At 65.6% G+C, this 115,343-nt stretch carries 103 protein-coding genes, 1 pseudogene and 2 CRISPR repeat arrays (1 of these 106 cut by a window edge); of the genes and pseudogenes, 41 read left to right on the top strand and 63 right to left on the bottom strand.

The genetic code is table 11. The features are described from left to right. Positions 1-23 precede the first annotated feature (23 nt). The 12 genes from G7Y29_RS09190 to dacB are packed head-to-tail and all read right to left on the bottom strand — an operon-like array spanning position 24 to position 10,527. A complete protein-coding gene (locus tag G7Y29_RS09190) occupies positions 24-815 on the bottom strand; it encodes a pantoate--beta-alanine ligase (protein ID WP_165002284.1) in 792 nt (263 codons plus the stop codon). After that, positions 816-1,517: a 6PGD fold domain-containing protein gene (locus G7Y29_RS09195; protein ID WP_165002285.1), complete on the bottom strand. Its 702-nt coding sequence runs from the start codon at positions 1,515-1,517 to the stop codon at positions 816-818. It lies immediately after the preceding gene. Beyond that, positions 1,518-2,492, bottom strand: a complete 975-nt coding sequence (locus tag G7Y29_RS09200; protein ID WP_249399744.1) for a DUF6779 domain-containing protein — start codon at positions 2,490-2,492, stop codon at positions 1,518-1,520. Positions 2,493-2,502: 10 nt separating this feature from the next. Then, positions 2,503-2,970, bottom strand: coding sequence for a DUF3180 domain-containing protein (locus G7Y29_RS09205; protein ID WP_165002286.1), 468 nt, complete (start codon positions 2,968-2,970; stop codon positions 2,503-2,505). Continuing rightward, entirely contained in the window at positions 2,967-3,425 is a 459-nt protein-coding gene (gene folK / locus G7Y29_RS09210; RefSeq protein ID WP_165002287.1) for a 2-amino-4-hydroxy-6-hydroxymethyldihydropteridine diphosphokinase, read from the bottom strand. Before folK ends, G7Y29_RS09205 begins: the two co-directional genes overlap by 4 nt. Before the next feature lie 3 nt (positions 3,426-3,428). Further along, on the bottom strand, positions 3,429-3,806 hold the full coding sequence (folB, locus tag G7Y29_RS09215; protein ID WP_165002288.1) for a dihydroneopterin aldolase: 378 nt from the start codon (positions 3,804-3,806) through the stop codon (positions 3,429-3,431). Then, on the bottom strand, positions 3,799-4,650 hold the full coding sequence (folP, locus tag G7Y29_RS09220) for a dihydropteroate synthase (protein WP_165002289.1): 852 nt from the start codon (positions 4,648-4,650) through the stop codon (positions 3,799-3,801). The genes folB and folP overlap by 8 nt, the downstream gene beginning before the upstream one ends. Positions 4,651-4,655: 5 nt before the next feature. After that, complete coding sequence (folE, locus tag G7Y29_RS09225; RefSeq protein WP_165002290.1) at positions 4,656-5,231, bottom strand: GTP cyclohydrolase I FolE; 576 nt, start codon at positions 5,229-5,231, stop codon at positions 4,656-4,658. Then, positions 5,221-7,668: an ATP-dependent zinc metalloprotease FtsH gene (ftsH, locus tag G7Y29_RS09230; RefSeq protein ID WP_165002291.1), complete on the bottom strand. Its 2,448-nt coding sequence runs from the start codon at positions 7,666-7,668 to the stop codon at positions 5,221-5,223. The genes folE and ftsH overlap by 11 nt, the downstream gene beginning before the upstream one ends. A gap of 28 nt (positions 7,669-7,696) precedes the next feature. Then, positions 7,697-8,350: a hypoxanthine phosphoribosyltransferase gene (gene hpt, locus G7Y29_RS09235; RefSeq protein WP_165002292.1), complete on the bottom strand. Its 654-nt coding sequence runs from the start codon at positions 8,348-8,350 to the stop codon at positions 7,697-7,699. 18 nt (positions 8,351-8,368) lie between these two features. Continuing rightward, positions 8,369-9,274 carry a tRNA lysidine(34) synthetase TilS gene (tilS, locus tag G7Y29_RS09240; protein ID WP_165002293.1) on the bottom strand — a complete coding sequence of 302 codons (906 nt, stop codon included), beginning with the start codon at positions 9,272-9,274 and terminating at the stop codon, positions 8,369-8,371. Beyond that, positions 9,274-10,527 (bottom strand): D-alanyl-D-alanine carboxypeptidase/D-alanyl-D-alanine endopeptidase, encoded by a 1,254-nt coding sequence (gene dacB, locus G7Y29_RS09245; protein ID WP_165002294.1) that lies wholly within the window; start codon positions 10,525-10,527, stop codon positions 9,274-9,276. Before dacB ends, tilS begins: the two co-directional genes overlap by 1 nt. 67 nt (positions 10,528-10,594) lie before the next feature. Between dacB and G7Y29_RS09250 the strand changes: the two genes are divergently transcribed. Continuing rightward, positions 10,595-11,128 carry an inorganic diphosphatase gene (locus G7Y29_RS09250; RefSeq protein ID WP_165002295.1) on the top strand — a complete coding sequence of 178 codons (534 nt, stop codon included), beginning with the start codon at positions 10,595-10,597 and terminating at the stop codon, positions 11,126-11,128. Positions 11,129-11,348: 220 nt separating this feature from the next. Here the strand turns inward: G7Y29_RS09250 and G7Y29_RS09255 are convergent, their stop codons facing one another. Then, positions 11,349-12,188, bottom strand: a complete 840-nt coding sequence (locus G7Y29_RS09255; protein WP_165002296.1) for a hypothetical protein — start codon at positions 12,186-12,188, stop codon at positions 11,349-11,351. 91 nt (positions 12,189-12,279) lie between these two features. Continuing rightward, positions 12,280-12,915 carry a sortase family protein gene (locus G7Y29_RS09260; protein ID WP_165002297.1) on the bottom strand — a complete coding sequence of 212 codons (636 nt, stop codon included), beginning with the start codon at positions 12,913-12,915 and terminating at the stop codon, positions 12,280-12,282. Positions 12,916-12,986: 71 nt separating this feature from the next. Here G7Y29_RS09260 and G7Y29_RS09265 point away from each other — a divergent pair, with 71 nt between their 5' ends. The 3 genes from G7Y29_RS09265 to G7Y29_RS09275 all read left to right on the top strand — a co-directional run bounded on the left by G7Y29_RS09265 (position 12,987) and on the right by G7Y29_RS09275 (position 17,682). Continuing rightward, entirely contained in the window at positions 12,987-13,286 is a 300-nt protein-coding gene (locus G7Y29_RS09265) for a rhodanese-like domain-containing protein (RefSeq protein ID WP_165002298.1), read from the top strand. 56 nt (positions 13,287-13,342) lie between these two features. Then, a complete protein-coding gene (locus G7Y29_RS09270) occupies positions 13,343-13,795 on the top strand; it encodes a MarR family winged helix-turn-helix transcriptional regulator (RefSeq protein WP_165002299.1) in 453 nt (150 codons plus the stop codon). 80 nt (positions 13,796-13,875) lie between these two features. Continuing rightward, positions 13,876-17,682, top strand: a complete 3,807-nt coding sequence (locus G7Y29_RS09275; RefSeq protein ID WP_165002300.1) for a Pls/PosA family non-ribosomal peptide synthetase — start codon at positions 13,876-13,878, stop codon at positions 17,680-17,682. 317 nt (positions 17,683-17,999) lie between these two features. Here G7Y29_RS09275 and G7Y29_RS09280 read toward each other — a convergent pair whose 3' ends face one another. From G7Y29_RS09280 to G7Y29_RS09320, 10 genes are all read right to left on the bottom strand, one after another. Next, the gene (locus tag G7Y29_RS09280) at positions 18,000-19,184 is read right to left on the bottom strand and encodes a trypsin-like peptidase domain-containing protein (protein WP_165002301.1); all 1,185 of its coding nucleotides are present in this window, start codon (positions 19,182-19,184) and stop codon (positions 18,000-18,002) included. Positions 19,185-19,302: 118 nt separating this feature from the next. Continuing rightward, complete coding sequence (locus G7Y29_RS10885; protein ID WP_249399745.1) at positions 19,303-19,545, bottom strand: DUF4381 domain-containing protein; 243 nt, start codon at positions 19,543-19,545, stop codon at positions 19,303-19,305. Between the two features lie 6 nt (positions 19,546-19,551). Then, positions 19,552-20,178 (bottom strand): class C sortase, encoded by a 627-nt coding sequence (locus tag G7Y29_RS09285; protein WP_249399746.1) that lies wholly within the window; start codon positions 20,176-20,178, stop codon positions 19,552-19,554. Further along, complete coding sequence (locus G7Y29_RS09290; RefSeq protein WP_165002302.1) at positions 20,175-21,419, bottom strand: hypothetical protein; 1,245 nt, start codon at positions 21,417-21,419, stop codon at positions 20,175-20,177. The genes G7Y29_RS09285 and G7Y29_RS09290 overlap by 4 nt, the downstream gene beginning before the upstream one ends. A gap of 30 nt (positions 21,420-21,449) precedes the next feature. Beyond that, positions 21,450-21,980, bottom strand: coding sequence for an LPXTG cell wall anchor domain-containing protein (locus G7Y29_RS09295; RefSeq protein ID WP_165002303.1), 531 nt, complete (start codon positions 21,978-21,980; stop codon positions 21,450-21,452). A 275-nt stretch (positions 21,981-22,255) separates the two neighbouring features. Then, positions 22,256-22,972, bottom strand: a complete 717-nt coding sequence (locus G7Y29_RS09300) for an enoyl-CoA hydratase-related protein (protein ID WP_235933540.1) — start codon at positions 22,970-22,972, stop codon at positions 22,256-22,258. A 1-nt stretch (position 22,973) separates the two neighbouring features. Further along, a complete protein-coding gene (gene ppk2 / locus G7Y29_RS09305) occupies positions 22,974-23,873 on the bottom strand; it encodes a polyphosphate kinase 2 (protein WP_165002304.1) in 900 nt (299 codons plus the stop codon). 49 nt (positions 23,874-23,922) lie between these two features. Beyond that, the gene (locus G7Y29_RS09310; RefSeq protein ID WP_165002305.1) at positions 23,923-24,684 is read right to left on the bottom strand and encodes a GDSL-type esterase/lipase family protein; all 762 of its coding nucleotides are present in this window, start codon (positions 24,682-24,684) and stop codon (positions 23,923-23,925) included. Between the two features lie 171 nt (positions 24,685-24,855). After that, positions 24,856-25,023, bottom strand: coding sequence for a hypothetical protein (locus G7Y29_RS09315; RefSeq protein WP_165002306.1), 168 nt, complete (start codon positions 25,021-25,023; stop codon positions 24,856-24,858). 23 nt (positions 25,024-25,046) lie between these two features. Continuing rightward, on the bottom strand, positions 25,047-25,253 hold the full coding sequence (locus G7Y29_RS09320; protein WP_165002307.1) for a hypothetical protein: 207 nt from the start codon (positions 25,251-25,253) through the stop codon (positions 25,047-25,049). Between the two features lie 419 nt (positions 25,254-25,672). Between G7Y29_RS09320 and G7Y29_RS09325 the strand changes: the two genes are divergently transcribed. Then, positions 25,673-26,719, top strand: a complete 1,047-nt coding sequence (locus G7Y29_RS09325; protein ID WP_165002308.1) for a lipase family protein — start codon at positions 25,673-25,675, stop codon at positions 26,717-26,719. Between the two features lie 229 nt (positions 26,720-26,948). Here G7Y29_RS09325 and groL read toward each other — a convergent pair whose 3' ends face one another. Together groL and G7Y29_RS09335 are read right to left on the bottom strand one after the other, a co-directional pair. Continuing rightward, complete coding sequence (gene groL, locus G7Y29_RS09330) at positions 26,949-28,589, bottom strand: chaperonin GroEL (RefSeq protein WP_165002309.1); 1,641 nt, start codon at positions 28,587-28,589, stop codon at positions 26,949-26,951. Between the two features lie 193 nt (positions 28,590-28,782). Further along, positions 28,783-30,753 (bottom strand): OPT family oligopeptide transporter, encoded by a 1,971-nt coding sequence (locus G7Y29_RS09335; protein WP_165002310.1) that lies wholly within the window; start codon positions 30,751-30,753, stop codon positions 28,783-28,785. Between the two features lie 182 nt (positions 30,754-30,935). Between G7Y29_RS09335 and G7Y29_RS09340 the strand changes: the two genes are divergently transcribed. The 8 genes from G7Y29_RS09340 (at position 30,936) to G7Y29_RS09375 (ending at position 39,669) form a co-directional block, all read left to right on the top strand. Continuing rightward, complete coding sequence (locus tag G7Y29_RS09340) at positions 30,936-32,273, top strand: M20/M25/M40 family metallo-hydrolase (protein ID WP_165002311.1); 1,338 nt, start codon at positions 30,936-30,938, stop codon at positions 32,271-32,273. A 269-nt stretch (positions 32,274-32,542) separates the two neighbouring features. After that, a complete protein-coding gene (locus tag G7Y29_RS09345) occupies positions 32,543-33,124 on the top strand; it encodes an acetyl-CoA acetyltransferase (protein WP_165002312.1) in 582 nt (193 codons plus the stop codon). A 169-nt stretch (positions 33,125-33,293) separates the two neighbouring features. After that, positions 33,294-36,257, top strand: coding sequence for a Na+/H+ antiporter subunit A (locus G7Y29_RS09350; RefSeq protein ID WP_165002313.1), 2,964 nt, complete (start codon positions 33,294-33,296; stop codon positions 36,255-36,257). After that, on the top strand, positions 36,258-36,752 hold the full coding sequence (locus tag G7Y29_RS09355; protein ID WP_165002314.1) for a Na(+)/H(+) antiporter subunit C: 495 nt from the start codon (positions 36,258-36,260) through the stop codon (positions 36,750-36,752). Continuing rightward, positions 36,742-38,523 carry a Na+/H+ antiporter subunit D gene (locus tag G7Y29_RS09360; RefSeq protein WP_165002315.1) on the top strand — a complete coding sequence of 594 codons (1,782 nt, stop codon included), beginning with the start codon at positions 36,742-36,744 and terminating at the stop codon, positions 38,521-38,523. The genes G7Y29_RS09355 and G7Y29_RS09360 overlap by 11 nt, the downstream gene beginning before the upstream one ends. Before the next feature lies 1 nt (position 38,524). After that, entirely contained in the window at positions 38,525-39,034 is a 510-nt protein-coding gene (locus tag G7Y29_RS09365) for a Na+/H+ antiporter subunit E (protein ID WP_165002316.1), read from the top strand. A 3-nt stretch (positions 39,035-39,037) separates the two neighbouring features. After that, the gene (locus G7Y29_RS09370; RefSeq protein WP_165002317.1) at positions 39,038-39,316 is read left to right on the top strand and encodes a monovalent cation/H+ antiporter complex subunit F; all 279 of its coding nucleotides are present in this window, start codon (positions 39,038-39,040) and stop codon (positions 39,314-39,316) included. Further along, positions 39,313-39,669, top strand: a complete 357-nt coding sequence (locus G7Y29_RS09375) for a monovalent cation/H(+) antiporter subunit G (protein ID WP_165002318.1) — start codon at positions 39,313-39,315, stop codon at positions 39,667-39,669. The genes G7Y29_RS09370 and G7Y29_RS09375 overlap by 4 nt, the downstream gene beginning before the upstream one ends. Here G7Y29_RS09375 and G7Y29_RS09380 read toward each other — a convergent pair. The 4 genes from G7Y29_RS09380 to G7Y29_RS09395 form a co-directional block, all read right to left on the bottom strand. Continuing rightward, on the bottom strand, positions 39,666-40,799 hold the full coding sequence (locus tag G7Y29_RS09380; RefSeq protein WP_165002319.1) for a glutamate--cysteine ligase: 1,134 nt from the start codon (positions 40,797-40,799) through the stop codon (positions 39,666-39,668). The two genes, G7Y29_RS09375 and G7Y29_RS09380, sit on opposite strands and share 4 nt — an antisense overlap. A gap of 9 nt (positions 40,800-40,808) precedes the next feature. Beyond that, entirely contained in the window at positions 40,809-41,627 is an 819-nt protein-coding gene (locus G7Y29_RS09385; protein ID WP_165002320.1) for a LytR C-terminal domain-containing protein, read from the bottom strand. Between the two features lie 36 nt (positions 41,628-41,663). Then, entirely contained in the window at positions 41,664-42,578 is a 915-nt protein-coding gene (locus G7Y29_RS09390; RefSeq protein ID WP_165002321.1) for an endonuclease domain-containing protein, read from the bottom strand. A 134-nt stretch (positions 42,579-42,712) separates the two neighbouring features. Further along, positions 42,713-42,928 carry a DUF3263 domain-containing protein gene (locus G7Y29_RS09395; protein ID WP_196820216.1) on the bottom strand — a complete coding sequence of 72 codons (216 nt, stop codon included), beginning with the start codon at positions 42,926-42,928 and terminating at the stop codon, positions 42,713-42,715. 16 nt (positions 42,929-42,944) lie between these two features. Between G7Y29_RS09395 and G7Y29_RS09400 the strand changes: the two genes are divergently transcribed. The 4 genes from G7Y29_RS09400 to cls are packed head-to-tail and all read left to right on the top strand — an operon-like array spanning position 42,945 to position 46,735. Continuing rightward, on the top strand, positions 42,945-43,517 hold the full coding sequence (locus G7Y29_RS09400) for a peptide deformylase (RefSeq protein WP_213014501.1): 573 nt from the start codon (positions 42,945-42,947) through the stop codon (positions 43,515-43,517). Then, positions 43,517-44,452: an N-acetylglutamate synthase, CG3035 family gene (locus G7Y29_RS09405; protein WP_165002324.1), complete on the top strand. Its 936-nt coding sequence runs from the start codon at positions 43,517-43,519 to the stop codon at positions 44,450-44,452. Before G7Y29_RS09400 ends, G7Y29_RS09405 begins: the two co-directional genes overlap by 1 nt. A 21-nt stretch (positions 44,453-44,473) precedes the next feature. Continuing rightward, positions 44,474-45,253, top strand: coding sequence for an exodeoxyribonuclease III (locus G7Y29_RS09410; protein ID WP_165002325.1), 780 nt, complete (start codon positions 44,474-44,476; stop codon positions 45,251-45,253). 6 nt (positions 45,254-45,259) lie between these two features. Beyond that, the gene (gene cls, locus G7Y29_RS09415; protein WP_165002326.1) at positions 45,260-46,735 is read left to right on the top strand and encodes a cardiolipin synthase; all 1,476 of its coding nucleotides are present in this window, start codon (positions 45,260-45,262) and stop codon (positions 46,733-46,735) included. Positions 46,736-46,862: 127 nt separating this feature from the next. On the opposite strand, the gene G7Y29_RS09420 is transcribed toward cls, so the two are convergent. From G7Y29_RS09420 to G7Y29_RS09430, 3 genes are read right to left on the bottom strand one after another with little or no spacing between them, the layout of a single operon-like run. Next, a complete protein-coding gene (locus tag G7Y29_RS09420; protein ID WP_165002327.1) occupies positions 46,863-47,588 on the bottom strand; it encodes an ABC transporter permease in 726 nt (241 codons plus the stop codon). Continuing rightward, on the bottom strand, positions 47,581-48,561 hold the full coding sequence (locus tag G7Y29_RS09425) for an ABC transporter ATP-binding protein (protein ID WP_165002328.1): 981 nt from the start codon (positions 48,559-48,561) through the stop codon (positions 47,581-47,583). The genes G7Y29_RS09420 and G7Y29_RS09425 overlap by 8 nt, the downstream gene beginning before the upstream one ends. Then, positions 48,554-49,021 carry an NUDIX domain-containing protein gene (locus G7Y29_RS09430; RefSeq protein WP_165002329.1) on the bottom strand — a complete coding sequence of 156 codons (468 nt, stop codon included), beginning with the start codon at positions 49,019-49,021 and terminating at the stop codon, positions 48,554-48,556. The genes G7Y29_RS09425 and G7Y29_RS09430 overlap by 8 nt, the downstream gene beginning before the upstream one ends. 79 nt (positions 49,022-49,100) lie before the next feature. On the opposite strand from G7Y29_RS09430, the gene G7Y29_RS09435 reads away from it, so the two are divergent. From G7Y29_RS09435 to G7Y29_RS09445, 3 genes are read left to right on the top strand one after another with little or no spacing between them, the layout of a single operon-like run. Beyond that, positions 49,101-50,522, top strand: coding sequence for a hypothetical protein (locus G7Y29_RS09435; protein WP_165002330.1), 1,422 nt, complete (start codon positions 49,101-49,103; stop codon positions 50,520-50,522). Beyond that, positions 50,519-51,511: a glutamate ABC transporter substrate-binding protein gene (locus G7Y29_RS09440; RefSeq protein ID WP_249399747.1), complete on the top strand. Its 993-nt coding sequence runs from the start codon at positions 50,519-50,521 to the stop codon at positions 51,509-51,511. The genes G7Y29_RS09435 and G7Y29_RS09440 overlap by 4 nt, the downstream gene beginning before the upstream one ends. Continuing rightward, on the top strand, positions 51,436-53,925 hold the full coding sequence (locus G7Y29_RS09445; RefSeq protein WP_165002331.1) for a serine/threonine protein kinase: 2,490 nt from the start codon (positions 51,436-51,438) through the stop codon (positions 53,923-53,925). The genes G7Y29_RS09440 and G7Y29_RS09445 overlap by 76 nt, the downstream gene beginning before the upstream one ends. Before the next feature lie 15 nt (positions 53,926-53,940). Here G7Y29_RS09445 and G7Y29_RS09450 read toward each other — a convergent pair whose 3' ends face one another. The 4 genes from G7Y29_RS09450 to G7Y29_RS09465 all read right to left on the bottom strand — a co-directional run bounded on the left by G7Y29_RS09450 (position 53,941) and on the right by G7Y29_RS09465 (position 58,960). Next, positions 53,941-55,140: an acetate kinase gene (locus tag G7Y29_RS09450; RefSeq protein ID WP_165002332.1), complete on the bottom strand. Its 1,200-nt coding sequence runs from the start codon at positions 55,138-55,140 to the stop codon at positions 53,941-53,943. After that, positions 55,140-56,498 (bottom strand): phosphate acetyltransferase, encoded by a 1,359-nt coding sequence (pta, locus tag G7Y29_RS09455; protein WP_165002333.1) that lies wholly within the window; start codon positions 56,496-56,498, stop codon positions 55,140-55,142. Before pta ends, G7Y29_RS09450 begins: the two co-directional genes overlap by 1 nt. A gap of 95 nt (positions 56,499-56,593) precedes the next feature. Further along, positions 56,594-57,658, bottom strand: coding sequence for an ATP-grasp domain-containing protein (locus G7Y29_RS09460; RefSeq protein WP_165002334.1), 1,065 nt, complete (start codon positions 57,656-57,658; stop codon positions 56,594-56,596). Between the two features lie 12 nt (positions 57,659-57,670). Continuing rightward, on the bottom strand, positions 57,671-58,960 hold the full coding sequence (locus tag G7Y29_RS09465; RefSeq protein ID WP_165002335.1) for an adenylosuccinate synthase: 1,290 nt from the start codon (positions 58,958-58,960) through the stop codon (positions 57,671-57,673). 49 nt (positions 58,961-59,009) lie between these two features. On the opposite strand from G7Y29_RS09465, the gene G7Y29_RS09470 reads away from it, so the two are divergent. The 4 genes and pseudogenes from G7Y29_RS09470 to nadC all read left to right on the top strand — a co-directional run bounded on the left by G7Y29_RS09470 (position 59,010) and on the right by nadC (position 63,133). Beyond that, positions 59,010-59,906 carry a hypothetical protein gene (locus G7Y29_RS09470; protein ID WP_165002336.1) on the top strand — a complete coding sequence of 299 codons (897 nt, stop codon included), beginning with the start codon at positions 59,010-59,012 and terminating at the stop codon, positions 59,904-59,906. 335 nt (positions 59,907-60,241) lie between these two features. Then, a complete protein-coding gene (locus G7Y29_RS09475; protein ID WP_165002337.1) occupies positions 60,242-61,084 on the top strand; it encodes a PRC and DUF2382 domain-containing protein in 843 nt (280 codons plus the stop codon). A gap of 162 nt (positions 61,085-61,246) precedes the next feature. Next, positions 61,247-62,268: pseudogene (gene nadA, locus G7Y29_RS09480) on the top strand (quinolinate synthase NadA). A gap of 4 nt (positions 62,269-62,272) precedes the next feature. Beyond that, positions 62,273-63,133, top strand: coding sequence for a carboxylating nicotinate-nucleotide diphosphorylase (gene nadC / locus G7Y29_RS09485; RefSeq protein WP_165002338.1), 861 nt, complete (start codon positions 62,273-62,275; stop codon positions 63,131-63,133). Here nadC and G7Y29_RS09490 read toward each other — a convergent pair. The 10 genes from G7Y29_RS09490 to G7Y29_RS09535 form a co-directional block, all read right to left on the bottom strand. Then, positions 63,130-64,296 carry an FUSC family protein gene (locus G7Y29_RS09490; protein WP_165002339.1) on the bottom strand — a complete coding sequence of 389 codons (1,167 nt, stop codon included), beginning with the start codon at positions 64,294-64,296 and terminating at the stop codon, positions 63,130-63,132. The genes nadC and G7Y29_RS09490 overlap by 4 nt on opposite strands. Positions 64,297-64,351: 55 nt before the next feature. Further along, entirely contained in the window at positions 64,352-65,386 is a 1,035-nt protein-coding gene (fbaA, locus tag G7Y29_RS09495) for a class II fructose-bisphosphate aldolase (protein ID WP_165002340.1), read from the bottom strand. 52 nt (positions 65,387-65,438) lie between these two features. Beyond that, positions 65,439-66,638, bottom strand: a complete 1,200-nt coding sequence (locus G7Y29_RS09500) for a glycoside hydrolase family 76 protein (RefSeq protein WP_165002475.1) — start codon at positions 66,636-66,638, stop codon at positions 65,439-65,441. A gap of 47 nt (positions 66,639-66,685) precedes the next feature. Continuing rightward, on the bottom strand, positions 66,686-67,333 hold the full coding sequence (locus G7Y29_RS09505; protein WP_165002341.1) for a TrmH family RNA methyltransferase: 648 nt from the start codon (positions 67,331-67,333) through the stop codon (positions 66,686-66,688). Further along, positions 67,320-67,856 carry an orotate phosphoribosyltransferase gene (pyrE, locus tag G7Y29_RS09510; RefSeq protein WP_196820144.1) on the bottom strand — a complete coding sequence of 179 codons (537 nt, stop codon included), beginning with the start codon at positions 67,854-67,856 and terminating at the stop codon, positions 67,320-67,322. Before pyrE ends, G7Y29_RS09505 begins: the two co-directional genes overlap by 14 nt. Positions 67,857-67,870: 14 nt before the next feature. Continuing rightward, positions 67,871-68,974, bottom strand: a complete 1,104-nt coding sequence (locus G7Y29_RS09515) for a type III secretion system chaperone family protein (RefSeq protein WP_165002342.1) — start codon at positions 68,972-68,974, stop codon at positions 67,871-67,873. Positions 68,975-69,011: 37 nt separating this feature from the next. Next, a complete protein-coding gene (locus G7Y29_RS09520; protein ID WP_165002343.1) occupies positions 69,012-69,854 on the bottom strand; it encodes a sulfurtransferase in 843 nt (280 codons plus the stop codon). Between the two features lie 38 nt (positions 69,855-69,892). Further along, positions 69,893-70,351 carry a DUF4265 domain-containing protein gene (locus G7Y29_RS09525; RefSeq protein WP_249399749.1) on the bottom strand — a complete coding sequence of 153 codons (459 nt, stop codon included), beginning with the start codon at positions 70,349-70,351 and terminating at the stop codon, positions 69,893-69,895. 20 nt (positions 70,352-70,371) lie between these two features. Continuing rightward, positions 70,372-72,930: an ATP-dependent chaperone ClpB gene (gene clpB, locus G7Y29_RS09530; protein ID WP_165002344.1), complete on the bottom strand. Its 2,559-nt coding sequence runs from the start codon at positions 72,928-72,930 to the stop codon at positions 70,372-70,374. 223 nt (positions 72,931-73,153) lie between these two features. After that, positions 73,154-74,542: a sodium/glutamate symporter gene (locus G7Y29_RS09535; protein ID WP_165002345.1), complete on the bottom strand. Its 1,389-nt coding sequence runs from the start codon at positions 74,540-74,542 to the stop codon at positions 73,154-73,156. 103 nt (positions 74,543-74,645) lie between these two features. On the opposite strand from G7Y29_RS09535, the gene G7Y29_RS09540 reads away from it, so the two are divergent. Continuing rightward, entirely contained in the window at positions 74,646-75,614 is a 969-nt protein-coding gene (locus tag G7Y29_RS09540) for a hypothetical protein (RefSeq protein WP_165002346.1), read from the top strand. Here the strand turns inward: G7Y29_RS09540 and G7Y29_RS09545 are convergent. After that, positions 75,602-76,405: a carbon-nitrogen hydrolase family protein gene (locus tag G7Y29_RS09545; RefSeq protein ID WP_165002347.1), complete on the bottom strand. Its 804-nt coding sequence runs from the start codon at positions 76,403-76,405 to the stop codon at positions 75,602-75,604. The genes G7Y29_RS09540 and G7Y29_RS09545 overlap by 13 nt on opposite strands. Before the next feature lie 89 nt (positions 76,406-76,494). Between G7Y29_RS09545 and G7Y29_RS09550 the strand changes: the two genes are divergently transcribed. From G7Y29_RS09550 to G7Y29_RS09565, 4 genes are all read left to right on the top strand, one after another. Then, positions 76,495-76,758 (top strand): hypothetical protein, encoded by a 264-nt coding sequence (locus tag G7Y29_RS09550; protein ID WP_165002348.1) that lies wholly within the window; start codon positions 76,495-76,497, stop codon positions 76,756-76,758. Beyond that, a complete protein-coding gene (locus tag G7Y29_RS09555; protein ID WP_165002349.1) occupies positions 76,751-77,914 on the top strand; it encodes an alpha/beta hydrolase in 1,164 nt (387 codons plus the stop codon). Before G7Y29_RS09550 ends, G7Y29_RS09555 begins: the two co-directional genes overlap by 8 nt. 23 nt (positions 77,915-77,937) lie before the next feature. After that, a complete protein-coding gene (locus tag G7Y29_RS09560) occupies positions 77,938-79,701 on the top strand; it encodes a pyruvate dehydrogenase (RefSeq protein ID WP_165002350.1) in 1,764 nt (587 codons plus the stop codon). 109 nt (positions 79,702-79,810) lie between these two features. After that, positions 79,811-80,611: a hypothetical protein gene (locus G7Y29_RS09565; RefSeq protein ID WP_165002351.1), complete on the top strand. Its 801-nt coding sequence runs from the start codon at positions 79,811-79,813 to the stop codon at positions 80,609-80,611. Between the two features lie 65 nt (positions 80,612-80,676). On the opposite strand, the gene G7Y29_RS09570 is transcribed toward G7Y29_RS09565, so the two are convergent. The 6 genes from G7Y29_RS09570 to G7Y29_RS09595 form a co-directional block, all read right to left on the bottom strand. Further along, on the bottom strand, positions 80,677-81,063 hold the full coding sequence (locus G7Y29_RS09570) for a heat shock protein transcriptional repressor HspR (protein ID WP_165002352.1): 387 nt from the start codon (positions 81,061-81,063) through the stop codon (positions 80,677-80,679). A 14-nt stretch (positions 81,064-81,077) separates the two neighbouring features. Then, positions 81,078-82,271, bottom strand: a complete 1,194-nt coding sequence (dnaJ, locus tag G7Y29_RS09575; RefSeq protein ID WP_165002353.1) for a molecular chaperone DnaJ — start codon at positions 82,269-82,271, stop codon at positions 81,078-81,080. 136 nt (positions 82,272-82,407) lie between these two features. Next, positions 82,408-83,100: a nucleotide exchange factor GrpE gene (gene grpE / locus G7Y29_RS09580; RefSeq protein WP_165002354.1), complete on the bottom strand. Its 693-nt coding sequence runs from the start codon at positions 83,098-83,100 to the stop codon at positions 82,408-82,410. 12 nt (positions 83,101-83,112) lie between these two features. Further along, complete coding sequence (gene dnaK, locus G7Y29_RS09585) at positions 83,113-84,987, bottom strand: molecular chaperone DnaK (protein ID WP_165002355.1); 1,875 nt, start codon at positions 84,985-84,987, stop codon at positions 83,113-83,115. Positions 84,988-85,215: 228 nt separating this feature from the next. Beyond that, positions 85,216-86,736 (bottom strand): acetaldehyde dehydrogenase ExaC, encoded by a 1,521-nt coding sequence (gene exaC / locus G7Y29_RS09590; protein ID WP_165002356.1) that lies wholly within the window; start codon positions 86,734-86,736, stop codon positions 85,216-85,218. 146 nt (positions 86,737-86,882) lie between these two features. Continuing rightward, complete coding sequence (locus G7Y29_RS09595) at positions 86,883-87,683, bottom strand: hypothetical protein (RefSeq protein WP_165002357.1); 801 nt, start codon at positions 87,681-87,683, stop codon at positions 86,883-86,885. Between the two features lie 235 nt (positions 87,684-87,918). On the opposite strand from G7Y29_RS09595, the gene G7Y29_RS09600 reads away from it, so the two are divergent. Then, entirely contained in the window at positions 87,919-89,283 is a 1,365-nt protein-coding gene (locus tag G7Y29_RS09600) for an AI-2E family transporter (protein ID WP_165002478.1), read from the top strand. A 159-nt stretch (positions 89,284-89,442) separates the two neighbouring features. Beyond that, positions 89,443-89,967 carry a type 1 glutamine amidotransferase domain-containing protein gene (locus G7Y29_RS09605; protein WP_165002358.1) on the top strand — a complete coding sequence of 175 codons (525 nt, stop codon included), beginning with the start codon at positions 89,443-89,445 and terminating at the stop codon, positions 89,965-89,967. A gap of 5 nt (positions 89,968-89,972) precedes the next feature. Here the strand turns inward: G7Y29_RS09605 and G7Y29_RS09610 are convergent, their stop codons facing one another. Together G7Y29_RS09610 and G7Y29_RS09615 are read right to left on the bottom strand one after the other, a co-directional pair. After that, positions 89,973-91,127 carry an esterase/lipase family protein gene (locus G7Y29_RS09610; protein ID WP_249399750.1) on the bottom strand — a complete coding sequence of 385 codons (1,155 nt, stop codon included), beginning with the start codon at positions 91,125-91,127 and terminating at the stop codon, positions 89,973-89,975. 108 nt (positions 91,128-91,235) lie between these two features. After that, positions 91,236-91,781, bottom strand: coding sequence for an HhH-GDP family DNA glycosylase (locus tag G7Y29_RS09615; RefSeq protein ID WP_165002359.1), 546 nt, complete (start codon positions 91,779-91,781; stop codon positions 91,236-91,238). Positions 91,782-91,804: 23 nt separating this feature from the next. Between G7Y29_RS09615 and G7Y29_RS09620 the strand changes: the two genes are divergently transcribed. Then, positions 91,805-92,866 (top strand): lipoate--protein ligase family protein, encoded by a 1,062-nt coding sequence (locus G7Y29_RS09620; protein WP_165002360.1) that lies wholly within the window; start codon positions 91,805-91,807, stop codon positions 92,864-92,866. Between the two features lie 9 nt (positions 92,867-92,875). Here the strand turns inward: G7Y29_RS09620 and G7Y29_RS09625 are convergent, their stop codons facing one another. The 7 genes from G7Y29_RS09625 to G7Y29_RS09655 are packed head-to-tail and all read right to left on the bottom strand — an operon-like array spanning position 92,876 to position 99,513. After that, positions 92,876-93,826, bottom strand: coding sequence for a sulfite exporter TauE/SafE family protein (locus tag G7Y29_RS09625; RefSeq protein ID WP_165002361.1), 951 nt, complete (start codon positions 93,824-93,826; stop codon positions 92,876-92,878). Continuing rightward, on the bottom strand, positions 93,823-94,548 hold the full coding sequence (locus tag G7Y29_RS09630) for a sirohydrochlorin chelatase (RefSeq protein ID WP_165002362.1): 726 nt from the start codon (positions 94,546-94,548) through the stop codon (positions 93,823-93,825). The genes G7Y29_RS09625 and G7Y29_RS09630 overlap by 4 nt, the downstream gene beginning before the upstream one ends. Before the next feature lie 4 nt (positions 94,549-94,552). Then, positions 94,553-95,827 carry a sulfate adenylyltransferase subunit 1 gene (locus G7Y29_RS09635; RefSeq protein ID WP_165002363.1) on the bottom strand — a complete coding sequence of 425 codons (1,275 nt, stop codon included), beginning with the start codon at positions 95,825-95,827 and terminating at the stop codon, positions 94,553-94,555. Beyond that, positions 95,827-96,750: a sulfate adenylyltransferase subunit CysD gene (cysD, locus tag G7Y29_RS09640; protein WP_165002364.1), complete on the bottom strand. Its 924-nt coding sequence runs from the start codon at positions 96,748-96,750 to the stop codon at positions 95,827-95,829. Before cysD ends, G7Y29_RS09635 begins: the two co-directional genes overlap by 1 nt. A 21-nt stretch (positions 96,751-96,771) precedes the next feature. Further along, positions 96,772-97,551, bottom strand: a complete 780-nt coding sequence (locus G7Y29_RS09645) for a phosphoadenylyl-sulfate reductase (protein WP_165002365.1) — start codon at positions 97,549-97,551, stop codon at positions 96,772-96,774. 13 nt (positions 97,552-97,564) lie between these two features. Continuing rightward, positions 97,565-97,840 carry a hypothetical protein gene (locus G7Y29_RS09650; protein WP_165002366.1) on the bottom strand — a complete coding sequence of 92 codons (276 nt, stop codon included), beginning with the start codon at positions 97,838-97,840 and terminating at the stop codon, positions 97,565-97,567. Continuing rightward, a complete protein-coding gene (locus tag G7Y29_RS09655) occupies positions 97,837-99,513 on the bottom strand; it encodes a nitrite/sulfite reductase (protein ID WP_165002367.1) in 1,677 nt (558 codons plus the stop codon). Before G7Y29_RS09655 ends, G7Y29_RS09650 begins: the two co-directional genes overlap by 4 nt. Before the next feature lie 283 nt (positions 99,514-99,796). On the opposite strand from G7Y29_RS09655, the gene G7Y29_RS09660 reads away from it, so the two are divergent. The 9 genes from G7Y29_RS09660 (at position 99,797) to G7Y29_RS09700 (ending at position 111,987) form a co-directional block, all read left to right on the top strand. Further along, positions 99,797-101,161: an FAD-dependent oxidoreductase gene (locus tag G7Y29_RS09660; protein ID WP_165002368.1), complete on the top strand. Its 1,365-nt coding sequence runs from the start codon at positions 99,797-99,799 to the stop codon at positions 101,159-101,161. A 55-nt stretch (positions 101,162-101,216) separates the two neighbouring features. Continuing rightward, entirely contained in the window at positions 101,217-102,932 is a 1,716-nt protein-coding gene (locus G7Y29_RS09665) for an ABC transporter ATP-binding protein (RefSeq protein ID WP_165002369.1), read from the top strand. Then, entirely contained in the window at positions 102,932-104,896 is a 1,965-nt protein-coding gene (locus G7Y29_RS09670; protein ID WP_165002370.1) for an ABC transporter ATP-binding protein, read from the top strand. The genes G7Y29_RS09665 and G7Y29_RS09670 overlap by 1 nt, the downstream gene beginning before the upstream one ends. 8 nt (positions 104,897-104,904) lie before the next feature. Then, positions 104,905-105,537 carry a DUF1707 SHOCT-like domain-containing protein gene (locus G7Y29_RS09675; protein ID WP_235933545.1) on the top strand — a complete coding sequence of 211 codons (633 nt, stop codon included), beginning with the start codon at positions 104,905-104,907 and terminating at the stop codon, positions 105,535-105,537. A 25-nt stretch (positions 105,538-105,562) separates the two neighbouring features. Next, positions 105,563-106,885, top strand: a complete 1,323-nt coding sequence (locus G7Y29_RS09680; RefSeq protein WP_165002372.1) for a pyridoxal phosphate-dependent aminotransferase — start codon at positions 105,563-105,565, stop codon at positions 106,883-106,885. A 317-nt stretch (positions 106,886-107,202) separates the two neighbouring features. Next, the gene (locus G7Y29_RS09685; RefSeq protein WP_165002373.1) at positions 107,203-108,141 is read left to right on the top strand and encodes a 3-hydroxyacyl-CoA dehydrogenase; all 939 of its coding nucleotides are present in this window, start codon (positions 107,203-107,205) and stop codon (positions 108,139-108,141) included. Positions 108,142-108,311: 170 nt separating this feature from the next. Further along, a CRISPR array of direct repeats spans positions 108,312-109,131; the repeat unit is 28 nt; unit sequence GGCTCATCCCCGCTAGCGCGGGGAGCAC. A gap of 121 nt (positions 109,132-109,252) precedes the next feature. Further along, a complete protein-coding gene (locus G7Y29_RS09690; protein ID WP_165002374.1) occupies positions 109,253-110,161 on the top strand; it encodes a DUF2268 domain-containing putative Zn-dependent protease in 909 nt (302 codons plus the stop codon). Positions 110,162-110,190: 29 nt separating this feature from the next. Continuing rightward, positions 110,191-110,958 (top strand): MerR family transcriptional regulator, encoded by a 768-nt coding sequence (locus G7Y29_RS09695; RefSeq protein WP_165002375.1) that lies wholly within the window; start codon positions 110,191-110,193, stop codon positions 110,956-110,958. Positions 110,959-111,000: 42 nt separating this feature from the next. Next, positions 111,001-111,987, top strand: a complete 987-nt coding sequence (locus G7Y29_RS09700) for an IS481 family transposase (protein WP_430393277.1) — start codon at positions 111,001-111,003, stop codon at positions 111,985-111,987. A gap of 45 nt (positions 111,988-112,032) precedes the next feature. Beyond that, positions 112,033-115,343: a CRISPR direct-repeat array (repeat unit 28 nt; unit sequence GGCTCATCCCCGCTAGCGCGGGGAGCAC); it runs 76 nt beyond the window's last position.

Raw genomic sequence — 115,343 nt, forward strand, 5'->3', positions numbered from 1 at the left:
AGCCACGATCAATATACCGCCACCTAGCCCTCTTTGTTCTTGAATCCCACCCCGAGGGGAACCCCGACGTTATCGCTCAGGCGCACGCCGCCGAGGGTGACGGCGGCGAGCAGGCGGGCGTCGCCGCGCTCAGGCGCGGGGCCGAAGTTGAGGCCGCGGATCTCGAGGTAGTCGGGGGTGAGCCCCGCGGCCTCGAGAACGCCTCGCGCGGTGGCGAGGACGGCGTCCGCCCCGCGCTCGGCGACGTGCGCCCCGGCAGTCAGTGCGGCGGACAAGGCGAGCGCGGCGTCGCGGTCGGTTTCGGCAATCGAGGTATTGCGTAGCGACATCGCCACACCTGTCGACGTCCGCACCGTCGGCACGCTGTGCAGCTTGACCTCCACGCGCAGAGCGCTGACGGCTTGCTGCACGGCCGCGAGCAGTTCGAAGTCCTTCTCCCCCAGCACCACATCGGTGGCGTGGGTGGCGTTGACGGCGGCGAGCACGCCGGCGACGGATTCGGCGATCTCGGCGGCATCCTCGAGGTGGTCGAGGCCCGTGCTTATCCGCGCGCCCTCTCCCAGCGCGCCATGGAAGACCACGTCCACCTTTTCCTCGGCGAAGACGTCGGGAACCTCGTCACCGGCGTAGGTGACCATGACGACCGCGCCAAGCAACGAGCGCGCCGCGCGGATCAGCTGCACATGGCCGGCGTGGACGCCAGTACCCAGCGGCACCACCACCACGGACTTGCCCACCTTGCGAAACGCCCGGCCGTACACCGCGAGCTGCGCGGGGTCGGTGACAACAACGGCGGTACCTGGTTCAAAGGCCATCTACGTACAATCCTTGTCCGCTGTGGAAATCGCCCACAGCTCGATTTCTGCGTCGCCGGTGCGTTCGGCATGGCGGCGCTCCAGGTCCGCGAAAAGGCGGGCAACTCCCGGTTCCTCAATCACCCGGTGCATCTGTTCCAGGACAGCCGGGTCGGCCGAACCGAGTGCGACGGGTTCACCGTGGACGAAGTCGTCCTCGAACGCGTCCGCCGATTCCACGGCGGAGCGCAGAAGCTGGAAGGCATCCCGCCGCACGACGCGCTCCAGCGCCATGAGCCGCAGCGCCGCAGCGACCCCGAGGCGCTGGCTGTCCGAGATCGGGTGGCTGACCCCGCCAAGCTCCGCGACGAGCAACCCGATGACGGTCTCACCGAGTTCGTCGGCCGCCGATGTCACCCAGTGGTTGGCCCACATGTTATGGGCGGCCATGACGACGGCGCCGCGCGTCTCCACAGCGTCGAGAAGCTGTGTGCCCTCGCTCAGCGCGGTGTGGATGAACATCTGCCGCGGACGCACGAAAGGTTCAAGCGCGTCCACGCTGCGCGCGATCCACCCCGTGTCTGACGTGTCCAGCAGAACCAGGTCGACATGTTTGACGTCCTCTGGCGTATCGACGGCCCGCAGAACGTGGCCCGCCTGAGCAAACGCCCTGGCCAGTTCTGTCTCACCCGTCACCGCACCGATGGTGAGGCGTGGCGTCATCTACTCCGCGTCCTTGTTGTCGTTGTCCCTCTTCGACCGTGCGAGCAGCTCGGCCACGGTCAGTGAACCGCGGCCATGCTCGTCACGGCGGCGGCGCCCGCCACGCACATCTTCATCCTGCTTCGGCGCGGGCGCCGGCTTCGGCTCCGGCTTTGGCTCCGGCTCCGGCGTGACCGGCTCGACATGTTCCGCCTGGCGCTCACTGATCAGCTGCGACAGCGGGTTCTGCGCGTTGGTGAGCGTGTCGCGCTGCGTTCCGAACCGGCCGGCGATGGCGTCGAAGGACGGCGCGCCGACCGGGCGGGAGAGACCCGGTTCTGGCTTCACCACCGGCTCGGCCTTCTTAACCGGTGCCTCGTCGGTCACCCGCTTGATCTTCGCGGTCTCGTCGGTGGAGGGACCTGAGGTGGGCTTCTCTGCCGGGGCAGCTGCCGCGGCTTGCGCAGCTTCTACAGGTTCCGCAGCGGGCACGGCCGGTTCTGCGGGCTCCTCCCGCTTGGTGGAGCCCCCCGCCCGCTCGAGTTCGGCAATCCGGCGCGCCTCGGCCCGCAAGGCTGCGGGCTCGTACTCGAACTGCCGGCCCGAGAGCTCCTCCAGCTGCGCGCGCAGCCGGGCGAGCTCAGCTTGGATCTCACGCAGGACTTCGACGTCAACCCCGGTCGGGGCACCACCCGCATTGCGCTCGAGCGCCCGCGCGGCCCGGTCGGCCTCGCCCCGGGCGTGCACGGCATCGAGCTGCGCCTCGTAGCGCTCCTCGCGGGCGACGAGCTCGCGCTCGGCCGTGTCTCGGTCGCGGCGCAGGCGGGCCGCCAGCAGGATTCCCGCCGCGGCGGCCCAGAGCGCGAGCACGAGCGAGACTTTGAGAACGTTGGCCGAGTTCGTGAACAGCATGACCACGGTGCCCACGACCGCGAGGGCGAAGGGCACGACGATCCACAGAGTTCCGCTGTCGCGGGACGGTTTCTCGGCATTCATGCCCATCACCTTAGCCAACCGGCTCACCCTCAGTCGGCGGCGACACCTCGCAGGAGCGCTCGAGAACCACCCCGGCAATTGCCAGAGCGAGCCCGCCGAGGGCGCCCGACACCGTGCCCGGCAGATCGTCCTGCGCGGCCGCGAGCACGTCCAGACGCGGCACGATGTAGACGAGCAGCCCGGTGAACAACCCGCCGCAGACCGCGCCCGCCCACGCGCTGGCCTTGCCCAGCAGCATGAAGTTGGCCGCCATCATGGGGTTGAGCTGCGAGCGGTCGAGGCCCACCTTGCCCTCCTCGCGTCGCTTCCTCACCATGTACGCGGTGAACAGGCAGGCGGCGGCGACGATCCACAGCGGCAGGGACGCGGTTGCCCCGACGGTGGTCAGCGCGCCATAGAACCGGCGCACGAGGATGAAGGCGGCGGCAGCCATGAATCCGGCCAGAGCGACCAATGCCGGTACCTGGGTCCTGCTCACAGTCTCCTCACCCCCTCCGAACCAAGCTTATCGACGATCCCCGCAACGCTTTCCCCCTCCAACTCCGCACCCGGGTCGATCTCGAGCCACGGCACGAGCACGAACGCCCGCTGGCTCGCGCGCGGGTGGGGCAAAGTGAGGCCCGGGTCGTCGGACGCGTGGCCGTCGATACGCACGATGTCCACGTCGAGGGTGCGCGGGCCCCACCGGGTCTCACGCACGCGCCGCGCGCGCGACTCGAGGTTCTGGCAGCGACGCAGCAGCTCCAGCGGTGTCTGGTCGACCTCGACGATGAGAACCTGGTTGAGAAAGTCGTTCTGCGCCACCCCGCCCCACGGCGCGGTGGCGTAGAGGGAGGACGCCGCGACGAGCTCGCCCGCGAACTCGTCGACGACGCTCGCGAGGTGCGCGCGGGAGTCCTCCATGTTGGAGCCCGTGGAGAGAACGGCGCGCACGACCTACCCCTTCAAGTTCTTGCGGGAGCGCCGCGCCACGACGGCGACGTCGTCGAAGATCAGCGGGATCGGCGCGTGCGGCTTATGCACGGTGACCTCGACCGCGTGGAGGATCGCGTACTTGTGCAGCGCCGCGTCGGCGATCTCGGTTGCGACCGTTTCCACGAGCTGGCGCGGGGTGCCGCACGCGATGTCATGGGCGAGCTGCGCCAGCTCCGCGTAGTTGACGGTCTTGGTCAGGTCGTCTGCCGCCGCGGCCCCTGCGAAGTCGAGCCAGCACACAATATCTAGCGTGAAGACCTGGCCGAACTCCGTCTCGTGCGGCAGCACACCGTGGTTGGCGTGGACCTTCAGACCCGTGAGCTCGATGCGGTCAGCCACGGCCGGCCCTTCTCATCGCGGCGGCGACGTCCACGGCGTCGCGCGAAGCCGCGACCTCGTGGACCCGCACGCACCACGCACCCATCTGCGCCGAGATGGCGCTCACGGCGGCGGTGGCCGGGTCGGCGTCGACAGGTGCGTGCTCGAGGCCGCGGTCGGCGCGGATGGAGGCGAGGAAGCGCTTGCGCGACGCCCCCACCAGCACGGGGAACTCGCCTGCAATGAACTCCGGCAGCGCCGCAAGCAACTGCCAGTTTTCCTCGCCCGTCTTGGCGAAGCCGAGGCCCGGGTCCACCACGATCTGGCTGCGGCGCACCCCCGCGGCGAGGGCGTCGTCGATGCACTGCCCCAATAGCGCGTGCACGTCTCCGGTGACGTCGCCACCGTGGTCGGAGGCACCGGACGCGCTGCCGAAGACGTCCGTGCGCCAGTGCATGAGACACACCGGCAGGCCGGTGTCCGCCATGACGCGGTACATGTCCATGTCGGCGAGTCCGGCGGAGACGTCGTTGATCAGGTCTACCCCGGCCTCAGCTGCCGCGGCGGCGGTGGAGGCGCGCATCGTGTCCACCGAGGTGCGGATGCCCTCCGCGCTCAGTGCCTGGATGACGGGGCGGATGCGCTGCGCCTCCACGTCAGCCGGCACGCGAGTCGCACCCGGGCGCGTCGACTCCGCGCCGACGTCGATGATGTCTGCACCCTGCGCGACCAGCTCGCGGGCGTGCTCCAGAGCGCTATCAAGCTCGAGCCAGCGCCCACCGTCGGAGAACGAGTCCGCGGTGATGTTGAGGATGCCCATCACCAGCGTGCGCCCGGGCACCGTTAGGTCCTGCACCGTCGTCATGTCTCTTACCTCCTGATCAAACTGAGCACCTCGGCGCGCGAGGCGGCATTGTGCTGGAACCCGCCGCGCACCGCCGACGTCGTGGTCACGGCACCCGGCTTGCGGATGCCGCGCATGGCCATGCACAGGTGCTCGCACTCAATGACGACAATGACGGCCTGGGCGTCGAGTTTGTCCACCAGCGCGTCGGCGATCTGCGCGGTGAGGCGCTCCTGCACCTGCGGGCGCTTGGCGTACAGGTCCGCCAGCCGGGCCAGCTTGGACAGGCCGGTCACCTTGCCGTCCGCACCCGGGATGTAACCGATGTGCGCGGTGCCGAAGAACGGCACGAGGTGGTGCTCGCACGTCGAGTAGATCGGGATGTCGCGCACCAGCACGAGCTCCTGGTGGTTCTCGGCGAAGGTCTTCTCCAGCACGTCGGTCGGCTCCGCGTGCAGGCCGGCGAAAACTTCCTCGTAGGCGCGTGCGACGCGGGCCGGGGTCTCGGCTAGGCCCTCGCGGTCAGGGTCCTCGCCGACCGCGATGAGCAGCTCGCGCACCGCGGCTTCCGCGCGCCCGCGGTCGAAAGCCTTAGCTCTCATCTTCGCTCCTCACCCGCGGAATCTCGGTGGTCTCCGCTGTTGCGGGGGTGTCAGGCTTAGCGACGTCCACCGCGTCACGCTTCGGAGACTCCTCACCCTCCGGCTTGGCGCGGCGCCCCGTTGGGAGCGTCTCGGTGTCGTTCCATTCGTGGTCCGGGCGCTCGTTCGCCGGCAGCTGGAAACCGACCGGTTGCTCCGGCTGCTCCGGCTGCTCCGGCTGCTCCGGCTGCTCCGGCTGCTCCGGCTGAGCGTAGTTCCGCATGCCTGGGTGCACACCGGCGCCCGGGTAGGTCCAGCCTGCCGGCGGCTTCGGGCCGCCGTACTGCGGCTGGTCGGAGGCATGCTGGGCAGGTTGTTCCCCGGCCGCCTTCTGGCCCGGACGCCAGCGCGTCGAACCGGTTTTTTCCTCGCTCTTCTTCGCACCGGCGTTGGCTGCCTCGCGTTGCGCCATGCGGCGCTCGCGCGCGGTGCGGGACATCTCCAGCAGCGAAACCTTTTTCGGCGGCTCCTCGCCGCGCTCCTCCGCCAACTCCACCGGGGTTTTGACCGGCGCGCGGCCCTCCTGCGCGGTGAAGCGCTCATCCACGACCGGCAGGCCCGATTCGCGCGGCTCAATGCCGTCGAAGATGGCCTCCAGATCGGGACGGCGCAGCGTCTCTTTCTCCAACAGCTTGGCGGCGAGCTGGTCCAGGTAGTCCCGGTGCTCGGCGAGGATGGAGTAGGCGCGGGCGTGGGCGACGTCGATAAGCTCGTGCACTTCGCGGTCGATGGTTTCCGCTACCGCGGGCGAGTAGTCGTACTGGTTACCCGCCCCCATGTGTGAGAAGGGGTCGCCCTGCTCGGTGCCGTACTTCACGGCGCCGAGAGTGCTCGACATGCCGTACTCGGTGACCATCGCGCGGGCGATCCTTGTGGCCTGCTCGATGTCCGAGCTCGCGCCCGTGGTCGGCTCGCCGAAGACGAGCTCCTCCGCGGCGCGCCCGCCCATGGCGAAGACGAGTCGGGCGAAGAGTTCGTCACGGTTGTACATGCCCTTGTCGTCCTCCTGCGCCGTCATGGCGTGGCCGCCGGTGCGGCCGCGGGCGAGAATGGTGACCTTATACACGCGCTCGATGTCCTTGAGCGCCCAGGCGCTGAGCGTGTGGCCACCCTCGTGGTAGGCCGTGACTTTCTTTTCCTTCTCGGAGATGATCTTGGAGCTGCGGCGCGGCCCGCCGATGACGCGGTCGGTAGCTTCCTCCAGCGCGTCGGCGGTGATCACGTTGCCGCCGATGCGGGCGGTCAGCAGCGCGGCCTCGTTGAGCACGTTGGCCAGGTCCGCGCCGGACATGCCGGCGGTGCGCTTGGCCAGGGCGTCCAGGTTCGCGTCGGGGCCGAGCGGCTTGTCTTTGGCGTGGACCTTGAGAATCTGCTGCCGGCCGGCCAGGTCGGGGTTGGTCACCGGGATCTGGCGGTCGAAGCGGCCCGGGCGCAACAATGCCGGGTCGAGGATGTCGGGGCGGTTCGTCGCGGCGATGAGGATGACACCCTCGCGGTCGCCGAATCCGTCCATCTCCACGAGCAGCTGGTTGAGCGTCTGCTCGCGCTCGTCGTGGCCGCCGCCGGTACCGGAGCCGCGCTGTCGGCCCACTGCGTCGATCTCGTCGACGAAGATGATGCACGGCGAGTTCTCGCGGGCCTGCTTGAACAGGTCGCGCACGCGCGAGGCGCCGACACCGACGAACATCTCCACGAAGTCGGAACCCGAGATGGAGTAGAACGGCACGCCCGCCTCACCCGCGACGGCGCGGGCCAACAGGGTTTTGCCGGTGCCGGGCGGGCCATAGAGCAGCACGCCGCGGGGGATTTTCGCACCGAGCTTCTCGTAGATGCCCGGGTCCTGCAGGAAGTCCACAACCTCCTGCAGCTCGTCAACAGCCTCGTCCGCGCCGGCGACATCGGCGAAGGTGTTTGTCGGGTTGTCCTTGGTCAGCTGCTTCGCCTTCGACCCGCCAATGCCGAACATGCCGCCGCCAGCCTGCATGCGGTACATGAAGTAGGACAGCAGGCCGAAGATCAGGATCATCGGCAGCATGAAGCCGAGCATGGACATCAGGAAGGAATCCTGCGTCACGTTGGTCTCGTAACTGTCGGCGCCGGAGCCGCGCACGGCGTCGAAAATTTCCGGCGTGGTGCGCGCCGGGTACTGCGCCATGACGGATTCGACGCCCTCGCGCTCGTCCACGGTGATCGGCTCACGAAGGTCGATGCGGACGCGCTGCTCGCGGTCGTCGATCTGCACCTCGCGGGCATTGTCGTTCTGCAGCTGTTCCAGGGCGACGGAGGTGTCCACCGTCTGGTAGCTGCGGGTATCGTCCCCGAGGAGCGTGAACAGGTAAAGGACGATCAGAGCGGCGGCGCCGAAAATGCCCCACCGCAGAACTTTTTTGTTTTCCATGTATTCCTGTGTTGTGTAAAGGGGGGACTTAGATTTCGACGGACTCGGGTCCCTCGGCGCGGCCCGGGGTGGGCTGCTCGCCGTCGTGCCCGTCAGAGTAGACCCGCGGGTGGAGGGTGCCCACGTACGGCAGGTCGCGGTAGCGCTCGGAGTAGTCCAACCCGTAGCCGATGACGAACTCGTTCGGGATGTCGAAGCCGATGTCGAGCAGGTTGATCTTGGCGGTCTGGACCTCGGGCTTGCGCAGCAGGGTGATCACGTTCAGCGATGCCGGCCCGCGCCCGGCCAGGTTCTTTATTAGCCAGGACAGCGTGAGACCGGAATCGATGATGTCCTCGACGATGAGGACGTCGCGGCCGGCGATGTCCTTGTCCAGGTCCTTGAGAATGCGCACCACGCCCGAGCTGGTTGTTGACGACCCGTAGGACGACACCGCCATGAACTCAAGCTGACACGGAATGTCGAGGCGGCGGGCGAAATCCGTGAGGAAGAACACCGCCCCCTTGAGCACGCACACCAGGATGAGCTCCTGGTCCGCGCCGCGGTATTTTTCCGACACCATGTCCGCGAGTTCCTGCACGCGTGCGGCCAGCTCCTCCTCTGAGATGAGGATCGCCTCGACGTCGTCGCCGTAGGCGTTGGCGGGCACATCGAAGTTCTTTGTGTCATGCAGCGCGGTCATGGTGACTCATTGTGCCACCTAACTGGATGTTTGGACAACCACGAGGCGCCCGTCGACCCGTCGCACCGCGCGGCCGGCACCGAGGTTGACGGCCCCTTGGCCCCGCCAATGCGTGATGAGACGCTCGATGGACGCGAGCTGCGCGCCGTCGATACGCGCTCCGTGGCCGTGGAGCCACGCGACAAGCCTGCGGCGTCGCACCGGCTCGGGAGAGGCGGCAAGCTCGGTGCAGTCGGAACTCGGCGAGACGTCGATCAGCATTTCCAGCAAGGAGCGCTCGGCGGCGATGCGGTTCGCGGCAGCGCTTAGCGACGGCACCGCGTCCCCGCCGATGAGCTCAGAGAGCTTCGGGATGACGGAATGCCGGATGGCGACCCGACGGAATGACGCATCCGCGTTCATCGGGTCGTTCCAGGGCACAATACCCAACTCTTCACAGGCACCGGTCGTGTCCGCGCGGCGGATTCCCAAAAACGGGCGCACCACCCTGCCGTCGAGCCCGCCGCGCGGCGCCATCCCCGCGGGGTTGCCGCGCAGCGCCCCCAGCAAGAGCGTTTCGGCCTGGTCGTCCGCAGTATGGGCGACCCATGCGTCGAGGCCGTACGACAGCAAAGCGGCGTAGCGGGCGTCACGTGCGGCGGCCTCCAGATTCGGCCCGGAGACCGAGACGGGGACGACGGAGGCGTCCACGCCCCACCCGCGCGCCTGTTCAGCGGCCCGCTCGGCCACCTCCGCGGACCCCTCCTGCAGCCCGTGGTCCACCACCACGGCTGTGACATCCTTCCCTTCCGCGGCGGCCGCCGCCACGAGGGCGAGGGAGTCGGCCCCGCCTGACAATCCGATGATGGCGGGGCCGTGGAATGCGCGGACGGAGCGTCGGCAAGCGAGAAAGTGCGGGCTGTGGCGGGGCCAGAAAGGCTCCACTAGAAATCCCTCAAAGCGGATGCGAGCGTGTCCAGGGCGCGGCGGGCGGGCAGGATCTCCGAGTCGTTGGAGAGCAGCGCGAACGTGTAGACGTTTCCCCTGGTACTGGTCACGGTACCGGCGAGAGCAGAGGTGTTGTCGAGGGTGCCGGTTTTGGCGCGGACCCAGCCGCGCCCGGGTAGCTCGACGTAGCGGTCCTGGAGAGTGCCCTCGCCGTGCGCGACCGGCAGCGCGTCGAGCAGCGGCGCGATATCCCCGCCTTGAGCCGCGCTCAACAGGACGTCGTTGAGCAGGCTGGGGGTGATCAGGTTGAGCGTGGACAGGCCGGAGGAGTCGGTGAGAGAGGTGCCCGCGGTGTTGAAGCCGCGCTCGGACAGCGCGTCGAGCGTCGCCTGCGGCGAGGTGGACCCGCGGTGCAGCGCAACCTCGCGGCCGATGGCCTCGGCCATGACGTTGTCGGAGTCCTTCATCGTCGCGCGCAGCCGCGTGACCAGATCCGGCGACTCCACTGTCGCCACGACCTCGGCATCAGGGCCCGCGGTGGTGAAACCGGTGGTGGCCGCACCGACGCGGTCGGCCACCGCTTGAGCCACGTCGAGCGCCGGGGTGTGCGAGCGCGGCACGTCGCCCGACTCGGCCTCGAGGCCCCGGCCGCCGTTGAGCATGGCCGGCTCGAGGGGGGCGATGAAACCGGCGTCGATGTCCACCGGGTTCCACCCGGGCAACATGGTCTCCCCCGGCCACGCCGAGGTGTCGATGTAGACGGCGTCGGCATGGCCGATCTGCCGGGCCAGATCATCAATGGCGTCGGCGTTCATCCAGACGTCGCCCGCGGCCTTGATCACCACCTCGCCCTCGTTGGCGCCGCGGACTACCTCTGTAGTGATGGTGTCGGTCGCGCCAAGCTCCACGATCGCGGCGGCGCCCGTGAGCAGCTTCGTGCTCGATGCCGGGCGCAGCGGCTGGTCGGGCTGGGTTTCAAAGACGGTTTCGCCGGTGACGGCGTCGCTAATGCGGGCGTGGAACGTGCCCAACGCGGGGTCGGCAGCGAGCGCCGCCACGGTGTCGTAGCGCGCGCCCGCATCCACGGCCTCGGGCGTGGCCGGCTCCAGCACGGGCGCCGCAGCTGGCAGGGAATACGCGGGGGCCACGGTGAGCTCGGCCAACTCGCGCTGCGCCACCACCCCGAACCCGGCGACACCCCCGACGGCGACGAGCGCCACCGCACCTGTTACCCACGTCCACACTTTCATCGGCGACAACCTTAGTCCACGTATGATGGGCGACGTCTAATTCACGCACCGCATGTAAGGAGCATCCATGGCTATTGAGGTCATCATCGAGATCCCGAAGGGTTCCCGCAACAAGTACGAGGTCGACCACGAGTCCGGCAAGATCTTCCTCGACCGCTACCTGTTCACCCCGATGGCCTACCCGGCGGACTACGGCTTCATCGACAACACACTGGCTGACGACGGCGACCCGCTCGACGCCCTCGTGATCACCCCTGAACCCGTGTTCCCCGGCGTGACCGTCATCGCCCGCCCGATCGGCGTGTTCAAGATGACCGATGAGGCCGGCGGCGACGACAAGCTGCTCTGCGTGCTCGATGACGTGCGCTACGAGTCCTTCCAGGACATCGACGACATCGACGACTTCACCAAGGACGAGATCGAGCACTTCTTCGTGCACTACAAGGACCTCGAACCGAACAAGGAGGTCACCGGCTCCGGCTGGGGAAACCGCGAGGAGGCTGAGAAGATCCTGCAGGATTCGCTGGACAACTTCGCCAGGGTCGGCGACAACTCCCGCGAGGGCCTCCAGGAGGAGAAGGAAGCGAAGACGGCGAACTAGCCTTTCGCTTATCGACGCCCGGTTGCCCCCGCAGCCGGGCGTTTCCGCGTCATCGGTTTGCTGTGCTCGGTTTGCCGTGCTCGGTTTGCTGTGCTCGGTTTGCGCACCCCACGCGATAACCACCTGGGCTTTTACCGCTCGTTTACGCCAAACTGAGCACTCGAAAGTGAGCACGGCGTGTGGCGGTGCTGGCGACCTCGGCGGGCCCCGGCGAGTGCAGTTACACCAGGAAGCGGCGGCCGTACGCGAAGGCGGCCGCGCCGATCACCGAGGCGATAACCAGGGCGAACAAGGTTTTGGAAACGGTGTTGTTGCCGGTCTCGGCGGCGATGCCGCGCTGGCTGGGCGCGGCGGCCGGCTCAGCGGTTGCCTCCGCTGCACCTGCCGCGCGCGCTGCATTTGCCCCGGCCGGGGTGGCCGCGTATTCCACGTTCTGGCCGGCTGCGCGGGCGGCCTCCAGGGCCTGGCGCGCAACCTCGGCGCCGTTGCTGGCCAGCAGAGCCTGGGAGGCGTCGGTCTCGTCGGCGGTGGGCTCGGCGTCGACGCGGGCGAGGTCGCTGACGTAGGTCTTGCCGTCGGCGTTGAGGTAGTAGCTGGTCTGGTTGACCGTCAGCACGGGCGGCAGCGCCAGCAGGCCGGCGGCGACGGGGTCTTCGGAGTCGGTGTCGACGTGCTCGGGACCGAACACGTCCTCGTGCTGGACCTCCGGCTTGACCTCGGTAGCGGGGGCGTCCGCGATCGCAGTGGCACGGGCGTCGGCGGCCTCCGCGTTGGACGGCGCGACCGCCTCCCCGGAGTCGACGAGCCCGGCGACCGCGGCACGAGAGACCTCGACAGCCTTCTCGCGGTCCTCCGAGGTAAGGGAGTTGAACGCGACCTCGGCCAGCTCGCGATCCGGAAGGTAGTGGGTGCCTTCCTGGTTGAGGAAGTACTCGTGGCCGCGGGCGTCGGCGGTCACGGCCGGGTAGTCCTCGGCCAGAGCTGCGGGAGCCGTGCCCGGGATAACGGCGAATGCGAGGGCACCGGTGAGAGCGGCGCCGATGAGGGAGGTGCGCTTCATGTTGGTCTCTCCAAGTCTCAAGTTTAACTTTAAGGTTCAGCCTCAACCCTATCAGCTTTCACAGCCGTCACAACACTTTGACGCGCAATTGTTACCGGATGTCGTCCACCACACCCTCGAACTGCCACCCCACCACCGCGTTGCGCACCGAGTCCGACAACAGCGGCTGAATACAACTGATCGTCAGCAGCCTGCCCGGGGTGGCACCGGTCCCCCACACCGCGGGGTCCTCGGCCAGCGCATCCTTCGTGGGGTCATGCAGGTCCGTGGCCACGTACTTCAGCCAGCGCTCGCCGGACGCTTCCGTGCGCATATACAGCGCGTCGCCGAGGGTGACGGTGTGGGCGTTCGAGCGGGCGTCGTAAAGCGAATCGAACACTCCCGGCACCCCCGCGCCTGTGTGCCCGGCGGTGACCACCACGTCTGAAGCATGGGTGCCAGGCAGCTCGTACGGCCGGTCGGGCGCGGTGAACGCGCAGGCCAGGCGCATGGTCGCGGGGTTGATGGCGCCATCCTTGACTCGGCAGTCGCCCGGTTCGAACTCCGCACGCAGGCCAATACGCGGCACCTCCAGCACCACCGGCCGCGACTGCGGAATCGTCTCGGGCACCTCGCTGGGCGCGGGCGCCGGGGCCGGTTCGGGCGCCGGTTCCGGGCGTGAGCACAACCCCGCGGCCGCGAGGACGACCACTGCGAGAAGGATCAGCGCCGCTGCGCGCCTGCGCATGTAGATCTTCCTCGGATGCACGTATCGCTGTGGCACAAGGAACAACGTATCGGATACGTACACTGGCGGGCATGAAGACAGTCACTGTTACTGAAGTTCCCCAAGGCGCGCAGCTTATCGACGTCCGCGAGCCCGACGAGTACACCGAAGTCCGCGCCGCCGGTGCGGTCAACCTGCCGCTGAGCGATTTCGCCGCGCAGGCCGGCACGATCAACCCCGACGAGGACATCTACGTGATCTGCCGCTCCGGCGGCCGCTCTGCCCAGGCCGCCGAGTACTTGGAGCAGGCCCGCGGCTGGGACAACGTGATCAACGTCGAGGGCGGCACCATCGCGTGGGTCGAGTCTGACCTGCCCCACGAACGCGGCTAAGTGGTTGGTCGGGCCTACTGTTTTGTTCGTCCAGTGATTGCCTTTATGCTGGGCGCATGGCTTCGATTGATCTCCCCAGCGCCTTAATTAAGTCCCCCTCGTTCCAAATCGAGCGGGTGCGCCGACACACGAAGGACGAGGTCGAGCGCGCTTTGAGCGCCCAGGGCACCACGATGCGGGAGTTCTGGATCCTCACGTGCGTCGTCGGCCAGGCGTATTCGCAGACGCAGCTCGCGGAGCTACTCGCGATCGACGCCTCCGACATGGTGCGCCTGATCGATTCGCTGGAAAAGCACGGTTGGGTCACGCGCGACAGGGACCCCAAGGACCGCCGCCGGCAGATTGTCACCCCGACCAAGAAGGGCACGAAGTCGCAGGCGCAGCTCGCGGCGGAGGTCGCCGCGGCCGAGGACCGCGCCCTCGACGTGTCCACCACCAAGCAGCTCAAGAGCCTAAAGAAGCTCTCGAAGGCGATCCTGCAGGACGGCGAGCCGGACAAGGCCAGTTAAGCCCCCGCCGCCCATGCCCGAAGATCATGGGTAAACACCCACAATTTTGACTGTGGGGATATCCCACTATCCTGTAAGCCATGAACGACAAGCTCCTGCGCTCCCATCTCGCCCCCGAACCGCGCACGCTTATCGACGTCCTCACCACCACCGCCGAAACATACCCCGACGCCGCCGCCATCGACGACGGGGTCGGCGATGTTCTGACCTACGCCGAGCTGACCGAGCAGGTCGCCGCCTACGCCGCCGAGCTGCACCGCAACGGAATCCGCCGGGGGGACAGGATCGGCGTGCGAATGACGTCGGGAAACCGCGATCTCTACGTCGCCATCCTGGCCACCATGTGGGCGGGATGCGCGTACGTACCCGTCGACGCGGACGACCCCGACGAGCGCGCCGAGCTGGTTTTCGACGAGGCCCGCATCAACGGTCTGTTCTCCGACGACGGCTTCCGCGCGCTCACGCCCGCACGCCCCGGGGACACCGAGCTGCCGCATCTCGACGACGACTGCTGGATCATCTTCACCTCCGGCTCCACCGGCACCCCCAAGGGCGTGGCGGTAACGCACCGCTCGGCCGCCGCGTTCGTGGACGCCGAGGCGCGCCTGTTCTGCCAGGACCAGCCGCTGGGTCCCGACGACCGGGTGCTGGCCGGTTTGTCGGTCGCCTTCGACGCCTCCTGCGAGGAGATGTGGCTGGCGTGGGGCCACGGCGCCTGCCTGGTGCCCGCGCCGCGCTCGCTGGTGCGCTCCGGCCAGGACCTGGGGCCGTGGCTGATCCGCCGCGACATTACCGTGGTCTCCACCGTGCCCACCCTCGCAGGGCTCTGGCCCGCGGAGGCGCTGGACAACGTGCGCCTGCTCATCGTCGGCGGCGAGGCCTGCTCGCAGGAACTCGTGGAGCGCCTCGCCACCCCGGACCGCGAGATGTGGAACACCTACGGCCCGACCGAGGCGACCGTCGTGGCCTCGGCCGCGCGCCTGGAGCCGGGCAAGCCGGTCACCATCGGCTGGGCGCTCGACGGCTGGGACCTGCACGTGGCGGAGACCGAGCCCGGCGCGGGCGGTGAGCTCGTCATCGGCGGCGTGGGCCTAGCCCGCTACCTCGACTCGGCGAAGGACGCGGAGAAGTACGCGCCCCTGAACCAACCCGGCGGGCCCGCGTGGGAGCGCGCCTACCGCACCGGTGACAACGTGCGCCCCACCGCAGACGGCCTGGCGTTCATCGGGCGCGCCGACGACCAGGTCAAGATCGGCGGCCGGCGCATCGAGCTCGGTGAGGTCGAGGCGAACGTGGCGGCCCTGCCCGGCGTCTACAACTCCGCCGTCGCCGTCCAGACCACCGGCGCGGGCGACAAGGTGCTCGTCGGTTACGTCTCGCCTGACGAAGGCGCGACGCTGAACGTGCCGGAGTTGCGCGAGCGCCTCGCCGAGCTGATGCCCGCCGCGCTCGTACCGCGCCTGCACGTCATGGACGAGCTGCCGATCCGCACCTCCGGCAAGGTGGACAAGAAGGCACTGCCGTGGCCGCTGCCCGCGTCTGTCGACGTCGACGGTATGACGCCGACCGAAACGTGGCTGGCCGCGGTGTGGCTCGACGTTCTCGGCTTGCCCGCGCAATCGCGCGACGCGGACTTCTTCGAGCTCGGCGGCTCCTCGCTCGCCGCCGCGTCGCTGGTGGCGCGCTTGCGCGAGCGCGTGCCCACGATCGCGGTGCGCGACCTCTACGACCACCCGCGCCTCGAGGCGCTGGCGAACTACGTCGACTCCCTCGGGGCCGCCGCCGCAGTGGAGACGCGCCACGTCAAGCCTGTCTCGGCGGGTACGCGGGTTGCGCAGTTACTCATCCAGATCCCCGCGATGACGCTGCACGCGGCGACGTTTGTCACGTGGTGGGCGATTATCGCCAACGCGCTCGGCTGGGTGTCGCTGAGCTGGACCGCGCTCGCGGTGCTGTTCGTCGTATTGTGCACCCCGGTCGGCCGCCTGCCCCTCGGTGCCCTGGGCGCGCGCCTCATCCGCGGGCGCATCCGGCCCGGTGAGTACCCGCGCGGCGGCCGCGTCCACCTGCGCCTGTGGGCGGCGGAACGCTGGGTCGCGGCCTCCGGTGCGCTGAACGTCTCCGGTTCGACGTGGGTGGCGTACTTCGCCCGGCTGCTGGGGGCGAGCGTTGGGCGGGGCGTCGATATGCACACCGTGCCCCCGACGACGGGCCTGCTTACGCTCGGCGACAACGCCGCCATCGAGCCCGAGGTCGACCTGTCCGGTTACTGGCTCGACGGTGATGTCCTGCGCGTGGGCGCCGTCACAATCGGTGACGACGCCCGCGTCGGCGCGCGCTCGACCCTGCTGCCCGGCGCCGACATTCACGCCGGCGCTCACATTGAGCCCGGGTCCACAGTGACCGGCGACAAGCCCGTGAAGAAGGGCGCGCGCTGGGCGGGCTCGCCCGCGCGCAAGGTGGGCCGCTCGAAGCAGCGCTTCCCCGATTACCACCCGCCGCGCCGCCGCTACTGGGCGTGGCTCTACGGCGCCACCGCGCTGCTGCTCGCGGCCGTGCCGGTTGTTTCCGCGCTGGCTGGCGTGGCCGCCGTGCTTGGGTTGATTGCGCTCACCGGTGGCAGCCCGTACATCGGTGCGCTGCTGTTCGCCCCCGTCGGCGCCCTGGTCTACCTGGGCCTCTACTCCGCGCTGACCTGGGTCGGCGTGCGTCTGAGCTCGCTGGGCCTGCGCCCCGGTGTCAGCCCCGTGCGATCCGCGCAGGGCTGGCGCCTGTGGACCATCACGCGCCTGCTTGACGACGCCCGCACGCGTTTCTTCCCCGTCTACGCCGGCGGCCTGACCCCGCGCTGGCTGCGCTCGCTGGGTGCGACCGTGGGCCAGGACGTGGAAATTTCCACGGCGCTGATGATCCCGAAGCTGACCACCGTCAAGGACGGCGCGTTCCTCGCCGACGACACGCTCGTGGGCACCTACGAGCTCGGCCACGGGTGGATGCGCACGGGTGAAACCACAATCGGCAAACGGTCCTTCGTGGGCAACTCCGGCATCACCGAGCCCGGCCGCAAGCTGGCCAAGAACTCCCTGGTGGCCGTGCTGTCCTCCACGCCGAAGAAGTCCAAGTCGGGCTCCAATTGGTGGGGCTCGCCCCCGGAGCGGATGCGCCGCGTGGAGGTCACGGCGCTGGGTGGTGAGGCGTTGACGTACAGGCCGTCCGCGAGCGTGAAGCGCAAGCGCGGATTCGTGGAGACGCTGCGCCTGCTCGCCCCCATGGGCCACGGTGTGCTCGCCGCCGCGTTCATCGCGCTGGTGCACTTCGCGCTGGTGCAGCTCGGGTGGTGGGCCTACGCGCTGGGCGGGCTGGCGTTCATGGCCGTCGGTATTGCTGCGGTGTTGATGACCGCGTTGGTCAAGTGGGTCTGCGTCGGCCGCCACGTCCCCGGTGAGCACCCGTTGTACAGCTGGTTCGTGTGGTTCAACGAGCTGCAGGACCAGTTCGTGGAGATGGTCGCCGCGCCGTGGTTCTTCACCCACGCCTACGGCACCGCCGAGATGAACCTGGCGCTGCGTTTGCTGGGGGTTCGGGTCGGCCGCGGCGCGTGGATCGACTCCTACTGGTTCCCGGAGACCGACCTGTGCGTGGTCGGCGCGGGCGCGACGGTGGGGCCAGGCACCGTGGTGCAAACGCACCTGTTCCAGGACCGCGTGATGTCGCTGGATGAGGTGACGCTCGGCGACGGTGCCACGCTCGCGGCCCACTCCGTCGCCCTGCCCGCTTCTGTGATCGGCGACGGCGCGACGGTGTGGCCGGGCTCGCTGATGATGCGCGGCGACCAGGTACCGGGGTCGACCGTGTGGCAGGGCAACCCGATCGAACCGCGGGGGTAGGTCGCGTCGCGGTTGGGTGTGACATCGCGGGGGTGGAATGTCACAGTCAACGGTTTCAGACAGGTGCTCACCTGGGGTTTTACCCCGCGGCGGGGCTTCACCGTGACATCTGACCGGGCGAAATAACACTGGAAACAATAAAACGCACCTGTGGACGATTTCTCCACCGCCGACGCTGCACGCGTTATTCACGTAGCGCAACGGGATCATGGTGAAGCACCGCTCAAAGAATACGTGCACCGGGGTTGCCAAAGCAGCAACCCGCCGCCGCACCAAACTGTGGGGAGATTGACGGCTCAGGTCCCCACAAGCAGCACCTACGTTGAGAGAACTCTCTCAATCCACTCCGACATAGCACCGCCATTGAGAAGCATTGCCCATGTGGCTAGATGGTCGTAGGCCTTACCTTCGTAGATCAGCGGGTCTTTGCTCTCTCGCAGATCCTTGCTGCGGAGCGAATGAACTGCGAGCACTTCTTCGGAATCCCCCCGGAAAATGGGCCCGCCCGAATCACCATACTGCGCTGTCTGTTGCCCTTCCCCAAGAATAAGGTTGACAACCGGATACGGCTTTTCTAAAACTCGGGCTGGATTCTTGGTTCCGACAACGTACTGCAAAGACGTCTCTCGCGCGATAACTCCGTTGGCCATTCGCGTCACCCGATCCATTGCTTGACCGTACTGAGTTACGGCACCACCAACCTCAACCGGGCTACGGGAAACAGTCATGGGACGAATTCCTACGAGCGGTGACTTCAACTGAATAAACGCGATATCTGATCCGTCAGCAGGGTAGGCGATGTCGACTGCCTCGTAGCGATTCCCGTCGAAAGTTGTTATCGAGAGATTCGTTATCACCGGCTTGTCCGCGCTTGGCGGAACAAGCTCTTTGAGCTGCGGCTTAGGAGACTCAGTGGGGCTAGGCGTCTCTTCCGGCGTTGGTTCTTCAGTCGAATCTGTGGCCGCGGAGCTTGAACCACTTCCACCGCCGGCGAGGGCGATAATAATCGCAATGAGCGATCCAATCGCGCCTAGACCAGCAAGTATGCCGATGATGGGGCCGGGGTCGATCTGGCTCCACTGAGGTTGCAGGCTTTCAACCTGATCTCTGACCTCGGCGGCGAGTTCACGGTCTTCCCGTTCTACAACCGCCAAAGGCTTCTGGGTAGTGGAAACGCCGCCGTCAAAATCGGCTTCGTATATCGCCGTGAAGTCCGACTTCTGTTCGACTTCTGCTCGCATGAGACAATGGCGAGCCGTTAACACCCACTGACTTGTCGGCTCACCTGGGTTGGCAACGGCGGTTCCCGTGCACAAAGTTCCCGCACCAGCGCCCGGCGCTGTATTGAAAATGCTCACCACCGCCCTGCTTCTCACGTCTTGATCTGCCGGGGTTTCACCGTTTTCAATCGAGTGCGCCGTCGGCGCAGAGACCACCCCTAACGCGAGCGACACCGAGGTGGAAATGGCCAATAGGCGAGCTAGCGTCTGGATTCTGATCATTTAGAAACCTCCAGTGTGAGTAGGGATGCGGCTGAAGCAGGTCCAGATACGTGGGCCAATCGCTGCAGCAAATTGATTAAAGATACCTGCGAAAGTACCGTACAAGGTTTCGGTGCCCTCACACCCCACCAGCAGCCCGCCGCTGCGCCAACGCCCGCCACAGGATGAGCAGTAACACGAAGGACACCAACGCGACCACGGCGATCATCCACCACGACCACGCCCAACCGCTTACTTCCGGCTCGGGCGCATTCGCATCCAACGGCACACGCTCGGCGTGGACCAACAGCCTGTCGGTATTCAGCCCGTAGGGGGTGCAGGTGATCAGCGTGACTTTGTCCTTGCCGGGCTCGTAGGTCACTCGGTCCTAGGCCTCGGGCTTGACCACCTCGCGCCCCGTCATCTGGTAGCGCAGGCGCTGCCCCATGACGTCGATGTAGATGTCGTCGCCTTCTTTGAGCATGGGAAGCTGGTCGAACATGGCGGCGTTGACCATGCCGGTATGCGCGGAGATCACGGCGTTGGTCCCCTCGCCACCGACGGGCAGGGTCGAGCCGTACATGTGGCCGGCACCGTCGTAGAGCACCTTCGGCGCGGTGGTGTGGAAGACGGGGAGGCCGACGTTGATGGCGGGGATGCGGATGCGCGCGATGGTGGAGTAGTTCTCGGGCAGGTTGAGCTGCGACATGTAGTAGTCGAACCCGTCGTCGCCCTGAACCGGCGGGCGGGCGTGGGTGCCGGAGGCGAGCAGCCAGTCGTTGTATTCGTGCGCGAGGCGCAGCTGCTCGGCTTTCGCTTCATCGTTTAACGACGCCAACGCTCCCGAATACACCTCGTTCTGGCGAATCGTGGTGTAGTGGTTGGCCAGGGTCGACACAACCGGGTAAAGCAGGAGGGCCGCGCCGAGCAACAGGATGATCAGCGAGAACACGTTGCCCCGCCGCGCCGGTTTCGCGGCCCGGGGCGTGCCCGGCTTCGTGAGTTTGGCTGTCACAGCGTGTGTTGCTCTTCCTTGCGGTCGCGTCGACGTATCAACAGTCCCAACACAACAAGCAGCAGCGCTATTCCGGTGATTCCGAGCACACCGGCGCCGGTAGATGCGAGGCCTGTGCGCTGGCCGCTGCCACGCTGGCCGTCGGAGCCCGCCCCGTCTCCACCGCGGGTCTCCCCCGGCTGGCCGGGCTGTCCCTGGCCACCCGTCGAATCAGTGCCCGGGGATCCCGGGAACCCGACCGTGCCGGTGGATCCGGGGGATCCGCCCGGGCCACCGGGCCCGTCGCCACCACCGCCGTCACCGCCGCCGTCGGCCGTGACGACACAAGCCTGGCGCGAAATCACGTTGACGTGGCTCGTGTTAAACACCTCGACGGGCGTGCGCAACGCATCCATCCCATCGGTGCGCAGCGTCGCGGTGGTCTCGAGGGTGCCCAGGACCTGTCCCCTGCTCACGGTACCCCACGGGCCAATCATGTTGGTCAGGGCGGGCACGCGCACCTCAACGCGCGCATTGGGGTCGCCGGCCCGAGCCGCTGCAAGGGCATTCCGGCCGGCCGCCGCCGCTTGCACGACAACGGGCCGGCTCTCCCACTGCACGGTGTGCCCGAGAGAGAACTCGAAGGACACCTCGTATGCGGAGATGGTCCCATCAGTGCTCGGGTTGGGCAGGTTGAAGGCGTAGTCGTACTCGACGTACTTGCCAGGCGCGGAGGCGTCCAGCCAGCCCGGCGTGGTGCACGCGGTCAGCGGGTTGGAGGCCGCGCCGAGCACCTGCGCCTTCGGGGCGACGGTGCGTGCGAGCGACCCGTCGACCACGACAACGACTACCGGCGAGTAGGAGACTCTGGCATCGCGGGTTTCGGCACTGTCGAGCACCTCGACAAGGTAGACACCCTGCTCGACGCTGGTGAACCGGGCGAGTCCGCCAGACGTGGTGGCGCGGTCCACCTCCGGGAAGGTAGTGCCGGAGCGCACAAGTGCCGGGATATCCAGCTCGCCGAGCTGCGCTTGCCCCGCCGCCGTGGTCGGGTCGATGCCCTCGACGCGGCGCAGCACCACCTCGCGGTCGCCGATCTCGGCGAACCAGTCCGCCCCCACCGACTCCACAAGGTCGACCGTGATCGTGCCGGTCGCCTGCGCGTACGCGGCAGGCGTGACAGCGCGCAGCGTCGCCGGCACGGCGAACGCGAGTACCGCAGCCGCCGCGGCGCTACCGCGCAGTCTTCCACGTGGTGTCATCGGGGTGTCCTTTCCGCGAGCTGGAATGCCTTAGGCGTTCTTACGGCGCAGCTGGTAGGCGGCACCGCCAGCGAAGAGCACCAAGCCGATAGCGAGCAGGGCGATCATGGTGCGCTCACCAGTGGCGGGCAGGCGATCGAAGATGTTGTCGCGCACGTTGTTGACTTTGGCCGTGTAGATCGGGCGGGTAGTCTCGGTGCCCTCGGTGGTCAGGTCCAGCGGAGTCGGGATCGGGTTGCGCATGTAGCCGGCCGGAGCCTTGGTCTCCACGGCGCAGTACTGCTTCTCCGGGTCGAACTGGAGGGCGTAACCGTTGGCGGCGGCTGCAGCGTTCGCGTCACCACCGGCGGTGGTGATTGCGGGAGTTTCTGCCGCGGCATTGCCTAGAGCATTGGTGCCTGTCAGCGGGGTTGCCCCGTCCGCCACGGTGTAACCGGTACCGGAGTCCTGTGCGGTGCATTCGTAAATCTCAAAGACGGCACCGGCACCAGTGTTCTCTCCATCGACGTTGACGCCGTTGACGGTCTTGTTCACTGTGACATCGACATATTGCGTGGTCACGGCGCCATCGGTGCCGTCGTTCGGGGTGGCCGGGGCGGTGTTCAGCGGTTCAGTCCTGCATAGCAGGAAGAGACATGGAGTTGTTCGGCCCTTTCACTTCACTAGCTCCGCACGGAAAACACGAAATCCTCCACTATTTTCTAATACTTCGCCAGAGGATACCCGTACGTTACTTACAAAATTCTCAGGGAAAAATTACTACTGTGAACTTATCGCCGGAACGGGTTTGTAGAAGGCGAAATGTAGCCCGGGCAACGGCTTCGACCTGTGCCCACCTACTCCCCCGTAAACCGCGGCGCGCGCCTTTCCCGGCGCGCACGCAACGCCTCTGCACTATCGCTGGAAGCGAACGGCGCCCGCCGCGCCGCCTCGCGCTGCCGCTCCGATACCAGGTCCGGGGCGAACTCGGCCTTGATGTTGCGCACAGTCAGCGGCGCCTTCGCCGCTGCCGTTTGAGCCAGGTGCAGGGCCGCCTCGCGGTCACCGGGCAAACAGTACCCGCACGACGCAGCTTCGGATGCGTCCAGCGCCGTGCCCGCGATGAGCATGACCCGGGCGCGCGACCCTCCCACAAGGGAGGACAGCGTGCCCACCACCCACTCGTCGACGCCGATGGCCATGTCCCCGACCGGTACCGAGAAGTAGGACTCAGGCGTCGCGACGCGGATATCGCACGCCATGGTCAGCATCATCCCCGCGCCGATGGCTGGGCCGTTGACGTACGCGATCACGGGTAGGGGGCTGGTGCGAAGCGCGCGCACAAGGGAGAAAAATGCCCCGAAAAAGTCCCCGCCCACCTTGTCCTCGGCGAGGTCGGCGCCGGCGCTGAAGGCGCTGCCGGCACCGGTGATCATGAGTGCCCGGGCGTCGCCGGGTTCCTCAACGGCGTTGCGGAGGGCGTCGATAAGCGCGAGCGAGAGTGCGTTGCGCTTCTCGTCACGGTTTAGGGTAAGGACTGCGACCTCGCCGACCATCTCGCGCGTAACCAGCACGCTAGTCACCGATTTGGTCGCGGCCGCGCTTGACAATTTGCGGGTCCGGCTCGCCGACGACCTCGTGATCCTTGTTCGTGTACTCGAACTTGCTCAAGATGTAGCGCATGGCGTTGATGCGGGCGCGCTTCTTGTCGTTGGATTTGATGGTGATCCAGGGCGATTCATCGGTGTCCGTGTAGCGGAACTGCTCCTCCTTCGCGCGGGTGTAGTCGTCCCACTTGTCCAGGGAGGCGAGGTCCATCGGCGAGAGCTTCCACTGGCGCACTGGGTCGACCTGGCGGATGGCGAATCGCGTGCGCTGCTCTTTCTGCGTGACGGAGAACCAAAACTTGGTCAGCGAAATGCCGGAGCCGAGGATCATGTTCTCGAGCATGGGGACCTCACGAAGAAACTCCGCGTGCTGCGATTCGGTGCAAAAACCCATGACGCGCTCCACGCCGGAGCGGTTGTACCAGGACCGGTCGAAGAAGACGATCTCACCGGCGGCCGGGAAGTGCTGGATGTAGCGCTGGAAGTACCAGGAGGTGCTTTCGCGTGGCGACGGCTTCTCCAACGCCACCGTCCGAGCACCACGCGGATTGAGGTGCTCATTGAACCGCTTGATCGTGCCGCCCTTGCCGGCCGCGTCGCGCCCCTCAAAGAGGATGATATGGCGCTGACCGGTATCCTTGGTCCAGTTCTGCCACTTCAGCAGCTCGATCTGCAGCGCGCGCTTCGTCTTTTCGTACTCGTCGCGCGTCACCCGCTCGTCGTAGGGATAGTTCTCGCGCCACGTCTCAATAGGTGTGCCGTCGGCCTGCAGCAGAACCGGATCGTCCTCGTCGGAGTCATCGACGACGTAACCCTCGGTTTCGGCGAGGTCGAGCATCGGCAAGTCATCAGCGTTCTGGTCAGCCATACACGCAACTCTACCGCCCACCTACCCTGTGCGCTTGGCTGGCGCTAACTCAGCTCCGCAACAACACCTCCGCAATATGCGCATGCCCCGCCGCATTAGCGTGGAACGGCAAGTTGTTCCCCGGCCCAGTCGTATCGATGACACCGGCGTACTGTCGCTGCCCATCAGGCGAACACATCCCGTTTGCCGCCGTCGACGGTTTCATATCCACGAACTCCACGCCCGTACGCTGCGCCAACCGCACCTGCATTTCCTGCGCGACCACCTCCACGGCACGCACCTGCGGAACGGATACCGCGGGCGCTGCCGCAATACCGCTCGGGATAACGTGCAACGGGCAGATGAAGTCCCCATCCGCGATCGTGGGGTACCCAACTATTTGCACGCGCGCGTTGGGGGCAGCAGCTTTAATCTCGTCGACGGCGCCAGCAGCCGCCTCCACAAAAGCGTCCACATTCCCGGGTGCTGGGTTGTACGTCGCGTCGTAGGCATCATTCGCACCGATCGTCACAAGTACCCGCCGCGTGTTCACACTCAGCGCCCCATCGGCAATCGCGGTGGCGAACGTCTCCCCCAGACTCTTGTTCTTCGGCTTCGTCGCGGCCATGCCCGTGCACGAGTAGTCGAGCTCGTCCAACCCGAGGCCGCGGGCGACCTGCTTGCCAAATGTGTTCGCTCCCGTGGGGCACCCAATTGGCGACGCCGCACGTGCCACCGTCGGGATATTCACCCAGTACGGGAACCAATCGTTCACCGTCGGGTCAGCGGCGATGGAGTCTCCGATGTTTACGAGCGTGCCCGGCTCCCCCACTGCCTGCGCGGAGGGGGCGAAAACGACGAGCGTCGCCGCTACCGCGGTGAGGGTGGGTTAGATTTTAGTCTTCATTTTTGGGATACTAACAAATTCCCGGTCCGGGCATAGAAAAACTCCGCCCCTCGGGGAAGGGCGGAGAAAACTCGAGGCTTTTTGGCAGTGAAAGCCTTAGGAGATCAAGCTGATCAGCTTGGAGAAACCCTCAGCGAGGTCAAGGAACGGGTGGATGTAGTCAATGATGCCGAGGCGGTCAGTGGCATCAATTCCTCCGCCTGCCTTCTCAGCGGCAACGTTGGTGCCGAAGAACAGATCCTGGATTTTAGAGAACGAGGACATGCTTTACTCCTTCAAGTAGTGAGTTAGTTAGAGGACAGGCTAGACGTGGCGCGTGCTTCAGAAGTGCCCTCGAGCACGGAGGACAGGACAGACGAGGGGGCTGCGGCAGAATCGCTCTCGAACGTGGAAGACAGGTCGTTCAGGTGAATCGCGCCCTCGAGGACGAGCTGCCAACCCTTCCAAGTGTTGACGAAGTTGTTGAGGTGAAGCTGGATGATCTCGAAATCCATGGATTTCCCCTTCAGAAGTGAGGTGCCAGATGGCATCTGTGACTGGGCCTTGACACCCGCTCGGGTGTCACAGAGAACATTGTGCCATACGCATACAATCCGTCAACTTTTCCGCAACCACTTTTCACACCGACTTCATGCTGCTTCAAGACTGGGAAGTAAACATTCAGTGAACGAGTATCTTTTCTGAATTTCGGTTACCTGCCACATTACCCCGGGTGAGATGAACGAGAGTTTAAATCGACCCCGTCCCCTGAAACGAAGATTATGGCCGGAGCGAAAGTATCTGAATCGCGCGCTCGCGCGTAATGTCAGAAATTACCCCAGTCCGGGGGTGACAAGCTCGATGCTCGAATTTTTGGGCGCACAAACTATTGTGGTAGGAGACGATCCGAGCTTCCCGCAATGAAGGAGTATTTATGAGCACCGATGCCGAGTGGTGTGAAGTTCCCAGCGACAGTGTCCCCGCCGCACCGCAGGGTGGGACGACTTACCGGGTGCGGTACTTAGCCAACGGTGCCCGCGGCGAGGTCCCCATGACGGGTTTGGTCACAATGCCCGCCGACCTCCGCACCGACGGGGCCATCCTCAGCTGGGCTCACGGCACGACGGGCCTATCTACCGGCAGTGCCCCCTCCCTGCACACCGCAGGCGGCCCGATCGAGCGCTACATCCCTCACTGGACTGCCTACCTGCAACGCTGGCTAGATGACGGGTTCATCGTGGCCCAGCCTGACTACGAGGGCCTTGGCGTCGAAGACGTCCCCGCAACATACATGCACCGTGGTTCCCTCGCCTCCTCCGTCAACCGGCTTGTGGAAGAAACTACCGCCAAGTTCTCCACCGACGGCACCTGGGTCAACGTTGGTTTCAGCCAGGGTGGTTACGCCTCCCTCGCAGCGTCCGATTCTCCCGCTGCAAACCTCGCCGCCACCATCTCCATCGCCCCGGGAGATACGGAGCTAGTCAACGAAAACTTGCGTCGGATGGGGATACGTCCTGTGGACGTCGCAAAGATGCTCAAAGGCCGTGCCGTACGCTTCTTCCCCCTCGTCATCGCCGGTGCGCAAAACGCGTTCGAGAGCGTGGACGCAACCGAGTTCCTCAGCGAACGCGGAGCGGAACTAGTGCGCAAAGCCGAAGAACTGACACTCCCCGAGCTTGGTGACGAAGTGCACAACACCTCAGGAGGCGAACTCTTCGTCTCCAAGGCCAGCACGAAACACATGCAAGACCTGCTCGACGAACAACGCCTCGAGCTCATGACACCGCAAGGGCCCGTCTACGTCGTAGCGGGAATGCAAGACACCACCGTCAACCGCGAATCCATCAAATCCAACATCTCGACCTGGTCCTCGCGCGGCGTGGCAGTGGAATACGCTGAAGTTGCGGACTCCGACCACAACAAATCCGTAGCCAACAGCTACGACATGCAGCGGGAGTGGTTGAAGGGGTATGTGGGGTAGGGGATTTGGGCTGAGATTACGAAAGACCAGGGTAATCTCAAGCCCAAATGTCGAGTTTCTTCCAATCGCTCGGCGCCCCCAAGGATTCAGCTCCTAGTACCCGTGAGCCCGGGAACGCTCCTCGCAGTTCAGACATGTCCCGCGTCCAGGTGGGTTCTTCTTCCACAGAGCCACGCAAAAGGGCGCGCACCCTTCCGGGTGCGCGCCCTCGTTGATAAGCGAGATGCTCTTACATCATGCCCATGGCTTCCGGGTCCATACCGGCGCCCGCTGCACCAGCCGGCTCCGGCTTGTCGGCCACGACAGCCTCGGTGGTCAGGAACAGGCCCGCGATGGAGGCGGCGTTCTGCAGAGCGGAACGTGTCACCTTCGCCGGGTCGTTGATGCCCGCGGCCATCATGTCGACGTACTCGCCGGTGGCGGCGTTGAGGCCCTGGCCGTCCGGGAGGTTCGCCACCTTGTCAGCCACAACACCCGGCTCCAGGCCGGCGTTGAAGGCGATCTGCTTCAGCGGGGAGGACAGGGACTCGCGGACGATCTTCACGCCGGTCGCCTCGTCACCCTCCAGCCCGAGGTCACCCTCGAGCTCCTTAGCGGCCTGCAGGAGCGCGACGCCGCCGCCGGCGACGATGCCCTCCTCCACGGCAGCCTTGGCGTTGCGCACGGCGTCCTCGATGCGCAGCTTCTGCTCCTTGAGCTCCACCTCGGTAGCGGCGCCGACCTTGATCACGGCAACACCGCCGGCCAGCTTGGCCAGGCGCTCCTGCAGCTTCTCGCGGTCGTAGTCGGAGTCGGAGTTCTCGATCTCGGCGCGGATCTGCTTCACGCGGCCGTCGATCTGCGCCTGCTCGCCAGCGCCCTGGACGATGGTGGTCTCGTCCTTGGTGATGACAACCTTGCGGGCCTGGCCCAGCAGAGCGAGGTCAGCGGTCTCCAGCGACAGGCCGACCTCCTCGGAGATGACCTGGCCGCCGGTGAGGATCGCGAGATCCTGCAGCATGGCCTTGCGGCGATCGCCGAAGCCCGGTGCCTTGACGGCGACGGACTTGAAGGTGCCGCGGATCTTGTTCACCACGAGGGTGGACAGCGCCTCGCCCTCTACGTCCTCGGCGATGATCAGCAGCGGCTTGCCGGACTGCATAACCTGCTCCAGCACCGGCAGGAGGTCCTTGACGTTGGAGATCTTCGCGGAGACCAGGAGGATGTACGGGTCCTCGAGCACGGCCTCACCGCGCTCCATATCAGTGGCGAAGTACGCGGAGATGAAGCCCTTGTCAAAGCGCATGCCCTCGGTGACCTCGAGGTCCACGCCGAAGGTGTTGGACTCCTCGACGGTGATGACGGATTCCTTGTTCACCGCGCCGTTGCCCACGGCGTACATTGCCTCAGCGATCTTCTCGCCGATGGAGGAGTCGCCGGCGGAGATGCCTGCGGTCGAGGCGATCTGCTCCTGGGTCTCAACCTCCTTAGCGGTCTCCAGCAGGTACTTGGAGACGCGCTCGGTGGCGGCCTGGATGCCGCGCTTGATGCCCATCGGGTTGGAGCCGGCCGCGACGTTGCGCAGACCCTCGCGCACGAGCGCCTGGGCCAGCACGGTGGCGGTGGTGGTGCCGTCGCCAGCGACGTCGTCGGTCTTCTTGGCAACTTCCTTGACCAGCTCGGCGCCGATCTTCTCGTACGGGTCCTCGAGCTCGATTTCCTTGGCGATGGTCACGCCGTCATTCGTAATCGTCGGCGCGCCCCAGGACTTCTCCAGGACAACGTTGCGGCCCTTCGGGCCGAGGGTGACCTTAACGGCGTCAGCCAGCGTGTTCAGCCCGTTCTCCAGGCTGCGGCGTGCTTCCTCGTCGAATGCGATCATCTTTGCCATGTGAGTTAGCTGCTCCTCTTACATTGAGAGTGATTCATTGAAAATGGCGCCACTCAACGTCGGATTCAAGCAGGCGCCCGCGACGGCACGGCTGGTGAGTGAGGCAGCCTCACCCGCTCAAAAACGTTCTAGCACTTGACTGGTGCGAGTGCTAACCCATTTTTAGCAGTCTCAGCGGGCGAGTGCAAGAAGATCAGACGCTTGTCGACGCCTTCTTCAACGTCACCCTGTACACCAGCGCAATCAGCACCGCGAACAGAGCCACACCGAGGACGTTCGTGACCGGCCCCTCCGTAAAGATCTCTAACGGGCTCGCCCCGCCGGACGCCGCGATAATGGCCGCGTTGACGACGCCGAACAGCGATTCGCCCACGATCAGGCCCGTCGCGGCGAGCGTGCCCATGCGCTGCGCGGACTCCGGGTTCACCTGGCGCTGTGCCCACCGGTTGTAGAAGTACCCCAGGATCGCACCCACCGGGATGATCACAGTCAGCGAGATGGGCAGGTACATGCCCATGCCTACCGCCAGCGGGGGAAGCCCGTAGGACGTGGTGGTGCGGGTGAGGGTTTCGTCGATAAGAATGAGCGCGGCGCCGATGGCCGCGCCGAGCGCGATGAGGTTCCAATTCAGCGAGTCACTGAAGATGCCGGTGGCCACGGACGACATCAGCGCGGCCTGCGGCGCCGCCAGCGCATCCGGGCCCGCGCCCTCCATGCCCTGGAAGCCGAAGCCGGTGAGCATGAGCTGCATGATCGGCGGGATGACGATCGAGCCGAACAGGACACCGATAATCAGCGCCACCTGCTGCTTCCACGGCGTCGCCCCGACGAGCTGGCCGGTTTTGAGGTCCTGCAGGTTGTCGTTGGAAATCGTCGCGATGCCGAACACAATCGCCGCCGTGAACAGCGTGTACGCCACCAGCGAGGTCCCGTTCGCGCCGCTGCCCGCGGTGAACGCTGCGATCAGCAGCGCGCACGAGAGCACCGCGATGATGCCGACAGAGGAAATCGGCGAGTTCGACGCGCCGATCAGGCCCGCCATGTACCCGCACACCGACGCCACAATCAGGCCGATGAGCAGGATGAACACTACCGACAGCGTAACCAGTCCCACAGCGTGGTCGTGGATGTCGGTGCCGCGCACGAAGTTCCACAGCAGCAGGCCGATCGGCAGCATCGACGCCGCGATCACACCGAGCACCACGGGGAACGGGATGTCGCGCTCGGTGACGTCGACCTCGTGGCCGGCAGAACGCTCGCGCGACGACGCCAAGGACGACGCCACACCCGTCACGATCGGCTTCGCGATCTTGACCAGCGTCCACAGGGCCGCGATCGCCATCGTGCCGACGCCGATGAAGCGGATCTCGGAAGAGAAAGTGTGGGAGACGATCTCAGAGAGGCCGGAAGCGTTGGTGGTGGCGTCGATAAGCCCGGCCGAGCGGATGGGAAGCAGAACCAGGAAGGAAATGACAACGCCGACCAGCATTGCGACACCGACCTTGAGCCCCACGAGGTGGCCGACGCCGATGAGCGCCAGCGACAGCGAGCCACCGGCCATCGTGCCGCCGCCGCCGAGGCGGAAGTACCCGACGACCTGGCTGGCCACGCCCTTCATGGCAGCGAGCAGCGAGTACCCGGCGGAGGCGAGCGCGCCGATGAGAATCACGCGCAGGCCCTGGGTGTTGGCCTCGTGGTCGGCCGCGCTGCCGTCGTCACTGTCGTCGCCGACTCGGAGCACCTCAGCAGCCGCCACGCCCTCCGGGTAAGGCAGATCCGAGCCCGTGACCAGCGCGCGGCGCAGCGGGATCGAGTACATCACGCCGAGGATGCCACCGAGCGAGCACACGAGCATGGTCACCCAGAAAGGAAAGCCCGTCCAGTAACCGACCATGACAAGGCCCGGCAGGACGAAGATGATTGCGGACAGGGTGCCCGCCGCCGACGCGATGGTTTGCACGATGTTGTTCTCGCGAATGTTGTGGCCCGCGAAGCGGCGCAGCACCGCCATGGAGATCACCGCGGCCGGAATGGAGGTGGCGAACGTCAGGCCGACTTTGAGACCGAGGTAGACGTTGGCGGCGGTGAACACGAGGGTGATGAGACCGCCGATGATAACGCCGCGTAGCGTTAACTCGCGCAGCGTGGTGGTGTTGGGAGCCATTGAGCTGGCCTTTCTGGGGATGTTATGCAGTCGCCTGAATTTTACGCCCGGGTTGGGCTTCCCCCTAAACCCGGACACCCCGAAATTGCTCGGATTCGGCGGTTTCGGGCGCAATTTCGGGGTGTCCGGGTTGAGGCGGAAGTCCTGGGGAGCCGGCGGGGCCCGGTGGTACGTTCGGAATCATGACTCTTCCCACGCCCAACAGGGACCGCATCTTCGCCGACTTGTCGGCGCTCGTGTCCTTCAACTCCCCCCACTCCGTGCCCGCGCTCGCCGACTCGCACGAGGCCGCCTGCGCGTGGACCGTCACCGCGCTCGAGGAGCTCGGTTTCGACGTCGAGCGCCACCCCACCGTTGATAACGCCGACACCATCATCGGCAACCGCGTCATCGACGCCGACGCGCCCACCGTGCTCCTGTACAGCCACTACGACGTCGTCCCCGCCGGCCACCCCTCCGCCTGGACCTCCGACCCGTTCACGCTCACCGAGCGCGGTGGCCGCTGGTACGGCCGCGGTGCCGCCGACTGCAAGGGCAACCTCGCCATGCACCTCGAGGCGCTGCGGCTTCTCGACGCCGCCGGCGGCCCCAGCATGAACCTCAAAGTCGTCGTGGAAGGTTCCGAGGAGTTCGGCGGCGACGGCGGCCTGGAGAAGCTCATCGAGTCCTCGCCAGAGCTTTTCCGCGCAGACGCGATCCTCATCGCCGATTCCGGCAACGTTGCTGCGGGCTCCCCCACCCTGACCACGCAGCTGCGCGGCGGGGTTCAGGTCCTCGTCAGCGTCGAGACGCTCGAGGACGAGGTCCACTCCGGCAGCTTCGGCGGAGCGGCCCCCGACGCCGCCGACGCCCTGGTGCGCATTGCCAACTCGCTTTTCGACGAGCACGGGCGCACCACCATCGACGGCGTCAATTGCCTGGGTACGTGGGAGGGTGACGCTTACGACCGCGAGACCTTCCGCAAGGACGCCGGCGTGCTCGAGGGCGTCCAGATCTACGGCACCGTCGACGACGAGCCCGGTGACATGGTGTGGGCACGCCCCGCCGTGACCATGATCGGATTCACCTCCCGGCCCGTCTCCGAGGCCCTGAACGCCATCAACGCGCGCGCGAGCGCGCAGTTCAACCTGCGTGTGCCTGCCGGAATGAGCGCCGCCGAGACCGCGGACAAGCTGGAGCAGCACATCTACGCCAACACCCCGTGGGGCGCGAAGGTCACCGTGGAGGTCTCCCAGCTCAACGAGCCCTTCTCCACCGACATCTCGGGGCCCGCCATCACCCTGCTGGGCGAGTGCCTTAAGGAGTCCTACGGTGCGTCTTCCCTCGCCGTCGTCGGCTCCGGGGGTTCCATCCCGTTGACCACGACGCTGCAAGAGCACTTCGGCGACGCCGAGATTGCCCTGTTCGGCGTCGAGGAGCCGCTCTGCGGCATCCACGGCATCGACGAGTCCGTTGATCCGACCGAGATTGAGCGCATCGCGGTCGCGGAGGCCGAGTTCCTCCGCCGCTTCGGGAGGTAAACCCTAACGGGATGGCCGAGTTTAGGGCGGGCGAGAGCCGTGGAAATGAGACACCTTTGCAGAAAAATGAGAAAGAGGCGTTGCGTGTCACGTTCACATCCGGTACTGTGACCCGCATGACACGAGCAGTCCTCCTAGTACGCCTAGTAGATAAGGCTACGCACCCCGGCCACCACTAGCCGGCCTTTGTGGCACGGGGAAGTAGTCGCTAGGGCAACCCAGAAACTAGGACCGGCACTCCCCCGTACCCCACACGAAGGACACCGGAAATGGCTCCGACCGCCACTGCTCCCAGCACCACCCCGTTCACTGAGAACACCATCACCCCGCCGTGGGCGACCACAAATCGCGTTTGCGCTCCCTCCTCCCCCGAGGTAGAAACGCGCGACCCGTTCCAGATCCGCTACGAGATCGACAGCAAACTGCCGAAGGAGCTGCGCGACCAGGCCCGTGGAATGGACTGGGGCCTGTTCAAGGCCACCTTTGCGCCCGAGCCCACAATGCACATCGGTCTCGTGGGCGTCGACAAGCTGAGCTGGAGCGAGCACCGCTACGCGGCGGAGATCACGCACACCTCGAAGACCGCGTCCCCCGAGACGACCCACTGCGAGGTCACCGCAACCGGGCCGGCGGCGGCGATTGGCCACATCCTCAACGAGAACGGCCGCTACGTCGAGATCCTCGCCTTCCACCAGATCGACCTGTACGAGGCCACCGTCACCTGCGTCAAGGTCGCCCACCAGGTCAACCACAATCGCACTGCCTGGGCCGTCGGCTTCGGCCACAGCCCCGCCCACTCGGTCGCCGCGGCGCTGTCCTCCGGTGCTCAGCGCGTCTACGGAAACTTGTAAATACTGCTAAGATGGCGATCGTTGGTTGGCCGCGCCGCTGAATGAAGCTGAATAACGCTGGGAAGACGCTGATAGAACGCTGCCTCTTTTTTCGTACTCCGTGCCTTCGGATTTTGCGCAGCGGGCGCCGCCCCTGTCCCGTCCACCTGAAGAAGGAGGGGTACGCGTTGTGCTGTCTCTACTGATCGCGCTTGTCGGCGCCACACTCGCCGCGCCGATTCTCCTGCGCGCGGTCGGCCGGGTCGCGTTCGCCATCGTCGCGCTCGTCCCGCTCGCAGGATTCATCTGGATCGTCAGCCTGTTCCACGGCGGAGTCTTCGCCGACGGCGGGGCGATCTTGGCCACCTACGAGTGGATGCCCAGCACGAACTTGAACCTCGAGTTCCGCCTCGACGCGCTGTCGGGGCTGTTCAGCCTCATCGTCCTCGGCTGCGGTGCCCTGGTACTGCTCTACTGCTGGGGTTACTTCGACTCCAACCCGCGCCGCCTAGCCGTGTTCGGGGCGCAGCTGACCATGTTCGCCATGGTCATGTACGGCCTCGTCATCTCCGACAACTTCCTGCTGATGTACATCTTCTGGGAGCTGACGTCGATCCTGTCGTACCTCTTGGTGGCGTACTACGGCGAGAGGGCGTCGTCACGCCGCTCCGCCATCCAGGCGCTCATGGTCACCACCTTCGGCGGCCTGGCCATGCTGGTGGGCATCATCCTTTTCGGCCAGCAGACCGGCATCTGGAAGCTTTCCGACATTGCGACGTTCGGTGGCGTGGCCGAAACCCCTGGCATCGCCGCGGCGATCATCCTGGTGATGCTGGGCGCGCTGACCAAGTCGGCGCAGGCGCCGTTCCACTTCTGGCTGCCCGGCGCAATGGCCGCACCCACCCCCGTCTCCGCGTATCTGCATTCAGCGGCGATGGTGAAGGCCGGCATCTACCTGGTCGCGCGCCTCGCGCCCGACTTCGCGGCCGTGCCCACCTGGCATATTGTGGTGTGCGGCACGGGGATTTTCACCATGCTGCTCGGCGGCTGGGTTGCGCTGAAGCAAAAAGACCTGAAGCTCATCCTGGCCTACGGCACTGTGTCCCAGCTGGGTTTCATCACCGCCGTGATTGGTATCGGCTCGCGCGAGGCGACAATGGCAGGCCTCGCCCTGACCGTCGGGCACTCCCTGTTCAAGGCGGCGCTGTTCATGATCGTCGGCGCCATTGACCACACCACCGGCACTCGCGACATCCGCGAGCTTTCCGGCCTGGGTAAGAAGGAGCCGTTCATCGCGGCGCTGGCGGTCATCTCGGCGGCATCGATGGCAGGCATCCCGCCGCTGTTCGGGTTCGTGGCCAAGGAGACGGCCCTCGACGCTGTGCTCCACGAGGAGCTGCTGCACGGCATGCCGGGCAAGATGTTGCTCGTCGGGCTCGTCGTGGGCTCCATCCTCACGATGGCGTACTCCCTGTACTTCATCCACGGGGCCTTCGCCACCAAGACCGGCGGCACGTCCGAGGAGGTCTCCGCGATGGACAAGATCGGGCCAACATTGTGGCTCTCTCCCGCCGTCCTGACCACCATCACCGTCGCGTTCGGGCTGTTTCCCGGTTGGATCAGCGGCGCATTCAACGAGTACCTCAAGGTGCGCTTCCCCGAGGTCGAGGGCAACTACCTGGCACTGTGGCACGGCTTCACCATCCCCCTGCTGCTGACTGCCGTGATCATCGGTGCCGGTTCGCTGATGTTCTGGCAGCGCGGCATCGTGGCTAAGGCGCAGTTCGAGCGCCCCGCCCTGGGTGACGCCGACGATGTCTGGGACAGCATCATCAAGTCCCTGCGCACAGCGTCGCTGCGCCTGACGGCGTCCACGCAACGCGGTTCGCTTTCGGTCAACCTGGCGACGATCTTCGTCGTCCTCATGGTCCTGCCCCTGGCCGGTCTGATCCTGGGCCGTTCCAGCGACATCCGCATGATCGTGTGGGACAGCCCCTGGCAGGGCATGGCCGTGGTGTTCATGGCCCTGATGGCCGTCGCAGCGACCTTGCAGCGCAACCGCCTGTCCGGCGTCATCATGGTCGGTCTGACCGGGTTCTCGCTCGCCCTGATCTTCGCTTTGCACGGAGCCCCCGACTTGGCGCTGACGCAGGTGCTGGTAGAGACCATCGTCATGGTGGTATTTATGCTCGTGTTGCGCAAGATGCCCACCGAGGTCGAAAACCGCGGCGACTCGGACGTGCGCCTGCGCGCCTGGCTCGCCATCGGCACCGGACTCTCCGTTGTCATCGTCGCCATGACCGCGATCTCCTCGCGCATCTCCGAGCCGATTTCCGGCCCCATGCCGGACCTGGCGTACGAGATCGGCCACGGCCGCAACGCCGTCAACGTCCTGCTCGTCGACCTACGCGCGCTGGACACCTTCGGCGAAATCACCGTGCTCGCGATCGCTGCCACCGGAGTAGCCAGCCTCATCTTCGGCACCGGCTCGTTCTACCGCGACTCGCGCCGCCCGGTCCTCTCGGCCGCGGTGCCGCGCTGGCTCGCCTCCTCCGTCAACAGCGAAGTGTCGCAGAACCGCCACCTGATGGTCGAGGTAGCCACCCGCATTCTTTTCCCGTCGATGATGCTGCTCTCCGCCTACTTCTTCTTCTCCGGCCACAACGCCCCCGGCGGCGGCTTCGCCGGCGGCCTCGTGGCGGCGCTCGCCTTCGCGTTGCGCTACCTCGCCGGCGGCCGGCGCGAAATCGAGGAGGCTCTACCCGTCAGCCCTGAAGCCATCCTCGGCACAGGACTTCTCCTTTCTGCGGCCGCGGCGGTGGTTCCAATGTTCCTCGGCTACCCGCCACTCACCTCGGGTTACATCGCCCCGGACCTGCCGCTCATCGGCGAGGTAGCGATCCCGTCGGCCCTGCTTTTCGACGCTGGCGTCTACGCCATCGTCGTCGGCCTCATCATGCACATCCTCACCTCCGTCGGCGCGCACCTGGACAAGGAAGAGGACGCCCGTAAGGAACGCGCCCGCGAGCGCGCGCGTGCGCTCCAGGAGAAGAACCAGCAACGCCGCGCCAAGCAAGCCCAGCAACGTCGGGCCCGCAGGGTTGCGGTGGGCGGGTCGTCGATACGCGAAAGCTCAACGGAAGGGAGCGAGTAGATGGAAGCGAACCTCTTCCTGCTCATCGGCGCAGGCGTGCTGGTTGCGGCGGGCGTGTACCTGCTGCTGGATAAGGCGATGACGCGCATGATCATGGGCATCATGCTCATCGGTAACGGTGCGAACCTCCTGCTGCTGCAATCCGGCGGCCAGGCGGGGTCCCCGCCGATCCTCACCCGCGACAACGAACTGTACGGCGGGCAGATCGCGGACCCGCTCGCCCAGGCGATGATCCTGACCGCGATCGTGATTTCGATGGCGATGGTGGCGTTCATGTTGGCGCTCGCCTACCGCCAGTACCGCTACCGCAGCGACGACGTGATTGAGCGCGACGAGGAGGACCGCGCCATTGCGGCCCGCCCGGCCACCCCGTCGGCGCAGCCCGACCACGACGCGTCCGACGACCCGGCGACCGGACGCACGAGCGCGCTTGGCGACGTGTTCGGCCCGCGCTCCTTCGAGGAACCCGTGATGGAGGCCGACCATGACCGCTAACCTCCACGACTACGCCGAATGGGTCCTGCCGTATGTCGCGTACCTGGTGCCGCTGCCGATGCTCCTGCCCCTGCTGGCCGCGGCGCTGATCCTGGTGTCCGGGCGACAGCTGGCGCTGCAGCGCACCATCGCATTCATCACGCTGGTGGCGCTGGCCGCGATCGCCGCCACACTGCTCATCGTCGCCGACACTCACGGCATCCAGACCGTGCAGCTCGGCGGCTGGGAGGCGCCCATCGGCATCACGCTGGTGGCCGACCGCCTGGCCACGATCATGCTGCTCGTCTCCGCCATCGTGCTCGTGGCGGTCATGTGGTACGGCATTTCGCAGGGGCTTCGCGACGGTGACGAGGACGACCCCGTCGCCGTCTTCCTGCCCGTGTACATGCTGCTGACCATGGGCGTGAACTTGTCCTTCCTGGCAGGTGACCTATTCAACCTCTACGTTGGCTTCGAGATCTTCCTCGTCGCCTCCTACGTCCTGCTCACGCTCGGCGCGTCGGCCGGGCGCGTCAGATCCGGCATCAGCTACGTCATGGTGTCCATGGCGTCGTCAATGATTTTCCTGTTCGCGCTGGCCATGATCTACGCCTCAGTGGGCACGCTCAACATGGCCCACGCGGGCTTGCGCATGGAGGCGCTTCCCGACGGCACCCGCACCGCCATCTTCGCCACCCTGCTCGTGGCGTTCAGCATCAAGGCCGCCGTCGTGCCGCTCGACGCCTGGCTGCCCGACTCCTACCCCACCGCCGCCTCGCTGGTCACCGCGGTCTTCGCGGGCCTGCTGACCAAGGTCGGTGTGTACGCGATCATCCGCATGCGCTCAACGGTGTTCACCGACGGTTCCCTCGACGGGCTGCTGATGTGGGTGGCGCTGGCGACGATGATCGTGGGCATCATGGGCGCGCTCGCCCAAAACGAGATCAAACGTCTACTCTCGTTCACCCTGGTCAGCCACATCGGCTACATGATCTTCGGCGTCGCGCTCGGCACCGTGCAGGGCCTGTCGGGCGCGATCTTCTACGCCGTGCACCACGTCCTGGTGCAGACCTCACTGTTCCTCGTCGTCGGCCTCATCGAACGCCAGGCCGGCACGTCCCAGCTGCGCCGCCTCGGCTCGCTGCTCTACACCGCGCCAATCATCGCGCTGCTGTACTTCATCCCGGCGCTCAACCTGGGCGGCATCCCACCGTTCTCCGGCTTCCTGGGCAAGATCATCCTGCTGGAGGCCGGTGCCGCGGAGGGCACATGGCTTTCCTGGGTCCTCATCGCCGGTGCCGTGGTCACCTCTCTGTTGACCCTCTACGCGATGATCCTGGTGTGGTCGAAGGGCTTCCTGCGCGACCGCGCCGACGCCCCCGAGGGCCATATCGCCTTTGATAAACCGTCGGCGCTGTCGGACCGCCAGTCCACCGTCGACATCGAGGAGCGTTCCGACGTCGGACGGCTCCCGTCGGGAATGCTCCTGTCCACCACCCTTCTCATCGCGGCCTCCGTGGCCATGTCGTTCTTGGCGGGCCCCATCGCCGCGGTGACCGACCGCGCCGCAGAGTCCGCACAGGACCGGTCCATCTACCGCGACGCGGTGCTGCGCCCCGGATACACCGACCCCACGCGCAACCTGGAGGAAGACACCATGGAAGTGGGCCGCGATTCTCTGCAGAAGCAGCCCAACACCACTTCCACGGCACCCACCGCGACAGGCGTGACCACGGCGTCCGTTCCCGAGCCCGTCGTCGCCTCCACCCAGCGCAGAGAGGACGGGGAATAACATGCAAGGACTCAGAGCACGCTTCCGCCCTTACTTTGTCGCCTGGCTGACCCTGATGTGGGTCGTGCTCATGGGCGAGTTCAGCTGGGGAAACTTCTTCGGCGGCCTCGCGCTGGCGCTGTTCATCGTGTTGCTTCTGCCCCTGCCGAAGGTCCCGCGCGACCACAACAAGGTGCACTGGGGCAGGCTCATCGTGTTCGTGGCCACCTGGTTCGCCGACCTCATCGTCGCTTCAGCCAAGGTGGCGTGGCTCGCGCTGCGGCCCGCCGCCCCTCCCCGCAACGCCATCCTCAAAGTGCCTATGCGCGTCTCCAACGAGCTGGTTCTCTACCTCGCCACCTGCGCCTACAACCTGCAGCCCGGCGGCTCCGTCACCGACTTGGACATCGCCAACCGCGAATGGACCATCCACGTCCTCGACGCCGAAACGGAGGCGGACATCGAAAGGGAGCGCCGGAGCGTGGCCAAGCTGGAACGTCACATGATCGACATCTTCGAAAGCAGGGGGTAAGCCATGGATCCGTTCGTCTACAACGTCGTCCTCGGCATCGCAGCGGTGATGCTGGTGGCCGGGCTGTTCGTCATCGGCTGGCGCATCGTCGTCGGCCCCACCTCGCTCGACCGTGTCCTGGGCAACGACGCCTTCACCGCCTCACTGCAGTGCGTGCTGGCGCTCTACATCTGCTGGACCATCGACACCACCGTGGTCAACGCCATGATTGTCATCGCGCTGCTCGGCTTCATCGCCTCGCTCGCCGTGGCACGTTTCCGCAGGAGGGACGACATCTCGTGATCACCGACATTATCTCGCTCATCTTTATCCTGCCCGGCGCGTTCATGGTCCTCTCCGCGGCCATCGGTTCGGTGCGGTTCAAATCCACCATGGCGCGCATTCACGCCATCACCAAGCCCCAAACGACCGGCCTGGTGCTCATGGTTCTCGGCACCATCATCCGCGTCACCGGCTCGCCCGATTTCGGCGTGCACGAGCGCGGCGATATCGGCACCCTCGTCCTGCTCGTCATCTTCGCGCTCATGACCAACCCCGTCACAGCGCAGCGCCTCGGGCGCGTGGCCCGGTTAGAGGGCCTCTACGGCGGGGACGACGCGCTCACCGTCAACGAGCGGCCCGCCCCGAAGCGCTAGTTCCAAGTCAGGGCGGTCAGCTCGTCGCAGGTCAGGTCGACAGCGGGTTTCCAGTCCCGGTGGACATCGAAAAGCCTGCGCTGGCGTTGGTAACCGGCGCCGCGCTCGAGGATTTCCAGCACCAAGTTCAACTCGTCCACGCAGTCGAGCTGCGCGGCCACGCCCTGCAGCTGATCGACCAGGTCCACCAGTTCCTCGGTGACCCAGCGCTCATCCGTCGCGCGGCTAGTGACCACCAGCGCCTCCATGCCGTAGCGCGCACCGCGCCACTTGTTCTCCGCCACGTGCCACGGCTGCAGGATCGGCAGCTGCTCACCCCGGTCCAGCATCTGGTCGAAGTGCACCACCAGGCAGTGCGTCAGCGCCGCGATGGCGGCGAGCTCGCGCAGGTTGGAGGTGGCGTCGGAGATGCGAACCTCGATGGTGCCCCACTTCGCGGCCGGGCGGACGTCGAAATGCATGCTGCCGGTGTGGTTGATCACGCCGGACGTCTGCTGGTCATTCATGAACTGCACCCACTCGTCCCACGTCTGAAACTGGTATGGCATGCCCGCGGTGGGCAGCTGCTGGTAGAGCATGGTGCGGTTGGAGGCGTAGCCGGTGTCCAGGCCGTCCCACCCAGGGCTGGAGGCGGAGATGGCGAGCAGGTGCGGGTACTTCGTCATCACCGCGTTGATGATCGGCCACACGCGGTCCTCGTGGCGGATGCCGATGTGGCAGTGGATGCCCCAGAGCATCATCTGCTGGCCCCAGTACTGGGTGCGGTTGACGATCTCCTTGTACGTGATCTTCGGGCTCAACGGCTGCTTGCGGAAGTCCGAAAACGGGTGCCCTCCCGACGCCCACAGCCGCAGGCCCTCCTCCTCCGCGACCGCGCGCACCTTCTCCGTGGCATCGGTGAGGAAGCGGATGGCCTCCCCCGCGTTCGCGCACACCGGCGTGACCAGCTCGATGGTGTTTTGCAGGAACTCGCGCTCCAGGTGCAGGTCGGGGTGGCGGGCGGTGACCTCGTCGATCACCTCTGCGGCTCGCGGCACCAGGTCGCGGGTCTCAGGGTCAACGAGGCAGATCTCCCACTCGACGCCGAGCGTCTGGTTGGGAGATCTGGCGAAGTCGCGGAACGGATCCATGCGACAAGTCTAACCGGCGAGCACCACGGAGACGGCCTCGCGCTTACCGCGGACCTCGTCCGGCAGCGACGCGCCCTGCGGCACCTCGTTGTTTGGCTTTGCGACGCCCCCAACCTGCCGCGCCAGATCAGCCGCCACCTGCTCAGCCCCGTTTACCGACGGATCGTAGAACACCGTGGTCTCCGGGAAAATACCGTACGTCTGCTCGGGCAGGTTCATGCTGGTGGAGTCGGTGCTCTTGTTGGCCACCGTGTACTGCGGGGCCAACTGGTCCGCCGTTGTGCCGGCCACACCCGGGTTGGCGGAGTTGTTGTAGACGAAGACCTGCGCGTTCTGGGCGGTCAACGCGGGGGCCTGGCCCTGGTTCGGTGCGGGAGCGGGTGAGGGGGCTGGGGCCGCAGAGTTTTCAGCGGGCGGCTGGCTGCCTTGAGCTGGCTGGCCGTCCTGCGCCGTACCCTGCGGGTTCTGCTGGTTCTGCGGGTTTTGCGGGTTTTGCACCGGCGCGGTGGCCGTCGCGGTGGCCGCTGAGCTCCCTGTACTCGCCGCGTCGGTACCGGCGTTGTCTTTCTGGGTCAGCGCATACAAGCCCCAGAGTAGGAGGATGGCCGCAACGGCGATCAGGATCATCGCCAGGCCCCGCTTCGGGATGCCGCCGGCTGCCGCAGCGGTGCTTCCGCCCACCGGCGCCGCGTAATCACCGTCATCTTCGGCGTCGTAATCGCCGTCGTCACCGCGGCGGTGTGAGCCACGGTACTCCTCGGTGTCGCCGATGTATTCCGCGTCGACGTACTCGTCGCGGTTGCCATTGCCAGGGTTCACATTAGTCACACACGACACATTATTACCTCGGTGACTGACCGCACGCTACGACGCGCCGCGGTTAACCGCGCCGTCGAGTCGCATTCTGACTTCCTCTAGAACACCGAGCGGGTCTTTCAGTAATTCCGCAGGCCGGTACCGCAGAAACACGTACCCTTTATTCCCCAACTGCTTCTGCCGGTTGATTTTCTCCACTATCGCCATGTCCGGATCTTCGGTGTATTTGACGTCGCCATCGATTTCGACGGCCAACCAGCCGTCGATAAGCAAATCCACCCTAAACCCACCAATCGAGACCTGGACCTCGATGTTGCCGATACCTCCCAGGATGAAAATCGCTCGCGCCAGCGATTCGTACGGGGATTCGGATTTTTCGGTTGCCAGCTCAATGCAGCGGCGGACAACCGGTGCATTGCGGATTCGGCCCATGCGGCTCAACCCTTCGATGAGCGCTTCCCGCGCAAACCCGTTCGCGAGAAGCCAATCCGCTGCGATGAGCCCTTCGGCGAAACCGTGGTCGCGGGCGATGTCGATGAACGTGCGCACCGGCAACGTCGTGCGAACGCCGTGGACGACCGTGTGGAACGGAACTTCGCGACGCCTACATACCACCGCCTTGCTGCGACGATACGTAGGCGGCACCTCGGAGGACGGCAAGGCGAGCTCAACAGGTTCGCGGGTCAGCGACACCACCCACATGCCTTGGACGCGTGCCGCCGACCTCCCGATTAGAACTGCCTCGTAGGCGTTGCGGCCGCGGGCTACGGCGTCCACGAACCGCTGCTGGTGGAACCGGAGGCCGGCAAATTCGTGCGCTGGCATCGCGATCTGTTTGGTGATTGCGGTCAGCCCGTGCTTCCACGGTGCCGTCCGCCGCGGGTCATCAACGGGTAAACCCCGCAGGTCGATCAGTTTCTCTGCTAGGGGTGTGCGCCAGTCTTCTTCTCTGGTGTTGTGCATAACCGGTTAGACCGGTTTCGGTTACGCACGGTTCCCCCAGGCCGGATGTCACGGTCAAGCGAATCGGCGCCGCAAAACCCCAGGCGGTCACAGCCGAGAAAACCCCCACCGTGACATCCCACCCCACGCGGCCGTCACCCCACGCGGCCATCCCGCACCCGCTGCAACCGCCGCACCAGCTGCGGCCGCGCCGCCAACGCCTCGGCAGAATCCAGCAAAACGTTCAGCCGCTGGTAGTAGCGGATCGGCGTCAACCCCAGCGAAGACCGGATCGCGTCCTCCTTCGCGCCGACGGACCTGGGGGCGGCGGCTTCGAAGTCCAGGAGCGTGAGGTCGGCGTCGCTAAGCATGCTTAATATATTAGGCATGACAATTCGACCCATCGTGATCCACGGCGACCCGGTGCTGCACGAGCCGACGAAGCCGGTGGAGCAGCCCGTCGCGGAGCTGCAGGAACTGATCGCGGACATGCACGAAACCATGGACGCCGCGTTCGGCGTCGGCCTCGCCGCCAACCAAGTGGGTGTGCCGCTGCGCCTGTTCGTCTACCACTGCCCCGACGGCGACACCATGCGCCGCGGCACCGTGATCAACCCGGTGCTGGAAACCTCCGAGATCCCGAAGACCATGCCGCGCGACGACGGCGAGGACGACGAGGGTTGCCTCTCCGTCCCGGGCGAGTCTTGGCCCACCGGCCGCGCCGACTGGGCGAAGGTCACCGGCCTGGATGAGAACGGCAACGAGGTCAGCGTCGAGGGCGAGGGATTCTTCGCCCGCTGCCTGCAGCACGAGGTCGGCCACCTCGACGGTTACGTCTACACCGACGTGCTCACCGGCCGCTACAAGCGCGAGGCCAAGCGCGTGATCCGCGACAACGGCTGGAACGCAGCGGGTAACACCTGGCTGCCGGGTACTGACGACGACCCGTTCGGGCATTAATGTTTCGCTCCGACGACATCGCGGTCGGCGACAGGGTGGTGGTGCGCCAGCGCGTCGGCGAGCACGCCAGCGACATCATCGGCCACGTGATCACCCTGAACCCGCTGGTCATCCGCCCGCAGGAGGTCGGCGGATTCCCGTCGTTCAAGAACGCGATCGTAGTCCGGGACGTGCACATCATCAAGAAACTCTCGCCGCGCACGGTCCGCAACAGCGACATCCGCGCCGTCGAGGTCGCCGCGGCCAAAGCGTTCCCCGGCCAGGAACAGCTGCTTATCGACGGCTGGTTGGCACGCGCCGGAGCCGATATCGCGGAGCGCTCCAACTCGGCGACCCCGATCGGCTACTCAGCCGGGTTCAACCCGGTGCCGCTGGAGGAGATCACGGCGTTTTACCGCGACCGTGACCTGCCTGTGCAGCTGCTGATCCCGGAGCGCATCGGCAAGCCTGCGCTGAAGGTGCTCACCGACGAGTGGGAGCTGAGCGAGGAGATCCTGGTGATGACGCGGCCGCTGGGAAAGGGCCCCGCAGCTGCGGGTTTCGAGGTGCTCGACAAGCCAGATGACGCGTGGCTGGCGATGTACCACTTCCGCGGCGAGCAGCTCCCGGCGGAGGCCATCAAGCCGATAGACGGACGCATCGCTTACGCGCGTCTCGTTGACAGCGGAGAGACGGTTGCCGTGACCCGCGCAACGCTGACGGAGTCGGAGGACGGCCGGTGCTGGCTGGGTTACTCCGCCGTGGAGGTCGCACCGCACCTGCGCAGGAGGGGCCTGGGCACGCAGCTCGGAGCGTCGCTGCTGGCGTGGGGCGCGGACCAGGGCGCGGATGAAGCCTACCTGCACGTGCGGGCGTCGAATAGCGTGGCGATTGGTTTGTATCACAAGCTCGGCTTCGTCGAGCACCACCGGCACCGCTACGCGCGCCTGGGTTGATGTGCGGTTAGGGTGTATGACATGCGCATAGCCACATGGAACGTCAACTCGGTGCGCAGCCGCGCCGAGCGTATCACCGCCTTTCTCGAGCGCAACGACGTCGACGTGTTAGCCATGCAAGAGACGAAGACGGCCGACGCGAAGTTCCCCTACGCCGTGTTCGAGGCGGCCGGGTACGACGTGGCGCACGTGGGCACGAACCAGTGGAACGGTGTCGCCATCGCCTCGCGCGTGGGACTCGAGGACGTGCAGACGGCGTTCGATCACCAGCCCGCCTACGACGGAACCGTGGAGGCCCGCGCCGTCGGCGCGACCTGCGGCGGCGTCGAAGTGTGGTCGCTGTACGTGCCCAACGGCCGCGAGATCGGCCACCCCCACTACGACTACAAGCTGCAGTTCCTCTACTCCCTGCAGCTTGCGGTGGCGGCGGAGGAACCGCAGCTGTTCGTGGGCGACTACAACATCGCCCCGCGCGACGAGAACGTGTGGGACATCGCCTGGTTCGAGGGTAAAACGCACGTCACGGAACCGGAGCGCGCCGCCTACCAGATGCTGCTCGAAGCAGGATTGGAGGAAATACGGCACGACGACGCGTATTCCTTCTGGGACTACAAGTCCATGCGCTTCCAAAAGAACCAGGGCATGTTGATCGACTTCCAGCTCGCCACCCCGCCGTTGGCGCGCAAACTCACCCGCGCCTGGGTCGACGTCGATGAGCGCCGCGGCAAGGGTGCCTCGGACCACGCCCCGGTCATCGCGGATTATGACACGAAGGCCCTGGCCTACGACGAAGTGCGTTAAGCCGCCATGACTCTGACCCTGGACGTGAGCTACTGGCAGCTCGTGGCGATGATCGTCGATTACGTGATCAAGTTCGTCGTGATCGGCATCGTGCCGTCCAACCGCAGGCCGTCCTCAGCCAACGCCTGGCTGCTGCTCATTCTCCTTCTGCCGATCATCGGTCTGCCCCTGTACCTGCTCATGGGCTCGGACTTCTTCAACCGTCGGCGCCACCGCATCCAGCAGCGCGCGAACGCGATGATCACCGACGTCCATCTCGACATCCCCGACATCCCACCTGAGGCTCAGCTGTCCCCCGACAAAGAGGCCATCGTGCGCCTGCATCGCGCTCTCACGGGGTTCCCCGCCGTCGACGCGGACGTACGCCGCCTGTGGTCCGACTACGAGCTCGCCTTCCGCCGGATCGTCGAGCTTGTCGACGCCGCCGAGGACTACATCGGCATCGAAATCTACGCCCTGGCCCTCGACGCCACCACGCTGCCGGTGTTCGACGCCCTGGAGCGCGCCGTCAGCCGCGGCGTGCATGTGCGACTGCTCTTCGACCACATCGGATCCCGCAAATACCCCGGGTACCTGCGCATGACCCGGCGGTTGAACAGATCGGGCATCGACTGGCACCTGATGTTGCCGCTGCAGCCGTGGAGGGGGCGCTTCCGCCGCCCCGACCTGCGCAACCACCGCAAGGTGATCATCGTCGACGGCCGCGCCGCGCTTATGGGGTCGATGAACATGATCGACCGCGGCTACCTCATGCGCAACCACCGCCGCGCCGGCCGCCAATGGATCGACGTGCTCGTCGAGCTCGAGGGCCCCATTGTCACCTCATTGGAATCCATGTTCGCGGTGGACTGGTACACCGAGTCGGGCGAGGCGATTGAATTGCTCGCGCCGCGCCGTTTGGGCGTCGATAAGCCTGGCGAGCACATCCTCCAGCTCATCCCCTCCGGCCCCGGTTACCAGGCGGAGCCGAACCTGCGGATGTTCAACACCCTGATCCACCACGCCCGCGAGCGCCTCATTTTGTGCTCCCCGTACTTCGTGCCCGAGGACTCGCTGCTGGAGGCCGTGACCACCGCCTGCTACCGCGGCGTGCGCGTGGACCTGCTCGTGGGCGAGAAGGCGGACCAGTTCATGGTCACCCACGCGCAGTCGTCCTACTACGAGCAACTCCTGCGCGCCGGCGTGCACATTTGGCAGTTCCCCGCGCCCTACGTGCTGCACACGAAGTTCGCCATCGCCGATCCCGGCCTTTCCACGAACATCGCGGTCGTGGGTTCGTCCAACATGGACATGCGCTCCTTCACACTGAACTACGAGAACTCGCTGTTCGTGGCGGACGGCTCGCTTCTGCGCGAGCTGGAGACGCTCGGGGGCACCTACATGAACGTCTCCCGCGAGCTCACGCTCGAACAGTGGAGCCGCAGGCCCTGGTACCGGCGCTACATCGACAACGTGATGAGGCTGACCTCCGCTCTGCAGTAGCGCTCCAGTAGCGCTGCAGAAGCGCGAGGTCGGCCAGACTCGGATGTCACGGTCAGCGGTTTTTGCGCCGCATAACCCCAGGCGGTCACAGTCGAGAAAAGCCTAACCGTGACATCTCACCCCATCCTCAGGCGTCGCGGCGGTGCAGCAGCACGACGCCGACAACCCACGCCGCCAAGGCCCAGGCCGCGAAGATGCCCAGCGACGCCCACACACCGTGGTTCTGCGTGGGCGTGTTGAACATGAACGCGAACAGGTTGGAAAACGGCATGTAACCGACGATGTCGCGGCCGACGCGCGGGATGAACCCGATGACGGTCTCGGCGACGAACTGCATCGCGAAGACGAGCGTGACGGTGCCGGCGGTGTTGCGCACGATCCAACCCACGCCGTGGGTGAACATCACCAGCAGTGCGGCGCCCAGCGGCAGCGCCCACAGCGCGCGCAGGGTTGCGGCGTTGCTGGTCCAGTTCGCGGGCACGCTCGCGAGCGCGTCACCGAGCGTGAACGCGAGCACGGAGGCGAGGAACACCGTCGCCGCGGCGAGCGCGGCGTAGAGCAGCAGCTTCGCCAGCGCCACCTGCCAGCGCTGGGGCGCGAGGCGGAAGTTGGTGGCCTGGACGCCGAAGCGGTATTCGGTGGTGACCACCATCGCAGCCTGGACAATGACGATGATGGCGGAGATCATGCCCACCGTCATGATGACGGTGATCGGGATGTACATGCCGCCGCCGGCGGGTGCGGCGAAGATCGCGGCGAAGCCGGCGGCGGCAGCGAGGATCAGGCCGGTCGTCCAGAAGAAGGAGGCGGTGGAGCGCAGCTTGGTCCACTCGGCGGGGAACAGGTTAAGCACGGTGTTTACCCTTCAGTGAGACCTGGGAGGTTTCCCGGGAGGTTGGCTGGGTGGTTGCCTGGTACTGAACGTGGCCCTCGGTGGACTGGATGTAGGCGTCCTCGAGCGAGGCGCGGCGCTCGGTCAGCTCGGCAATCGGCACTCCGGCTGAGAAGGCCAGGGCCCCGATCTCGTCGGAGGAGCGGCCCTCGATTGTGATTGTGGGGCGCCCGTCAAGATCCGCGCCGCGCACGAAGCGCACCTCGGCGGCGGCCAGTGCGGCCTCCATCTCCGCGATGGCTTCCGTCCCCGCGGGGCGGACCACGGTGGCCATGGCAGAATTGCCCTTGATGAACTCGTGCACCGAGGTGTCCGCGACGAGCCTGCCCCGGCCGATCACGATGAGGTGGTCGGCGGTCTGCGCCATCTCGGCGAGCAGATGGGAGGAGACCAAGATGGTGCGGCCTTCGTCGGCCAGACCGCGCAGCAGGCCGCGGACCCAGCGGATTCCCTCCGGGTCGAGGCCGTTGACCGGCTCGTCCAGGATCAGGTACTCCGGGTCGCCGAGCATGGCGGACGCGATGCCGAGGCGCTGCCCCATGCCGAGGGAGAAACCACCGGCGCGCTTGCCGGCGACGCCGGACAGGCCGACGAGTTCCAGGACCTCGTCCACGCGGGCGGCAGGCAGACCGGAGGCCTGCGCCTGCCACAGCAGCGAGGCGCGCGCGGAGCGGTTCGGGTGCACGCCTTTGGCGTCCAGGAGCGCACCGACCCGGCGCGCGGGTTGCTTCAACTGCGCGTAGGGGGAGCCGTCGATAAGCGCGGTGCCCGATGTGGGGGTGTCCAGGCCGAGGATCATGCGCATGGTGGTGGACTTGCCGGCGCCGTTCGGGCCGAGGAAGCCGGTGACCACGCCGGGTTTGACGGTGAACGTGAGATCGTCCACCGCGCGCACCGGACCGTACTGTTTGGTCAGGCCATTAACGTCAATCATGCGGCTTAGTATGCCTCATGAGCGTGTCCAGTGACGCCTCAAAGCCCGCGTGCAGCGGCAGCCGGCGGATCTCTCCCAGGGGCACCCACCTCAGCTCCTCCGACTCCTCGTTGGGCTCGACGGGGATCGGCTCACCGGAGCGTGTGCGGGCGATGACGGTGGTGTAGGTCCAGCCGGAATCGAACGGACCCGCGGTGACCAGCGCGGATTCGACGGCAATCAGCGAAGAATCGATTGCGCACTCCTCCACCGTCTCGCGCACCGCGGTCTCCTCCACGCTCTCGTGCGAATCGCGCGCCCCACCCGGCAGAGCCCACGTGCCGCCCTGCGCCGTCCATGCCGCGCGGTGTTGCAGCAGCAGCAGTTCTCCAGCCTGCAGAAACAGCCCGGCCGCACCATGGCGGCCCCATAGTTTAATGCCGCCGGGACCTTCGACCCATCCGTTGCCGTCGCCTTCCATATCCCCTACTGTAGGCACGCGCGCAACAATCGCCCAATAGTTATGGCGCGGGGGTCGTTTGGCGGGTTATGGTGTAGCAATGCGGCAAGAGGCAGGCGTGATCGATAGCCCTGCGCTTGACGACGCTTGGGTCGACGAGATCGAAGCCCTCCCCGAGAACCGTTCGGCGCGGGTGCGGATGGCCGAGACGTTCACCGGCCCGCTGCGCTGGGTGCGCCGCGTGTTCGACTTCCTCACCACCACCCCGGGCCAGATCGTGACCGTCATGCTGATTCTCACCCTCGCGTTGGTGGCGGCGGGCGTGTCCATGAGCCAGTCGATGGCGGCGCGCCAGCAGTCGATGGATGTGTTGGTCAACTCCACCGAGCCGATGAGCAACTCGGCGCACACGCTGATCACCTCCCTGTCCCAGGCGGACACCATCGCCACCACCACCTTCGTGCAGCCGGGGATCTCGAGCGAGTACGACATGAACCTCTTCATGGAGTCGGTCGACGCCGCCGTGGTGGCCGCGAACCAGGTGCTCGAGGGCACCGTCGAATCCGGCGGCACCGACGAGGAGATCCGGAGCTCGGTGCTGCAGATCCAGCGCGACATCCCCGTCTACGCCGGGCTGATGGAGCGCGCGAAGACGAACCAGCGCATGGGAAACCCGGTCAGCGTGGCGTACATGTCGTCGGGCTCCAACATCATGCGCGAGCGCATGCTGGGCAACGCCTCGCGGCTCTTCGATCTCACGCGCGGGCAGGTCGCCGATGAGATGGAGCGCCTCTCGCGACCGCAGTGGGTGCCGCTGTCCGGTCTCGTGGCAGCTCTGTTTTTCCTCGTGCTGGCGCAAATCTGGTTGTGGCGGGTTTTCCGCCGCCGGCTCAACCGCGGTTTCCTCGCCGCGACGGTGATGATGGTGACCGCGATTCTGTGGGCGTCGGCGGCGAACTACGCGGTGTGGCAGTCGGGCCAGGTCGCCTTCGATCGGGCGGCCGAGCCGTGGGAGGAGCTGACAACCGCGCGTATCGACGCCCAAGAGACCCGCACCGACGAAATCTTCGCACTCCTGCGCCGCCAGTCCGTCACGGACGCCGACACCACCTTCGAAAACACCTACCAGTCGGTCAGCCGGGCCCTTGACACCGCCTCCGCGTCCACCTCGGAGTCGACGGACCCGGCGGTGGTCGACGCCGCCCGCGCCGCGCTGGAGCAGTGGAACGTCGCGCACTCAGACCTGGTGCGCACGCTTGGCGACGGCCAGTTCGACCGCGCCGTAGAAGTCCTCACCGCACCCAACCCCGACGACGGCGTGCCGTCGTCCACGCGCGCGTACACCCAGCTGGACAACGCCCTGTCGACCCTGATCGGACAGTCGCGCCAGGACATGCGCGAATTCATCGACGCCTCGCTCGACGCCACCAAGGCGGTCTCTACCGCGGTCCTGCTGCTCACCACCCTGTCCGTCCTGGCGATTTGGCTGGGTATCCGCCGCCGTCTGGGGGAATACCTGTGAGTACGTACCGTCTCATTGCGCTCGCGTCCGTGCTGCTGCTCAGTGCGTGCGCGTCAGCCCCGGCGAATAAACCTGCGCCGGCGCCTCCGACCGACCCGGTGCCCGCCTACAGCGGCGTGCCGCTCCCACCGGGCGCGACCGTGGACAAGCCCGGTGTCGAGCCGGAGTCCACTTTCCAGGATGACGCAGGCTGGGAGGGGTCGCTGCGGCCCGACAACGCGACGCCCAAGGAGCGCGTGCCCGAGGTGGTGGCGCGCGGGCGAATCGTCGTCGGTGTCGACCAGTCGCAGTTACTGCTCTCCTACCGCGACGTCACCGCGGGCGACCTGCGCGGTTTCGAGATCGACTTGGCGCGTGAGATTTCCAAGGACATCTTCGGCGACCCCAACCGAGTGGATTTCCGCTTTGTCGGATCGCAGTCGCGCACCCAGTCACTCGAGGACGGCGACGTCGACATCGTCATCCGCACCATGTCCGTCACACCCGACCGCCTCGAGCGGGTCGACTTCTCCACCCCGTACCTCACGTCCTACGTGCGGCTGCTTGCTCCCCTGGACCGCGGCATTTCGGGTGAGGACGACCTACCGGGCAAGACGGTGTGCGTGGTCGACGGCACCAATTTGCTGCAGATGGCGCGTGCACTCGCACCCGAGTCGCCGATCATGCGCACCCGCACCTGGGCGGACTGCCTTATGGCCACCCAGCAATTCCACGCGGACGCCATTCTCGCCGACGACGCCATCCTCGCCGGGATGTCCGCACAGGACCCGTACGCCGCGATTCTGCCGCGCCGCTACGGCACGCAGCAGTATGCGGTCGGCATCCCGAAAGGTGATGCCGGTATGACCACCCAGGTCAATTCCACCCTCGAGCGGCTGCGTAACGACGGCACCTGGAACGCGATGTACCAGCGATGGCTCACCGGCAGCATGACCGGACCGTCCATGCCCGAGCCGCGCTACCGCGCCCGAACCGAGGAGGAGCAGTGAGCGAGGAAAACGGCACCGACGCTGGTACCGACACCGCTACCGAAGCGGCCACCGAAGCCGTCGCCTACAACCCCTTCACCGAGGAGGACCCCGCCACCGAGGCGGTCGCCTTCGACCCGTTCGCACTGGAGGACGACGACAGTGAGGGGGAGGAGGGCGGTTATGCCGGTCTCGGTGACATGGCGGAACTGCTCAAGGACCTGGACGCGCTGCGGAAGGGGCCGCGTCAGGAGGACACGTCGCAACGCTCGCGCCGCGAAGCGCTGGACACATTCCGCGAGTTGCGTGGCGCCAAACGCGCGGCGCGCCCCGTGGCCGACGGCATGGTCGAGCTGCCGTGGGTCGCCCCCACCGACCCGAAGGAGGCGCTGAAGGACCCCACTGCGGCGGTCGTGCAAAAAGGCTTGCCGGAGCCGCAGCTGCACCCCGGCAACGTGGTGGCCGGACAGTACGAGATCATGGGCGTGATCGCGCACGGTGGCATGGGGTGGATCTACGTCGCGCAGGACCACAACGTGGCCGACCGGGTCGTCGTGCTCAAAGGCCTGCACTCGACGAAGAACGCCGACGAGACCGCGGCGGCGGTGGCGGAGCGAGAGTTCCTCGCCGAGATTACCCACCCCGGGATAGTGAAGATATTCAACTTCATCGATGATCCCCGGGTGCCGGGCGGGTTCATCGTCATGGAGTTCGTCGGCGGGCCCAGCCTGCGCCAGCGCCGCAACGAGCAACCCACCCACTTGCTGCCCGTCGACTTGGCCATCGCGTACGTTCTCGAGGTGCTGCCCGCGCTGTCCTATTTGCACTCTCGAGGCGTGGTGTACAACGACCTGAAGCCGGACAACATCATTGTTACCGAGGATCAGGTCAAGCTTATTGATCTCGGTGCAGTAAGCGGCGTCGGCGCCTACGGCTATATCTACGGGACCAAAGGATTTCAGGCGCCCGAGGTTTCGCGTGAAGGCCCCAGCGTCGCCTCCGACATCTATACCATCGGACGGACCCTCGCGGCCCTGGTTGTGGAGCTGCCCCGCACCGACGGCGTCTACGACCCCGGCATCCCGTCGCCATCCTGCGAACCGACGTTCCGCCGCTACCTCTCGCTGTACCGCCTGATCCGCCGCTGCTGCCACGATGACCCAGCGCAGCGCTTCCATTCCGTGGCCGAGTTGGAAGCGCAGCTCTTCGGGGTGCTGCGGGAGTGCATCGCGATCCGGGACGGCCGCACCTTCCCCGCCCAGCACTCGCTGTTCTCCCCGCAGCGCACCACCTTCGGCACCAAGCACCTGGTATTTCGCACCGACCAGCTTATCGACGGCATCAGCCGCACCGTAGAAATCACCCCGCAGGAGGTGGTCGCCGCGCTTCCCGCCCCTCTGATCGACCGCCACGACGTGGGCGCGGCCATGATCCAGGGCACGTCCTACCAGGAGCCGCAGGAAACTCTGGAGAACCTCCGTCAGGCGATGCAGACCCCGCAATACGAACAGTCGCGAGAAATCCCGTTCGGTGTCGTCCGCGCGATGCTCGACCTCGGCCTCACCTACCAGGCCCGCACCTGGCTTGAATCCCTGAAGGACCGCCTTAGCAACAACTGGCGCTTCCACTGGTACTCCGGCGTGACCAGCACGCTTATCGGCGACTTCGCTGCAGCGCAGGCTGACTTCACCCGTGTGCTCGTTGCCGTGCCGGGTGAGGCCGCGCCGAAGCTCGCAATCGCCGCCATCGACGAGCTCATTCTCCAGAACAAGGGCTCCTTCTCCGGCGCATTGCTTGACGACGCTTTAGCGCGCGCCGCGGCCGGCATCCGAACCCACCTTGGCGAGCTGCCGTCCGAGGCGTTCGACCGCTGGCAGGAGGAGGGCATTCTCACAGGTGACTGGACGATGGTGAGCGACACACCCGCCGTACTCCGGTTCAACGCCCTGCGGCTGTATTCCCTGGTGTGGCTGGCTAATCCCACCACGGTATCTTCGGCGTTCGGACTGGCTCGCCTGCTGATGGCGGAACGCGAAGTAGAGCTTGCCGTCGCGGCCCTAGACAAAGTCCCCAACTCCTCACGGCACCATAGGATGGCGCAGCTGACTATCATCCTCGATCTTGTCTCCGACGAGCTGACGGAATCCCGCATCCGCCGCGCGGCCCGCCGTCTGGAGGAAATCCCCAACAACGAGCCGCGGTTCCTCCAGGTAAAGGTCTACGTATTGCGCGCCGCGCTGGCGTTTCTGCGCGACGCCGGCGTGAACCGCGCGACCTCGGACCAGGGACTTTTTGAGTACGACTTCACAACCCGCGATCTGCGCCGGGGGCTGGCGATCACGCTGCGGGAACAGGCGCGCATTGCCCCCTACGCGCGCCACCGCTACGCCCTGGTGGACATGGCGAACAAGGTCCGCCCGTCCACCTGGTTCTAACGCTGCCCGCGTCCGCTACTGCGCCGCGATCTCTGCCGACTTCTGCGCGATCGCGAGCTCCTCGTTCGTGGGCACCACGAGGACCGTGACAGTAGAATCGTCGGTGGTGATCACGCGCGGGTCATCGTTCGGCGCCGCGTTGCGCTCCGGGTCGACGACAATGCCGTAGTTTTCCAGTCCAGCGAGCGCCGCGGCACGGGTTTTTGCGTCGTTCTCCCCCACACCGGCGGTGAACGTGATCGTGTCGACCTTACCCAGGGCGATCATGTAGGACCCGATGTAGCGGCGGAGCTGGGTGATGTAAACATCGAAGGCGAGTTTCGCGTTCTCGTCGCCCTCCTCGATCTTCGCGTGCAGGTCGCGGAAATCGTTGACCCCGGACAGGCCTTTGATGCCGGACTGGCGGTTGAAGAGCGCGTCGATCTCGACGATGCTCATGCCCGCCTGGCGGTAAAGGTGGAAGATGATGCCGGGGTCGATGTCGCCGGTGCGGGTGCCCATGACCAGACCCGCGAGCGGTGTCAGACCCATTGAGGTATCAATCGGGGCGCCGCCCTTGATGGCCGAGCAGGACGCGCCGTTGCCCAGGTGCAGGACGATTTGGTTGACTTCGGAGGCGTCGCGGCCCAGGATCTTCGGTACCTGGCCGGAAACGAATTCGTGGGAGGTGCCGTGGAAGCCGTAGCGGCGGATCTGGTTTGCCTCGGCGACCTCGCGGTTGACTGCGTAGGTGGCCGCAGCAGCCGGCAAATCGCCGAAGAAACCGGTGTCGAACACAGCCACGTGCGGCAGGCCCGGCAGCAGGTCGCGGGCAACCTCGATGCCGTCGATGTTCGCCGGGTTGTGCAGCGGGGCGAGAGGGATAAGGTCGCGGATCTGCGCCACCACCTCGTCCGTGATCAGCACAGGCCCGGAGAAGGTCTGGCCGCCGTGCACGGTGCGGTGGCCCACGGCGATCAGATCGATCTGAGTCGGGCCGACACCGAGGGAGTCGAGCATGGCGACGGCCAGCTGCAGGCCTCCGCGGTGGTCGCGGATCGGCTGGTTGGAGTCATGCTTCTGACCCGCGTAGGTGACCGAGATTTTGCCCCGCGGCTCGCCGATCTTCTCCACCAGGCCCGAAACCAGCGGCGTGTCGCTCGCGGTGGAGGCTGGGTCGACAACCTGGAACTTGATGGATGACGATCCTGAGTTGATAACGAGAACGTAGGACATTACTGCAGCGCTCCTGCCTGGATAGCGGTGATGGCGACGGTGTTGACGATGTCGGGGACGGTGGCGCCTCGGGAAAGGTCGTTGACCGGCTTGTTTAGACCCTGCAGCACCGGGCCGATGGCCAAAGCGTCGCCCGTGCGTTGGGCGATCTTGTAACCTGCGTTGCCGGCTTCGAGGTCGGGAAAAATGTAGACGGTGGCCTCCCCCGCTACGGGGGACTCGGGGGCTTTCTTCTTGCCGACGCCCGGATCGCACGCCGCATCGAACTGCAACGGCCCGTCAACCACCAGCTCCGGGTCGGCCGTCTTCGCCGCTTCGACTGCCTCGACTGCGCGGTCGACGTCTGGGCCCGAACCGGAGGTGCCCGTGGAGTAGGACAAGATGGCGACCTTCGGGTCGATTCCGAACTGCGCGGCCGTCCTCGCGGACACGGCCGCGATCTCACCGAGCTGCTCCGCGGTCGGGTTCGGGTTCACGGCGCAGTCACCGAACGCCCAGAGGCGGTCACGCATGACCATGAGGAAGATGGAGGAGACGACGGACGCGCCCGGCACGGTCTTGATGATCTGGAACGACGGCTTGATCGTGTGCGCGGTGGTGTGGGCCGCGCCGGACACCATGCCGTCGGCAATGCCTTTGTGCACCATCATGGTGCCGAAATAGGAGATGTCCTTGACGGTCTCGCGGGCCTCATCCAGCGTGATGCCCTTTTTCTTGCGCAGTTCAGCGAAATCAGCGGCGAACTCGTCGAGCAGCTCGGACTCAAGGTGATTGAGCAGGTTCGCCTTTTCCAGGTTCAGGCCGAGATCCGCCGCGCGGCGGTTGATGTCGTCGGCGTCACCGAGGATGGTGATCTCCGCAACGTCGTCGGCGAGCAGCTGGTCGGCGGCCTGCAGAATTCGGTCGTCCTCACCCTCCGGCAGGACGATGTGGGCGCGCTTTTCTTTGGCGCGATTGATGAGCCAGGACTCGAAGACGGTGGGAGACATGACTTGGCGCGCCTCGACGACGTTAAGCTCTGCGTCGGCGAGGCCTTCGGCGGTGAACGTGCCGGCGAGAACCGCGCCGAGTTCGCTAATGCGGCGCTCAGCGAGCTCGGTGTTGGCCTGCTCGTCTTTCACCAGCACGACGGGGACACCGAGTGCTGCGGCGAGCTCGGCGTCGAAGCTGAGGTCACCTGTGCCGACGACAAGAGAAGGCCCACTGCCGAGCAAATTGGCGTCGTACATCTCCTGGATATCGGTGCCGAAGGAGTCGAGGCGGACGACACGCAATCCCCGCTGAGAGGCGAAGCCCTCGACGTCGATGCCGTCAAAATTACGGTTTGCAAGTGTGATGAGCAGGGACTGCTCGGACATTGGTACACCTTTCGTAGCCTGGCGATGACCTTCTCAAGTGTACCGACGACAGCCGTAGGTTTCGCCGGTTTTGCGTTCGGGTCCGAAACTACCGATTACGAACCTTTCAGCTCTCCCGCCGCACGTTCCGCCCGCCCCCGCGCCTCTTCCATCGACTCACCGGTCGAGCGGATCAGTGCAATCTCCCCCAGCACCTGGATCCCAGTCTCTTCGACCGCCAGCGCGCGCGCCACTGAATCACGGTCAATAGAGTTCGCCGAGACGAATCGTGCGGCCCCGGGCGTGATCAGTGTGGAGTCGATAGGCAGGCCGGCTACGGCGCGTGCGTGCAGGTCGAATTGGTCTACGCGCTGGGTGGCGCGGGTAACCATCCCTTCCAGGCTCGGGCGCGGGTTCACGTCGGAAAAGTACACCTCGTCGCCGTCGACGAAAAGCTCGATAGAGTACACGCCCTGCGCGCCAATCTTGCCCGAAATGCGCGCCGCGATGGAGCGGGCGTTGTCCATTGCGGCCCCGCTCAGCGGCGCCGGCTGCCACGCCTCAACCAGAACACCGCCTTCGTGGCGGGTGCCGATCGGCTCGCAAAACCACGTGGCCAGTTGGCCCGTCGCGGGATCGACGGAGCGCGCCGTCACGAGAGTGACCTCGAAATCGAAGTCGACGTAGCGCTCCACTGCCACGGCGCCGTCAGGGTTCGTTTCGCGCGCCAGTTGCCACGCCCCGGCGAGCTCTCCTGGGGTCTGGACAACTGTCTGGCCTTTCCCACCCGTGCTCACCGGGGGCTTCACCACGCACGGGTAGCCCACGGATTCCGCGTATCGCTCGAGCTCCTCGGGGGTGTGGGCGAACTCGTACGCCATCGTCGGCAAGCCAAGCTCCTCCGCCGCGGTGCGGCGCACGCCTTCGCGGTTGCGCGTGATATTGCATGCGTCCAGTGAGGGCACGAGCTGAGTGCCCGAAGCACGCTGCCATGAGTCGAGTTCACCCATGTCGATGCCGGAGTTCTCGCACACCACAGTGATCTTGGGCCGGAGGCCCTCCGGCATGGGTTGCTTCAGCGCGCCCACCCAAGCGTCAAAACCGAGGTCCACAAAAGACGTCGCCGTGTTCTGCGCCACCGGCCCGGTGCCCAGAACGAGAACTTGGTCGTTGTTCTGCATCAGCGAGTGCCCCTAGCGCGCCATGACGTCGTTGCGCACGATCGTCTGGCCGCGGCCCGGGCCGACACCGATGTAGCTCATCGGCGCGCCGGAAAGCTCCTCGAGGCGCAGTACGTAATCCTTCGCCTTCTGCGGCAGGTCGTCGAAGTCGGTGACGCCGGTGATGTCCTCGTCCCACGCCGGCATCGTCTCGTAGATCGGCTCGGCGTGGTGGAATTGGGACTGGGTCATCGGCATTTCGTCGAAACGCTCGCCGTCGACGTCGTAGGCCACGCAGATCGGGATCTCCCCGATGCCGGTGAGCACGTCGAGCTTAGTCAGGAAATAGTCGGTGAACCCGTTCACGCGGGAAGCGTAGCGGGCGATCACCGCGTCGTACCAACCGCAACGCCGCTTGCGCCCGGTGTTCACACCCACCTCGCCGCCGACCTGCTGGAGGTAATCGCCCCACTTGTCAAAAAGCTCGGTCGGGAACGGGCCCGCACCGACGCGCGTTGTGTAAGCCTTGATAATCCCCAGGCTGGCCGTGATGCGCGTCGGGCCGATGCCGGTGCCCACACACGCGCCGCCCGCGGTCGGGTTCGACGACGTGACAAACGGGTAGGTGCCGTGGTCGACGTCGAGCATCGTCGCCTGCCCGCCCTCCATGAGCACGTGCTTTCCCTCGTCGAGGGCCTTGTTCAGGGTGTACTCCGCATCGATCACCATCGGTTTGAGGCGCTCGGCGTAACCCAGGAAGTACTCCATGGTCTCGTCGACCTCGATGGCCTTGCGGTTGTACATCTTCACCAGCATCTGGTTCTTCACGTCCAGCGCAGACTCTATCTTCTGGCGCAGGATCGATTCGTCGAAAATGTCCTGGACGCGAAGCCCCACGCGCGCGACTTTGTCCGCGTAGGTGGGGCCAATGCCGCGGCCGGTCGTACCGATGGCACGTTTGCCCAGGAACCGTTCCTGCACCCGGTCGAGCGTCTGGTGGTACGGCGCGACCATGTGCGCGTTGCCGGAGATGCGCAGGCGGGTGGCGTCGGCACCGCGCGCCACGAGGCCGTCGATCTCTTCGAACAGCGCCTCGAGGTTGACCACAACACCGTTTCCCAGGATCGGCACGGCGTTCTCGGACAGCACGCCGGCTGGCAGCAGCTTCAACTCGTACTTCTCCCCGCCGACAACCACGGTGTGCCCCGCGTTATTGCCGCCGTTGGGCTTGACCACGTAATCGACTTTGCCGCCGAGGATGTCCGTGGCCTTACCTTTCCCTTCGTCGCCCCACTGGGCGCCGACGATGACAATGGCGGACATGTTCGCTCCTTATATAGGGGAATGACACGGGTTATTGTAGCGTGAGCGCATGCGGCTCATTCATTGCCAGTGTGGAGGGGGCACGGCGCTTACCGACGCCCCCTTGGCCCTGTCTCTGCCCCCCATCCCGTCACGGGCGGACTTGCGCCCCCTCGATGACCTCGCCGCGGAGCTCCTCCCCCACGACGACACCCCGTCGCTGGTTGAGATCCAGGCGTCGCCATCCGTGCCGCACATGGCGGAGCCCCAGTTCGCGCCTCAGCGCCCGCTGGAACGGCTACGGATCGTGGTGTCCGGAACGGACGCCGCGCTGGGAGCGGTGCTGACGAGAATGATGCGCGGCGATTACCTGTGGGCGGAGGTCGCGTACCTGCCCGCCGACCCGGCGTCGCCGGCCGCGCTGCTGTGGGGTGACCCCACACCCGAGGAGGCGGCCGCCGAGCCGGTGGTGCCCTCGCCGTGCATCCGGAACGACTTTGGACAGGTTGTCGCTGGTTCCGCCACGCTGTCCAACATCGACCCCGCGGCCGAGTTCGTCGGAGAGATCGTCGTCGACTCGGCGGTCCTGGCGCTGCGCACGGGTGAGGAGCCGTCCGCGACCTTCTTCGGCACCTTCGGCGCGAAGCTCGTCCCGACGCCAACGGCACCCGGCATTGCGGCGACGCCGTTGGTCACCCCGCTCGTAACCTCAGGGCGCGCCTCCCGCCGTTCCGCCGAAGAACTCGAGCGACTGCGCGGGCTACCCGGCGGGCGTTGGCTCACCCGCAATGCCGGTGTCCCCGCAGGCCAAACTGACGGGTCCCGCGTGCTCACCGGTCGCGCGCTCCAGGCGGGCGGGAGGGACATCCTGCTGACGGTGGACGGCGTGGCGCGGCAGCGGGCCGTCGAAAAGGCGACCTTCTACCGGCACCTGCGCGACATCCAGAGCGTGAAAATTGACCGATAGGGTGCGGTGTGATTTATATCACATTGAGAGGGTCGTGCGGCAACCGTAAGCGTTCCTTTATCGTCCTGAGATTTTCAAGCGACCGGTCCTGTCGGCTTCCGCCGACATATCCACTGGTCAAGGTGCATGGCCGGGCCATGGTAGTGAAGTCTTAGAGACAGCGCCACCAACTTTCGGATGATGTGGGCCCAGAGGGTCGCACTCGATGCAGAGCGGTGAGGAACGTGGCTACATTCGGGATTGTTCAAGCGAACGACCGGTGCGACACCGAAACGGGAAATTATCCCACGGAGAGCGCACTCGGAACAAATTACTAAAGGAGAATCAACAGAGACATGGCTGATTACAACCGCATTGAGGATCTTGCTAACGCAACCGCATTCGATGTCGACGGTGACAAGGTAGGCGGCGTCAAGGACGTTTACGTTAACGACACCACCGGCCAGCCGGACTTCGTCTCCGTCAACCACGGCCTATTCGGTGGCGGCGACTCCATTGTTCCGCTGCGCGGCCACACCCTGCGTGACGGCGAGCTCCACCTCGCATTCCCGAAGGAGCGCATCGACAATGCTCCGAACCTGGACGAGGACGGCCACCTAACCAACGAGGACCAGGAAGCGTTCTACCGCCACTACGGCCTCGAGGGCACCCAGGATGTCACCACCTACGAGACCGACGCACGCCACGCCGCACCGCTCGCTGGCGAGCGCCGTGACGTTGACGTTGATGTCGACCGTCGTGATGTCGACAACGACACCCTGGTTCGTTCCGAGGAGCAGCTCAACGTGAACAAGGAGCGCGTCGACGCTGGCCAGGTTCGCCTGCGCAAGTACGTCGTCAACGAGACCGAGACCGTGGAGGTTCCGGTCCAGCGCGAAGAGGTTCGCGTCGTCCGTGAGCCCATCACCGACGCTGACCGCGCCAACTTCGACGGCAACATCGGCGACGACGAGGCCGCAGTTACCCTGACCGAGGAGCGCGTCACCGTGAACAAGGAGACCGTCCCGGTGGAGAAGGTTTCCCTGGGCAAGGAGACCATCCAGTCCAACGAGCGCGTCACCGAGGAGCTTCAGAAGGAGCGCATCGAGACCGACGGTGTCGTCACCGATGAGGTTCGCGACCGCGACGTTCTGGACCGCGACGCACGCCCCGACACCGACTTCGGCGCCAACCGCTAAGTCACCCGCTACTGACTTAGCTCAGTAACCCATCGAGCCCCGGCCCTGTGCCGGGGCTCTTTCGGCGTCTGACGGGCAAAATATTGCGCTGCGGTTTTCCCGCCGGTTAAGTCCCGCCGAGTACTATGTAGCAAACTGTTTTCACCTGCGGAAGGATCACCCATGACGTTGTCCCTGGATCAGCTCACCCGCGACAGCGGGATGTGGGAAGGCGTGGAGGCCGACGAGGAGTGGGCGCGGGAGGTCGACAGGCTCAAGCGGGAGCGCAACGCCGTCATCCTGGCCCATAACTACCAGACTCCCGCGATTCAGGACATCGCCGACTTCACCGGTGACTCGCTCGCCTTGTCCCGCAAGGCCGCTGAGACTGACGCGGATGTGATCGTGTTCTGCGGGGTACACTTCATGGCCGAGGCGCGAAGATCCTCTCCCCCGGAAAGACGGTGCTCATCCCCGACCAGGACGCCGGGTGCTCTCTGGCAGACTCCATCACCGCGGAACAGCTGCGGGATTGGCGCTCCGAGCACCCGGACGCTGTCGTGGTGTCCTACGTCAACACCACCGCCGAGGTCAAGGCTCTGACGGACATCTGCTGTACATCCTCCAACGCTGTTGACGTCGTGGCGTCCATCCACCCCGACAAGGATGTTCTTTTCTGCCCGGACCAGTTCCTCGGCGCCCACGTCAAGCGTGAGACGGGACGCGAGAACATCCGCATCTGGTCCGGCGAATGCCACGTGCACGCTGGAATCAGCGCCGCCAAGCTCGCCGAGCAGGCCCAAGCCCACCCCGAGGCCGACCTCTACATCCACCCGGAGTGCGGTTGCGCGACTTCCGCGATCTACCTCGCGGGCGAGGGAGTGATCGACCCGGCGCGCGTCCACATGCCCTCCACGGGCGGAATGCTCGACCTCGCGCACACCGCGGCCCCGGAGCGCAAGGTGCTCGTGGCCACCGAAATCGGAATGCTGCATCAGCTGCGGGCGGCAGCGCCCGAGGTGGACTTCCAGCCCGTCAACGACCGTGCTTCCTGCCGCTACATGAAGATGATCACCCCTGCGGCACTGCTGCGTTGCCTGGTGGAGGGCAAGGACGAGGTGGACGTGCCGGTCGACATCGCCGACAGGGCCCGGGCTTCACTCGAGGCGATGATCGCCATAGGTCAGCCCGGCGGAGGGGAATAGGGCTATGCACCCGCTCAACGAGAAGTTGACCCGCACGCTCCTCGCTACTGCACTTAAGGAGGACCTGGCCTACGGCCCCGACGCGACCACGCTGGCTACGGTCGCGGAGGACGACGTCTCCCGTGCCCGCTTCGTCTCGCGGAAGGCGGGTGTCGTGGCAGGCCTGGACGTCATCCGTTGGGCTCTCGACAGCTCCGAAGCTACCGTGACGCTACTGAAGCGCGACGGCGACCGCATCGCACCCGGTGACACCCTCGCCCAAGTCGAGGCACCCACCCGCACGCTGCTGACCACGGAGCGCACGATCCTCAACATCCTGAGCCACGCCAGCGGCATCGCCACCGCCACACGCCGCTGGGTCGATGCTGTAAACGGCACCGGCGCACGCATCCGTGACACCCGCAAGACGCTGCCCGGCATGCGCGATCTGCAGAAGTACGCCGTGCGCGCTGGCGGGGGTGTCAACCACCGCATGGGGCTGGGCGATGCCGCCATGATCAAGGACAACCACGTTGCGGCGGTCTCCGACAACGGTGCCGAAGGGGTGGTCGCCGCGCTCGACGCCGTGCGGAGCCACGCCCCGAACCTGCCCTGCGAGGTTGAGGTGGACACGCTCGACCAACTCGACGCACTTCTGGGTCTGCCCGAGCCGCCCGAGCTCGTCCTGCTGGACAACTTCAGCATCGGCGCCACGGCCGAAGCAGTGCGACGCCGAAATGAAGCCGCACCCGGGTGCGCACTGGAATCCTCGGGCGGGTTGTCGCTCGATCAAGCACATGCTTACGCCTCGACGGGCGTGGACTACCTCGCGGTAGGAGCGCTGACCCATTCCGTCACCGCACTCGATATCGGGCTGGACTACTAAACGTAGCGCTCCGGCGGGTACTTCGGGCTCGTCGATGTCGGCGTCAGCACCGCCGCCGCCGACTCTCGCGACATGCCGCATACCTGCAGCAGGTCCACGATCAGCGACCGGGTCTGAGCCAGGATCACGTACGCAGAGAGAACACCACCGTCGGGGATGACGTCCATGCCGGTGCGACCGCCGAGAATACGCAGCTCATTGACGATGCGCGGGATTGCCACGGACTGGAGCTTGCGCGAGTTCACCTCGTAGATGTCGGAGATCTCGAGGCAGACGTTGGCGAGGGCGTCGATAAGCGCGATTTGCTCGGGCGAGACCTCGTCCCGGTCGCCGCACAGAATATGGGCGCGGCGGGCGAGCACGCGCGTCGTGCGTATCGCAGTATCGACCGGTGGGATGACCAACTCCAGCGAGTGCACGTAGCGGCGTGAGCCCCACAGGAACGGGGAGAGGCGCGCAGACTCGGCGCCCGAGGCCAGCGCGGTGGACATGGCGTCGATGTCGTTCTGCGAACCACGGATCGACTCGAGCGCGTCATCGATCACGGCCGCGCCGCCGCCGCGGAGGCCGTCGGCGACATCGTCAAGCACCGACGACATCAGCTCCATCACCTTTGCAATCTCCCGGCGCGCGGTACCCACCGGGCCCTGCGGAATGAGCGCCAGCGTCACCATCGCCACAGCCGCACCGACGAACGCATCCACCGTGCGGTCGATGCCCGTAACCTCCCCGCCCGGGGGCATGATCGTGGCGATGAGCACGGAGCCGATCGCGACCTGGTTGTTCACCAGCTGTGAACGCGAGAAGAACGAGGCGATGAGCAGCGCGCCGGCGACAATGACCGCGATCTGCCATCCGCCCGCCCCGATACGGTAGAACAGCAGGTCCCCCACCAGCACGCCGAGGATGCAGCCCAGCGAGATGTCCCCCGCCTTGGTGATGCGCTCGCCACCGGTCATGCCGATGATGATGATCACCGAGATCGGCGCGAAGAAAGGCTGCGCGTGCCCGAAGATCTCGCTGGCGATCCAGTAGGCGATGCCCGCGGCGAGTGCGGTTTGCAGGATGGGAAGTAGCCGCTTGCGCACTCGAGTCGCGCGGGCTCCGAGCGAAAGGTCGACGGACTTCAACCGGGCGCGGGTGCCCATCCTCTCTTTTGCCATGCCCTCACCATAGCGCGGGCCCAGTTGAGAGCGCCCAGGAAGAAGACCGGAGAACTTACTTGGACACGGACTTGCCCACGGAGTGCAGGTCCTGGCACGCCTCGATGACGCGCTCGGACATGGACTGCTCCGCCTTCTTCAGGTAGGAGCGCGGGTCGTAGACCTTTTTGTTGCCCACCTCGCCGTCGACCTTGAGCACGCCGTCGAAGTTGGAGAACATGTGGCCCGCGATCGGGCGGGTGAACGCGTACTGGGTGTCGGTGTCCACGTTCATCTTCACCACGCCGTAGGACAGAGCCTCCTCGATCTTCTCCTTCTCGGAACCGGAGCCGCCGTGGAAAACGAAGTCGAACGGCTTGGAGCCCTCCTGGAGACCGAGCTTGGCGATCGCGGTCTTCTGGCCCATGTCCAGCACATCCGGGCGCAGCTTCACGTTGCCCGGCTTGTACACGCCGTGGACGTTGCCGAAGGTGGCGGCCAACAGGTAGCGGCCGTGCTCACCCAAGGTCAGAGCATCGATGGTCTTCTCGAAGTCCTCCGCAACCGTGTACAGGTTCGCGCCAGCCTTCGCCTCGACGCCGTCCTCCTCGCCGCCGACGACACCGATCTCCACCTCGAGGATGATGTTCGCCGCATGCGCCTTGGCCAGCAGCTCCTTGGCGATCTCCAGGTTCTCATCGATCGGGATGGCCGAGCCGTCCCACATGTGGGATTGGAACAGTGGCAGCTCACCGCGGTCGACGCGCTCCTGAGAGATGGCGATGAGCGGGCGGACGTACTCGTCGAGCACCTCCTTCTGGCAGTGGTCGGTGTGTAGCGCGATGTTGACGTCATAGTGCTTGGCAATCTCGTGCGCGAAAGCGGCGAGCGCGGTGGCGCCGGCGACCTTGTTCTTCACGCCCAGACCGGAGCCGAACTCGGCGCCGCCGGTGGAGAACTGGATGATGCCGTCGGACTCAGCCTCGGCGAAACCCTTGATGGCCGCGTTGATGGTCTCGGACGAGGTGCAGTTGATGGCCGGGAAGGCGAAGCCGTTCTCCTTCGCCCGGTCGAACATCTCGTTGTAGACCTCGGGGGTTGCGATAGGCATGGATTAAACCTCCAGGTTGCTTTTGTGCGTTGGCACCCCCAGTATGCCCGCTTTACCCGTCCTCTGCAGCGGAAATTCTCGCCGCCGCCTCTAACAGCATCCAGCCAGAGAGCTGCACGGACAGGTCGCGCTCGTCGATGCGCACCAAGCCCACGGCTTCGCTTATCGACGACGGCCCCAGCCCGTAGTTATGCGGCAAGCGAGCGTCCTCGGACCACTCGGAGGCGAAGATGGGCAACCCGTCGACTTCGAGGCGGTGGTTCCACAACGACTCCGCCGACGCCATAACCATGCGCGCGGCAACCTTGCGGGTGGCGATGTTCTCGCGCGAGTCCTCCGGCAGGCGCAGCGCGACGTCCGCGAGGTAGCGCGCGAGGATGCCCTTGAACAGCCCGCCGTCACCATCGCGGGTCTCGTGCGGGGGGCAGAGAATCACGCCGTGCGGGGTAGACAGGTGCAGGGCGATCGCCTTGACAAGCTCGCGGATGTGGGTGATGTAGAAAACCGACGCATCGGCGCGGTGCGAGTGGTCGAAGGAATCGATGGGGTCGGTGTTGCCGAGGCCGACATCGTCGCGCAACGCGAGCGCGATCTCGAGAGAGGCACCGAGCACCGTTCCCTGGTTGTAGGTGTAAATCTTGTCCACCACTTCCGGTCCGTGCATGCGCATCCGGATTCCGTCGTTGACCAGGCCCGAGTCGGCGCTCAGGTTGTCGTAGATCCAGTCCGCCATCGCGCGCGCCTTATCCAGGCGCCCGGTGCGGGCGAACAGGATCGAAGCCGGGCCGTTGGACGGTACGTTGTAGAACGTCTCCCCCGCCCGCCACGGCAGAACCCCTGTAACGGGGTCGATCCCGGCGAGGATGTCGAACTCCAGCTCGTCGAGAAGCTTGGTTCTCTCGATGCCCTCGAGCGCGAGCGCGCGGTTCCAGGCCAGCGCCAGCCACGACTTGTCGTCGTAATACCTGTTGCTGGCGAGGTCGCCGCGGCTGCGCAGGCGCATGGCGCGCAGCGTGTCGCCGATGCGTTTGCGGCGCGTTTTCGTGGGTCGGCGGCAGGCGGCGTCGATCTGGCAGTCGAGGTAATGGGCCTGCCACCAGTAGTGCCAGTGCACGAAACTGCGCTCGGCGGGACGGGGCGGCCATGCCACCACAGCGAGGTTGGTGCCGGGCATGCGCCACAGGCGCGAAGCGTGCCGTTCGTTGATCGCCGATTCAGCCAGGTCAGCGCGGTGCGACCACGTTTCAGGCACAGCCACCCCCATTTCCACTTTTGATTCTGTTTTTCCTATCGCAGAATTTACCAGGATTGTTTCACGTCACCGTGCTGGCGGATCCACGCGTGCATGGCAATGCCTGCCGCCACTCCCGCGTTGATGCTGCGCGTCGACCCGAACTGCGCTATTGAGCAGGTCATAGTAGCCGCTACGGCGGTGTCCTCGGAGATGCCGGGTCCTTCCTGCCCGAAGACGAGCACGCACTCCCGGGGCAGCCGCGCGGTCTCGAGCGGCACGGAGCCCGGGGTGTTGTCGACGGCCACGAGCTCCAGGCCGCGCTCCGCCGCCCACGCCGCAAGGTCGGCGACCGTTTCGTGGTGGATGATGTGCTGGTAACGGTCGGTGACCATCGCGCCGCGCCGGTTCCAGCGCTTGCGCCCCACGATATGCACGGCCTGCGCGAGGAAGGCGTTGGCGGTGCGCACCACGGTGCCGATGTTCATGTCGTTCTCGAAGTTCTCGATGGCCACGTGAAACGGATGGCGCCGTGTGTCCAGGTCCGTGCGGATCGCCTCGAGCGACCAGTAACGGTAAGCGTCGACGACGTTGCGTGTGTCCCCGTGCGCGAGAAACTCAGGGTCGTAGCGCGGGTCCTCCGGCCAGGGGCCCTCCCACGGACCGACACCGTGCCGGCCCTCGCCCCACTCGGTGGGACCCTTAGCTGAGTCCAAGGTCCTCGAGCCCGAGCAGGTAGCGGTACTCAAGCCCGGCGTCGCGCAGCACCTGGTCGGCGCCGGTCGCGCGGTCGACAACGGTGGCCACGGCCACAACCTCCGCACCCTCTGCGCGGCACGCCTCGACAGCCGTCAGCGGCGAGTTTCCGGTGGTTGTGGTGTCCTCCACCACGAGCACGCGCTTGCCGCTAATCGACGGCCCCTCGACGCGGCGCTGCATACCGTGCTTCTTGGCCTCCTTGCGCACCACGAACGCGTCGATGTCGCGGCCCGCGGCGTGCATCACGGCCGCCGCGACAGGGTCCGCACCGAGCGTGAGCCCGCCGACGGCGTCGAACTCGAGATCGTCGGTGAGCTCGCGCAGCAACTCGCCGATCAGGGAGGACGCGCGGTGGTGCAGCGTGGCACGGCGCAGGTCCACGTAATAGTCGGCTTCGCGCCCGGACGACAAGGTCACCTTGCCGTGCACGACGGCGAGCTCCTTGACCAGTTCAGCCAGCTCTTCTTTGCGATCGTTCATGGGAATCAACCTTACTAGTCGCCGAAAATCGACGGCGGTGCCTGTTCCCGCCGCACGCGCGTCAGATCGGTGGGTTGGTCCGCGACCGGTCCGTCGGCGATCGCCTCGACCTCATCGCCACCCAGCGCTCGCCGCTCCAGCGCGCCGCGCACGGTGCCGGTGGTGCGCGTCGGCATTTGGCGTGGCTCGTCGGGCCGCTTGACCAGCGTTGATCCCGGGGCTTCCTGCTTCTCGACGCCCCCCTCAACGTCCACCCCCGTCATCTCCCGCGTCGGGTACCCGAATTCGACGCTGCCCCAGCTGCGCGGCGGGAGGACCCGCGCGGCGTCGGCAAGCAGGGCGAGCGGGGCGAGCATCGCGTCCCAGTCCTCCGGGGTGGAGTTCTTGGCGGTCTGCGCGAGCACCCATTCCGACTCGCACCACGCGGCGGTGACCGTGGCGGGGAACTGCTCGAGCGCTGTGCGCACGCGGATGTCCAGGAAGCGCTGCGCGGGGCCGGCCTGCGTGGCGTAGACCGTGAAGCTTTCGACGCGCTCCACCTCCACTAGGTCGGCGGAGGAGTCGGCGACGAAGCCGTCGCGGCGGAAGTCCACCACCATATCGCTGACCTCACCCGTGCGCATCGCCATCACGGTTACACCACCAATGTCCATGACATGGGTGTCGTGCCCGAACGCGGTGCCGGAGGCTACGTCCTTCGGCTGTGCGCCGGTGGCTGCAGCGCCCCGCTGCCATTCGCCCCCGAGGAGCTCGTCGGTGCGGGAGAACTCGAAACCTTTCGCCTGCGCCCAAGCGCGGCGCTCCCGGCGCGCCGAGCCCGGCAGCTGCAGGCCCGAGGTGCGGTGCGGGGTGGGAACCTTGGTGGACACCTTCGCCGGTGCGAGCTCGGGTTCAGGCTCCGGCTCAGGTTCTCGCGCTGGCTCGGGCTTTGGCGTCGGCTCGGGTTCGGGCTCGGGCTCTGGCGCCGGCTCTTTCGCGTCGGACTCTGGAGGCTTCGGGTGCTCCGGGCGCGGCCGAGGGGGCGCGGGCACGCGCTTGCGCTCACCGGAATCCGCAAACCACAACGCGGCCGCGGCGGCAAGCGCGAGCAGGGCGAGGAAAATCAATACGTAGGCCATCGCGTAAAGATGTTACTGCGCGCAGGCGCGTTCGACGCTAGACGTGGCGGGCCACGGGTTTCTTCGGGTTCGCGCTCCACTGCGACCAACCCGCCACGTAGTGCGTGGACACCGGCAATCCTGAATGAGCCATCGCGGCCAGCAGCAGCGATGAGTGGTTGCCGGAACCGGAGTAGACAACTACCTCGTCCGGCTTCGTGTTCTGGGTGATCCCGAGGCGGGCGAAGCGGGCGCGAACCTGGTCGACCTCTCCGACAGTGCGAGTGTCCTCGTCGAACAGGTCGTACACCGGAAGGTTCAGGGCGCCCGGAATATGGCCTGCTTTGAGGTCCAGCACCTCGCGGCGGCCTTCGAAGCGGCTGGCTTCCCGGGCGTCGACAAGCACGCCCTTGAACTGGTGGAGCTGGTCGATCTCGGCGACCGGCAACCCGCCTGCGGACAGCTCCATCGACGCGTGCACGTTGACGTTACCCGGCCCCGCCACCGTGTCGAAGCCCTGGGAATCCCATGCCGCGAAACCGCCGTCGACGATGTATACGTCTTCCAGGCCGATCCAGCGCAGCGTCCACCAGGCACGCGCCGCGAACAGACCCACGCCTGTGTCGTAGATGTACACGGGACGGCCCTTCTCCAGGCCCCACTCCGCGACGTGGCGAGCCAGCACGTCAAGCGGCGGCAGCGGGTTACGGCCGTACGCGCGACCCGGCATTCCCGCGAGGGCCACCGCGGGGTCGCAGAACATTGCGGTAGGAATGTGCTCTGACTGGAATTTCGACCACGCCTTGCCCTCGCGGGGCTCCCACAACGCGGCAAGGATGGTTTGCTTCTGGCCAGAATGGATGCGTTCGTTGAGTTCTTCGGCGGGGACAAATACCGTCATGCGCCACAGTCTAGGTAACTCGTGGCATTTGCGCCGGGCTACGCAGTGTAGCCCGGCGCCTGCTCAATCACGCCCTCGGCCTCCAAACCGTCGAGCCACTCCATAATGCCGTCGCGAGGGGCATCAGGGCCGATACTGGCAGCAAGCATCCCGCCCGGGCCCAGCTCCACGCGGCACCCGAGCGCCAACAACGTCTCGGCGATGTCGTCATTGGAGTACTCGTGCGTGGGCAGAATCCGCACAGTGGACGACCCGCCGCGCACGATCACGCGGTCGACGTGATAACACCGGTTGACCTGCACACATTCCACGATATCGCCGAGCGCCAGCGTGGTGTCCACGAACGGGACGCTGGCCACGACGAACGTGTGCGTCCCCAGTTGGTGGGCAGCCAGTTGCTCATTCTCCACTCCAGGAACGGCCACACGGGTGATGATCGTCGTCGTCGGCTGCATGAGTGGAAGTCTAACCCGTTGCGCGCGGCGGGGGCCAGCCACTCGCGGGACTGCTCCGGCCCCTACTCCGCGGAATCGACGCTGAGCGACTCCCCGCCCTCGGCCACATCCACGGCCACGGTGTCACCGTCGCGGATGTAACCCGCCAGCAGTTCCTTGGCCAAGCGGTCGCCGATGGCCTGCTGGATCAGGCGGCGCAGCGGGCGCGCGCCGTATGCGGGGTCGTAACCGCGCTCCGCCAGCCACGCCTTCGCGGCATCGGAGACGGTCAGGGTGAGGCGTCGAGAAGCGAGGCGCTCGGCCAGCTGCTCGAGCTGGATATCCACGATGCCCACGAGCTGCTCGGAGGACAGCGGCTCGAACACCACGACGTCGTCGAGGCGGTTGATGAACTCCGGCTTGAAGTGGTGCTTCACCGCCTCCATGATCTGCTCCCGGTCGCCACCCGCGCCCAGGTTGGACGTCAGGATGATCACCGTGTTGCGGAAATCGACCGTGCGGCCCTGGCCGTCGGTCAGGCGGCCCTCGTCGAGGACCTGCAGCAGCACGTCGAAGACGTCCTGGTGCGCCTTCTCCACCTCGTCGAAAAGCACGAGCGAGTAGGGGCGGCGGCGCACCGCCTCGGTGAGCTGGCCGCCGGCGTCGTATCCGACGTATCCCGGAGGAGCACCGACGAGACGGGCGACGGAATGCTTCTCGCCGTACTCGGACATGTCGATGCGCACCATCGCCGTCTCGTCGTCGAAGAGGAACTCCGCCAGTGCCTTCGCCAGCTCCGTCTTGCCCACGCCCGTCGGACCGAGGAAGAGGAAGGAACCGATCGGACGGTTCGGGTCGGCCACCCCCGCCCGGGAGCGCCGCACCGCGTCGGAGACGGCCACGACGGCGTCGCGCTGGCCGACGACGCGCTCGCCCAGGACCGACTCCATGTTGAGCAGTTTCTCCGTCTCACCCTGCATCATCTTCCCCGCCGGGATGCCCGTCCAGCTGGCCACCACCTCCGCAATCACGTCCGGCGTGACCTCCTCGGTGAGCATGGTCCGGCTCGAATCGCTGGCTTGGCCCTCAGCCTCTGCGACCTCCTGCTCCAGCTCCGGAATCCGTCCGTAGCGCAGCTCGGAAACCTTGGCGTAGTCGCCGTCGCGCTCCGCGATTTCGGACTCGTTGCGCAGGCGCTCGAGCTCCTCCTTCGCCGACTGGACGCGGTCGATCTCGTTCTTCTCGTTCGCCCAGCGCGCCTTCATCTCGCCGAGGGTCTCGCGCTGGTCCGCCAGCTCCTGGCGCAGAGCACCGAGGCGCTCCTGGGACGCGGCGTCGGACTCCTTCGCTAGGGCGATTTCCTCGATCTCCAGGCGGCGCACGACGCGTTCGAGCTCGTCGATCTCCTGCGGCGAGGAGTCGATCTCCATGCGCAGGCGCGAGCCTGCCTCGTCAACGAGGTCGATGGCTTTGTCCGGAAGGAAGCGGTTCGTGATGTACCGGTTGGACAGCTCAGCAGCGGCGACCAAAGCCGAATCCTGGATGCGCACACCGTGGTGCACCTCGTAGCGCTCCTTCAGGCCGCGCAGGATGCCGATGGTGTCCTCCACCGTCGGCTCGCCCACGTGGACCTGCTGGAAACGGCGCTCCAGCGCGGCGTCCTTCTCGATGTACTTGCGGTACTCATCCAGCGTGGTCGCGCCGACAAGACGCAGCTCACCACGGGCCAGCATCGGCTTAATCATGTTGCCCGCGTCCATCGCGCCCTCGCCCGACGCGCCGGCGCCGACGATGGTGTGCAGCTCGTCGATGAAAGTGATGATCTCGCCGTTGGACGACGTGATCTCCTCCAGCACCGCCTTAAGACGCTCCTCGAACTCACCGCGGAACTTCGCGCCCGCAACCATGGAGCTCAGATCGAGGGAGATCAGGGTCTTGCCCTTCAGGGACTCCGGCACGTCGCCGGCGACGATCCGCCTCGCGAGGCCCTCAACGATCGCGGTCTTGCCCACACCGGGCTCACCGATGAGCACCGGGTTGTTCTTGGTGCGGCGGCTCAAGACCTGAACCACGCGGCGGATTTCTGAGTCACGTCCGATGACCGGGTCGATCTTGCCCTCGCGGGCGCGCTTGGTCAGGTCGGTGGAGTACTTCTCCAGCGCCTGGAACTGGTCCTCGGGGGACTCTGTGGTGACCTTCTTGTTGCCGCGCACGGACGGGAAAGCGCCCTTGAGCACGTCAAAGGTGGCGCCGCGCTTCTTCAGCAGCTCCGCGGCTTCGTCGCCTCCGCGGGCGATGGCGGCGAGGAGTACTTCGGTGGAGACGTATTCGTCGCCAAGCTCCCCCGCTAGCTCTTGGGCCGTGTTAATCGCGTTAAGTGCGTCGCGGTTGAAATTCGGGTTGGCCATATTTTGGCCCTCCGCCTTCGGGTAACCTGCGACTATCTCACCGGCCTCGCGCGCAACCGTTGCCGGGTCCACACCCGTGGCCTGCAGGACCGGGGCGGCGATGCCGTCTTCCTGGGTGAGAATCGCCTCGAGCAGGTGAGCCGGGCGGATATCCGGGTTGCCGTTCGCCGACGCCTTCTGCAGCGCCTGCTGAATGGCCTCTTGGGTCTTGGTGGTGGGGTTGAACGATGCCATCTGACGCATCTTCCTTTCGTCCTAACTTGTTTGTTTCCACTCTATGCAACGCGAACGAAGTTGAGTGTGTTCCACTCAAGGGTGAAAAAGTTGGGACGAGGTGTTTGTGGGCCGGGCGGATGTCACGGTGAAGGTTTTCCTGACCGTGACCACCAGGGGAAACAGAAACCGAAAACCCCCGACCGTGACATCCCGCCGTAGACCGGAACGATGCGTCGCTAAGCTAGTCCGCCTTAGTCACAGTCTGTATCCGCGTCGACCCGCCGACCGGCGCCGGTGCACCGGTGCCGTACTTCTTCGCGGGCACCCATTTCAACGCGTAGGAAAGAATCATGACCGCCACCGCGATCGCGAACACGATCCATCCGAAACCGACAGTGAAACCGGCGATCACCGCGATCGGCGCCAGGATAGTCATGCCGATTTCGAACGGGGCGAAGCCCACGTAGGCCACGCCGTACTCGTTCAGCGTGCCGGACTTGAGCTTCGGGTCGACCATCTTCAGCAGCGCAATGCCGGTGGCCACGGCAGCGGTCGCCCAACCCCAGCCGAAGATGCCGCGCTCGAGCCAGAACTCGCCGAAGAACAGCGGGCCAGCCCACAGCATCCACACCACGCAAAAGACTGTGCCCAGGACGAACATGAGCACGAGCGCCTGCCAATAGTCCGCCAGCGCGGCGGGGATGATGGAGGCGATGCCGAAGGCGATCATGTAGTCCGTCGCCGCGCCGGAGATAGAGCTCACTGTGTCGCGGTCGAGGTAGTTCGGGCGCTTCGCCAGACGCAGCAGAGTGCGGCCAAGAAGCCCGACGACGAAGGACATTGCGAACAAGGGGATGGACACGTTCGGCCACTGGTCCTTGATCAGCCCGTTGACCAGGTAGGCGATGAGCACGGTGAACACAATAAAGCCGCCGTGTAGCGCGAGCGGTTCGATCGACGACGGGTTCGTGGTGGCCTTGCCGATCGACGGCCGGTCCACCTCGTTCTCGATGTAGCCGGTGCGCAGGTCCTCCGGCAGCGCGCCCTGCAGTTCGGTGGCCTTGCCTTTGCGGATGCCCCAGTTGGCCACAATCACGCCGCCGACAATCGCCACGAGCGTTCCCACAGTCGCGGAGGTGAATCCCAGCGAGGACGCCTCGGCGATACCGATGCCCTCGAGCGAGGAGCCGACGGCCGCGGCGGTGCCGAAGCCGCCGACGAAGCCGACGGGCAACATCATGCCGAACCATGGCTCGGTGCCGAACAGCGGCGCGAACAGGTAAAGGCCGAGCAGGATGAACAGGCCCCACTGCCCCATGAACATCGCGGTGGAGTACGCCCACATGTTGCGCGCCCCAGAGGCGACGGATCCGCCCAGGTCCATGGAAAATGCCATGGATGCGAACACGACAGCGATGAGGAGCGTGGTGTAGGTGCCCATCTGATCGGACCAGCCGATCAGGCCGAGCACCTCGGGCCCGAGCAGCAGGCCGAGCAAGCCCGCGGTGATCGGTGCCGGAAGCAGGAGTTTTTGGAGAACTTTCAGCCTGTTGCGCAGAACGTTGCCGATGATCAACAGGATGGAAATCCATCCGATGTCGGTGAGCAATGTGTAAGGGGTGTAATCCACCGTGAGGCTCTCCCTTTATCCCGGGCCCTGTGAGGCGTCTGACATAACATGTGTGACCCTAACCGACACCACGGAATTTTATTGAATTAGTACGCTTGCACACATGGAGCGCTTTTCGGACATTGTGGGCTTGCTGCGTGGTGACGCCGATCGCGTCCGCGAGCAGCTTTACCTTGCCATTACCTCCGAGATTCCGCAGGGTGCGGGCATGTTCCCGCCAGCGTCGGGCAAGGTTTCGCGCGAGCTTATCGACGCCCTGTCCTACATCTTCCTCTCCGCCAACGCCACCGGCGCCCTCCCTGATTCGGCTGTACTGAGACTGCGAGCCTGGGCTCTGGATTTGCGCCGGTTCGGTTTTCCGGCGGCGTCCTACGACGCGTTCGCACGCATCGTCCGCGAGGTCCTGGGCGCGGGTATTGAGGCGCGCTTCGTTCTGGAGGACGCAGCGTCCGAAATGGCCCGCGCCGCCACCGCCGCCGACCTCCAGGGAGTTCCCGCCGCCGCGGCGGCACGGGTGAGCTCGGTGCGTACGGATAACGGTGTCGACGTCGTTCGCCTCGAAGCTGGCATGCCGGTGAGTTACGCACCGGGCCAGTATTTGCCGGTGATGCAGGTCGGGCGCCAAGGCGCGTGGCGCAGTCTCGCGCCAGCGCTGCCGTCGAACCCGTTTGGCCAGTTGGAGTTCCATGTCGACGGGGAGATCACCCCCGAGGTTGGCAGCTACATCACCCTCGGCGCGGCGCGGGGCGCGTCACCGCGCTTCGACGCCGGCCAGTTGACTGTGGTGGCCGCGGGCACCGGCGCGGCAGCCGCAAAGGCAATCGTCTTCCACGCCCTCGAAATGCCCGCGCCTCCCCGCACCCGGCTCGCCCTCGTCGGCGACGTCGCGGACCGCGACGCTTTCACCCGCCTGGCCGCCGTCAGCGAGTGGTTCAGCGTGGAGGCCGACCCCGATCTGGCCGGCGAGGTCGTATTCTGCGGCCCACATGAGCAGGTCGCCGCTCTCGACGTCCCGGCTGACGCGATCAGGATCTGTCCCGACGCCCCGGCCGACTGGACTTACCGCGCGTAGTCCAGCAACGACAGGTTGGCGCGCGTCTTTGCGACCTCGCTGACGTCAATGTCGGCGTACAGGATCCCCGGACCGTAACCGCCTTCGACAAGGCGCTCGCCGCTGGGCGCCACCACCACGGAGTGCCCGATTCCGGTGGGCCCGCTCTCCTGCCCGCCGCACGCCTCGCCGCCGGGGCGGGCTTGGTCGGCGGCGGCGATGAACACCCCGGCATCTAACGCGCGGGCGACCGTCAGCGCGCGCCACTGCTCCAGTTTATTCTTGCCGTCCGCCCAGCTGGTGGGCACGACGATGACGTCGGCACCGAGGCGTGCCAGGTTCTTGAACTGCTCCGGGAAGCGGATGTCGAAGCAGGTGGCAACGCCGATCACTGCACCCTCGTGCACGAAAGTGACCAGGTCGCCACCGGGTTTGACCGTGTCGGATTCCTTGTAGTCGGCAACATCGAACGTGTGGATCTTGTCGTACCCCTTATGCACCCCGCCACCTGTGATCAGTGCGGTGTTGTACACGCGGTTTAGTTTGCCGTTGGAGTCTGCGGGGCGGAACATCCCGGCGATCACGGTCACTTCGAGCTCGCTTGCGAGCCCGCGGAGCCCGGTGGCGAACGCACCGTCGAGCTCTTCCGCCTGCGCGTCCAAGCGCCCCTGGTCGAACGCCTGGCTGGTGGCCTCGGGCAGGACGATGAGCGTCGCTCCGTTCGCTGCCGCCTCGCGGATGCCGACGGACACAATGGCCAGGTTAGCGCCCTTATCAGGCCCGGTGGTGACTTGCAAGAGTGCAATCCTCATAAGTGCCACACTATGTGGACAACCCGGGGTTATCCACAGAATTGTCCGCGCCCCTTGCATCGACCCGGCTCACAGGCGATTCTTCCCGCATGAATTTCATCCAGCTCAGCCCAGACACCGCCCCCGCCGCCCGCGCTGCGCTCACCGGCTGGTCGCCGCTGCCGCGCGCCCACCTCACCCGCGGCCTAACCGCCTTAGCACTAGTACGCTTCCAAACCCAGACCCATTCGCTTATCGACGCTTCCTCCAACGCCGCCCTGACCCGCTGCGCATCCATCGCCACCTTCGCGGACACCGTGCGCTCCACCGACGCGGATCTCGCAGCCGCATTGGAGGACTTCGGCCTTGAATAACCCGCACAGCTTGTATCACCCGCGTCTCGACCCGGCCGATCTGCGCACCGCTTCGTCAGCTCTGACGCGGGCAGCGGCGGACAGCAGGACCCGCGCCGGTGACATCGAACACGCTCCCGACATCATCCTGGCCACGGGTTTTGCAGGGGCGACCGCCGCGCTCGGTGTGGCGGCATTTCCCTTGTGGGCGACCCGCCTCTTATCGTCCGCCACCATGCTGGAGCACGCGGCGCAAATCCTGGGGTCGTCGGCAAGCGTGCAAGAAAAACTAGACGAGCTCGCGTACGTGGCGCTGCATTTGCACCTCGCGGAGGTTGTGCACCAGCTCAACCTCATCGCTTGGCTGTTGGACCTCAACATCGCCCGGGCGCTGCGCGAGCTCGGTCGAGGAGCCGGTGCTGACGGTGAAACCGGGGACAGGCTCGCGGATCACCCACGCGAGCCGCTGCCCGCCATCGACGCCCGCCTCGCCTCCACCGTCCCCGCCTCCACTCTGCAAGAGATTCGCGCCGCAGGCGGAACCCTTCTGGAGGTCGGGCCAGGCGGCACGACCGTCATGGTCGGCGACACCGTGGACCCGGCGCGGGTGACCACCATGGTCGCCGGCGTGTCCACGGGGCGGCCGGAGCAGCTGGCCGGTGAGTTAGCGAAGGCGCACGTGGTTGCGAAGGCCACCGGCGGCTCGGTGGTGGTGTGGCAGGGCTATACTCCCCCGCCCAGCGTCGTCCACGGCATCGACCCCTCGGCGGCGCGCGACGGCGGTGCAGAGCTCGCGCAGTTCCAGGCGGCACTGCACGAGCGCTACCCGCACGCCCGGCAGACTGTCGTGGCCCACAGCTACGGCACCGTGGTGGCGGCGCGGGCGGCCGAAGGGCCCGGCCTGTTCGTCGACGACCTCTGGTTGCTGGGGTCTCCCGGGGTCGCTGCGTCGAGCGTCGACAAGCTAGAACTCTTGGGAAGCAATCCCCAGGTATTCGTGGCAGATGCCGACCGCGACCCGATCGCCGTCACCCGCTTCCGGCACGACGCCGCTCACGGTTATTCACCGTCGGCGGAAGCTTTCGGGGCCACGCGCGTCGACGGCGTGCGCGGCGGGCACGGCGCATATTTCACAGACCCCGTGCTGCTCGACGCCCTAGCGCGGGCGGGGAGGTAAAGGAAGGACGTACCATCGGGCGCATGGCTATCAACTTCGCCCAGCAACTCGTCAACAAACTTCAGGACCTCGGTGTGAAGCGCATTTACGGCCTCGTCGGGGACTCCCTCAATCCGCTTTCCGACGCCGTCCGCAACTCCGGCATCGAGTGGATACACGTCCGCAACGAGGAAGCGGCCGCCTTCGCCGCGGGCGCCGACTCCCTGTCCACCGGGGATCTAGCCGTGTGCGGCGCCTCGTGCGGCCCGGGCAACACCCACCTCATTCAAGGTCTCTACGAGGCGCACCGCAACGGCGCCAAGGTACTCGCCATCGCCTCGCACATCCCATCGCCAGAGATCGGATCCGACTTCTTCCAGTCCACCCACCCCGAGTACATCTTCCAGGAATGCTCCGGCTACCGCGAGGTTGTCCACTCCGCAGAACAGGGTGCGCGGGTGCTGCACAATGCGCTGCAGTCGACCCTGGCCGGTAACGGGGTCTCCGTCATGGTGGTCCCGGGCGACGTGTTCGCCCTTGACATCGCCGACACCGTCTACACTGCCGATTCCGCCTATGCGCAGGGAGCTGACAAGCGTGTCTTCCCAGATCCCGGTGAGGCGGCAGCGCTTGTGCGGGCCATCAACGAGGCGGACACCGTGACCATGTTCTGCGGCTACGGCGCTCGCGACGCGCGCGACGAGGTGTTCGCTCTGGCGGAGAAGATCAAGTCGCCCATCGGCCACTCCTTCCGCGGCAAAATGTTCATCGCGCACGACAACCCCTTCGACGTGGGCATGTCCGGCCTGCTAGGTTACGGCGCGTGCTACGAGGCTTCGATGGACGCCGATCTGTTCATCATGGTCGGCACGGATTTCCCCTACATCGACTGGCTTCCCCATAAAAACGTCGCGCAGATCGACATCGACGGCTCCCACATCGGCCGCCGTACTCCCGTGGCGTACCCCGTCATCGGTGACGTCAAAAGCGTGATCGGCAACATTCTCCCCCACGTGGAGGAGAAGACTGACCGCTCGTTCCTCGACCGCATGCTCACCCGCCACGCCGAGCTGCTGGAGGACGTGGTGAAGAAGTACACCGAACCCGCCCGCGAGTCCCGCACGCCGATCCACCCGGAGCTGGCCGCGTCCGTACTTGATCAGCTCGCCGCGGACGACGCCTACGTCACCGTCGACACGGGCATGTGCAACGTGTGGTCGTCGCGCTACCTCACTCCCAACGGTCGCCGCGGTGAAATGGCCTCCTACCTGCACGGCACCATGGCGAACGCGCTGCCGATGGCAATTGGCATTCAGGCTGCGAACCCGGGCCGCCAGGTCATCTCCTGGTCCGGTGACGGCGGCCTCGGGATGCTCATGGGTGAGCTGCTTACGGTGAAGCTGCACAACCTGCCGGTGAAAACGGTCGTGTTCAACAATTCGTCCTTAGGCATGGTCAAACTCGAGATGACCGTCCAGGGCTTTCCCGACTTCGAGACCGACCACGATCACGTCAATTATGCCGCCGTCGCCGAGGCCATCGGAATCAAATCCTTCCGGGTCGAAGACCCGAAGGACCTCGAGCAAGCGCTTAGCGACGCTCTGTCGCACGACGGCCCCGCGCTGGTGGACATCGTCACCGACCCCGACGCGTTGTCGCTTCCGCCAAGCATCAGCTGGGACATGCTGAAGGGCTTTACTACCGCAGGTGTGAAGACCGTACTGGACGGCGGCGTGGGCCGCATGGTGAACCTGGCGCGGCGCAACCTGCGCCACATCGGGGCGGCTGCGTCGATTGAGTTGAAGTGACAATCTCATACACGTTTTGTTATAAAACCGGAACAATGAGGTGGCAAGTCCGTAGGTATGGTTGGCAGCGAACCAGTTAGTTCAACTATGAAATGAAAGGTTTTGCCAAATGACTACCCCGCAGAATCCTGGTGATACCGGCCGCGTCGCACGCGTCCGCCAGACCACCACCCGCCGCGCTACCCCGCAGGCGACGGCAGGCTCCGAGTCCTACGCCTACGAGACCGACACCACCGTTGCCAACAACGATCACACCGGCCAAGAGGCCTGGATCGGAACCGACTCCACTGAGGTGTCGAACGGCAACGTCTCCTGGGGTGCCATCTTCGCTGGTGTGGTGACCTTCCTGGGCATCATGATTCTGCTCGGTGTCGGTGCCGCGGCGATGGGCCTACAGGGTACCTCCGCAGCGGCCACCGGCATCTTCACCCTGATCTCCCTGGCGATCGCCTTCGCAGCAGCAGGTTATGTCGCCGGTGCACTCGGTGTCCGCGCCGGCTTGTTCCACGGCTTCGCGGCATGGGCAACGTCGCTGATTTCCGCCCTCGTTCTCGCTGGCTGGCTCGGCGCGTCTGTCATCGGCGGCTTGGGCTCCGCCCTCGGCACTGTCGCTCAGTCCGCCGGCAACGCCGTGAACGTCACCAGCCAGGACGCACAGGCAGCGCAGAACAACGTCGACCAGCAGGATGCGCAGAATGCTCAGCAGCAGGCTCAGCAGACCGCTGACCAGGCCGCTCAGCAGGCGCAGGAGACCTACAACGAGGTTGCCCCGGAGGCTGCGGAGGGTTCCTGGTGGACCTTCGGTGGCCTGATCCTCGGCGCCCTCATCTCCTCCCTGGCGGGTGCCGCCGGAGCCCGCTCCGTACTTAACCGCGACGAGCAGCAGGTCGTGCGCCGCGCACGCCCCTAAACCGCCCGCAATAAAAACTGCACCGGGTTTCCCGGTGCAGTTTTTTTCTGTGCACGTCAAACGTGCTAACGCCGTCGACGCCGCCTCGACGGATCCCACGCCACAATGGCGGTGGAGCGAGGCACGTGCACGAGCTCACCTCCGCGGCGCTGGCCGGCGTCGATACGCTTGCGCAACGTGTCGTTCTCCTCCTGCAGCTCTTCGATCTGGCTAGTCAGCTCGATGATGGTCTTGATCCCCGCCAGGTTCACCCCCTCTTCCTGGGAGAGGTACTGGATGCGGCGCAACAGAGAGATGTCGCGCCGGGAGTAGCGGCGTCCGCCTCCACTGGTACGCATCGGCGTGACCAGCCCCATCCGGTCATAGGTGCGCAGCGTTTGCGCGTGCATTCCGGTGAGCTCGGCGGCAACCGAGATGACGTAATACTCCTGCTCATCCTTATAGGAAGCCATCGGCACTCACCTCCCTACTTCAACCCGGCCCACCCGGCGCGCGGGTCGAAGCCGGAATCCTTCTCCGCTTGGGCGTAGGCACGCAGCGCCGACGTTGCCGCAGCGTCGAGTGTGGACGGAATGGTCACCTCGACTGTCACCAGCAGGTCACCCGCGGCGCCGGTCTTCTTGGGCACGCCACGCCCCTTCACGCGAAGCGTCCGCCCGTTGGGGGTGTTCGCCGGAACCTTCACCTTGACGGGATTGTCCAGCGTGGGCACGGTGACCGTACCTCCGAGAGCAAGCTCGCCGAAGGAAACGGGCACTGTCACCTCGAGGTCGTCGCCCGCGCGGGTGAACACCTCGTCAGGCCGGACGTGGACGGAGACGAACAGGTCGCCCGCCGGGGTTCCGTTCGGGCCGGCCTCCCCCTGCCCGGCGAGACGGACCTTCTGCCCGTCGATGACACCGGCGGGAATTCTCACGGTGATAGATCTGGTACGGCGCACCGTTCCGGTACCCGAACAGGTCGTGCAGGGATCCTCGATAATCTCACCGGTTCCGCCGCAGTGCGGGCACGGGCGGGCCATTCCGAACGCCCCGCTGTTTTCCCGGAGGTATCCCGAGCCCGAGCAATGGCTGCATGTCGTTGTCTTGCCAGACTTGGAACCAGAGCCGTGGCAGGTCGTGCACGGCGCGTCGCCCGTGAGCTCGACTGGGATCGTAGTGCCCTTGGCGGCCTCTCGAAAGTCGAGTGTTATTTCGGTTTCGACGTCGGCCCCCCGCGACGGCCTAGCATTCCTGCCAGCAGCGCCGCCGCGGTTAAAGAGGCCACCGAAGATATCACCAAGGCCGCCGTCTCCAGCTTGTCCGCCAGGTGCTGTTGATCCGAAGATGTCTCCGAGGTCGAAGTCTTGCGTCGACGTGGAACGAAACCCGCCCGGGAAACCCGAGCCTCCTGCCCCTCCGAAGCGGCCGAAACCGCCGGAGTTCACCATAGATTTCAATTCGTCGTACTCTTTGCGCTTCGCCTCATCGCCGATCACGTCGTACGCCTCGGCGACCCGCTTGAACTTGTCCTCGGCGGCTTTGTTGCCGGGGTTGCTGTCCGGGTGGTTCTCACGCGCGAGCTTGCGGTAGGCCTTTTTGATGTCCGCGGCGCTCGCTGAGGAGGAAACGCCGAGGTCCCCGTAGTAGTCCTTGTTCACCCAGTCTTGTTGCATCGCCATGTCGCACCCTCCTTTCACACAATTTTTAGGTGCTGTATCTAATTAGTTTTGTAGAGGTCTAAGTAATAAGGGGAAAGCCGGGGCCGAGGCCGCGCCAGCGCGTGTCCTCGGTCCCCGGCCATCGAATGCCTGGAGGCTAGGCCTCGGTCTCACCGGCGGGCCCGGCCTGCTCGGCCGGGTCACCGATCAGCACCATGGCGTTGCGCACAAGGCGGTCACCCACCCGGTAGCCCTTCCGCAGCACGGTGCCCACAACCTTGGTATCTCCCTGGGAGAGATCCTGCACGGCTTCGTGGATTTCCGGGTCGAAGGCGTCGCCTTCGGCACCGAACGCGGTCACCTTTTGGCCGTCGAGCACGGTACGGAACTTATCCGAAAACGCCTTAAGGGGGCCCTCGTTCAGGTCACCGTGCTGGGCCGCGAGATCCAAGTCGTCGAGAAGCGGGATCATCTCACCGAGAACGCGCGCTTTCGCCTGCTCGGCGATCTGGGTGCGCTCGCGCTCGGTGCGGCGGCGGTAGTTGGCGTACTCGGCACTGAGACGCTGGAGGTCCTCGGTGCGCTCTGCCAGCTGCAGCTCCGTCTCGGAGACGACACCATTGCCGTCGGCATCGGGGTCGACTTCCGCCACCGGGCTCTCTGCGGCGAGGGCGTCCTCGAGCTCCGCGTCAGTCACTTCCGGAAGGGGATCCTCGTCAGCGTCGAGCGCGGCGGACTCTGCCGCCTCCTCCGCCAGGGTTTCAGCCTGGTCGGGGGACACGTACTGCTCGTCGGTGTTCTCCGGCGCGCCGGGATCGTCCGGCATCGGGGAGTTAGTCGGGTTCGTCATGTAAATCCGTCCTTACTTGTTGTCGGAGCTGGTGGCGCCGGTGCCGTCCTGGCCAGCCTCATTGGCTTCAGCGGCGTCGTCCTCGACGACCTCGGCGTCGACGACGTTGTCGTCAGCCGGGACGTCTGCCTGGGTGGCGCCGGTGTTGGCCTCTGCCTCGTAGAGGACTTTGCCCAGTTCCTGAGACTCGGTGGTCAGCTTCTCCACGGAGGACTTGATGGCTTCAAGGTCGTCGCCCTTGAGCGCCTCGTCGACTGCGTCGGCCGCCTCGCCCACACGGGTCTTGAGATCCTCCGGCAACTTGTCGGAGTTTTCATCCATGAACTTGCGGGTCTGGTACGCCATGGTTTCGGCGTTGTTGCGGGTCTCCTGCTCCTCGCGGCGCTTGCGGTCTTCGTCGGCGTGGGCCTCGGCGTCCTTGACCATGCGGTCGATCTCCTCCTGGGACAGCTTGGAACCGTCCTGGATGGTGATGGTGTTCTCCTTGCCGGTACCCTTGTCCTTCGCGGACACGGAGACGATGCCGTTTGCGTCGATGTCGAAGGTGACCTCGATCTGCGGCACGCCGCGCGGCGCGGGTGCGATGCCGCCGAGCTCGAAGGAGCCGAGCAGCGTGTTGGCCGACGCCATCTCACGCTCGCCCTGGAAGACCTGGATCTGCACGGAAGGCTGGTTGTCCTCGGCCGTGGTGAAAGTCTCGGAGCGCTTGGTCGGGATGGTGGTGTTGCGCTCGATGAGCTTGGTCATCACGCCACCCTTGGTTTCAATGCCGAGGGAGAGCGGGGTGACGTCGAGAAGCAGCACGTCCTTGACGTCACCGCGAAGGACGCCAGCCTGCAGGGCGGCACCCACTGCGACGACCTCGTCCGGGTTGACGCCCTTGTTGGCTTCCTTGCCGGAGAGCTCCTTGACCAGCTCAGACACGGCCGGCATACGGGTGGAACCGCCGACGAGGACGACCTGGTCGATATCGCCGATCGACATGCCAGCATCCTTGATCACCTGGTTGAACGGCGCCTTGGTGCGGTCGAGCAGGTCCGAGGTGATCTTCTGGAACTCCGTGCGGGTCAGCGTCTCGTCGAGGAACAGCGGGTTCTTCTCCGCGTCGACGGTGATGTACGGGAGGTTGATGGAGGACTGCTGCTGGGAGGACAGCTCGATCTTGGCCTTCTCAGCCGCCTCACGCAGGCGCTGCAGTGCCATCTTGTCCTTGGTCAGGTCGATGCCGTTTTGCGCCTTGAACTTCTCGACGAGCCAATCCACGATGCGCTGGTCCCAGTCGTCGCCGCCGAGCTCGTTGTCACCGGCGGTGGCGAGAACCTCCACCACACCGTCTCCGATCTCGAGCAGGGAGACGTCGAAAGTGCCGCCGCCGAGGTCGAAGACCAGGATGGTCTGCTCCTTGTCGGCCTTCTCCAGACCGTAGGCGAGAGCTGCCGCGGTCGGCTCGTTGACGATGCGCAGGACGTTGAGGCCCGCGATCTGACCGGCCTCCTTGGTGGCCTGGCGCTGCGCGTCCTCGAAGTACGCCGGGACTGTAATGACGGCGTCCGTGACCTCATCACCGAGGTAGGCCTCCGCGTCGCGCTTGAGCTTCATCAGAGTGCGGGCGGAAATCTCCTGCGGCGTGTACTTCTTGTCATCGATGTCGACGGTCCAGTCCTCGCCCATATGGCGCTTGACGGAGCGGATCGTACGGTCGACGTTGGTCACCGCCTGGTTCTTCGCGGACTGGCCAACGAGGACCTCGCCGTTCTTGGCGAAGGCCACGACGGACGGGGTGGTACGCGCACCCTCGGAGTTCGCGATCACAACGGGATCGCCACCCTCGAGAACTGCGACAACCGAGTTTGTGGTACCGAGGTCGATGCCTACTGCACGGGACATAAGTGAATCTCCTTCAGGTTGGTGTTCATTCAAGTTGAATGTAAGCGACTCAACTTCTGCCACCCCACTATACACACGAGGCCTGACACCTTGAGTCGTTCACGCTCAACCTATACAACAGCCTCTGTGGCAAAGATGTTCCCGGTGCGCTCAACTTTTCTCGAAATGCCGGCTTATCGACGCTCGAAACCCCCCCCGGATACCCGGGGCGGGCTTCGCGGGAAACGTTTAGAACAGACCCGTCGGGCTCTCGGAGTAGCTAACGAGAAGGTTCTTGGTTTGCTGGTAGTAGCTAAGCATCATGAGGTGGTTCTCGCGCCCGATGCCGGACTGCTTGTATCCACCGAACGCAGCATGAGCGGGGTAGCTGTGGTACTGGTTCACCCACACGCGACCAGCCTGGATGGCGCGCCCAGCGCGGTAGGCGGTGTTGCCGTTGCGCGACCACACGCCCGCGCCGAGACCGTAGATAGTGTCGTTCGCGACCGCGATTGCCTCGTCGAAATCCTTGAACGTGGCCACCGAGAGGACCGGCCCGAAAATCTCCTCCTGGAAGATGGCCATGTCGTTAGTGCCCTTGAATACGGTTGGCTCAATGTAGTAACCGCCGTCGAGACCCTCGATCTGGTTCACGTGGCCGCCGGTGAGCGTCTCCGCGCCCTCCTTGGGGCCGAGCTCCAAGTAACCCGTGATCTTGTCCATCTGCTCCTGGGATGCCTGCGCGCCCATCTGCACGTCCGTGTCCAGAGGGTTGCCCGTCTTGATCTGCTTGACGCGCTGAACACCGAGCTCCAGAAATTCGTCGGCGATGGATTCGTGCACCAGCGCGCGCGACGGGCACGTGCACACCTCACCCTGGTTGAGCGCGAACATGGCGAAGCCTTCGACGGCCTTGGCACGGAATTCGTCATCTCTGTCCATGATGTCGGCGAAGTAGAGGGCCGGTGACTTTCCGCCCAGTTCGAGAGTCACCGGGATCACCTTGTCGGCGGCGGCCTTGTTGATGATCTTGCCCACCTCCGTAGAGCCGGTGAACGCTATCTTGGCAATGCGGTCGGAGCCAGACAGAGCGGCTCCTGCTTCGTCGCCGAAACCGTTGACGATGTTGACCACGCCAGCCGGGATGAGGTCGCCAATGATGTCCATCAGGTAGAGGATGGACGCGGGGGTCTGTTCCGCGGGCTTCATCACCACGGCGTTGCCCGCCGCGAGCGCCGGGGCAAGCTTCCACACGGCCATCAGCAGCGGGAAGTTCCACGGGATGATCTGGCCGACCACACCGAGCGGCTCGTGGAAGTGGTAGGCGACCATGTCATCGTCGATCTGGGAGAGGCGGCCTTCTTGGGCGCGGATCGCACCCGCGAAGTAACGGAAGTGATCGATCGCCAGAGGGATATCGGCAGCGAGCGTCTCGCGTACGGCCTTGCCGTTCTCCCACGTCTCCGCCACCGCAATGTTCTCGAGGTTTTCCTCCATCCGGTCGGCGATCCTGTTCAGCATCACCGCACGCTCAGCCGGGGTGGTCCTGCCGAAAGCGGGAGAGGCCTTGTGCGCGGCATCCAGAGCTTTCTCGACGTCCGCCGCCTTGCCGCGGGCAACCTGGCAGAACACCTCACCCGTGACCGGGGTGACGTTATCGAAGTACTCACCGTCCGACGGTGCGACCCAATCACCGCCGATGTAGTTGTCGTAGCGCTGTTTGAAATTGACCTTCGAGCCTTCGGTCCCTGGGTTCGGATAGGTAGTCACAAGTGTTCCTTTCGGATAGAAAACTAAATTGTGTGACCGACACTACACCTCCTTCCCTGACGTGGCTGGCGCTCCCTAGACCTGGCCATGGCGAAACCCCGCAGGCAAACCCGCGGGGTTGGAAACAAACCATCGTGGAACCTTCGCTAGAAACCGAGGTTGGCCACGAACTGGTCGACGAATGGTCGCGCGGCAAAACCCATGATGGCAATCAGGATCAGGCCGATGACACCGCCTGCGATGCCGATGCTGGAGAATTGGTCACCCGTGAGGTTGGAACCCGCGACGGTGGAACCATTCGCGTCTTCCTTGTTGGCACACGCCTCGAACGCCTGGCTGTAGGTGAGGATCGGGCCGCCGAAGCGCGGGTAGTTCTCCTTGGCAGTTTCGAGGATGAGGTCCCGGACACCGACGAAACTTCCCTCCGTGACCCCCGTCCAGGCAGACGCGGCAATCACGCCGGCAAGGTCGACGCCATACATGACACCGCCGTCCTCGTGCGCCTCCTCCGGGGTCATGGTGAGGGTCTGCTCAGTGATCACGGGCTTCTTGGAGAGGTTGGCGAAGGCGATGGCGCGAATGTAGTCGGGGTGATCCTTGACACCCAGCGTCATCGTATTGAAGAAGTATTTCGTCTGGGCGCTCGACACCTTGCCGTCCCCGCTAAGTAGCGCGGCATTCTTGGTCGCCGGATCGAGGGCGTATTCCTGCACGAGCTTCGCATCCTTCGGGTTGGAGAGCGCCGCAAAGGAGTTCTTCGCCATTAACTCGAAGAGCTCCCGGTACGCGTTATTCACGTTGCTCTGGTCTTGGTCTGAAAAGGTGATGGTGCAGGTGTTTGTGGCCGCGTTGTAGTCGTTTTCCCAAGCGTTCGCGTGGGGAGTGGCGACACCAGTCGCGATGACGGCATCAGTCGCGGTGGAGGCAATCAGGTGAGACAATTTCATAGGAGGAATTTCCTTTCGGCGAACGAACTTTATGCCGATCCCAAATGACCTGCCCAGAACGTTAAGGAAAACACAGAAAACTTACAGAATTTTTTGACTGCACCGTCGACTGCTCTATCTGGCAAGATGACTAAACGTGTATACGGACAAGGAAAGCACCGACCGGGCCCACCGCGACTTCAAGGACGACAAAGATTACGTCGGCGCCCTCGACACCACGGTCGAAGAACCTGACATGTTCGCCACCCCCGCGGACGCCGCTCAGGAACTCTCGGACGAGCCGATCGACCGCAGCGACGTCATCGCCGCGGACGGTCGCACCGCCGCCGCGTGGGGTTTGCGCTTCATTATCATCGTCGCGGCCACGGCACTGCTTTTCTACCTCCTGCGCTACGTCTGGTTCGGTTTGCTGCCGATCCTCCTTGCCTTAATTGTGAGCACAGTTTTGTGGCCTCCCGTGAGGTTCCTCCGGAAGCACCGCGTGCCCGCCGCCCTGGCTGTACTGCTGGTTATCGTGGGGTCGTTCGTGATCTTCGGCGGGATCGTCGCGGCAATGCTGCCGATCGTGCGGGATCAGGGTGGCCAGTTAGTTTCACAGGCTCAGGCTGGGATCGACCAGATCATTGACTGGGCCGGTAGGAACTCTCAGCTGGTGGAAAGCGGCCAGATTCAGCAGGCGCTCGACCAGGTAACCAACTTCATGCGCAACCAGGCATCGAACATTGCCTCGGGAGTGTTCTCCGGCCTCGGTGCGGTGGCGAGCATCGGTACCACGCTCGTCCTCACCCTCATCCTGACGTTCTTCTTCCTCAAGGACGGTGACCGGTTCCTCCCGTTCGTGCGAAAATACGCCGGCGTGAAGGCTGGCTGGCACCTCACTGAGGTCCTGATGCGGTCGTGGAACACCCTGGCAGGGTTCATTCGCACCCAGGCCATTGTCTCTGCTGTGGATGCCGGTTTCATTGGGTTGGGCCTGATCGTGCTCGGCGTGCCCCTGTGGCCCGTTCTCGCCGTAATTACCTTCTTCGCGGGCTTCATCCCGATCATCGGTGCGTTCACTGCCGGCGCGCTGGCTGTGACTGTCGCGCTCGTCTCCAACGGCCTGACTAACGCGCTGCTGGTTCTTCTGCTCGTTGTCGCGGTTCAGCAAATCGAGGGCAACGTCCTGCAGCCGATCCTCCAGTCCAAGGCGATGGGTCTGCACGCCGCCGTTGTCCTGCTATCTGTCGCCGTAGGCGGCACACTTTTCGGCATTGTGGGAGCCTTCCTCGCAGTGCCGGTCGCAGCTGTTGCCGCCGTTTTCCTGGGGTACTGGGCGGAGATGGTTTCCTTGCGCGCTGGCCAGATCACCGCCGACGACATCAAGATAGCCACCCAGCAGAGTCAGACGATGGATTCCAAGGAGGCGTTTCTAGCGGTGCGCGAGCGTATGCGCACCATCGGCCGCAACCGTGGAATCGACGCCGAAGAGAGCGTGGAGCAGAAGGCGGGTTCCACTCGCCTACCGTCCGACAGCGACGCCCCCGCGCAACGCTACGACCGGGAGGTGCCCGGCAAGTCCCGCGCCGTGGAGGACAAGACGAGCGACGGCTCCCAGTAGCCCGCGCCAGAACCCGCGAAGACCTCAGCGCGATACCGGGGGCAAAATGTCACCGGTATCGCGCTGAGGTCTTCCAATCCTCCACCAGCAAGTTCTGCGAGCTCGGGAGATTTTCCCTACCGTGGCTGTTGTTAGGCAAACACACGAAAGGACGAGAAAATGGCTGATTTGAACGGCAAGAAAATTGCGATCATCGCGACCGACAAGTTCGAGGATTCCGAGCTGACATCCCCCAAGGAAGCCGTCGAGGCCGCCGGTGCGACCGCGCACGTTATTTCCACAGAGTCCGGTGAGATCGAGGGCAAGAACGGGACGAAGGTCGCTGTGGACCTCACCACCGCGGAGGCCAAGGCTGACGACTACGACGCCATCATTCTTCCCGGCGGCACCAGCAACGCCGACACAATCCGCACCGATGAGAAAGCGGTCGCCTTGGTGAAGGACGTTCGCGGCGCCGGCAAGCCGGTCGGAGTGATCTGCCACGGCGGTTGGATCCTCACCGAGGCCGACGTAATTAAAGGTGTCAAGTTGACCTCGTACAAGTCCCTCAAGACTGATTTGAGCAACGCTGGTGCTCAGTGGGTCGACGAGGAGGTCGTAGTCGACAGTGGCTTCGTCTCCTCGCGCACCCCGCAGGACCTCCCCGCGTTTAACAACGCGATTGTCACCGAGTTCGCGAAGTAATCCCGCTACAAAGACGACGAGCCAGCGGCGCTACCGATTACGCCTGAACTATAGGTTGCACTGCCCTCCGCAAGTCGTTGGGATGAGCCGCTCCGCATTTGAGTTGGGTCGAGGGGAGCCGCGACGTCCGCCCGGGCGTAGCTCGGCAAGGCTGGTTCGCTTAAGTAGCGCGGCTCGCCGAGCGCTGCAACGTACTCCCCGATCGCGGGAATCGCCACCGGCAGGGCCCTCGGGTCGATGCCGGGGGAGATGTGCTGGGAGCAGGCCAATCCCTTCAGTCGCGCCGGATCGGCAGGGCCGTCGTGGTTCAGCGCATCAAGCACGAGTTGATAAGCCGTGTTGTTGGCCAGGATTCCGATGTGGCCCGGAATCTGGGTTGGGCATAACCTCTGCGTCGGAATGTTGGCCGCGCCCGCGATGTAACTCGCCTGGGTGGCGGGCTGGATCCCGTAGTCTGTCAGGCTGTAGACACTGGTCACGTCGATTGTCTCTGCTAGAGGCTCGGCGTTGAGCGCCTGCACGAAGTTCGACTGCGGGTGCATCTGCCACGCAATTGCCGGGCAATTGCCCAGCGCGAGGCAGAGAGGCTCGACGAGGGTGGTGCCTCGGATTGCTCCGGCTACGGAGACGAAGTCGTCGACAAGCGTGGCGGCTTCAGCGTCGTAACGCAGCCCCCACATGGCAGCCGGGGGGCCCGCGCTGTGCCCGACCACACCGATGTTGCGCCCGACGCGGGAGTGGGCGAGTTTGACGGCGTTGGCGACGTACAGCCCCGCCTGAGTCAGGTCGCCGCGGCCGTTGTGGGGTAGGTTGACCCAACAAACATCGAAGCCCTCTGCGTCCAGCTGCGGAATATAATTCCAGGCGAAAGTTTGCTGCGCGTTGGCACCCACTCCGTGCACGAGAAGCACCGTTTTCTTTGCCGCCGGGTCTGCGACGGGATTGGAGCAGCCAAAAGCGGCGTCAAGCTCCGCCTGAGGGGGCACATAATCCCCCATGGCGTGCGCATCCAGGTCATGCACCGTTGAGGACCCAAGCAACGGCGAGCTACCGTTCGGCACCTCCTGAGCATGGGCGGGGGAAGCCAGGGTAGCAAGTGCGATTACGGCGGCAACTGCTACTCGGGCGCATCGTGTGGCGAGCGTGTTCAATGTCGTCATCCTTGGTCGATCGGTCAGCTGTAGATGTATTCGCCTGCGACGCAATTTTGTTACGTCCCCGGTTCGCGCAAACAAACACAAAAGGAGTTGCGCCGATGCCGAGCCAGCTCAACCTTTCAGGGCCGCCCGAACCAGCCGCGCGGCGAATCGTGGCAGGTCGTCGCTCATGGTCGCCAGCTTGTCCGGGTCGGCGGACAGGCCGAGAAGGCGCGCGCCCTCCAACGCCTTTTTGTCGAACACCGGTGCAAGTTCCGGCCACACGCCCTGCGCCTCACGCGCGAACATGGCGGCGCACGCCGGGCCGACGCCGTCGAAGACCTCGAGCGACGCCGGGGCACCGTCGCGCAGGGTGCTCACGTCTCCACCGAAGTCCCGCAGAAGTTTCGCGCTCATCGCCTTCAGCCGCGTTGCCGTCGACTCGTCGTAGCGCGCATACCCGGTGCGGCCGAAAACGCGAATCAATGTGGACCGCGGAGCGTGGGCCACGGCCTGCGGGCCGGTCAGGCCGGCGTTGAACAGGCCCCGGGCTGCGGCGACGGCGACGGGTGCCTTGATCGGCTTCGCCTGCAGCATGCACAGCGTGAGCAGCTGAAACAGGGGCGTGGGGGCGTCGACAAGCTCGATGCCCGCCTCTTCGGCGAAGGTTTGTGTCATACGCGCCCGTTATAGTCGCGTACATGAACCAGCACCACTTTGAACTCAAGGTCCCCGGAGGAAAACTCGTTGTCGCGGACATCACCGACGACGGCGAGCGCGTTATCGCCGCGAGCATTTCAGGCGACTTCTTCCTCGAACCGGACCAGGCGTATGACGCGATCAACGGGGCACTTATAGGTGCGTCGGTGAGCGAGGACGCCGACGATCTCGAAGGGCGCATCGCCCGCGCCCTCACGGACATCGAGGGCGTGGACCTGCACGGGTTCTGCGCGCGTGACATCGCCGTGGTCACCCGCCGCGCGCTGACCGACGCCAAGGACATCACCGACTACGAATGGAGCGTCATCCACTCCCCCGTCCTGCCCACCCCGATCAACGTCGCGCTGGATGAGTACCTGCTCGAGGAGGTCCGCACCGGGCGCAAGGGACCTATCCTGCGCTTTTGGGAATGGGAGGACAAGGCCGTAGTGTTCGGCTCCTACCAATCCTTCAGAAACGAGCTCGACCCCGGCGGCGTTGAGCGCCACGGCATCGTGCCGGTGCGCCGTATTTCCGGCGGCGGCGCGATGTTCATGGAGGGCGGCAACTGCGTGACCTACTCACTGTATTTGCCCGACGACATCGTGCGCGGTTTGAGTTACGTCGATTCGTACCAGTACCTCGACGCGTGGGTGCTCGCGGGCCTGAAACAGCTCGGCGTCAACGCCTGGTACGTGCCCATCAACGACATCACATCCGACGGCGGCAAGATCGGCGGGGCGGCGCAGAAGCGCGTGCCCGGTGCGGTACTGCACCACACGACGATGAGCTACGACATCGACGCGGACAAGATGATGGAGGTCTTGCGCGTGGGCAAGGTCAAGCTCGCCGACAAGGGCGTGCGATCGGCGAAGAAGCGCGTCGACCCGCTGCGGCGCCAGACGGGCGTTTCCCGCGAGGACGTGATCGACACGCTCATCGCGTCGTTCATGTCGCGCTACCCCTCAGAGCGCGGCGAACTCACGGATGCGGATCTCGCCGCGGCGCAGTCTCTCGTTGACACGAAGTTCGCTAACGACGAGTGGACGCACCGCATTCCTTAGCGCGAGACCTCAGCGCGTTCTCGCGTGCTTGTCGACGCCTGATTCGACGCTGAGGTCTTCCGGCAGCTGCTCCTTCTCGGACGCGGCCCGCGAATTGTGGCGCGCCTTGACTGCGCCGCGCCACGACAGGACCGCGCCGATGGCGAGCACAAGCACGCGCACGACCCACAAATTGTCATCCAGCCCGACTGCCTTGAGTACCGTCGGCAGGTTGAGCACCACGATGAGGGTGCCCACAAAGCTGCCGAGCAGAATCGGATTCAGGCGGGTAACCAGCCAGGCCGCTAGTGGAGCCGCAATGACGCCGCCAACCAGCAGTGCCGCGACCGCAGCGAGGTTGGTCACCAGGTCCTGCCACATTCCAATGACAAAGCCCAGTGTGGCGGCGGATGTGACCAGGAATTCGGCGGTGTTGACGGTGCCAACGATGCGCCGCGGCTCGGAGCGCCCCGCGGACAGCAGCGTCGAGGTGGTCACGGGGCCCCACCCGCCACCGCCGGTGGCGTCGATGAACCCGCCGACGAGGCCGAGCCCGCCGAGGAATCCGCGCGAGTGCGGCTTGGCGGCCAGTTTGCGCCGCGTCAGGCCGCGCGAAAAGCGCAACATCAGGTTGGCGCCGATGACGGCCAGGATCAACGACATGATCGGTTTCGCGGCCTCGGTGGACAAATTCGACAGCACTGTCGCGCCGGCGAAGGAACCGACCGCGCCCGGTATACCGATTGCGGCGACGACCTTCCAGTCGACGTTGCCGAAGCGCCAGTGCGAGATGCCGGAGACAAGGGTCGTTCCCAGCTCGGCGGTGTGCACCACCGCCGACGCTTGGGCGGGGCCGAGCCCGGCCAACATGACCAGGATGGTGGTCGACGTTACGCCGAAGCCCATGCCCAGGCCGCCGTCGACGAGCTGGGCCGCGAGCCCGGCGAGCGCGATAAGGATGAGCGTAGTGAGGTGATTCATGTCAAGACCCCTTGGGTAACGGCCGCGCGGTAGCGCGCGGCGACGATGTCCGACAGATCTGTAATCAGAGGTGCCGAGTGAGTAAACATTGCGCCGGTGGCGTCTTGGATGCGGCCGAGCGCGCGGGTGGCGCGGTCGAGCAGCAAACCGTCGGTGACAAACAGCGGGAGGAGGTGCATTCGCTCTCTCTCCCGCGCAGCATTCTCGATGCCCGGGTTGCCTACCCGGTCGCCGACGCCGGTGGCCGGTACCACGGTGACCTCGCGCCCGGAGGCCTGGGACAGGGCTTGCCCCAGCGCCTCCGTTTTCGTTGCGGCTTCCTGGTTGGAGGTGCCCACGGGGTAGAGGATGACGGAGGCGTCGGAGGGGGCGTCGAGAAGTACGCGCCTGGCCAGCACCTCTACGATGTCCGCGCCCTGACCGAGCCCGTCTGCGAGGACAAGGTCCACGCCGGTGGCTTCGCGCGCCGCCGCGAACGCCGCGGGGACGTCCTTGGTGGCGTGGAAGGCACGGGTGAACAGCAGCGGCACGACCACCGCCGCGGTGTAGCCCGCCTCAGCTGCGGCGCGCGTGGCGCCGGTGAGGTCTGGGGCGTTGAACTCGAGATGCGCGTCGACGGCCTCGACGCCCAGGGTGATCGCCGCTGCCGCGGTGAGCCGCTCGACTCCGCGCTGGGCGGAGTCGTGCCTGGAACCGTGCGACAGTGTGATCAGGGCGTGCATCTGCCTACCTCAACCGGGTTCCCACGAGGCCGGCCGCGAGCGTGTTGCCCGACGCTTGGTCGATGAGCAGGAAATTGCCCACGGCACCGCGCGCGGCGTATTCCTCCACGGGGAGCTCCTGCGCGGTCTGCACCGTCACGTGCGCGATGTCGTTGAGTCCGAAGGATTCGGGGTTGTCAACGTCGTTGGCGCTTGAGTCAATATCAATAAGCTTGTCGACGGCCGTGACACGCGCCCGCACCAGCGAAGTACCGAACCTCAGTTTCACTGCCTGGCCGGGCGCGACGTCCTTGTCGGTCAGGCCGACAACGGTGGCACCGAACTCGCGCACCCCTTCCGGGGTCGAGCCTGCGGAGATGAGGTCGCCACGCACGAGGTCAATCTCGTTGGCCAGGCGCAACGCCACGGAGTCACCGGCGCGGGCGGAATCCTGCTCGCCGTCGGCGGTGTCGATGTGGGTCACCGTCGTGGTGCGGCCGCCCGCGCTGACGGTGTCACCGACGTGGACCTCACCGGCGTTGACGCGCCCCGCGTAGGCGCGGTAGTCGGTGGCGTGCTCGCGGAGGACGTACTGGATGTTGAAGCGGAAGTCCAGCTCCAGAGCGCGCCCGGAGGCGACCGGGATCTCCTCGAGCAGCTCGAGCACAGTGGGGCCGGTGTACCAGCCCATGTTGGCAGAGCGCTCGACGACGTTATCGCCCTTGAGTGCGGAGATCGGAACGACGTGCGGGTCCTCGATGCCGAGCTCGGCGGCCTTGGCCTCGAACTCGGCCTTGATGGAGTTGAAGGTCTCCTCGGAATAGTCGACGAGGTCGATCTTGTTCACACCGAGGATGACTGTCTTGACACCGAGCAGCGCCGCGACGTTGAGGTGGCGCACGGTCTGCTCCACCACGCCGTTGCGGGAGTCCACCAGCAGGACCACGACCTGGGAGGTGGACATGCCGGTCACCGTGTTGCGGGTGTACTGCACGTGGCCGGGGGTGTCCGCGAGGATGAAGGTGCGCTTGTCGGTGGCGAAGTAGCGGTAGGCCACGTCGATGGTGATGCCCTGCTCGCGCTCGGCCCGGAGGCCGTCGACAAGCAAGGAGAGGTCGAGGCCCTCGAAGCCGCGGTCAGCGGAGGTGCGCTCCACGGAGGCGAGCTGGTCGGCGAGCACGCTCTTGGTGTCGTGCAGCAGGCGGCCCACAAAGGTGGACTTGCCGTCGTCGACGGAGCCGGCGGTGCACAGGCGCAGCGTCTGGCGCGTTGCGAGGATGTCTGAAACAGGGGCGCTCATCAGAAGTAGCCCTCCTTCTTGCGGTCTTCCATGGATGACTCGCTGAGTCGGTCGTCGGCGCGGGTGGCGCCGCGCTCGGTCAGGGTGGAGTTGGCGATCTCGGCGAGGACGGCGTCGATCGTTGTTGCGTCGGACTCAACGGCGCCCGTGCAGGACATGTCGCCCACGGTGCGGAAGCGCACGCGGCGCGTTTCCAGCTCTTCGCCTTCGCGGGGACCGCCCCACTCGCCCGCGGTGAGCCACATGCCGTCGCGGTTGAACACCTCCCGCTCGTGCGCGAAGTAGATGTCGGGCAGACGGATGCCGCGCGCACCGATGTATTCCCACACGTCCGCCTCGGTCCAGTTGGAGATGGGGAACACGCGCACGTTCTCACCGGGCAGCTTCTCGCCGTTGTAGAGGTCCCACAGCTCGGGGCGTTGGCGGCGCGGGTCCCAGCCGCCGAAGGTGTCGCGGATGGAGAAGACGCGCTCCTTGGCGCGGGCGCGTTCCTCGTCGCGGCGTGCGCCGCCGAGCACGGCGTCGTAACCGACCTCGGCGATCGTCTCCACCAGCGGCACCGTCTGCAGCGGGTTGCGGGTGCCGTCCGGGCGCTCGGCTAGGTCACCGCGGTCGATCCAGTCCTGCACGGCGGCGACACGCAGCCGCACGCCGTACTCCTCCACGATTGAGTCGCGAAACTCGATGACCTCCGGGAAGTTGTGGCCGGTGTCCACGTGCAGCAGCTCGATCGGCATCGCCGCCGGGGCGAAAGCGCGTCGCGCGAGCTCCAGCACGACGCACGAGTCCTTGCCGCCCGAGAAGAGCAAACCGATCTTGTCGAACTGCCCCGCCACCTCGCGCAGGATATGGATGGACTCGTTCTCCAAGTCCTTGAGGTGGGGCGAAATAGCGCCCGCCTTTTCAGAATTTTTAATGTTCATAACAACAGTAATCTTTAGCCTTTATTCGTGGAGTCCGCATTCGGTCTTCGCGCTGAACGCCCAGCGACCCGCACGCGGGTCCTCGCCCTCGGCGACGGGCATGGTGCAGGTGGCGCACCCGATCGACGGGTATCCCTGCCTGGTCAGCGGGTGGATGATCAAGTTGTGGCTCTCCTCGAACTCGTCGGTCTCCTCGAGTGACCACGTCACGAGCGGGGAGATCTTCAACCGCCCGGTGGCGTCCAGGGACAGCGCCGGCGCGTTGGCGCGGGTCGGGCCGTCCGCGCGGCGCAGGCCCGTGATCCAGCCAACGTAAGGGCTCATGTGCACCGCCAGCGGCTCGACCTTGCGCATGCGGCAGCACGCCTCAGGATGGGAGCGGTAGAGGTTCGGCCCGTAGGTGCGGTCCTGCTCCTCGCGCGAGAGCACCGCCTTGGTGCGCACCAACGTGTGCGCCGGGTAGCGGTTCTCGACCTCGTCGGCGACGTTCAGCGTCTCCGGGAAGTGGTATTCGGTGTCCAGGAAGAGGAAGTCGGCGTCAGGAAGGTGGCGCTCGGCCAGCTCCGCAAGCACCGTGTTCTCCATCGACAGGGTTACCACCAGCGGGCCTGGGGCGTTCCCGTGCGCCCACTCGAGGATCGCGTCGGCGGGAGCGTCGTAAAGCTCGCTCGCATATGCGTCCACGAGCTGCTCGTTGCGCTCCCGGATCTCCGGCGCGAGCGGCTCCGTCTCGCGCGGCCCCTCGGGGCTGACCGCCGGGTCAGCGAAATTGCCGGAGGGTCCTGACAGCAGGTTAATCATTGTTTCTCACCTTTCATGCGTTCCCACCAGTGTGGCCGACTTCGCGCAGGACCGCATCATGACCGTGTTTGCGTAACGACGCCTGAAGGGCGTCCTCGGTGGAGGGGGCGGGCGCCGGGGTCGTACCCGCGTCGTCCTGGCCGTGGAACTTAACCTCGAAAACGCGTAGGCATTCCCCGCACTTCCACGCGAACTCCGTCTCCTCGTTGGGGTAGAGCTCCTCGCCCGCGCAGTACGGGCAGTAGGTGGGGAAGTTCCGGTTCGGGTTCGGCGCCCGGCGCAGACTCACCTCAGGTCCTCTTCGTCGGCGCGCTGCAGCCAGTCGCGGAAGATCTCGCCCTCGGAGCGCTTGTCCACGTAGTTCTGCACGACGCGGGTGACGTAATCCGTCAACTCGCTGGAGAGCACCTTGTGCCCGCGCAGCTTGCGCCCGAAGTTCGCGCCCTCTCCGACGGTGCCGCCGAGGTGCACCTGGAATCCCTCCACCTTCTCACCCTCCGAGTTGACCACCATCTGGCCTTTGAGCCCGATGTCGGAAACGTGGTGGCGGGCGCAGGCGTTAGGGCAGCCGTTCAGTGAGATCGACACGGGCGAGTCGAGGTCGCCGAAGCGCTCCTCCAGCTCGTCTGCGAGCTCGATGGCGCGGGACTTGGTGGTTACGTGAGCGAGCTTGCAGTACTCCAGCCCGGTGCACGAGAGCAGGCCGCGGCGGAACTCGCTGGGCTTGGAGTACAGGCCCATGTTCTCCAGGTCTCCCGTCAGCTTCTCGACGTCGCCCTCACGCACGTCCAGGAACAGGAGCTCCTTGAACGGGGTGAAGCGCAGCTGGGTCAGCCCGTAGGACTCGGCCAGCTCGGCGGCGGCGATGAGCTGCTCACCCGACATGTGGCCGAGGGTGGGCTTGACGCCGATGTAGAAGTTCCCGTCCTTTTGCTCGTGCACGCCGATGTGGTCGCGGTCGATGAGGTTGTTCGGCGCCTTCGGGCCGTCGGGAAGCTCGTAGCCGAGGTAGTCCTTCTCCAGGATCTCGCGGAACTTCTCGACGCCCCACTCAGCGACCAGGAACTTCAATCGCGCCCGGTTGCGCAGGCGCCGGTAACCGTAGTCACGGAAGATGCGCACCACATTAGCCCACACCTCCGGCACCTGCTCGAGGGTGACGAAGGCCCCGAGGGACTGCGCCAGCATCGGGTTGGTGGACAGGCCGCCGCCGATGTAGCACTCGAAACCCGAGCCAAGCTCGGGGTGCTCAACGCCGATGAAGGCCAGGTCGTTGATCTCGTGGACGACGTCCTGGCGGGCGTTGCCGGAGATCGCCGACTTGAACTTGCGCGGCAGGTTCTGGAACTCCTCGTCTGTGACGATCTCCTGGATGCGGCGGATCGCCGGCGTGGCGTCGATAATCTCGTCTTTGGCGATGCCGGCGACGGGCGAGCCGAGGATCACGCGCGGCACGTCGCCGCAGGCGTCCCACGTGTTCAGCCCGACGCTCTCGAGCTTGTCCCAGATCGCGGGGACATCCTCAATGGCGACCCAGTGCAGCTGGATGTTCTGCCGGTCCGTCAGGTCCACGGTGGAGCGGGCCCAGTCGCGGGAGATCTCTCCGACGGCCTTGGCCTGCTCGGTCGAGCACTGGCCGCCGTCGAAGCGGATGCGCATCATGAAGTACTCGTCCTGCAGCACGGAGTTGTCCTCGCCGGTGAACTCACCGCCGAGGTTCTGCTTGCGCTGGGTGTACATGCCGAGCCACTTGAAGCGCGGCGCGAGATCCTCGGGCGGGATGGAGGCGAAGCCCTGCTTCGAGTACGTGTCGATGACGCGCTGCTTGACCTGCATCACGGGCTCGAGCTGTTTGAGCTCTTCGTCGTGGTTCAGGGGCGAGGTGCCGTCGATAAGCCATTGGCCCTCGGGCTTCTTTGCCCGGGCCTTGACCTCGCGCGTTTTCGCGGTGGGGGCTGTCATGAACACTCCTTCGAAATAGACCGCTCTGTCTGTGAACTTCCCAGATTTCGGCGGTTTTCCGGCAGTTTGCCGTACTGCTTTGTCTAGAGCAAGAGGGCCACCCCGTATTTACCGTTTATGCTGCATGTACACCAATGAATTTAATTCCTTCGATAGGTGTGGTGAATGTATTTCCCTGCCGAAACTTGACACCGCCGCCGTCACCGGTAGATTTTTAGACCAAGCGGTCTATGGTTTACCATGGATGAATATAAAATCTTGAACCCGAAAGGACCCACCCCTCATGAGTCTGCGCGTCGCCGTCATTGGCGCCGGCCCCGCCGGTATCTACGCCTCCGATCTGCTGATCCGCAACGAGGAGCTCGACATCTCCGTCGACCTCTTCGAGCAGATGCCCGCACCGTTCGGGCTGATCCGCTACGGCGTCGCACCCGACCACCCGCGCATCAAGGGAATCGTCAAGTCGCTGCACAACGTGCTGGACAAGCCGCACCTGCGCCTGCTGGGCAACATCGAGGTGGGCAAAGACATCACCGTCGCGGAACTGCGCGACTACTACGACGCCATCGTGTTCTCCACGGGTGCCGTGCGCGACCGCGAGCTGCTCATCCCCGGCGGCGAGAAATCCATCGGCGCCGGTGAATTCGTCGGGTTCTACGACGGCAACCCCCGCTTCGACCGCGACTGGGACCTCTCCGCCCGCGAGGTTGCTGTCGTCGGTGTGGGCAACGTCGCGCTCGACGTTTCCCGCATCCTGGCCAAGACTGGCGACGAGCTGTTGGTCACCGAAATCCCGGACAACGTCTACAACTCCTTGAAGGACAACAAGGCGGAGGTGGTCCACATGTTCGGCCGCCGCGGCCCCGCCCAGGCCAAGTTCACCCCGAAAGAACTTCGCGAGCTCGACCTCTCCGACACCATCCAGGTGCTCGTAGACCCGGAGGACATCGACTACGACCAGCTCTCCGAGGAGCTGCGCCGCGCCGACAAATCCATCGACCTCAACTGCCAGGTGCTCGAGCAGTACGCGATGCGCGAGCCGGACGACTCCCCGCACAAGATCCACATCCACTTCTTCGAGGAGCCCGTGGAGGTGCTCACCGAGGGCGACGCCATCGTGGGTATCCGCACCGAGCGCCAGGAACTCGACGGCGAGGGCGGCATCCGCGGCACCGGCAACTTCACCGACTGGCCGGTCCAGCAGGTCTACCACGCCATCGGCTACCGCTCCGAGCCCGTCGAGGGTGTCCCCTTCGACCTGGAGCGCAACGTCATCCCCAACGACGGCGGCCACGTGCTCAACGAAACCGGACTTGAGACGTCCCTGTATGTCACCGGCTGGATCAAGCGCGGTCCCATCGGCCTGATCGGCAACACCAAGTCCGACGCCAAAGAAACCACCGACATGCTCTTCGAGGACGCCGCCTCCGGCAAGCTGCCCGCGCCGAAGTTCAGCGACCCGGACGCCATCATCGAGCTGCTCGAATCCCGCGACATCCCCTACACCACCTGGGACGGCTGGTACCGCCTCGACGGCGAGGAGCGCAAGCTGGGTGAGAACGACGCCCTGCTGCCGCGCGAGCGCAAGAAGATCGTCGAGTGGGAGGACATGGTCGCGCACGCCCGCGCCGTGCCGCAGGTCCCCTAACCTGCGCAAACCCTCAAAAGGTCCACATGTCGACGGCGTGGTCTACGCTTGGCCCGTGGACCTCGTCAAAATTCTCGCCCACGGCTCCAAACCATACGCGGGTTACATCGCCATCGTGGTTGTCCTCCAGCTGGTCACCACCCTGGCCACGCTCTACCTGCCGGACCTCAACGCGGACATCATCGACAACGGTGTCGCCCGGGCCGACATCGCCTACATCTGGCGCGTCGGCGGCATCATGCTCGCCGTGGCTTTGGTGCAGGTCATCGCTGCCGTCATCGCCGTCTATTTCGCCGCCCGCACGGCAATGGGAGTCGGCCGCGACACCCGCCGCCAGGTGTTCCGGCACGTCAGTTCTTTCTCCGCGGAGGACATGAGCCATTTCGGCACACCGACGTTGATCACGCGTGGCACCAACGACGTGCAGCAGGTGCAAATGGTGTATCTGCTGTTCCTCAACTTCATGGTTGCGGCCCCCATCATGGCCATCGGCGGGATCATCATGGCCGTGCGCCAGGACCCGGGCATGAGCTGGCTCGTTGTCGCCGCCGTCGGCGCACTCGCAGTCGTAGTGGGTGTGCTCATCGCTCTGCTCATGCCCATGTTCCGCGCAATGCAGGACAAACTCGACAACGTCAACGGGGTCGTGCGAGAGCAGATCAGCGGCATCCGCGTCGTACGCGCCTTCGGCCGCGAGGAGCACGAAACCGCCCGGTTCACCGACGCCAACCGAGACATCACGCGCGTCTCCCTCAATATCGGGCGCATCTTCGTCATGCTCTTCCCAGTCATCATGCTCATCCTCAACGTCGCCACCGCCGCGGTGCTGTGGTTCGGCGGCCACCGTGTCGACGCCGGGGCGGTTGAGGTCGGTGCGCTCACCGCGTTCATGCAGTACCTCATGCAGATCCTCATGGCAGTGATGATGGGTACGTTCATGGCGATGATGCTCCCCCGCGCGGTGGTGTGCGCCCGCCGCATCAACGAGCTGCTCGGCCACCAACCCTCGATCGAGGAGCCAGCTGTCCCGGCCAGGGCGAACAGCGCCGAAGGGGTCGTCACCATGGAAGGGGTGTCCTACACCTACCCCGGTGCCGACGAGCCCGTGCTGAAGAACGTCACTTTTACCGCGCTGCCGGGCACGACCACCGCGATCATCGGCTCTACGGGCTCAGGCAAGACCACGCTGCTGTCCCTGATTCCGAGGCTGCACTCCTCCACCACGGGGCGCGTGCTTCTCGACGGTACCGACGTCGCCGAGATGGTCCGCGCCGACATCGTGGAGCGGGTGAGCATGGTGCCGCAAAAGCCCTACCTGTTCTCCGGCACCGTGGAGTCGAACCTGCGCATGGCCAAGCCCGACGCCACCGCCGAGGAGATGTGGGACGCGCTGCGCACCGCGCAGGCCACCTTCGTCACCGACTTGGACATGCCGATCGCCCAGGGCGGCACCAACGTCTCGGGTGGGCAGCGCCAGCGCCTCTCCATCGCGCGAATGCTGATCAGCCGGCCCAAGGTCTATCTATTCGACGACTCCTTCTCCGCCCTCGACGCCATCACCGACGCGAAAGTGCGCGAGGCCATGCGCACCTACACCGCAGAGGCTACGACGATCATCGTGGCGCAGCGCGTGGCATCGATCGAGGACGCAGATCAGATCCTGGTCATGGAGGCCGGGGAGATCGTCGGCCGAGGCACCCATGCCGAATTGCTGGAAAACTCCGGCACCTACCGCGAAATTGTTCAATCCCAGAGGACGGTGGACGCCTGATGTCCGAGAAAACCCTGACCGACGAGGAGATCGCCGCCCTCGAGGCACAGATGGCCGGTGACGACTTCTCCGGCAGCGCACCGCGCCAGGCGAAGCAGTTCTGGCCCAGCGCCAAGCGTCTCGTCGGGTTACTTCTGCCCCACCGCATGAAACTCGCCGTCGTCGTGGTGATGAACGTTGCTTCCGTCGTCCTCGCCGTCTACGCTCCCCGCGTGCTGGGCCACGCGATGGATGTCATCTTCTCGGGAGTCATCTCCCGCCAGCTGCCGGAGGGCGCGTCGCAGCGCGACGTCGTCGAGGGCCTGCGCGCGGCCGGGGACAACCGCCTCGCCGACATGGCGGAGGCGATGGAGCTGCGCCCCGGCTTCGGCATCGACTTCGACCGCCTTGCCCAGTTGATCAGCTTCGTCATCGTGCTCTATGTCCTGTCCTCACTGCTCATGTGGGCCCAGGGCGCGATCCTGAACCGGTTGACCATGACAACGGTGTTCACGCTGCGCCAGGAAATCGAACGCAAGGTCAACCACCTCCCGTTGAACTATTTTGACTCCCGCCAGCGTGGCGACCTACTCTCGCGCACCACCAATGACGTGGACAACGTGCAGCAGGCGCTGCAGCAGGCCCTGTCGCAGATGCTCAACGCCATCCTGATGGTCCTCGGCATCATCATCATGATGTTCTCCATCTCGTGGCAGCTCGCCCTTCTTGCGCTGCTCGCCCTGCCGCTGACAGGTTTGGTCATGGGGTTGATCGGCACCCGCTCCCAGAAGCAGTTCGCGGCGCAATGGAAGTCCACCGGTGAACTCAACGGCCACGTCGAAGAATCCTTCTCGGGACACGAGCTCGCGCTCATCTTCGGCCGCACCGAGGAGCTGAACTCGACTTTCGACGAACGCAACGCCGCGCTGCACGACTCCGCTGCCCGCGCCCAGTTCCTGGCGAATTCGATGCACCCGATCATGCAGTTCATCTCCTACCTGTCGTACGTAGCCATCGCGGTGTTCGGTGGCCTGCGCGTCGCCGCCGGAAACATGACTCTGGGCGACGCAACGGCGTTCATCCAGTACTCGCGCCAGTTCAACCAGCCTTTGGGTGAGATCGCGGGTATGGCGCAGATGGTCCAGTCCGGTGTCGCGTCCGCCGAGCGCATCTTCGAATTCCTCGACGCCGAGGAGGAAACGGCGGATGCCGCCACCGCCGAAATCACCACCGCGCAACCAGGCCGTGCACGCGGCCTGGTTGAGTTCGACGGCGTCGACTTCTCCTACTCGGATGACACCCCGCTGATCCAGGACCTGTCGCTGCGGGTGGAGCCCGGCAAGACGGCCGCGATCGTCGGTCCGACCGGCGCCGGAAAGACCACCCTGGTCAACCTCATCATGCGCTTCTACGACATCGACGCCGGCGCCATCCGGATCGACGGGGTTGACACCCGCGACATGACCCGCGCGCAGCTGCGCTCCAACATCGGCATGGTGCTTCAGGACGCCGTGCTCTTCAAAGGCACGATCATGGAGAACATCCGTTACGGCAGGCTCGACGCCACCGACGAAGAGGTGATCGCCGCCGCGAAGGCCACCTACGTCGACCGCTTCGTGCACGCTCTGCCGGACGGTTACCACACCGTGATCGACCAGGATTCCGGCTCCATCTCGGCAGGCGAGCGCCAGCTGATCACCATTGCCCGGGCATTTTTGTCCCAGCCCGCCATCCTCATTCTCGACGAAGCTACCTCTAGCGTGGACACACGCACCGAAGTGCTCGTCCAAGAGGCGATGAACGCGCTGCGCTCGAACCGCACCTCCTTCGTCATCGCCCACCGCCTATCCACCATCCGCGACGCGGACCTGATCATCGTGATGGAGCAGGGCCGCATCGCGGAGCAGGGCACCCACGAGGAGCTCCTCGCAAACGGCGGCGCGTACTGGCGGCTCAACCAGACCCAGTTCACCGAGGATGACTAGACGATAGAATGAGCACTGTGAGCACCCCGTACGGCAGATTCCGACTCAGCGACAACGAGCGCAACGACGCCATGAGCGCGCTCAGCAACGCCCTCGGCGAGGGGCGGCTGACCATGGACGAGTTCGACGCGAGATGCAAACGTATCGCCGCGGCCGAATTCCAGGGTGACTTGGAGCCGATCTTCACCGACATCCCCCAGACACCGGTGCTGCGCAGCGCCCCCGGCGGAGAGGTCCAGCTCTTCAGCGCTCACGAGATCATCGCAGCGCGTCGCGACGGCCAGAAGACCCGCGCCGGGTTGTTCTGGCTGGGATCCCTCGGCTCGGTGGCCGGCACCGCCATCGCCGCCTCCGCCTTCGGAGGCAGCGGTCTGGCCGCACTCTTCCTGCTCATCATCCCGACCTTGTTCATCCTGCTCTATGTCATGAAGGTCGGGCCGGAATCCTGGTACACACCGAGCCTGCGTCAACTGGAGCGTAAACGCCGCCAGCTCGTCCGCGTCCAGCAGCTCGAGATCGAGGCCGCCAACGCGCACGAGGAGGCCCAGCGCCGCGCCGCCCGCAAGCAGCAGATGAGCCAGATTACCGACGACGCCCTCCACGTCGCCCAGCAAACCGTCAAGCGGTTCAAAGGTAAGTAGGGGCGGGCCACAGTAGGATTGCCCTATGAGCAAGAGCAACGAGCACGACGAAACTTCCTACCCAGCTAACGATGTTGTGGAAGACGCGGTCAAGGGGGCGTCGACAAGCAAGAAGCCCCCGAAGAAGCACCGCCATTTCGACGAAGCGGACAAGCTCAAGAACGTCTTTTACGACATCCGCGGCCCGGTGAGCACCACGGCCGAGGAGATGGAGCGCGACGGGCACACCATTCTCAAGCTCAACACCGGCAACCCGGCGATCTTCGGCTTCGAGGCGCCCGACGTGATCATGCGCGACATGATCGCCGCGCTGCCGACATCGCAGGGCTACACCACCTCGAAGGGCATCATCCCGGCGCGCCGCGCGATTGTCACGCGCTACGAGATGGTGGACGACTTCCCGCCCTTCGACATCGACGACGTCTTCCTCGGCAACGGTGTCTCCGAGCTGATCAGCATGGTCACCCAGGCCCTGCTTAACGACGGCGACGAGATCCTCATCCCCGCCCCCGACTACCCGCTGTGGACCGCCGCGTCCACGCTGGCCGGCGGCAAGGTCGTGCACTACCTGTGCGACGAGGAAGACAACTGGAACCCCTCGCTCGAGGACATTCGCTCGAAGGTCACCGAGCGCACCAAAGCCATCGTGGTGATCAACCCGAACAACCCGACGGGTGCGGTGTACTCACGGGACATCCTCGAGGGCATCGCCGACATCGCCCGCGAGCACGAGCTCATGGTGCTTGCCGACGAGATCTACGACCGCGTCCTCTATGACGGTGCGCAGCATATTTCCATGGCCGAGGTCGCCCCCGACCTGATCACGGTGACCTTTAACGGGCTGTCCAAGGCGTACCGCGTGTGCGGCTACCGCGCCGGCTGGATGATCATCACCGGCCCGCGTCGCCGCGCCACCGGGTTCATCGAGGGGCTCAACCTGCTGGCGGGAACCCGCCTGTGTGCGAACGTGCCCGGCCAGCACGCCATCCAGGTTGCGCTGGGCGGGCGACAGTCCATCTACGAGCTCACCGGCAAGGGCGGGCGCCTGCGCGAGCAGCGCGATGTGACGGTACGCAAGTTGCGCGAGATCCCCGGCGTGTCCGTCGTAGAGCCGAAGGGGGCGCTGTACTGCTTCCCTAAGATCGACACCGAGATGTACAACATCCATGATGACGAGCGCTTCATGCTGGACCTGCTCAAGTCGGAGAAGATCCTCATGGTGCAAGGCACCGGGTTCAACTACCCCACCCCCGACCACTTCCGCGTGGTCACGCTGCCGTGGGCCTCGCAGCTGGAAAACGCCATCGAGCGCCTGGGCAACTTCTTGAGCGATTACCACCAGCACTAACACTGGGCCGGGGTCGGGAGTGTGTTTCCCCCTACTCCCATTTCTAGATGCCGAGTTGCCAGAGGCGATAGTCCCCCACCATCTCACCGGCCACCACTAAGCCATGTGAGCGCGGTCGGTAATCTCGTCGGCTGGCAATTTCGGGCGCTTGCGGCCTGGATATTGCCACCTTCATAGACCGGCAGCGCAAGCCCTGGGAAGCGAACCCGCGTGCGTGCCGGAAAAGGAGAACGTCTAGCGCGAGTTCAAGGGGAACGTCGCGCCCGCTTGACAACGCTTCCCTGCGCGTGCCGTTAAACAGGGTTAACGTATGTTACATGTCCGAATCAAAGAAAATTTCAGTCCTCGGCGCCGGTAACCTCGGCGCCCAAATCGCCTACCGCGCCGCCTTTTACGGTCACTCGGTGACGGCCTTTGACATTAGCGACGACGCCATCAGCGCCGCCAAGGAGCGCGTAAAGAAGATCGCCGGCAACTACGTCCGCGACCTCGACGATGTCTCCGAGGATAAGGCCAAGGCGGTCGTCGATAAGATCGCGTACACCACCTCGCTGGAAGAAGCCGCACGGAATGCCGACTACATCATCGAAGCGGTACCGGAGAACCTGGACATCAAGAAAGACACCTACACCAAGCTCGCCGAGTTCCTGCCCGAGGAGACCATTCTGCTGACCAACACCTCCACTCTGCTGCCGAGCGACTTCAAGGACGCCACGGGGCGCACAGACAAGTTCCTCGCCTACCACTTCGCCAACAACATCCACATCGCGAACGTGGTGGAGGTCATGCCGACTTCCGACACCGACGACAGCGTTGTCGAGCAAGTAATGGAGTTCGCGCCCACCATGGGCATGCGGCCGATCCGCCTGCACCGCGAGCACGCGAAGTACATCATCAACTCCTTCTACTCCACCTGGGTCGATCAGGCCCGCGACATGTGGGTACTCGGTGTGGCCGACATTGAAACCCTCGACGAGGTGGCCTCCATGCTTGCCGGAACACAGCAACTCGCCCCGTTCCTCGCACAGGACAACACCGGTTTGGGCGTGGCCTACCAGATCACGAAAAACCGGGCTGAAACGGGCGACCCGCTCGCGATCGAGTTCAGCCGGCGCCTAAAGGAAGAGTTCATTGACAAGGGGCATATTGGCAAGGAATCCGGCCAAGGCTTCTACATCTACGACGAAAACGGCAACCCCACGGGTTTGTCCGACGCCGCGAAGAAGAAGTACCCGCCGGTGGATCCGGCGAAGTAGGGGTTCCTTTCGGTGGGCCTTTGGTCAGCTTGTTCCTTGAGGTTTGACCCGGGGATTTCCCTCTCCTCGGACGACTACTCCCAGCGCGTCTCTATTTTCGTATTCCTCAGACAATTCACCGATAGTGAGGGGAGCACTTTCAGAGGTCACGAACGCGCTCGGTTGTCCAGAGCTCATGCCCGCTAGCGCGAGGAGCACGTGACCTCGGTTTTTCGTTGGCTGGGTTCGCTGGGCTCATCCCCGCTAGCGCGGGGAGCACCGCATTCGCCCCGATGCCGAGGTCTCCGCCGCGGGCTCATCCCCGCTAGCTCGGGGAGCACTCGTGGGAGTCGGTGACTGGTAAACCGTCCGAGGGCTCATCCCCGCTAGCGCGGGGAGCACACCTACATGCTCGGGGCGGGGGCACCTACCTCGGGCTCATCCCCGCTAGCGCGGGGAGCACGGTATGACGATATTTGGGACCCGGAGGCGAACCGGCTCATCCCCGCTAGCGCGGGGAGCACAACCCGGAGCGCCTGGAGGAACCGCACTGGGGGGCTCATCCCCGCTAGCGCGGGGAGCACTCGGGGGTAGTCGAGAACTTTTTCCACGAGTGGGGCTCATCCCCGCTAGCGCGGGGAGCACTTCCGCAGGCAGGCATGATCCTGCTCGCCCTGGGGCTCATCCCCGCTAGCGCGGGGAGCACGTATCGCCACCGACACCGCTTGGCTGAAATACCGGCTCATCCCCGCTAGCGCGGGGAGCACTGTTTGACGCTGACTTGCATGGGGTTAACCTGCGGCTCATCCCCGCTAGCGCGGGGAGCACTTCCGCGACCTTCATGTCGACGAATTCGACGGCGGCTCATCCCCGCTAGCGCGGGGAGCACACACCATGCTGACGCAACACCGGGCCAACAGTGGGCTCATCCCCGCTAGCGCGGGGAGCACTGTCGCTGTTGGACGCGACTCCGTGCCCGTCTAGGCTCATCCCCGCTAGCGCGGGGAGCACGATACCAGCCAGGTCACGAACATGAACAACATGGGCTCATCCCCGCTAGCTGTACTGACCGGGGACATTAGTCGAGGAAAGGTTGACCTTGTCGTAACGGCAATGTCTACAGTCGCTTGTCATGACCATTTCAATGATTGACAGTGCCTCGGGCATGAGCCGAGTCCTGACGGCGGACACGAAGGCTCGCGACGACCTCATCCGTGAAATGTGGGCTCCCATGGCGGGGATGTACCACTTCATCCCCGGCGGCGTGGACATGGCCACCGTGCACCAGCAAAACTTCGGCTTCCGTCCAGACTCCGCGATCGAGCAGGTCCGCGAAGGTCTGGAGTTCCTTGTCGCGGCAGATGCGTGGACCCGCGTCGAGAAGGCCCTCGAGAACGGCATCGCAACGTTGGCGTCTGCCGATCCGGGTGTGACGATCCCCGACCTGAACGTGCTGCTCGTCCTCGGGGATCCGACCAGCCAGCACTTCGTCGGCGAGGTGCAAGGGCTGTCAGGATTCGGCGGTATCAGTGGCTACATCGCCATCACCGTCTGGCCCACCTCGCGTGTCCTCGATCGCCTCGAGGCGATCGCGGTCCACGAACTGCACCACAACGTGCGCTACTCACCCGGCGGGATCGTGTGGGACCCACAGACGGTGATGGTCGGCGAGCACGTTGTGTCCGAAGGGCTCGCCGACATTTTCGCGTCCGAACTGTACGGCGACGCCGGCTACACCCACTTCGTGCGCGACGAAACCCGCTCCGACGACCAGGTCCTGGCGAAGGTCGCCAGCGGCCTGGGCGTCACCGGAATGGCAGACTTCGCAGCCTGGGTGCTGGGCGACTCCAGCGCACAACTATTCGGTGCCGAGCCTGTCGGCCTGCCCACCGGGGCCGGTTATGCAGCCGGTGCTCGGTTTGTTCGCGCATACCTCGACGTCACGGGCACCACGGCCGCCCAAAACGCCAGTACTCCCGCGTCCGAGATCCTGCGCATTGCGCTGCCACGGCTGGGCCTGACCACAGACGCGGCACACTGAGCAGCACGTCGAACGACAGGAGCCCGGTGATGGAATGGACGGTGCACGAGCTCGCTGAACGCGCTGGAATCAGCGGCCGCACGCTGCGGCACTATCACCGCATCGGGCCGCTCGAGCCCGACCGCGTCGGGTCCAACGGCTACCGCTACTACGGTCCCGACGCGGTCGCGCGCCTGCAACGCATCCTCCTGCTCCGCGACACGGGTATGCCACTGGCCGACATCGCCGCAGTCCTCGACGCACCCGAGACGCCCGCCGCCGAGGTCGAAGCGCTCCAGGCCCACCTGACACAGCTCGCTGAGGACCGCGAGGCCCTAGACCGGCGCATCAGCGCGGTCGAGCACACCCTGCAGATGCGTCGAGAGGGCCGCGAACCACGCATGGACGTGATGCTCGAAGGCTTCAACGATCGCTACGAGGCCGAGGTCGTACGACGGTGGGGACGCGAGGCCTTCGCCGCGTCGAATCGGTGGTGGCATGCCAAGTCCGTGGGACAGCAACGCGACTGGCAGGCTAGTGCCCAGGCCCTGCTCACACGGTGGGCAGGAATCCACGAAGCCGGCCACACACCCGGCTCACCAGTTGCTCAAGCGCACGCTGCCAACCACATGGCCTGGTTCGCTGACATCCCCGGAACACCCACCCACGCCGGCGATGCCGAACGATCCGCCGCAATGGTGCAAGGCATGGCCGACCTCTACGAGACCAACCCCGACTTCCACCAGACCTTCGGCAGCCCAGAGGCCGCGCAGTTCGCCGCGAACGCACTGCGCATCCACGTGCAGCATCCGGCCTGACAGCGGCGGGTGCCGCGGCGCCGTCCCGGACCGAAAGATGCCATGTCCCATCCCAACGCTGCCCTCACACCGCGTCACCGTCTGAAGGTTGCCCAACTCGTCGTCGAGGAGGGCTGGCCGATCAGTGAGGTCGCCGCCCGATTCCAGGTCTCCTGGCCGACCGTGAAACGCTGGGTCAACCGCTACCGCGCCGGCGAGTCCATGCACGACCGGTCCTCCCGCCCGAAGAGCTCGCCGAACAAGACGAGCACGCCCGTCACGAAGCGGTGCATCAAGCTGCGGATCAGGTTGCGGGAAGGTCCAGTTCAACTATCAGCACGGCTCGGGATCGCGCCCTCCACCGTCCACCGCATCCTCACCGCTGCTCGATTGAATCGGCTTTCACACGTCGACCGGGCGACCGGCGAACCGATCCGTCGTTACGAGCACGCGCACCCCGGGTCGCTGGTGCACGTGGACGTGAAGAAGCTGGGGAACATCCCCGACGGCGGTGGTTGGCGCTACGTCGGCCGACGCCAAGGCGACCGCAACCGTGTCGCCACGCCAGACAAGCCACGTAATCAGCACGGCGGGCCCAAGCTGGGCTACGCCTACGTCCACACCGTTATCGACGACCACTCCCGCGTCGCGTACACCGAGATTCGCGACGACGAGACTGCTCTCACTGCCGTTGGAGTCCTGCAACGAGCCATCGACTGGTTCGCCGAGCGTGGGGTCACAATCGAGCGAGTACTGTCCGACAACGGCAGTGCCTACCGGTCGCATCTGTGGCGTGATGCCTGCGAGACGCTGTCGATCCGGCCGAGATACACGCGCCCATATCGCCCGCAGACGAACGGGAAAGTCGAACGCTTCCACCGCACGATGGCAGACGGGTGGGCTTACGCCCGCTGCTACCGCTCAGAGGCAGAACGACGCGACGCTCTCGAGTCATGGCTGCACCACTACAACCATCACCGACCCCACACGGCCTGCGCGAACCAGCCACCCTTTACGCGGTTGATCAATGTCCCCGGTCAGTACAGCTAGCGCGGGGAGCACTGCTGTCAACTCGACACCGTTACGGCGCTCCGCGGCTCATCCCCGCTAGCGCGGGGAGCACCTCGCTGGACGGGCAGTGGTTCGTCGGCGGCGACGGCTCATCCCCGCTAGCGCGGGGAGCACTCCAGCTGCGCTTCGGGCCACGGGTCGGTTCCGGGCTCATCCCCGCTAGCGCGGGGAGCACCTCAAGCTGCCATTAAAGAGCTCGGCCTGACTGGGTTCATCCCCGCTAGCGCGGGGAGCACCCGAAGTCCTACGACTTTTTGGGGTGCGTTTTGGGCTCATCCCCGCTAGCGCGGGGAGCACAACGGGTACACCGGTGCCGCACGCCGCGAGTTCCGGCTCATCCCCGCTAGCGCGGGGAGCACAGTGCTTCGATGTCAGTCATTGTGAGACTGTCCGGCTCATCCCCGCTAGCGCGGGGAGCACTCCCGTCGGAGTGGGCCCTGCTGGAAGGTGTTGGGCTCATCCCCGCTAGCGCGGGGAGCACGTGCCACTCGACCCACGCATTGGGATAGTGGAAGGCTCATCCCCGCTAGCGCGGGGAGCACCACAAGTCGCGAACCCGCTCCGCGCTCCAGTTGGGCTCATCCCCGCTAGCGCGGGGAGCACTAGCGCGATTGAAGTCTTATCAAGCCCCCTAAAGGCTCATCCTCGCTAGCGCGGGGAGCACGCACCACCACGAACGGCACCGATTGGATAGGACGGCTCATCCCCGCTAGCGCGGGGAGCACCCTGTGCTTGAGGATGGGATGGAGTTTAAGCCGGGCTCATCCCCGCTAGCGCGGGGAGCACCAAAGGACTACGCAGATGCGCCGCTGGGAACCGGGCTCATCCCCGCTAGCGCGGGGAGCACTAGAGGAAGTCGATGGGGATGCGGGCCCACTGGGGCTCATCCCCGCTAGCGCGGGGAGCACGCGTAGTGCCCGCCGTTGTAGATGATCAAGCCGGGCTCATCCCCGCTAGCGCGGGGGGCACTGAACCCCTTCGTGTTGTGGAGGGGTTTGGAGGGGCTCATCCCCGCTAGCGCGGGGAGCACCAAGGGCATCGCCGCCTCGTTGAAGGGTGTGCAGGGCTCATCCCCGCTAGCGCGGGGAGCACGGCGACTACACGTTACCGTCGAGTTCGTGGACGGGCTCATCCCCGCTAGCGCGGGGAGCACGACCTGGTGGGCACCGGCTACACCGACGCGGACGGCTCATCCCCGCTAGCGCGGGGAGCACCAGGCGGCGGCGCCGCGCCCTGTGTGGCCGTGGGGCTCATCCCCGCTAGCGCGGGGAGCACGATGTGAAGTGGGACGACGTGTCGCGGCGGCGGGGCTCATCCCCGCTAGCGCGGGGAGCACTCCGCGGCAGCCAGCCGCGGCAGCAGCTCGTAGGGCTCATCCCCGCTAGCGCGGGGAGCACCGTTGGTCTCCTTCGAGGATGATTCGGATAGCGGGCTCATCCCCGCTAGCGCGGGGAGCACCATCGATATTGCCCGAGGTTAGGCGCGTCACGGGGCTCATCCCCGCTAGCGCGGGGAGCACTTATCTCCGATCATTCGGTGGCGGACTGGTCGGGGCTCATCCCCGCTAGCGCGGGGAGCACGTCATGGATCTGACCATATTCCCCGATTAAGCGGGCTCATCCCCGCTAGCGCGGGGAGCACAAGTTTGACAACAGCTCCGAACGCGCCGATCCAGGCTCATCCCCGCTAGCGCGGGGAGCACCGACGATTGCCGTCGATGACCAGGTTGTCGATCGGCTCATCCCCGCTAGCGCGGGGAGCACGCGTCAATGGTTGTGCCGGTGATTTCTACATCCGGCTCATCCCCGCTAGCGCGGGGAGCACTTGCAGGGCGACACGGACTACATCGCCGGTTGGGGCTCATCCCCGCTAGCGCGGGGAGCACAGGCAAGTCGTTTAGAAGCGCCATTACGGGGCGGGCTCATCCCCGCTAGCGCGGGGAGCACACATCACTCCATCTCGAAGTTGTCGGCGATCCAGGCTCATCCCCGCTAGCGCGGGGAGCACCGCTCGCTGGTTGGGGAACGGCAGCCACCACAGGGCTCATCCCCGCTAGCGCGGGGAGCACGCCCTCGTGAAGGAGGATTTATGACAACCAACGGGCTCATCCCCGCTAGCGCGGGGAGCACCGTCATCACCACCTGCGACACCTGCCGCGTGACGGCTCATCCCCGCTAGCGCGGGGAGCACCGGGGGATCCGCCCATTCGATGCTGGACACCGGGGCTCATCCCCGCTAGCGCGGGGAGCACACGGTGAAGGAGGTGGGGTAATGGTGACGCCGGGGCTCATCCCCGCTAGCGCGGGGAGCACACGATGCGGATGTAGAGGTCGGTGCCGCGGGACGGCTCATCCCCGCTAGCGCGGGGAGCACACGTCCTGCGGCAGCTCGTCGGCGATGCGGGCGGGCTCATCCCCGCTAGCGCGGGGAGCACGCGAGCTTCCGGTACTCGCGGGTGGCGATGAGGGGCTCATCCCCGCTAGCGCGGGGAGCACTTTCAGAATTTGGTTGATTTCGTTCGAGCCGACGGCTCATCCCCGCTAGCGCGGGGAGCACGGGCGGCTCATCGCAAGCACCGCGCCCAGGTCGGGCTCATCCCCGCTAGCGCGGGGAGCACAGGGTCGAGATTCAGCGCCGACGTCCCGTTCGCGGCTCATCCCCGCTAGCGCGGGGAGCACGTGTTCTCCTTCTGTGGTGTGGTCGCGCCGGGGGGCTCATCCCCGCTAGCGCGGGGAGCACGCACGCCCGCGAGCTCGCATGCGCCGAGTGAGAGGCTCATCCCCGCTAGCGCGGGGAGCACCTGAACATGGTTACCGGTTTAGTGGCAACACCTGGGCTCATCCCCGCTAGCGCGGGGAGCACGTCGAATCAACCGCAAAGTTTCCGACGATGTTCGGCTCATCCCCGCTAGCGCGGGGAGCACTGCGGTTGCGTAACACCCTGTACACCACCGTCGGGCTCATCCCCGCTAGCGCGGGGAGCACGGTGGACGACGACGAATGACCCTGCTTGACGTGGGCTCATCCCCGCTAGCGCGGGGAGCACCCGGACTACACACCGACCTCGCACGCGAATTTCGGCTCATCCCCGCTAGCGCGGGGAGCACGACTTCCCGCCGGGCATGAGGTCGGCCCAGTAGGGCTCATCCCCGCTAGCGCGGGGAGCACTCACGATGGTGCGCGGCCGTGAGCGCCTCAGTGGGCTCATCCCCGCTAGCGCGGGGAGCACGCGAGAATCTGTTCCGCCCGGGCCCGCTTCGACGGCTCATCCCCGCTAGCGCGGGGAGCACGTTTGGATGGCCTGGCCAGCAGCTCGCCTGACCGGCTCATCCCCGC

The organism is Corynebacterium qintianiae (assembly GCF_011038645.2).
GTDB classification, from domain to species: domain Bacteria; phylum Actinomycetota; class Actinomycetes; order Mycobacteriales; family Mycobacteriaceae; genus Corynebacterium; species Corynebacterium qintianiae.

Bases quoted from the DNA above. Each gene is read 5' to 3' on its own strand.
- hpt (WP_165002292.1), bottom strand. From the start codon at position 8,350: ATGACCGCGCTGCATGACACAAAGAACTTCGATGTGCCCGCCAACGCC.
- G7Y29_RS09460 (WP_165002334.1), bottom strand. From the start codon at position 57,658: ATGCAGAACAACGACCAAGTTCTCGTTCTGGGCACCGGGCCGGTGGCG.
- grpE (WP_165002354.1), bottom strand. From the start codon at position 83,100: ATGACGAACCCGACTAACTCCCCGATGCCGGACGATCCCGGCGCGCCG.
- cls (WP_165002326.1), top strand. From the start codon at position 45,260: ATGACTCTGACCCTGGACGTGAGCTACTGGCAGCTCGTGGCGATGATC.
- G7Y29_RS09675 (WP_235933545.1), top strand. From the start codon at position 104,905: ATGAGCACTGTGAGCACCCCGTACGGCAGATTCCGACTCAGCGACAAC.
- G7Y29_RS09265 (WP_165002298.1), top strand. From the start codon at position 12,987: ATGAAGACAGTCACTGTTACTGAAGTTCCCCAAGGCGCGCAGCTTATC.
- G7Y29_RS09255 (WP_165002296.1), bottom strand. From the start codon at position 12,188: ATGAAGCGCACCTCCCTCATCGGCGCCGCTCTCACCGGTGCCCTCGCA.
- G7Y29_RS09670 (WP_165002370.1), top strand. From the start codon at position 102,932: ATGTCCGAGAAAACCCTGACCGACGAGGAGATCGCCGCCCTCGAGGCA.
- G7Y29_RS09655 (WP_165002367.1), bottom strand. From the start codon at position 99,513: ATGACAGCCCCCACCGCGAAAACGCGCGAGGTCAAGGCCCGGGCAAAG.
- fbaA (WP_165002340.1), bottom strand. From the start codon at position 65,386: ATGCCTATCGCAACCCCCGAGGTCTACAACGAGATGTTCGACCGGGCG.
- G7Y29_RS09360 (WP_165002315.1), top strand. From the start codon at position 36,742: ATGACCGCTAACCTCCACGACTACGCCGAATGGGTCCTGCCGTATGTC.
- G7Y29_RS09335 (WP_165002310.1), bottom strand. From the start codon at position 30,753: ATGGCTCCCAACACCACCACGCTGCGCGAGTTAACGCTACGCGGCGTT.
- groL (WP_165002309.1), bottom strand. From the start codon at position 28,589: ATGGCAAAGATGATCGCATTCGACGAGGAAGCACGCCGCAGCCTGGAG.
- G7Y29_RS09470 (WP_165002336.1), top strand. From the start codon at position 59,010: ATGCGGCTCATTCATTGCCAGTGTGGAGGGGGCACGGCGCTTACCGAC.
- G7Y29_RS09550 (WP_165002348.1), top strand. From the start codon at position 76,495: ATGAATTTCATCCAGCTCAGCCCAGACACCGCCCCCGCCGCCCGCGCT.
- G7Y29_RS09615 (WP_165002359.1), bottom strand. From the start codon at position 91,781: ATGACACAAACCTTCGCCGAAGAGGCGGGCATCGAGCTTGTCGACGCC.
- G7Y29_RS09355 (WP_165002314.1), top strand. From the start codon at position 36,258: ATGGAAGCGAACCTCTTCCTGCTCATCGGCGCAGGCGTGCTGGTTGCG.
- pyrE (WP_196820144.1), bottom strand. From the start codon at position 67,856: ATGAACGATCGCAAAGAAGAGCTGGCTGAACTGGTCAAGGAGCTCGCC.
- ppk2 (WP_165002304.1), bottom strand. From the start codon at position 23,873: ATGGCTGACCAGAACGCTGATGACTTGCCGATGCTCGACCTCGCCGAA.
- G7Y29_RS09340 (WP_165002311.1), top strand. From the start codon at position 30,936: ATGACTCTTCCCACGCCCAACAGGGACCGCATCTTCGCCGACTTGTCG.
- G7Y29_RS09370 (WP_165002317.1), top strand. From the start codon at position 39,038: ATGGATCCGTTCGTCTACAACGTCGTCCTCGGCATCGCAGCGGTGATG.
- G7Y29_RS09695 (WP_165002375.1), top strand. From the start codon at position 110,191: ATGGAATGGACGGTGCACGAGCTCGCTGAACGCGCTGGAATCAGCGGC.
- folE (WP_165002290.1), bottom strand. From the start codon at position 5,231: ATGAGAGCTAAGGCTTTCGACCGCGGGCGCGCGGAAGCCGCGGTGCGC.
- G7Y29_RS09600 (WP_165002478.1), top strand. From the start codon at position 87,919: ATGTTCGCCACCCCCGCGGACGCCGCTCAGGAACTCTCGGACGAGCCG.
- G7Y29_RS09400 (WP_213014501.1), top strand. From the start codon at position 42,945: ATGACAATTCGACCCATCGTGATCCACGGCGACCCGGTGCTGCACGAG.
- G7Y29_RS09320 (WP_165002307.1), bottom strand. From the start codon at position 25,253: ATGGATTTCGAGATCATCCAGCTTCACCTCAACAACTTCGTCAACACT.
- G7Y29_RS09195 (WP_165002285.1), bottom strand. From the start codon at position 1,517: ATGACGCCACGCCTCACCATCGGTGCGGTGACGGGTGAGACAGAACTG.
- G7Y29_RS09630 (WP_165002362.1), bottom strand. From the start codon at position 94,548: ATGCACGCCCTGATCACACTGTCGCACGGTTCCAGGCACGACTCCGCC.
- dnaJ (WP_165002353.1), bottom strand. From the start codon at position 82,271: ATGGCGATGCAACAAGACTGGGTGAACAAGGACTACTACGGGGACCTC.
- G7Y29_RS09690 (WP_165002374.1), top strand. From the start codon at position 109,253: ATGACCATTTCAATGATTGACAGTGCCTCGGGCATGAGCCGAGTCCTG.
- G7Y29_RS09465 (WP_165002335.1), bottom strand. From the start codon at position 58,960: ATGTCCGCCATTGTCATCGTCGGCGCCCAGTGGGGCGACGAAGGGAAA.
- G7Y29_RS09395 (WP_196820216.1), bottom strand. From the start codon at position 42,928: ATGCTTAGCGACGCCGACCTCACGCTCCTGGACTTCGAAGCCGCCGCC.
- G7Y29_RS09605 (WP_165002358.1), top strand. From the start codon at position 89,443: ATGGCTGATTTGAACGGCAAGAAAATTGCGATCATCGCGACCGACAAG.
- ftsH (WP_165002291.1), bottom strand. From the start codon at position 7,668: ATGGAAAACAAAAAAGTTCTGCGGTGGGGCATTTTCGGCGCCGCCGCT.
- G7Y29_RS09190 (WP_165002284.1), bottom strand. From the start codon at position 815: ATGGCCTTTGAACCAGGTACCGCCGTTGTTGTCACCGACCCCGCGCAG.
- G7Y29_RS09660 (WP_165002368.1), top strand. From the start codon at position 99,797: ATGAGTCTGCGCGTCGCCGTCATTGGCGCCGGCCCCGCCGGTATCTAC.
- G7Y29_RS09540 (WP_165002346.1), top strand. From the start codon at position 74,646: ATGGAGCGCTTTTCGGACATTGTGGGCTTGCTGCGTGGTGACGCCGAT.
- G7Y29_RS09280 (WP_165002301.1), bottom strand. From the start codon at position 19,184: ATGATCAGAATCCAGACGCTAGCTCGCCTATTGGCCATTTCCACCTCG.
- G7Y29_RS09515 (WP_165002342.1), bottom strand. From the start codon at position 68,974: ATGGCCTACGTATTGATTTTCCTCGCCCTGCTCGCGCTTGCCGCCGCG.
- pta (WP_165002333.1), bottom strand. From the start codon at position 56,498: ATGTCCGAGCAGTCCCTGCTCATCACACTTGCAAACCGTAATTTTGAC.
- G7Y29_RS09315 (WP_165002306.1), bottom strand. From the start codon at position 25,023: ATGTCCTCGTTCTCTAAAATCCAGGATCTGTTCTTCGGCACCAACGTT.
- G7Y29_RS09625 (WP_165002361.1), bottom strand. From the start codon at position 93,826: ATGAATCACCTCACTACGCTCATCCTTATCGCGCTCGCCGGGCTCGCG.
- G7Y29_RS09290 (WP_165002302.1), bottom strand. From the start codon at position 21,419: ATGACACCACGTGGAAGACTGCGCGGTAGCGCCGCGGCGGCTGCGGTA.
- G7Y29_RS09270 (WP_165002299.1), top strand. From the start codon at position 13,343: ATGGCTTCGATTGATCTCCCCAGCGCCTTAATTAAGTCCCCCTCGTTC.
- G7Y29_RS09610 (WP_249399750.1), bottom strand. From the start codon at position 91,127: ATGACGACATTGAACACGCTCGCCACACGATGCGCCCGAGTAGCAGTT.
- dnaK (WP_165002355.1), bottom strand. From the start codon at position 84,987: ATGTCCCGTGCAGTAGGCATCGACCTCGGTACCACAAACTCGGTTGTC.
- G7Y29_RS09405 (WP_165002324.1), top strand. From the start codon at position 43,517: ATGTTTCGCTCCGACGACATCGCGGTCGGCGACAGGGTGGTGGTGCGC.
- G7Y29_RS09680 (WP_165002372.1), top strand. From the start codon at position 105,563: ATGAGCAAGAGCAACGAGCACGACGAAACTTCCTACCCAGCTAACGAT.
- G7Y29_RS09260 (WP_165002297.1), bottom strand. From the start codon at position 12,915: ATGCGCAGGCGCGCAGCGGCGCTGATCCTTCTCGCAGTGGTCGTCCTC.
- G7Y29_RS09435 (WP_165002330.1), top strand. From the start codon at position 49,101: ATGCGGCAAGAGGCAGGCGTGATCGATAGCCCTGCGCTTGACGACGCT.
- G7Y29_RS09565 (WP_165002351.1), top strand. From the start codon at position 79,811: ATGACTACCCCGCAGAATCCTGGTGATACCGGCCGCGTCGCACGCGTC.
- G7Y29_RS09560 (WP_165002350.1), top strand. From the start codon at position 77,938: ATGGCTATCAACTTCGCCCAGCAACTCGTCAACAAACTTCAGGACCTC.
- G7Y29_RS09445 (WP_165002331.1), top strand. From the start codon at position 51,436: ATGGCTCACCGGCAGCATGACCGGACCGTCCATGCCCGAGCCGCGCTA.
- G7Y29_RS09595 (WP_165002357.1), bottom strand. From the start codon at position 87,683: ATGAAATTGTCTCACCTGATTGCCTCCACCGCGACTGATGCCGTCATC.
- clpB (WP_165002344.1), bottom strand. From the start codon at position 72,930: ATGGCATCGTTCAACCCCACCACCAAGACCCAAGAGGCCATTCAGCAG.
- G7Y29_RS09275 (WP_165002300.1), top strand. From the start codon at position 13,876: ATGAACGACAAGCTCCTGCGCTCCCATCTCGCCCCCGAACCGCGCACG.
- cysD (WP_165002364.1), bottom strand. From the start codon at position 96,750: ATGAACATTAAAAATTCTGAAAAGGCGGGCGCTATTTCGCCCCACCTC.
- G7Y29_RS09345 (WP_165002312.1), top strand. From the start codon at position 32,543: ATGGCTCCGACCGCCACTGCTCCCAGCACCACCCCGTTCACTGAGAAC.
- G7Y29_RS09645 (WP_165002365.1), bottom strand. From the start codon at position 97,551: ATGATTAACCTGCTGTCAGGACCCTCCGGCAATTTCGCTGACCCGGCG.
- G7Y29_RS09700 (WP_430393277.1), top strand. From the start codon at position 111,001: ATGTCCCATCCCAACGCTGCCCTCACACCGCGTCACCGTCTGAAGGTT.
- G7Y29_RS09380 (WP_165002319.1), bottom strand. From the start codon at position 40,799: ATGGATCCGTTCCGCGACTTCGCCAGATCTCCCAACCAGACGCTCGGC.
- G7Y29_RS09430 (WP_165002329.1), bottom strand. From the start codon at position 49,021: ATGGAAGGCGACGGCAACGGATGGGTCGAAGGTCCCGGCGGCATTAAA.
- G7Y29_RS09635 (WP_165002363.1), bottom strand. From the start codon at position 95,827: ATGAGCGCCCCTGTTTCAGACATCCTCGCAACGCGCCAGACGCTGCGC.
- G7Y29_RS09410 (WP_165002325.1), top strand. From the start codon at position 44,474: ATGCGCATAGCCACATGGAACGTCAACTCGGTGCGCAGCCGCGCCGAG.
- G7Y29_RS09520 (WP_165002343.1), bottom strand. From the start codon at position 69,854: ATGACGGTATTTGTCCCCGCCGAAGAACTCAACGAACGCATCCATTCT.
- G7Y29_RS09365 (WP_165002316.1), top strand. From the start codon at position 38,525: ATGCAAGGACTCAGAGCACGCTTCCGCCCTTACTTTGTCGCCTGGCTG.
- folP (WP_165002289.1), bottom strand. From the start codon at position 4,650: ATGACGACGGTGCAGGACCTAACGGTGCCCGGGCGCACGCTGGTGATG.
- G7Y29_RS09685 (WP_165002373.1), top strand. From the start codon at position 107,203: ATGTCCGAATCAAAGAAAATTTCAGTCCTCGGCGCCGGTAACCTCGGC.
- G7Y29_RS09250 (WP_165002295.1), top strand. From the start codon at position 10,595: ATGGCTATTGAGGTCATCATCGAGATCCCGAAGGGTTCCCGCAACAAG.
- G7Y29_RS09450 (WP_165002332.1), bottom strand. From the start codon at position 55,140: ATGTCCTACGTTCTCGTTATCAACTCAGGATCGTCATCCATCAAGTTC.
- G7Y29_RS09545 (WP_165002347.1), bottom strand. From the start codon at position 76,405: ATGAGGATTGCACTCTTGCAAGTCACCACCGGGCCTGATAAGGGCGCT.
- G7Y29_RS09490 (WP_165002339.1), bottom strand. From the start codon at position 64,296: ATGGCAAAAGAGAGGATGGGCACCCGCGCCCGGTTGAAGTCCGTCGAC.
- G7Y29_RS09475 (WP_165002337.1), top strand. From the start codon at position 60,242: ATGGCTGATTACAACCGCATTGAGGATCTTGCTAACGCAACCGCATTC.
- G7Y29_RS09570 (WP_165002352.1), bottom strand. From the start codon at position 81,063: ATGGCTTCCTATAAGGATGAGCAGGAGTATTACGTCATCTCGGTTGCC.
- G7Y29_RS09425 (WP_165002328.1), bottom strand. From the start codon at position 48,561: ATGATTGACGTTAATGGCCTGACCAAACAGTACGGTCCGGTGCGCGCG.
- G7Y29_RS09620 (WP_165002360.1), top strand. From the start codon at position 91,805: ATGAACCAGCACCACTTTGAACTCAAGGTCCCCGGAGGAAAACTCGTT.
- G7Y29_RS09390 (WP_165002321.1), bottom strand. From the start codon at position 42,578: ATGCACAACACCAGAGAAGAAGACTGGCGCACACCCCTAGCAGAGAAA.
- G7Y29_RS09325 (WP_165002308.1), top strand. From the start codon at position 25,673: ATGAGCACCGATGCCGAGTGGTGTGAAGTTCCCAGCGACAGTGTCCCC.
- G7Y29_RS09200 (WP_249399744.1), bottom strand. From the start codon at position 2,492: ATGAATGCCGAGAAACCGTCCCGCGACAGCGGAACTCTGTGGATCGTC.
- nadC (WP_165002338.1), top strand. From the start codon at position 62,273: ATGCACCCGCTCAACGAGAAGTTGACCCGCACGCTCCTCGCTACTGCA.
- dacB (WP_165002294.1), bottom strand. From the start codon at position 10,527: ATGAAAGTGTGGACGTGGGTAACAGGTGCGGTGGCGCTCGTCGCCGTC.